Raw genomic sequence first — 113843 nt, forward strand, 5'->3', positions numbered from 1 at the left:
ACCCGAACCCGAACCCGAACCCGAACCCGAACCCGAACCCGAACCCGAACCCGAACCCGAACCCGAACCCGAACCCGAACCCGAACCCGAACCCGAACCCGAACCCGAACCTACTTTGTACACATCCCTAACTACATCGGAATTCTGAACTATCTTCAATCCAGTTCAAAGTAGTTCTTTAGTAAGCTGCAATTCACATCAACAGAGGTTCTGTGTTATCTACAACAAGTAATTCCAAAGCCATATCAAAAATCTGATGTTCGTGCAATCTCCAGCAATCTCCATCCATCATAATTCTGCGTGTGTATATCGTCATTTTCGAAATTCTGTGCTAATTACAAGCCGTAATTGCCTGAAACGTTCAGTTTGGCAATAATCATGCCTCTAGCAATTGCTAATTTGATTAAAGTTATATATATATCCATCTGTGAATAAAAATTAGCAGCACAAGGGGATTCAATAAACAATTAATCAATGCAAAACTCAATTAAGTACTACTAAGTAAATACTTCATGCCAAATTTCTCTCGAATAGCGTTTTTAATGTTTCATAATAATTCTTAAGAACCGTGTTAACTTCATTACTTGTATGTATCACAGATTTTGTATTATACCGAATATATCGCTGCACTAAGTGAGGAGAAATGGAAAAAAATATGTAAAAAAGCTGTACATGCGAACGTTTGTTTGTTATGATATAATAAATAGAACGTAAGTTCCGGTGTGAGGTGAGGGGAAATGAATTTTGATTTAATTGCTAGTGGAGCGTCAGTTTGTCAAACGGAAGAGGAATGTGAGGATTTTCTGATGAACCTGCGTTGGTCAAATGGATTTCATTGTCCTCGATGCGATCACAATGAAGCTTTTCAAGTTCGTACTCGCAGATTATTGGAGTGCAAAGAGTGTAGAATGCAAGTTTCTCTCACGGCAGGCACAATCATGCACAAATCTAAACTTTCTTTACTAACTTGGTTTAGTGCAATCCACACTTTATTTGAGTGCGGTACAGAAGTAACGGCTTACGGTTTATCTGAGCTTTTACAAATCAATTACAGAAGTGCGAAGTTATTGCTTCAAAAAATTTGTTTGGCATTCCAAGTTGAGGAAAGTCGATTGCTCGCATTTCGTAAATTGAAAGCCTCACGTGCTAAATCCGATAAATTGCTAATAAGTGCGCCAAAACCAATCCATAACTTGCAGGAGGAATTTGATCTCCTTTCATATATAGAATCTATAAAAATTCTTAAACAAAATATGAAAGCACGAATGAAAACCTTTGTGTCCATTCATTTATATACAAGGTTTTTGAAGTGTTTTCAGTTGTGAAGGTTTTGGCATCGTTATATTTGACGCAATTCCTATTTTCAGGCAAGATAATGAGTGAAGAACACTACTTTACTAAGAACTAGGAGATTGCTGATGAAAAGGGTTGTTCAAGCACCCATTCATTTTTATCGGAAGTTTATTTCGCCGCTGAAGCCCCCTACATGCCGATTTTATCCAACATGTTCGCAATATGCACTAGAAGCGATAGAGGTTCATGGACCTTTGAAAGGTTCTTGGTTATCCGCGAAACGAATCTGCAAATGCCATCCATTTCATCCAGGTGGTGTGGATCATGTACCTGCAAAGAAGATAAATTAATTTAGTGAATTCTGTCAGCTTGACATGAAGCTGTTTTTTTCGATATATTGTGCTTAAGATGCTAAATATTGTTTTTTCGATGAACGGATAAGTACAATCGGATGCCTATGAACAGAGAGCCGGGTCAGGTGAAAGCCGGTATAGGTGAATGTTTGGAATATGGTCCCGGAGAATAGGCCTTCGAGCTACTCGGCACTAGGGTGTAATGCAATGCTTACACACAAAATGCAGAGAGTAAGCTGGCCTCGTGTCCCAGCGTTAATGGGCAAGTCGTTATAGACTTACTGAGCCCCGAGCTTGTGAAAGGCGGGGGAACCTGGGTGGTACCGCGTGAGTTCAACTCTCGTCCCAAGATGGATGAGGGTTTTTTGTGTTTTCTACTATTCACTATTGGAGGAACGAATAATGTCCGAACAATCAAAAACATTTTATATTACCACGCCGATTTATTATCCAAGTGACAAGCTGCATATTGGCCACGCCTATTCAACGGTAGCTGGGGACGCTATGGCGCGCTACAAAAGGTTACAAGGCTATGATGTTCGATATTTAACAGGTACTGATGAACATGGACAGAAAATTGAGCGCAAAGCGCAAGAAAAAGGAACAACACCACAAGAGTTTGTAGATAATATCGTGTCTGGAATTAAAGAGTTATGGGCGAAGCTGGATATTTCTTATGATGATTTTATTCGTACGACGGAAGATCGTCACAAGGATGCTGTTGCTAAGATTTTTCAGCGTTTACTTGATCAGGGAGATATTTATTTAGGTGAATATGAAGGTTGGTATTGTATTCCGGATGAATCCTTTTTCCTTGAGAGTAAGCTAGTCGATGGGAAGTGTCCTGATTGCGGACGTCCTGTGGAGAAAATGAAGGAACAAACGTATTTCTTCCGGATGAGTAAGTATGCGGATCGTTTGGTTCAATACTACGAAGAAAATCCTGATTTCATCCAGCCAGAATCGCGTAAGAATGAGATGTTGAATAACTTCATTAAACCTGGCTTAGAGGATTTGGCTGTTTCGAGAACTACTTTTGACTGGGGGATCAAAGTGCCAGGTGATCCGAAGCATGTCATTTATGTTTGGATTGATGCGCTTTCGAATTATATTACGGCGCTTGGGTATGGATCTGACGACGAGTCAATTTTCAAGACGTATTGGCCGGCAGATGTGCATTTAATGAGTAAGGAAATTGTACGATTCCATACGATTTATTGGCCGATTATGTTAATGGCGCTTGATTTGCCTTTGCCGAAAAAGGTGTTTGCACACGGATGGCTGCTCATGAAGGATGGCAAAATGTCCAAGTCGAAGGGCAATGTTGTGGATCCTGTTACACTTATTGACCGTTATGGATTGGATGCACTACGTTATTACCTCATGCGCGAAGTACCATTCGGAGCTGACGGTACGTTTACGCCAGAGAGTTTCGTTGAGCGTGTGAATCATGATCTTGCCAATGACTTAGGGAATTTGCTTAATCGTACGATTGTGATGATCGATAAGTATTTTGCAGGTAGCATACCAGCATATATCCCTGGAGCTACCGAATTTGACGAAAGTCTACTGGAGACGGTTCGTACGACAGTAGCGAAGTACGAAGAGTCGATGGAGAAAATGGAGTTCTCCATTGCTCTCTCCGCGGTGTGGCAGTTGATTAGCCGCACGAATAAATATATCGACGAAACGCAGCCTTGGTCGATGGTTAAGGATGAAGCCAAACGCGAGACGCTTGGCTCCGTCATGTATGTGCTGGCAGAATCCCAGCGCATCTCTTCCGTACTTCTTCGTCCTTTCTTAACGAAGACACCGGAACTGATCTGGGCGCAGCTTGGCCTAGCTGCTGAAGACTTACCCCGTTTGACCGCTTGGGAAAGCGTGCAGTCATTCGGGCATCTCCCTTCGGGCACTAAGGTGCAGAAGGGCGAGCCGATGTTCCCAAGACTCGACGTGGCGGCAGAAGTCGCCTATATCGTCGAGGCTATGGGTGGCGGTGCTTCCGTGAGCACCGATGAACCTAAAGCAGCAGCAGCTCCTGCGTCCGCTGCTGTTGAAGCTGTGCCTGCGCCGGAGCCCAAAGACGAAATCGGTATCGACGATTTCGCCAAGGTGGAGCTGCGCGTCGCGCAAGTGATTTCGGCGGAGCCTGTGAAAGGCGCCGACAAGCTTCTCAAGCTGCAGCTTGATCTTGGCTACGAGCAGCGCCAAGTTGTTTCGGGCATTGCGAAGTTCTACACGCCCGAGGATCTTGTTGGACGCAAAGTTATTTGCGTCACGAACTTGAAGCCCGCTAAGCTGCGCGGCGAGCTGTCTCAAGGTATGATTCTCGCCGCTTCACACGGCGATCAGCTCACGCTAGCGACCGTTCCGGATTCTATGCCGAACGGTGCAATCGTGAAATAATAGCCTCCAACACGAAGGGCCCCGCCTCTGAATTTTCAGAGTGGGGTCTTTGCTGTGTTGGGGTATTTTTGATAACAACGGGCAAGCTAAAGGAAACTAACCACGGAGTGAATGAGATGCTTATTAGGCGAATTGGAAAAGGGATAACCATTGCAATTGTGATCATCACTTTGACAGCTTGTTCGTTGTTCGGTGGAGGCGAGAAGAAGAAGGAAGAGGCCAAGAAAGAAGCTGAAGCTAAAAGCAAAGAAAGTGTGATTGATCAAGAATTGAAAAAACAGTATCAGATGTACAACGAGGTGATTGAATATCAAAAGGAGCAGGACGCGAAACTCATTAAGGAGTCAGAGGAGCGTTATAAAAAGCTGAAAGAAGAAGCTGACAAACCCACGAAGGGCAGCAGCGAGGAAAAGCAGAAAGCCAAGGAAGCGAAAGGCGAGGAAGGAGCCTCTGGAGATTCATCGGGGTCAGGTGATTCTGGCAGTTCTGGTGACTCCGAGGACTCGGAAGATTCGAGTGATTCCGAAGAAGAAAAAACGGATGGATCTTAGTAAAATTGAGGGAAATTAGAAATGGCCATGCTGTGAACAACACAGCTTGGCTTTTTTGACTTTCCGCCCAAATATATTGACTTTCCATAAGGCCAACTCGTATAATCAAATCGTTAATAAAAAAAATTACGATTTAGAGTAGGTGCTCAGAAAATGACAAGACATGCTAAGCGATTTATCTACATAGGTTTATTGATGATTGTTGCGATTTGTATCGCAGGCTGTGGAAACTCGAAAGCAGGATTAGTTGAAGGGAAAGTGAATGTGGTCACTAGCTTTTATCCCTTGTATGATTTCACGAAGCAAATTGGCGGCGATTATGTAAATGTGATCAATCTTGTTCCCGCTGGCGTCGAGCCGCATGATTGGTCTCCAAAAAGCAGGGATATCAAAAATATGTCTGGCTCACAAATTTTCGTTTATCAAGGTGCTGGATTTGAAGGTTGGGTCAAAGATTTTCTTGGAAGTCTATCAAGTAATTCAACGCTACGTGTCGTCGAAGCTAGTAAAGGGGCTAATTTGATCACAACTGATGATAATAAAGAAGAATTTGATCCTCATGCCTGGTTAAGCCCGTTAAATGCACAGAAAATGGCTAATAATATTAAGACAGCCTTGATTGACGCGGATCCTACACATAAAGATGTGTACGAGCAAAACTATCAGAAATATGCTGCCAAATTATCGGATTTAGACGCGAGGTATAAAAAAGAACTTGCTCAAACTGCCAAAAAAGAAATAGCAGTATCTCATCATGCTTTTGCATATCTATGTAGAGACTACGGCTTGACTCAAATGTCCATTATGGGATTATCGCCGGACGCTGAACCAACAGCTCAAGATTTGAAGCAAATCAACGCTTTTATTAGAGATCATCAACTGAAGTACATTTTCTTCGAGGAGCTTGTCTCGGATAAGTTGGCAAAGACGTTAGCTAAAGATGCGAAAGTTGACACGTTAGTTCTCAATCCGCTTGAGGGGCTCTCGGAAGAGCAGTTAGATGCTGGCGAGGATTATATTTCGATTATGGACAAAAATTTGAAAAACCTGGTCATCGCGTTACAATAAAGGGAGAAAGACCATTCTTGGTTAGTCAGGGGTAAACAGATGGAGAATAGTGATAAAATGTTATGCCATCAGAAGATTATTTCAATCGATCAAATTTCATTTTCATACGAAAATAAGACGGTCATCAACAATTTACAGTTTAATGTGTTTGAGCGCGATTTTGTTGGCGTCATTGGTTCCAATGGTGCCGGAAAAACGACGCTCCTTAAAATGCTCGTTGGTCTCTTAAAACCAACGAGCGGGGAAATTCGATTATTTGATCGGCCATTGAGTCAATTCAAGGATTGGGAACGGATCGGTTATGTTCCACAAAAAAATGCCTTTAATCCCTTATTCCCAGCAACGGTAAGAGAAGTTGTGCTTTCGGGCATGTATAACAAGAAGAACGTCTATCGCCGATTATCGAAGGCTGAGCTGCAAAAGGCAGAAGACGCGATGCTTGCGATGCGCATCGAGGATCTAGCTGATCGACGTATTGGCCAGCTTTCAGGCGGACAGCAGCAACGAGCTTTCTTAGCTCGTGCAATTGTTAACAACCCTGAGCTGCTCATTCTAGATGAGCCTACAGTAGGAATAGATGCTGAAACGCAGATCGGTTTCTTCCGAATGATCAAACATATGCATCAGCATCATCATATGACCTTCATTATGGTTTCCCATGATATGGACATGATTCAATCGTATCTAGGAACAGAGCCGCAGCAAGTTAGCGGCGGCATCAAGTTTTATGTGAAGCATACCCATGATCCCGAGGATTGCCGTGAGACGAATCTAACACATTCACTCGGCCAGATTCGAGAGATGATCGGAGTTCAGTAAGGAGCGGGCATTTTGGACATATTTACAGAGTACTTTTTTCAGCGTGCTTTAATAGGTGGTTTGTTGATCGGGCTTACAGCGCCTTTGATGGGCGTTTTTCTTGTTCTCAGACGGTTATCCATGATCGGAGACACGCTAGCCCATGTTTCGATCGCTGGGGTAGCACTTGGTTTCTTGATCAATGTATACCCTTTAGGTGTGGGACTTGTGTTTGCCCTGCTAGCCTCTTTTGCAATAGAACGGCTCCGCAAGGCCTATAAAACCTACGCAGAGCTTTCGATAGCCATCATCATGTCAGGCGGCGTAGCGCTTGCAACGCTTCTTTTTACATTGGGCAAGGGATTTAATATGAACGTGATGAGTTATTTGTTCGGAAGTATATATACATTGGACTCCACGGATTTATGGGTGGTTTTAATTGTTTGTGTGCTTGTTATCGGTGTGATTGTGTTTCACTTCAAAGAATTTTTCTTGATGTTTTTCGACGAGGATGCTGCGAGTGTAAGTGGACTTCCACTGAAATTTTATAATATGATGATTACAATGCTGACTGCGCTAGTTATTTCTGTGGCTATAAAAATTGTTGGCGCGTTACTTGTATCTTCGTTATTAACGATTCCAGTCGCATGCAGCTTGTTAATCGCACGTAGTTTTAAACATTCCGTATTTTTAGCGATTTTATTCTCGGAAATTGCCGTCATAGTTGGTCTAGTTGTAGCCGGTATTTGGGATTTGGCACCAGGAGGGACGGTCGTACTGAGCCTCATCGCTATTTTGATCGGGATTATTCTGAAAAGAGGATTGAGGATATAAATCATGGATTCTGTTAATTTATGGATCGCCCTTTGGGCGGGGATTGCTTCCTTCATTTCACCTTGTTGCCTGCCTTTATATCCTTCCTTTTTATCCTACATAACAGGTATTTCTGTCAGTGAACTCAAGTCAGGAAGAACAACGGCTCAAGTACGACGCCAAACGATGCTGCACACGTTAAGTTTCATTGTTGGTTTTTCTATCATCTTTTACGCTTTAGGACTAACAGCAGGCTTTGTAGGAAGCTTCTTCATTGATTACCGTGATTTGCTGAGACAAATCGCCGCACTATTAATATTTGTAATGGGACTTTTTTTACTCGGTATTTTTCAGCCGCAGTGGTTAATGAAAGAACGCAAGCTGTCCATTAAGTTTCGTCCTGCTGGCTATGTTGGTTCAGTGTTCGTTGGTATGGGCTTTGCTGCGGGTTGGTCACCATGTGTCGGGCCGATTCTTTCAGCCATTCTGGCGTTAGCGGCTACAGAACCGGGAACATGGTTTCAGCTAACAACTTCCTATTCACTTGGGTTTGCCATTCCGTTCTTTGTTCTTTCTTTTTTTATCGGTTCAACCAAATGGATTCTACGCTATTCCAACCTGCTTATGAAAATTGGCGGGGGCTTAATGATTGTGATCGCCGTTCTCCTTTATACAGGTAAAATGACGCAAATCACCCTTTGGCTGAACTCCATTACACCAGACTTCTTGAAATTCTAAGGGTTTAGGTAAAATATTCAATCTTCGCTTGAGGGAATTTATCGAAAATGTGTTCTGTAATAAACTCCCTCAACGCGGTAGCTTGTTCATCTTTGTAAACATATTTGCCTTTCCCATATTTGCCCCATTTGTATTTTCTCTTTTCTTCGTCCATTTCCAACTTCGTTTTGGGATAACGTTTCTCAATAATATTCTTAGCTGTTTTCGTGAATCGGTGTTGAATCATCTCGAAAGTGAGATCATCCGTCGCTTCTGCAGGAAGCGTATTGTATAGCTTTTCGATCAGCGTGGCATAGCCTTCCTCCCAGCCTTCGTGCCAGATAATAGGCGCAATGATGAAACCAAGCGGATATCCAGCCTTGGCTACTTTGCTTGCCGCTTCAATTCTTTCGTGAAAGCGAGAGGTGCCGGGCTCGAAATTTTTGATCACATAGTCGGCATTCACGCTAAAGCGAAATCGGGTATGCTTGTTATGCTTAGCATCTAATAAAGGTTCCACGTGATGATATTTCGTGACAAAACGCAGCCTGCCGTGCTCTTGTTCACCCATGAACTCGATCAGCTGTTTGAGCGAGCCTGAGATATGCTCAAGCCCGACTGGGTCTGATGTGCACGCGGCTTCAAAACGTGTGATTTCAGGCTCACGTTCCTCGATATAGCCCTTAGCCGCGGTAAGAATATCGTCCATATTTACATAGACGCGGATGTAAGGCTTCGCACCCATCGTAGTTTGCAAATAGCAATAATGGCAATGCCCCATACACCCCGTTGCAATCGGAATTGCATACTCGGCGGAGGGCTTGGACGTTTCGAATTTTAACGTTTTCCGAATGCCGACGACCAAGGTTCTCTTGGCAATCCGATATTTATCTAATTCGGTTTCACCAGGTAGATCGCGTATTTGATTATGGGAAGTTGTCATATGAATTTCGAGGCCTTCTTGTTTAGCCCAATCATAAATTTGCTTACCTTTGGGATAATTCATGGCATCTGGTTCAAAATAAACAAGCTCTGGCACGAAAACCGTCGTACTAGGCAGCGGTCTTGTTAATAATTCAGTAGACATGAGAGCCTCCTTCACTAATCTGGATGACAATCTATTATTTTAGTGTGCCAAAGAGATGGGCTATAGAAACATGGGAGATTTGACCGCATCTGGGTAGATGGATTATGATAGGAAAGCAGTATTTGGAAAGAAATATGCACAGCAGGGGGAAATATAGCAATGGCTACGCCAAGTATGGAAGATTATTTGGAGAGAATATACAAGCTTATCGATGAGAAAGGTTACGCTCGTGTTTCCGACATTGCTGAAGGGCTTGAAGTGCACCCCTCCTCCGTGACTAAAATGATTCAAAAATTAGATAAAGATAATTATTTAATCTATGAAAAATATCGCGGTCTCATCCTTACCCCAAAAGGTAAGAAGATGGGCAAGCGTTTGATGGATCGACATGAGCTTTTGGAAAATTTTCTAACGACAATAGGTGTCCATGAGGACAATATATATAAGGATGTCGAAGGCATTGAGCACCATTTGAGCTGGGATTCCATTACTTGCATTGAAACCTTATTGGAATATTTCAGAAGAGATCCAAGTCGAGCAGATGAACTTATGAATGTTCGTAAAGAATTAGAGGCAGAGAACTAGGCAGAGACCGTTTACGGTGCTCTGTCTTTTTTTGTGTGAATACAGACGAACTGCTCTCGCATACATACGTAAGAAGCCCTATGAAATGGTGCTAAGGGAGGGTGCGTTGTATGAAGATAAACGGGGTATTCGAAGGTGGGGGCGTCAAAGGGATTGCACTGGCAGGTGGCGTGAGCGCGGCCAACGAGCAAGGGTATACCTTTCATGAAGTCGCAGGTACAAGCTCTGGCGCGATTGTGGCGGCTCTTTTGGCAGCAGGCTACACAGGGGAAGAAATGAGGGAGTTGATCCTCAGAGCGCCTTTTAAGTCGTTTATGCAGCGTTCACCTATCTTCAATACGAAAATCATAGGACCCGCGGCGCGCTTGTTGATCAAAAAAGGCCTCTATTCCGGCGAAGCATTGGAACATTGGGTGAATCAACAACTAGCAGCTAAAGGCATACGCACCTTTGCAGATCTGAAGCCCAATCAGCTCCGTATTATTGCTTCTGATATCACTCATGGCAAGCTATTGGTGCTGCCCAATGATATTGCGCAATATGGCATTGAGCCCGGTAAATTGTCAGTTGCCAAAGCTGTGCGAATGAGCACAAGTATTCCTTATTTCTTCGATCCCGTCCGAATTCGCCGCAATATAAAAAGCTCTGCGAAGGCTAAGCCTTTCACAGAGCAATTTACTTATATCGTGGATGGAGGTCTGTTAAGCAACTTCCCGCTGTGGGTGTTCGACAATGCCATGCCGCGCACTAAACTCACGCCTGTCATCGGCTTCCAGCTTGTTGGGAAGAGCGATACGCCAACGCATACGATCCGAGGGCCGATCACGATGCTAGAAGCGCTCTTCAGCACCATGCTTAGTGCCCATGATGAACGCTACATTGAGCAAAAGAACCGCTTCCGTACCGTTAAAATTCCTACCCTAGGTGTTGGTAATACACAATTCACCATATCCAAGGAGCTTAGCATGTCATTGTATGAGTCCGGCTTTCTGGCGGCCAAAGCGTACTTCAAAAACTGGTCAGCCAGTACCTATGAAGAAAATTACGAGAAATTTGTGATGCGGCCACCACATAAATCCTTGACTTAGTGATACTTCGGAAAATCATCCTTATCTGAATCTTTTGTGCCGTTGATGACGCGAAATTTGGCGTTCTTCGTTTTTCCTTTTACATTACCTCGATTAATCGAAGGTTTTTTCCAACGGGAAGGTGGGAATTTATACAGTAGAAAAATCGCCCCAAGCACAAGAATAGGAATGAATAATACACGCAGACTAACGATCAAGCCTATGGCAATCAGTATTCCTATGGCAATCTCAATCGGGGAAAACTTTCTTCTCATGCCCGTCCCTCCATAATTCGTTTTTCCGCTTCTAGCATGCGGTTAAATGATGCAATGGACACCTCAACTTGACTGTCTTCTGGTTCTTTGGTTGTAAGCAGTTGGAGCCAAAGTCCTGGATATCCTAAATAGCGAAGAACAGGTACTTCACGAAGCGAATTCGTAAAGCGCAATACTTCATACGAAACTCCGATAACCAATGGCAACAAAATTAAACGCTGTACAATACGCTCGACTAATCCGTCATAGTGAAGGAATGAGTAGATGACAACACCGATTAGCACGGTGAATACGATAAAACTGCTGCCGCAACGGTAATGAAGTGTGTTGAACTTCTGGACGTTGCTTACTGTTAATTCCACACCAGCTTCATAGGCGCTAATAACTTTATGCTCTGCACCATGATATTGAAACAATCTCCGAATCATAGGTGTAAGCGAGATGAAGTAGATATACCCTACCAGCAAAATAATTTTGATTACACCTTCTATAAGATTATGAAGAATTTGATTGCTAAATACATTTTGAAACAAAAACTGTTCAATAATAGCGGGCACTAAGGTGAAAATGAATTTTCCGAACAAAAATGAAAGGACACCAACGACGGCAACGCCTAAAACCATCGAAATGTTAGAGAAGATGCCTGCTTTCTCTTCCTTTTTCGCCGTATCATCATCGCCTTCTTGCTCAGCGAACGACTCGGCCGAGAAATTCAAATGCTGAGCACCTTTGGCACTCGACTCGATAATTCCTACAATTCCCCTAACGAAAGGGATTTTCTTAAGTGCTTGAACCCACGGAATCACTTTCTTCGGTACTTCCAAAAAATCAAGGGAACCGTCCTTTTTGCGCACAGCAGTTACGTGCACATTTCTTCCTGCGAACATGACGCCCTCGATGACGGCTTGTCCTCCGTATATACTGTTTTGTTCTGCCACAAGATTCACCTTCTCATCTTTCTCGAATTCAGTTCTCACTTTCTTATTGTAACGGATTCAGGTGTTGAATGCTACCGATAGCGACGGAACATACTATGATTGCCAATGAAAAGACAAGCCTTTACGGTAGAGAAAGGAAGATCTCTAATGACGAATGCGCATGCCGCTATGAAAAAGCAGACAAATCGCTGGGTTTTTGTGCTATATATCGGTTTTTTTGCCGGGCTTATATGGGGTGCTCTCAAAATTGTCGAAAATTATTTCAAATTTACAACCATCGGAATTGGTTTCCTCGCAGAACCATTCTTCAAACATGATTTTTTTAACACGTGGATGGGATTGTTCATTGGGTGGGCGGTGTTTGCTCTATTCTCGATATTGGCTGCCTTCATCTATATGGTCACGTTGTGGAAGCTGCGTAGTCCATTCTGGGGAATTGGCTACGGCGCCGTGTGGTGGGCGATAATTTACCTAATGGTGGGGCCGATTACAGGGATGGTGTATTGGATCACGGAATTAGATCTAAATACGATCATAAGTGAGGTTTGTTTATTCCTCGTATGGGGGATGTTTATCGGTTATTCAATTGCCATTGAATATACAAGCGCTAGAACGACAGAGGCTATACCCAAGACATGAAAGTTATGGTAAAATATCAAAGGTTAATTAGCAGGCAATAGGCTAGTGGCCAATGACGATTGTTGCGGGAGGATTTCCAATTGAAAAGGGTTCTAGTTTTGAATGGTCCGAATCTGAATATGCTTGGCGTTCGTGAACCTGGCGTATATGGTACTGTCACACTTTCCACCATCATCGAGGGTTTGCATGAGCTAGGGACTGAGCTTTCAATCCAATTGGATAGCTTCCAATCTAACCATGAGGGCGAGATTATTGATAAAATCCATGAAGCGTATGGTACGAAGGATGGCATTCTCATTAATCCTGGTGCCTTCACCCATTACAGCTATGCGATTCGCGATGCGCTATCAACGGTGCAATTGCCAACGGTAGAGGTTCATATTTCGAATATTCATAAACGTGAGGAATTTCGTCATCATTCGGTCATCGCACCCGTTGTAATTGGTCAAATTTGTGGATTTGGCGCAGAGAGCTATGCGCTTGGTTTACGAGCTTTACTACCCCATCTGTAAGAAGGAATGGTGATTTGGATGCAGGAGAAACGTATTGAACGTCTTCGCGAGGCTATGCAACAGCAGGATTTACCGGCACTACTCATCACGAACGCATATAACCGTACATATGTATCTGGTTTCACTGGTTCTTCTGGCTATGTACTTATTACGTTAGACCGTGCCATTTTATTAACTGATTTCCGTTATATGACGCAAGCGCCGCAGCAAGCCAAATTGTTTGAAGTGGTTGAACATAAAGCAAAGGCGATCGAGACTGTAACCGAACTCTTGCAGCAGCAAGGGATCAAGAAGCTTGGTTTCGAACAAAGCGACGTTTCATATGGTGATTTCTTAAATTATCAACAAGGTCTTCCAGGCATTGATTTTGTGCCAACGTCACGTCTTGTTGAATTGATTCGCATGGTGAAGGATGATGCTGAACTGCAAGTGATGCAGGAAGCGGCTGATTTGGCCGATGCAACCTTCTCGCACATCCTTAACTTCATTAAACCAGGTGTCAAAGAGAAAGACATCGCGCTTGAGATTGAAGTGTTCATTCGCAAAAACGGAGGGACCTCGACTTCCTTCGAGACGATTGTGGCTTCTGGTGAGCGTTCAGCGTTGCCTCACGGTAAAGCAAGTGATCGCATTCTTCAATTAAACGAATTTGTCAAATTGGATTTTGGAGCGTATTATAAAGGTTATTGCTCTGATATCACAAGAACGGTTATGCTAGGAAAGCCGACAGACAAGCATAAGGAAATTTATGATATTGTCTTGGAAGCACAATTGCATTGTTTGGCGAACCTCAAACCGGGGATTACAGGCAGAGAAGGCGATGCTTTCGCACGCGATGTAATCGTAAAGCACGGTTATGGTGATTATTTCGGTCACGGTACCGGACATGGGTTGGGGATGGAGATTCACGAATCTCCTCGTGTGTCAAAAACCGAAGATATGATTTTAACTCCTGGTATGGTTGTTACCGTTGAGCCTGGTATTTATCTTCCTGATTTTGGGGGAGTTCGAATTGAGGATGACGTAGTAATTACTGAGACCGGCATTAAAATACTTACACATTCTACCAAAGATTTTCTTATCATTGACTAGCGGAGGGATTTACAAGTGATATCAGTAAACGATTTTAAAACAGGTCTGACGATTGAAGTTGAGCATGATATTTTTACAGTTCTAGATTTCCAACACGTAAAACCAGGTAAAGGTGCTGCATTCGTGCGCTCCAAGCTAAAAAACCTACGCAACGGCAACACCGTTGAGCGTACTTTCCGCGCTGGTGAGAACGTTGGACGTGCTCACATCGAAAACCGTGAAATGCAGTACTTGTACGCAGCTGGCGACGAGTACACGTTCATGGATACGGAGACTTACGATCAGATTTCCCTTGCCCATGAGCAATTGAAATGGGAATTGAACTTCCTGAAAGAAAACATGAACATCAAGATTATGAGCTATCAAGGTGAAATTCTAGGGATTAACCTTCCGAAGAGCGTCGACTTGAAAGTTGTCGAAACGGATGCAAGCGTTAAAGGAAACACCGCACAAGGTGCATTGAAAAATGCGAAAGTGGAAACAGGTCTTAATGTGATGGTTCCGCTGTTCATCAACGAAGGCGATGTTCTTTCCGTTGATACAGATGACGGTAAGTACCTTTCCCGCGCTAGCAACTAATTCAGCAATGAATAAAGCCTTTCTGACTCCTGAGAGTTGGAAAGGCTTTTTTTCATTTCTTAGCACAGTCAGCCATTTATATGCTATAATATTGAATTGTTATGCACTAGTATGCGTTAGGAGTGGGTCAGCTTTGTCTCTTATAGTGATGAAATTTGGCGGTAGCTCTGTCGGTGATGCGGAGCGAATGAAACGAGTTGCAAAAAGAATCGTTGAGCGCAAACAAGCTGGTCACAGCTGTGTTGTTGTCGTTTCTGCGATGGGTGATACAACGGATGATTTGATCGACTTGTCCAAGCAGATTTACGATGGAGCCCCTCCGGCTCGTGAAATGGATATGTTGTTGACAACGGGTGAGCAAGTTTCCGTAGCACTTTTATCGATGGCCATACATAATCTTGGTGAACAAGCGGTTTCGTACACCGGGTGGCAAAGTGGCATTTATACCGAGCCTGTTCATGGTAAAGCAAGAATTACGGATATTCAACCGCAGCGTGTGCTGAATGCGATTGAACAAGGGAATGTCGTGATCGTAGCCGGTTTCCAAGGAATGACCGAGGCAGGCGAGATTACCACATTGGGCCGCGGCGGCTCTGATACAACAGCAGTTGCACTTGCGGCAGCGATCAAAGCAGATCTATGTGAAATTTATACCGATGTTGATGGTATTTACACCACGGATCCGCGTATCGTGAAAGTAGCAAGGAAGCTTGCTGAAATTTCCTATGATGAGATGCTTGAGCTTGCTAACCTTGGGGCTGCAGTACTTCATCCAAGAGCAGTTGAATATGCGAAAAATTACAACGTGACCCTCGTGGTCCGTTCAAGTTTTAATTACAACGAAGGCACCAACGTGAAGGAGGAAGCAGTGATGGAGCAAGGAATCGTCGTTCGTGGCATCGCTTATGACAAAAATGTAGCAAGAATTAGTATTCTGGGTGTTCCTGAAAAGCCAGGTCAGCTTGCGAAGGTTTTCCTAGCGCTTGCTGAGGTGCAAATTGACGTTGACATTATCGTGCAAAGCGGCGTAATCAACGGATCTGCTGATTTCTCTTTCACAACGACCTTAGCGGATCGCGAGAAAGCACTTGATGTCATTGAACAAATTCGCGCTGAAGTTGGTTTCCGCGAAGTGACTTCCGAAGTTGATCTAGTGAAGGTTTCGATTGTTGGTGCAGGTATGGTTAGCTCACCAGGTGTTGCAGCTACGATGTTCAAAGTCATTTCAGATCTGGGCATTACGATCTCATTGGTAAGTACATCCGAGATCAAAATGTCATGTGTCATTGACAACACGAACTTAACAGAGGTTATCCGCGCTCTTCACACAGCCTACGGCTTGGACACTGCGGTGCAAGCCTTCGTTGGTGGACCAGAAGATCGTAGATAAGATTCACAGCTTAATGGAGTTTGTCCGCAATAAAATAAGCAAGCTTCAATAAAAATGCCGTGATTCCGGCAGCCATTAATGGACCTACCGGAATGCCGCGCATAAATAAGATGCCAAATATAGAACCAAGGACTAGACCCACAATTAATTGTGGGTCTACTTTTAGTAACGCCAACCCTTTTCCATTCATATAAGTAGCAATCGCTCCGCCTACAAGGGCAATGATCCCAGGCCAAGTTGTAAAGACGGAGATGATATCTTTCATGGAGATGCGGTCACTTGCAAAAGGAATTAATATACCAATTGTAAGGAACAGCAAACCAAGCTCCAGCCCTCTGCGCTCCATGGTTGGGAAATAACGATCCAGACCAATTAACTTCACGGCAAGTAAAAGACAAGCCGCAGTTGTAATGATAGGCGTACGGCCAATAAGTCCAATGATAATAAGAATAACTAAAAGTAGATCACCATTCATTTACAAAACCCCTCGTCCTCATCGTCGTCATTTTAGTTTATGAAAGGGGCTTGTATTTAGAACGAAGGGTGGGGCTAACGTTGGAACGGAACCATCTGATCATGTTCCAGTACGGGAACGCAATCCGTTATATTCGCTTTGCTGCAAAGTTCGACATCCGCGAGGAAGCCGGACTTTTTCATTTTTTTACCGTTGCTGCAGGCAAGTATCGTCTCAAATAAGCGATCCTTAGCTTCGAGATAGCAACCGCGCATCGCCAAGCCGAAATCATTCGTTACCATTAGACCCACGCCTAATAAAGACGCGATTTCGTCGACGAGGAAGCCAGCACAGAGGCCGTCCTCTAAGGAAAATACATCCTGCGTTCCTGCACAGACGATCACCGTGTCTCGTTTCAGGTCGATAGCTGCCGCGGCTGTAGCACTGGCGTTTATAATTGCTCCAGCGAGCACCCTGTCGGCTTTTATCGCCTTTTGAATCCCTCTAGTGCCATTTGTGGTCGTCAAAATGACGCGTCTGCCTTGGACGGCTTCGCGCGTGTACTCAAGCGGAGAATTGCCAAAATCAAAGCCTGGGATTTTTTTGCAATAGCGTTCACCGCCAAGTAAATCACCAGTACGAGCCAATTCCTTTGCTTTTATTACTGTATCAACAGGGACTACGCCCTTGCTGCCATTCATCAATGCGGTGATGATTGTGCTAGTTGCACGTAACACATCAACGACAATGACGGTTTTATGGAGAAACTCGTCACTTCTTGCTTCGCCGATGTTGGCGATCACCTCGATATGCATGTGCTAATCCTTTCTGGTACCTAAGGACAACGTGTCAGAACGGAGCCCTCTCCTCAAAGCTTCTAAAGCAATTACCTCATCAGGCGATATATTGCCCAAATGTATATCAGGACCAAGTGAGTTAATCAAATGTACCTGCTGCGTTTTAAGCGGAGCCTCCCATAGAAGCTGATCTCCTGAGATAGAAGCAAGCACGCCGTGCAATTCCTCATCTTTACAGTTTCCTTGCCCATCGAAAATTCCAACACCCATGCCGGATTCTCGCGCTTCAATCGTGACCAGGGAGGCACCTAGTTCCGAATCGATTAAGACAGTTTCAATTAATTCTGCTAACTCAATTGTAGAGCCCCAGCCTTTTTTTCCATACTCCGTAACAACTTCCAGCCCTTCGTCCAACCCTCTAGCAATCAGCTCATTACGCTGTCTCCGATCCATTTGAATGGTTCCGTCAGATATTTCAACGCCATTAAAGCCGAGTGCAAGTATCATGTCAAAAAAAGAATCTACAGCACGCTGTCGTACAGCAACTTCGAGAAAGGTACCTCCTGGGTAAATGAGAATGTTATTCTCTTTGGCTAGGTTTATTTTGCTTCGCAGCACGGCTAGCGGATACAACGGCGATGTGCCGAAACCAAGCTTGATCATATCCACATGGCTGCTTGAGGTGTGGAGTAAATCCTGGAAGGCAAGCATGCCGAGTCCTTTATCCATCACCATCGTTTTCCCCAACGTTCTTGGTTTGGACTGCCTCTGCCCTGTCGGGTCAGCTAGAACGGGGTTCCATTTCAATTGAGAGGTCACTTCCATCGGTCTTTCTCCTCACTGTCCTTCGAAGGATCAATTATGTGTACAGCATATGCATGAGCACAAATGGAGGTGCCCAGCATGCCTAAAATGAGACGAGCTCGCATAAGGTAGGGGGAAAGGAGGTGTTAATTCTCATGAACAAAATCGTACTAACAATGGCTTCCTTACGGATGATTTCAGGGAGTATCGAAATTATTGCAGCTATTTTGATGCTTCGGCTGGCAACAATTGAGAAAGCGCTGTTGGTGAATTCAGCTCTAGCACTAGTAGGTCCTCTAGTACTATTAACGACGACAACGATAGGTTTAGTAGGCATAGCTGAAAAACTATCATATGGGAAAATGCTGTGGATCATTGTTGGAGTCAGCTGTCTGTTTATTGGGATTATTAAAAAGTAATAATCGGTCATATTTCTTTCTAGTAAGCATAGAAATGAATATAGAAGACTGGACAACTTGGAGGGCTGTCTCACGATGCTTGCGAGTATTACACACCTGTTGCCCCAGAACATCAGATTCATGTTAAATGAGCTTCCACCAAACGTACAAGCTAGCGTGGAAGAGATTAGGGTGAGAGAGTCGCGTCCCCTTGAGATTAGCTGGGCAGACCGTTATGCCTTCATTAGTGAGCGAGGGCAGATGATCACCCAGGAAGCCTTGGCGTATAAACCGACGAGGCAAGATTGCTTAACCCTGCTCGAGATCCTTACGAATCATTCGTTGTATACCTTTGAGGAAGAACTGCGAAGAGGGTATATCACGGTGTCAGGCGGTCATCGCGTAGGACTAGCTGGGCGTACCATCCTCGATCAAGGTCAAGTAAAGCAAATTCGCGATGTGAGTTCGTTCAATATTCGGATCGCGCGCGAAATTCAAGGTGCAGGTCAAGAGATTTTACCGTACCTTGTAGATCAGAGTATGGGAAACATTCATCACACACTCATCATCTCCCCGCCGCAGCAAGGGAAGACCACATTAATTCGCGATCTCGCTAGACTAATTAGCCGAGGCGAATGGGGGACTAGAAACAGCACGCTTTCGGGCAAGAAGGTTGGCATCGTTGATGAACGCTCTGAGCTGGCGGCTTGTGTCAAAGGGGTGCCGAGATTTGATTTAGGGCCGCGCACAGATGTGCTAGACGGGTGTCCGAAGGCAGAAGGCATGATGATGATGATCCGTTCTCTCTCTCCTGAGGTGCTCATTGTCGATGAGATCGGTCGATCTGAGGATGCGGATGCAATTCATGAAGCAGTTCACACAGGTATTCGTGTCCTAGCTACGGCGCATGGAGCTAACTATGAGGATGTACTTAGACGGCCCGTACTCAGGCAGTTAATGGAGGAAGGGGTGTTTATGAGATATGTTATCCTCTCCCGAAGAAAAGGTGCTCCAGCTTCCTTTCGGATGCTAGATCATCAAGGCAAGCCCATAGAGATGTATGACGAACGCAAAGGACGATGGTGATGCTGAAATTTGTTGGTGGAGTTCTGATCTTCGGTGCAGCTTCCATGTATGGTTTTCTACAAGCTGCTCACTATGTGAGACGACCAAAGCAAATTCGTGGACTGATCAATGCACTAGGCCGAATGGAAACAGAAATTGCCTATGCACTTACGCCGCTGCCAGAGGCATTTGCTTCATTAAGCAAGCAGGTCGCCGATCCGCTTTCTTCCTTATTTCGCTTGATGTCAGAACGATTGCTGGTAAGCAATGGCGAGTCTACCAAAGATCTTTGGCAAATGACGGTCAAGGAAGTGTGGGCAAGAACCTCCATGAAGCAAGCTGAGCAAGAGGTGATTCTGCAGTTGGGACCTGTTCTGGGTCTTTCGGATCGAAGTGACCAAATCAAGCATTTACGGCTTGCGATTAGCCAACTTCAATCGGAAGAGACGGATGCCAGAGATGAGCAGCAGCGCTACGAGAAAATGTGGAAAAGCCTAGGTGTCCTAATCGGTGCGTTAGTCGTGATTTTAATGTATTAGTGGGGATCATGTATCCGTGCATGACAAGTTCCTTGAAGGCGGAGTGAGGTGCCAGGAATGAATGTAGATGTGAATGCCATTTTCCAAATCGCCGGCATCGGAATCATAATCGCGATGATCCATTCGGTGCTGAAGCAGATGGGAAAAGAGGATATGGCACACTGGGTCACGGTCATAGGCTTCGTGGTCGTGCTTTTTATGGTCGTTAGTATGCTGGATAACTTGTTTAAAGAAATTAAAACCATTTTCCTATTCCAATGAGGTGGTCTGATGGAAATCATCCAAATCGTAGGATTAGGACTCATCGTCACAATATTGACGCTCATTATCAAGGAACAGAAGCCGATGTTCGCCTTTTTGTTAGCCGCTTTTACGGGCATTGTGATTTTCTTGTTTTTAATAGGCAAAATATCATCAGTCATCCAAGTACTTGAGGATTTGGCTGTGAAGTCGAACGTGAACATCGTTTTCCTCAAAACGATTCTTAAGATCATTGGCGTTGCTTATATCGCCGAGTTTGGCGCACAGATTGTCCGTGATGCCGGACAAGATTCCATTGCCTCCAAAATTGAGCTATCGGGTAAGGTGCTCATTATGGTCATGGCGATTCCGATCATTACAGTCATCATCGAGACCGTGGTTAAACTACTCCCTGCTTAGAAGATTCACCTAAGGAGTGACACGCATGCACCCACTTTATTCGCACCAGAAGCTGAACAACCGGTGGATCTTACTGTTCATACTAACCATGGGCTTATGGTTCGGCCTGTCAGGCTCGTTAACGGCTGAATCGCCGACGGATGTCATGATCAAAGAGCAGGCGGACCGACTGAATACGGAACCCGTCGAGCAATATTGGGATAAGCTGATGAAGGACTACGGGGGTTATTTCCCGGAAAGCAAGACGCCAACCTTCATGGAACTGCTTCTTGGCACTAAGGGCATTAGTATGAAGAGTATTTTCAAAGGACTTCTGAAGTATGTGTTTCATGAAATTATCATCAATGGCAAATTATTGGCTTCGATCGTCGTGTTGACCGTCTTTAGCATGATTCTGGAGACGCTGCAAAGTTCCTTCGAACGAAACACGGTAAGCAAGCTAGGCTATACGATCACCTATATGGTGCTGATCATCATTGCGATCAATAGCTTCAGCGTTGCGATCGGGTATGCCAAGACAGCCATTTCCTCCATGATTCAATTCATGATAGCGATCATGCCGTTGCTGCTCACATTATTAGCCTCCATGGGAAATGTTACTTCCGTTGCCATTCTGCATCCGCTGATTGTCTTCATGATCCACTCCGTGGGTACAGCCATTTATGTATTTGTTTTCCCGCTCTTGTTTTTCTCAGCTGTGCTGCACATTGTCAGCTCGCTGAGCGATAAGTTTAAAGTCACACAGTTAGCAAATCTGCTGCGCACCGTAAGTTTAAGCATGCTTGGCGTGTTCGTAACGGTGTTCCTCGGGGTCATCTCCATCCAAGGCACGGCGGGCGCTGTACGAGATGGTGTTGCGATTCGAACAGCAAAGTACATTACAGGGAATTTCGTGCCTGTGGTAGGACGCCTATTCTCGGATGCAACAGAAACCGTAATAGGGGCATCCTTACTGGTCAAAAATGCGATAGGACTCGTTGGTGTCGTCATCCTCGTTCTCCTGTGTGCGTTCCCTGCGATCAAAATTTTAACGCTGGCATTCATCTACAACTTATCAGCAGCGCTGATGCAGCCGTTAGGAGACAGCCCGATCATTGCTTGTCTACAGACGATTGGCAAAAGCTTGATTTATGTTTTTGCAGCGCTAGCGGCAGTAAGCTTAATGTTTTTTCTTGCCCTGACCATCATGATCACAATTAGCAATGTCTCCGTCATGATGAGGTGAAAGGAGCCTAGCGATGGATTGGTTAGCAGGATGGCTGAAAACCGTCATTATGGTCATTATGCTCGCGACGTTTGTTGATCTTCTGCTCCCAAGCAATACGATGCAGCGGTATGTGAAGACGGTTTTAAGTCTTTTTATTCTACTTACGTTACTTACTCCTGTGCTTCAGCTGTTCCAGAAAGATTGGGATATGGACCAGCTGCTCAGCCAAGCAGAGAAAGCGCAGAACGAGAAAACCATGCTGGCAGGTGGTTTTGGAAATCAAGCCCAAATGAAATCTTTGGAAGCCATTACGAAGGATGCTAACCAGATACAAAATGCCGAACAGAAGAAAACACAACAATTGGTTCAAACGCAATTAGCAGGATTGATCAAAGAAGACTTGCAGAAACAAACGGAGCGGCCCATCCAAGATGTTCAAGTGCAAGTACAGGTAGACAATAACGGGAAGCCCAGCATTTCAAATGTGAAGGTAACCCTTGATGATATAGAAGCGAAGAAACATCAGCCTACGACAAGCAAAAGCATTGCTGCGATGGAACCTGTCAAACCCGTAGATCCTATCAAAATAGGGTCTGCCACAGTAGCGCAAGATCGAATAACAAGTACACAAAGCGATACGCAGTCAACCAAAGAAGCGATGCCTAGTGAGCAAGAAAAGGACCGGCTCAAGCAAGGGATTTCACGAAATTGGTTAGTGGATCCTGCCAAAATCGAGATCGGAGCAGCTCAAAGCAAAGGATGGATGGCGAGGTGAATGGATGGGAACATTGCTGCAATGGATGGAGCACAAATTCGGCGGCGGACCAGGTGGGCCTAAACGTAAAAATACGTTGCTGTGGGTCATCGTGGTCGGGCTCTTAGGAGCTGCGCTAATGATTATCAACGCCTTTATAAATGTCAAAGATCTGGATCCCATCAACACAGGCAGAGCGTCTCCGCCACCTGTTAGTAAAGAAACCTTTGCAGGAAGTTCATCCAAGGAAAACGCAAGCTTCCATGATTACGAACAAGCCTACGGTGACCAGCTGAAAAGCATCCTGCAAAAAATTGTCGGTGTCGGCGAGGTGGAAGTGCTCGTTACGATTGAATCTACGGAGGAAATGACCGTTGACAAAAATTATAACGACAATCAAACCATGACGACAGAACGCGACAATGGCGGAGCAACACGCAACATATCCCAGGTAACGCGGAGCGGCGAAGTTGTTGTATATCAAGTGTCAGGTGACCAGAAGCCGCTTGTGCTCAAATACATTAAACCCAAAATTAGAGGCGTCATCGTTGTTGCGAAAGGCGCTGAAAATCTCACAGTGAAGAAAATGATCATGGAAGCCGTAGAGCGAGGAATGGACGTTCAAGCAAGTAAAATATCGATTTTGCCGCGCAAAACAGGGGAATAAAATTAGGAAATTATCTAACTATTCTAAGGAGGAATAAACAATGAATGCAAAAAGACAAACAATTTGGCTCGTTTCAATGCTTAGCTTGATGGTGGTGCTGTCCGCGTATTATCTGTTCACTGAGGATGTCAATAAGTTGGATCTTGCTTCTTCAGATGCCATCAGTCAATCGCAAGAAGTGAAAATTGATATGAGCCAAATTGATCCAGTAACAGGTGCGAAAACAGATGTGAAAGCAACAACTGGAACTGGCGCACAAACCGACACCAAATCGACAATGCCGCAAACTTCTACAAAAACAGATGCTAAAACGACAACGACACAAGATGCCACCAAAACTACGACAAAAGATGCCTCCAAAACAACAACTACCAAAACTGATGATCAAGTCTTGAAACAAGTAGAAGAGCAAGCCAAAACGACATCAGCTAACGATTATTTTACGAATGAACAAGTGAAACAAAATAATTACTTCAGCAAAGTTTCAACCGATCTGATGATGATTATTTTGGATTCCAAGAAAACGCCTGAAGCTGTAGCCAAAGCAACTAACGATTTGTCTGCTCTGACAGATCTGCAAGAAAAAATTGAAAATCTGCAAGATCTGCTCATTCAAGATTTCCCGCAAGCGGTCATTAATCAAGATGGAAGCAAGTGGAAAGTGACGGTTCAAGCTGATAAATTGGAAAAAAGCCAAGGCGTATCCATCGTGGATATGGTAGTGAAAGAGCTGGGTGCAACACCTGAAAATATCAAGATCCAGTACGTTCGTCCATAGGATTCGAGCAAAGTTTTGAGTTCTCAAAATGGTGGTGGAAAGGGTCCGGATAAACTGGACTCTTTCCATTTCGTGCGTTTATGGGTATAATACATACGTTGCGGCTATGAAAACGCATTTTTAAGGGTTCACCAACGTCTAAAGGAGTGACTTGAATGTTTAAATTGAGTGAAATCAAAGAGTTAATTAAACTCGTCGATCAATCCTCTTTACAAGAGCTTGAAATTGAAAATGAAGGTGCACGCCTTTCTATTCGTAAGCCGAATAAAGCGGAGCCTGTCTATGTATCCGCCCCAGTTCAACACACATATGCACCGATTGCTCAACCTAACTATGCGAACTCAGCACCTGCTGCAGCTGCTCTCGAAGCACCAGTACATGCTAACGGACAAGCCAAGCAAGAGGATTCATCTTTACATAAGATCGTATCTCCGATGGTAGGAACGTTCTATCAATCCGCTTCCCCTGGTTCTGCGCCATTCGTAAGTGTCGGCTCTAAAGTAACGGATAAGAGTGTTGTTTGTATTGTTGAAGCCATGAAATTAATGAACGAAATAGAAGCTGAAATTAAAGGCGAGATCGTTGAAGTTCTCGTTGAGAACGGACAGCTAGTTGAGTACGGACAACCTTTATTTTTGGTTAGACCAGAGTAGTTGCGTTGTAAGCTTAGGCTGATAACGCAAGCTTTTCTTACGAAGAGCGCTTAGGAGGGCATATCATGAAATTCCATAAAATTCTTATTGCGAACCGTGGTGAAATTGCGGTTCGTATTATCCGAGCATGCCGTGAGCTAGGCATCTATACGGTTGCTGTCTACTCGGAAGCAGATCGCGATGCCTTGCATGTTCGTCTTGCGGATGAAGCTTATTGCATCGGTCCGACAGCATCCAAAGACAGCTATTTGAACTTCACCAACTTGATGAGCGTGGCCACGTTAACGGAATGCGACGCTATCCATCCAGGATACGGCTTCCTAGCTGAGAATGCTGACTTCGCAGAAATTTGTGAGAGCTGCAATATCACCTTCATCGGACCTTCACCTGACGCTATCTCCCGGATGGGGGATAAGGCCGTTGCGAAGCAAACGATGAAGGAAGCGAGAGTTCCGATTATTCCGGGCTCTGACGGTTTGGTTGAGGATATTGACGATGCCGTGGTTATCGCACGCGATATCGGGTACCCCATTATAATCAAAGCGACAGCAGGCGGCGGAGGCAAAGGTATCCGTATTGCAGAGAACGAGGAAACACTTGTTCAACAGATTACGGCTGCTCAGCAAGAAGCACAGAATGCTTTTGGAAATGCAGGTATCTACTTAGAGAAGTACTTAACAGGCATGAAGCATGTTGAGATCCAAATCCTTGCTGATAAGCATGGCAATGTTGTTCACTTAGGCGAACGTGATTGCTCTGTACAACGTCGGAGACAGAAGCTTGTTGAAGAAGCGCCTTGTCCGATTCTAACAGAAGAGACGCGTAAAGCGATGGGGCAAGCAGCTGTACGTGCAGCGAAGGCAGTGAATTATTCCGGTGCGGGTACGCTTGAATTCCTATTAGGACCAGACGGTAATTTTTACTTTATGGAAATGAACACGCGGATCCAAGTTGAACACCCTGTAACCGAGATGATTACGGGCATCGATATTATCCAAGAAATGATTCGCGTTGCTGAAGGCAACCCGCTGTCATTCCGCCAAGAAGATGTCCGCATCAATGGCTGGGCGATTGAGTGCCGCGTTAATGCAGAAGATCCGAATCGGAACTTCATGCCGTCCCCAGGGCAAGTGAAATTCTATTTGCCGCCAGGTGGATTCGGCGTACGTGTAGACAGCGCGGTTTATCCAGGATATACGATTCCGCCACATTATGACTCCATGATTGCTAAGCTCATTGTTTGGGGAAGCACACGTGAAGAGGCGATTAATCGCATGAAAAGAGCGCTCAATGAGTTCGCGGTAGATGGTGTGAACACGACGATTCCTTTTCATTTGAAGCTGCTTGAGCACAAGAAGTTTATCAAGGGTGACCATGATATTAAGTTCTTGGAAGAGCACGATGTGAACGATCCAGAATCGTAGACAAACATTTGTCATATTTTTGCCAAAATGGTATACTAATAAATTAAGATGGCTTATCCCATTCATACTAGCGCCACAATTTTTGGCGCAAAACTTTTTAAGCTTACGAAGTAAGTTTGCTCCACAAACTTTTTAGGAGGTGCCACAATGAGCACAATCGCTCCGGATTACGTCAAGACAGACATGGGCAGCATCCAGATTGCCCCCGAGGTTATCGAAATCATTGCCGGTTTGGCAACGGTGGAAGTGCAAGGTGTAGCGGGGATGAGTGGCGGATTAGCTGGCGGCATTGCTGAATTACTTGGACGCAAGAATTTGTCCAAAGGCGTAAAGGTAGAGGTCGGACAACGTGAAGCTGCCATTGACGTCTCCATCATTATCGAATACGGCAATCGTATTCCTGAAGTTGCGAATGATATTCAGAACAATGTGAAGCAAGCGATTGAATCAATGACAGGTCTAAATGTTGTTGAAGTAAACGTCCATATTCATGATGTTCATTTCAAGCAGGCGGATAAACCGATTGACGAAGAACCAGCGGCTGCCCATCGTGTGAAATAGGCGGTAAAGCTGAGCCATATGGATCAATTGAAACCCCCTACAGGTTGCAGGGGGTTTCCTCTAACTTAGGAAGGGGACAAGCGTAGTGGGTAAAATTGTGGACAGGCTCTTGCTGCTTTTCTATAGCCTGATTATTTTCGTCGCATCGATCTTTGTATTGTTCACAGCATCTAGCTGGATCCCACTCGATCAAGCAAGTCAAACGCTTAGTCATTTTTATTACGAGAAGAGCTACGCGTATCCGGGCATTATCATCAGCTTAATTATGCTGCTGATCTCCGTACGTTTCTTGATCGTAACACTTCGTCGCGGACGTTCCCAGGCACCGTCGATTGATCAACGCACTGATTTTGGCGATATCCGTATCTCCATCGAAACAGTTGAGAATCTATCCCTGAAAGCCGCGGGTCGCACGAAAGGCGCGAAGGATCTGCGTGCACGAGTTAGAGTGAATCAATCCGGGCTGGAAATTACAATTAGAACCATTGTAGATGGGGAAAGCTCGATTCCGGAACTGACTGAAGATATGCAAGGTACAGTGAAAAGTTACATAGAAGAAATTACCGGTATTCCTGTAGCTTCCGTTACCGTATTCGTAGCGAACATCGTGCAATCTGCCCCAACGTTTAAAAGCCGAGTCGAATAGAGGTGAATCCACATATGTGGAATGAACTATGGGAATTCCATAGGGGCAAAGTAATCGGAGTGACAGCGGGTATTTTCTTCGGTTTTATTTATTTGTTTTTTGGTTTTTGGGATATGTTGATCTTTGGATTCATTGTACTTGTAGGTTTTTATGTGGGTAATAAGCTGGATCGTAAGGAAAGTTTCGTCATGTTAGAAGACATTTGGCGCTATCTCACACAAAAATGGAGAATGTTTCGCTAAAATCCCTGGTTCAACCATGGATTTTTTTGTTTGGATTGGCTCCATTTTGACGTATACTAGGAGAAAGAGTTTTTAGGAGAAGGTCGTTTTGCAGGAGCGAAACGCTTAGGAGGAACAGGATGAAACGCAGAATTGCACGTGAAATTGCTATACAAAGCTTATACCAAATCCAAATGAATGAGGCTACGCCTGAGGAGGCAGTTCAAACCGCGATTCATGAAGCCGAACATGACAACGAATCGCAGTTGGATTTCTCCGGGGATAAGATAGATCCTGTTTACATTATTGAACTTGTTGAGGGTACTTACAAGAACAAGGTAAGCATTGACGAGTTGTTGGAAGAGTATCTGAAGGGCTGGGCAATGGACAGGCTGTCTCGAATTGATCGGGAAGTGCTGCGCCTAGGTGCTTACGAGATGCTGTATCGCGATGATGTGCCACCGAAGGTTGTTGTCAATGAAGCCATCGATTTGGCCAAGCATTATGGAACTGAGGAATCAGGGAAATTCGTGAATGGAGTCCTTGGGAAAATGATTAAAGAAATCGACGAGCTGAAAGAAAAAGTTCTGCGTACTCAATAATCACCATGCAATTTCATTTTCATATAGGTATGGCTTAATAGGCTAAGGGGGAAATAATTAAGATGTCAGCACAAGTAATTAATGGGAAAGAACTCGTGAGCTCCATTCGTGAGGAAATCAGATCTGACGCAGCTCATCTTACAGCACAGGGAAACCAACCAGGTCTTGTCGTTGTTATTGTTGGTGAAGACCCAGCTTCTCAAGTCTATGTAAGAAACAAAGCGAAAGCTTGTGATGATGTAGGCATCTATTCCGAAGTACACCGCCTGCCTGAGCAGACGACACAAGAAGAATTAATCGCACTTATCCATACTTTTAATCAAAATAGTCGGATCAACGGTATTCTTGTTCAATCACCGCTGCCTAAGCATATCGATGAAGAAGCAGTAGTTGACGAAATTGACCCAGCGAAGGATGTAGATTGCTTCCATCCCGTGAATGTTGGTAACCTGATGATCGGGAAAGATGGCATGAAGCCGTGCACCCCGCATGGTGTCATTGAAATTCTCAAACGGACTGGCGTTGACATTGCTGGGAAGCATGCTGTCGTTGTAGGCAGAAGTAATATCGTGGGTAAACCGATGGCGATGTTGTTATTGCGTGAGCATGCAACCGTATCCGTCGTTCATTCGCGCACGCCTAACATGGAAGAGATCACGAAGCAAGCTGATATTCTCGTCGTAGCCGTAGGTAAAGCCCACTTGATTAAAGCGAATCACGTGAAACCTGGCGCAGTCGTCATTGATGTTGGGATGAATCGTCCGGCAGACGGCAAATTAACGGGGGATGTTGATTTTGAAGCTGTAAAAGAGGTTGCAAGCGCGATTACACCTGTACCTGGTTGCGTAGGTCCAATGACGATTACCATGCTGCTTCGCAATACAGTTGATGCGGCTAGCCGCGCAGCTAAAGCGAATGTGAGCGTATAATCAGCTTATGGCGAGAAACGAGACCAAGATTTTATCGGTTAAGGATTTAAACCGTTATATTAAGCTGTTGCTGGAAGGAGATTCGCGTCTCCAAGATGTGTGGGTGCGAGGCGAAATCTCGAACTTCACCCATCATTCTAGTGGTCATATGTATTTTACGCTGAAGGATGCAGACGGTCGCCTGAAAAGCATTATGTTTGCTTCCCATAACCAGAAGCTTGGATTTATCCCGAAAGAGGGCACGAAAGTGATCGCTCGCGGGAATATTTCTGTTTATGAGCGAGACGGTGCTTATCAATTCTATGTAACGGCGATGCAGCCTGATGGCATCGGCAGCTTGTATTTGGCGTTCGAGCAGCTGAAAAAGAAGCTCGAAGGCGAAGGGCTCTTCGCGCCTGAGCGCAAGAAACCGATTCCTCGGTTTCCGCGCGCCATTGGCGTGATCACCTCCCCGACGGGGGCCGCCATTCGTGATGTCATCATCACGCTGCAACGGCGCTTCCCGTCGATCCCGATCTTGCTGTACCCTGTCCTCGTACAGGGTACACAGGCGGCGCCTTCGATCGTCAAGGCGATTGAAGCCATGAACCGGCTCGGTGAAGCCGACGTGCTCATCGTGGGCCGCGGCGGCGGCTCACTGGAAGAGCTGTGGGCCTTCAACGAGGAAATCGTGGCGCGGGCTATCGCAGCCTCCACGATTCCGATCATCTCAGCCGTCGGCCACGAGACGGACTTTACGATCGCCGACTTCGTCGCCGATCTGAGAGCGCCGACGCCTACGGCGGCGGCCGAGCTCGCGGTGCCGCACCACCTCGAGCTGAAGCAGCAGCTATCGCAGCAGGCACAGCGCCTGCATTACGGACTGCTGCAGCAGCTGCGCCGCAAGCAGGAACGTCTGGAGCGCGCGAAGCGCTCGCCGTTCCTGACGAACCCCCGCAGGCAGCTGCTGATGCAGCCTGCGGAGCGCCTCGACCGGCTGGCGGAGCAGCTCGGTTACCGCATCCGTCAGCGCCTAACGGAGTTGGCGCAGCGTCGATTGAAGCTGGAGCGTCGCTTATCCAGCTTCAATCCAACCGAGCAGGCCGTGATGGCGAGACGTCGTTTGGACACGTCCAAACGTCAGATGCTCACGGCCATGCAGACCCTCCTGCGCGCGAAGAAGCAGGAGTGGCAGTCAGGCGTCCGCCATTTGGACGCCCTCAGCCCGCTGAAGGTCATGCAGCGGGGCTACAGCCTTGCCTATGACGAGCAGGAGAAACAGCTCGTTCGTTCGGTCGCACAGGTGAAAATTGGTGATCGTTTATCCATACGTCTTAAGGACGGTAAAATACAATGTCAAGTTTCGGGGATGGAGGCGAACATGGATGTCAGCAAGTGAAACAGAAGTAAGCTTTGAACTGGCGATCGAGCAACTGGAGCGCATCGTAAGCCAACTGGAAAGCGGCGATGTGCCGTTAGAGAAGGCGATTGAACTGTATCAAGAAGGCGTGAGACTCTCCCATTTATGCGGTGTTAAACTCGAGCAAGTGGAGAAGAAAATTGAGATGCTGGTTGAAGGGGAAGCTGGGGTAACACGAAAGCCTTTCCAGCCTGTCTTGGAAGATAAGGGGAATTAGTTTGAATAACACAACGTCTAACATCCATACCTATATCGCTTCCCATGCTGAATTGGTCGAAGCCGCATTACGACAGTCGTTACCTTCGGCCTGGGATGTCCCAGCTTCACTTCGTGAGTCAATGGACTATTCCCTGATGGCAGGCGGCAAACGTCTGCGTCCCATAATGGTCCTCGCAGCTGCCGAGGCGCTTGGGGGCTCGCTTGAGGCTGCTATGCCTGTGGCCCTAGCCATTGAATTAGTACATACCTATTCCTTGGTGCATGATGATCTTCCAGCGATGGACAACGATGATTACCGCAGAGGTAAGTTAACGAATCATAAAGTATATGGCGAGGCGATGGCTATTCTAGCTGGCGACGCGCTGCTTACGCACGCCTTCTTTAGTGTTGCCCAAGCGCACAAAAAGTTCGGTGTTCCTGCTGAACGCGTGCTGGCAATAACCGAAGAACTTGCTGTATTAGCAGGTGCTCGCGGGATGGTTGGCGGGCAGGCTGCAGATATGCTTGGTGAACAAGGTCTGACGAAGCTGGAAGAGCTAACTTATATTCATACGCACAAAACAAGTGATCTTATTGTTTTCTCCTTGCGTGCGGGCGGACATATTGCGGGAGCGACTGAAGCACAGTTGGAAGCGCTCAGTGAATTCGGTCATGCATTAGGGCTTGCTTTTCAAATTCAGGATGATATTTTGGATATTATCGGTGACGAGGCGAAGCTTGGTAAGCCTGTGAAGAGTGATGAGAAGCAGCAAAAGGTCACATTCCCTTATTTTATCGGCATGGAAGCTTCTGAACAGAAGGTGCAAGAACTGACGTGTCAAGCGAAGGAAGCCTTGCTTCGGTCCAATATTGCCAACCCGGAGAGACTGCTGCAGATCGCAGATTACTTGATGAAAAGGGATCACTAAACGAAAAATGACGGGGATCCCTTCTTTTCGACAGGTAGTTTTATACGATTTACCCAATTCTATGATATAATGGTGAAATCTCAGTATTTTCACATTGAAAGTGAGGAAACAAGCGTGCTGCTCGAACAAATCAATCGGCCTGCGGATTTGAAGCGGTTATCCTTGACGGAACTTGAAGACTTGGCAGGAGAAATCCGTCAATTTCTAATTGAAAAGCTTTCCGTTACAGGTGGTCATCTGGCCCCGAACTTAGGCGTGGTTGAACTCACAATTGCCTTACACACCATGTTTCACAGCCCGTATGATAAACTGATTTTTGATGTGGGTCACCAAGCGTATGTGCACAAAATTCTAACTGGACGCAAAGATAAGTTTGATACTTTGCGCAAATATAAGGGGCTTTGCGGTTTTATTAAGCGTTCCGAAAGTGAACATGATGTCTGGGAAGCTGGACATAGCAGTACATCACTGTCTGCTGCCATGGGTATGGCAATGGCGCGTGATCTCAAAGGCGAACATAATAAAGTTGTAGCCATCATTGGTGATGGTGCGCTTACTGGCGGCATGGCGCTTGAAGCGATGAATCATATTGGTCACGAGAAGAAGAATATTACGGTCATTCTGAATGACAATGAGATGTCTATTGCGCCCAATGTAGGGGCTCTTCATAATTATTTAAGTAAAATTCGTTCCGATCGTCATTATCTGAAAGCCAAAGAAGAAGTTGAACACTTACTGAAGAAAATTCCTGCCATAGGCGGAACGCTGGCCAAAACAGCGGAGAAGCTGAAGGATAGTCTTAAATATTTCGTTTTGAATGGTGTATGGTTTGAGGAGCTAGGCTTTACATATATCGGACCCGTTGATGGACATAATCTGCAAGTTCTTATGGAGACGTTGAAGCAGGCTGAGAAGGTTGCAGGACCAGTGCTGATCCATGTCGTTACGACAAAAGGGAAAGGCTACAAACCAGCTGAGAATGATTCACATACTTGGCATGGCTTAGGGCCTTACAAAATGGAGTCTGGTCAAGTTCTCAAGTCATCTGGACCGCCGATGTATACACAAGTTTTCGGTGATACACTTATCGAGCTTGGAGAGAAGGATTCCCGTGTAGTGGCAGTTACTCCTGCGATGCCTGGCGGATCTGGATTGTTGAAATTTGCGAAGCAATTTCCGAATCGCATGATTGACGTAGGGATTGCCGAGCAGCATGCGGCTACCTTGTGCGCAGGCTTGGCAAGCGAAGGCTTAAAACCTGTTTTTGCCGTTTACTCAACGTTCCTGCAGCGTGCGTATGATCAAGTTGTTCATGATATTTGCCGACCTAATTTGAATGTGACCTTTGCGATTGACCGCTCAGGCTTTGTTGGCCCAGACGGCGAGACACATCAAGGGGTTTATGATATTTCATTTTTGCGCACAATTCCGAACATGGTCTTAATGATGCCCAAGGATGAAAAAGAGCTGCGTGACATGATGCAGACGGCTCTCGAATATAACGATGGTCCGATTGCCTATCGATATCCGCGCATTAATGGCACAGGTGCCAGTATTGATGAGGCACCTACAGCGATTCCAATTGGAACTTGGGAAACCGTTCGCGAAGGCGATTATGCCGCTGTACTTGCCGTGGGACCTATGGTTCAAGTTGCTGAAGAGGCAGCTGCACAGCTGGCACAGGAAGGCATTGAACTTCGCGTTGTGAACGCAAGATTTATTAAGCCCTTGGACGAAGCTTATTTACTGCAATTAGCTAAGGAATCCATGCCTTTGATCACGATGGAAGAAGGCTCGATCCAAGGTGGCTTCGGCAGTGCCGTTCTTGAATTCTACGCAGAGAAGCGTATTGTTGGTTTACAAGTGGAGCTGATGGGGATTCAAGATTACTTCGTTGAGCATGGCAGTGTGCCAGAACAGCGCGAAGAGGTAGGATTGACCGTTCATCATCTTATTACAGAAGTGAAGAAGCTAGTGCCGCGTAAGGTCCTCCGGGCTAAGGTCTAGTAACCGATTTGAATAGGAGCAACACATCATATATGTCATCGGATAAAGAACGGTTAGACTTATTGCTGCTAGAACAAGGGTATTTCGAGAGCAGAGAAAAGGCAAAGGCCGCCATTATGGCAGGCCTTGTTTTTGCGGATGAAGAGCCAGTTGATAAAGCTGGCATGAAGATAAGCCGGAAAGCCGTGCTCAAAGTAAAGGGTGCACTTCATCCATACGTAAGTCGTGGCGGGCTTAAGCTTGAAAAGGCGTTAAAGCAATTCGAAATCGACTTGCAAGGTGCAGTGATGTTAGATATCGGGGCGTCCACTGGTGGTTTTACGGATTGTGCGCTGCAAAACGGGGCTGCTTCTGTCTACGCCGTCGATGTCGGCTATAACCAATTGGATTGGTCGCTGCGCAATGATGAGCGTGTTCATGTGATGGAGAGAACGAATTTCCGTTACACGAAATTGGAAGATTTGAACGGTCCGAGACCGACCTTTGCTAGTATTGATGTTTCATTCATTTCACTGCGTATTATTTTGCCCCCATTGAAGGAAATCTTAGGCGATCAAGGGCACGTAGTTGCACTGATTAAACCGCAATTTGAAGCTGGCCGAGAGAAAGTCGGGAAGTCTGGTGTTGTCCGCGATACGGACGTACACATTGACGTGCTTACAACAGTGCTCACCTTTGCGGAGCAGCTTGGCTTTCGCTTGAAGGGGCTGACCTACTCGCCAATAACCGGCGGGGAAGGGAATATTGAATTCCTTGCTTACTGGGCTAGTAACGAGGGGGAAGAGTCGCTGGCCGCGCCTTCTTCAATTAAAGAACGTATTGCAGAGACGGTGAAAGCTTCGCAGAAATTACATGGAAAATAAACTCATCTTTGAGAACGCCTTTTGCGGCCCTGAGATGGGTTTTTTCACTTAAAACAAAGGATTTTCCTTCTGAGCTCGCGAATACTATGGCGAGGTGAAGGACATGGAACAAGGCGATGTTAAAGTCATTTTGTTAATCCTGATCGGAATTGTGAGTATCGTCATCTGGCGATTTCAGAAGTGGACAGCGGGTTCAACTCGAAGACGAGGGCGGATACCAAGGCATGGAAATGTTCCTGCAGATGACGTAGTTGAACTGCTAGAAGCTGCGGGCTTCGATGTGCTTGCAGGCAAGACCAAAATCCCGATTACCATGACAGTAGGCGAGAGGGATCAGCTCGAAAGCCGCTTATTTATTGATTATTTTGTGCAAAAGGAAGATGATGTTTATCTTGTGAAAGTGGCGAGAGAACGCAAGCCGCTTGAGATGACAGGGAGCGCTGTACGTGACATGCTGCTGCCCTACACCCTCATTTATCCTGAGGCACAGGGTATCCTTTACGTTGATATGACCGTAAATAAAATCAAAAAAATCACATTTCACATAGAGGTGTAAGGATGAAGGGTCAAAGGCATGTAAAAATCAGAGAAATTATTACAAATCATGAGATCGAAACACAAGATGAATTGGTTGAAGCGCTGCGCGCGGCTGGCTTTCATGTGACACAAGCAACGGTTTCTCGGGATATTAAAGAATTACACTTAATTAAAGTCCCTCTCGACGATGGCAGATATAAATATTCCATGCCTGCAGATCAGCGGTTTAATCCTATGCAGCGGCTGCGTAGAGCTTTAAGTGATCATTTTGTAAGCGTGGATTATACAGATAATTTGGTCGTCATGAAATGTTTGCCTGGCACAGCGAATACGATTTGCGCTTTAATTGACAACTTGGAATGGAACGGCGTCATGGGAACCATCTGTGGTGATGATACGATTCTAGTGATTTGCCGCGGGAAAGAAAATAGCGTAACTTTTGTAAATGAAGTCATGTCCTTATTATCATAATATCAGGAGGCGTTCATGCTTACAGAGCTTTCGATTCGTAATTTGGCTGTTATTGAACATGTGCACATTCGGTTTAAGACAGGCTTTCACGTTCTGACAGGGGAAACGGGTGCCGGGAAATCTATCATCATAGATGCGTTAACACTGATTGTCGGCGGTAGAGGTTCATCGGAATTGGTTCGCTACGGTGCGGATAAAGCGGAGATTGAGGCGATGTTTGACTTACCTGCTTCACATCCGGTTTGGCATACGCTTACAGAGCTTGGGATTGAGGCAGACGCCTCGGAGCATCTCATTATTCGTCGAGAAATTACGGCAACGGGCAAAAGCTCAAGTCGGATTAATGGTCAGCTTGTGAATATGACGATGCTGCGCAAAACAGGGGAATGGCTCGTCAATATTCATGGTCAACATGAGCATCAGTCACTTCTGCATGTGGACGAGCATATTCACTCGCTTGATTTATTCGGAGATGCTGAGATTGAGTCAGCAAAGTCAGCATATCAAGCAAGCTATGATCAATATATGAAGCTCCAGAAGGAGCTTAACGATCTGCAGGAGACAAGCAAGCAGGCGTTGCAAATGTTAGATCTGTATCGTTTTCAAATCGACGAAATTTCGTCAGCTAAGCTCAAAATCGGTGAAGATGAGAGCTTAGCTGAAGAGAAACGGAAGCTAGCGAATGCTGAGAAGCTGTATCAAAATACGACCGAAGCTTATGATTTTCTCTATGCAACGAATCGGGGACTAGATGCTGCGGGTAAAGCTGTTTCACGTCTACAGGATATTGTGCAGCTAGATCCGACGAACCTGAATCCGATTTTGGAACAAGCGCAGTCAGCCTTTTATCAATTGGAAGATGCTGCTTATCAGATTAGAGATTACCGTGACGGCATTGAATTCAATTCATCCCGATTAGATTATATCGAAGGGCGATTAGATACGATTACGTCTCTTCGACGGAAATATGGAGAGAATATTAAAGAGATCCTAAGCTACCTAGAGAAGATCAAGAATGAAGTCGATACGATTGAAAATAAAGATGAAATTATACGTAAATTAGAGGACAAGCTTATTCTTGCTGAGAAGCAAGTCGGTGTTCATGCCTTGGATCTATCCAACCTGCGCAAAAGCATCGCGAGTGATCTTTCTGCTCAAATTGAACACGAATTGCGTGATCTTCAAATGGAACGCACACAGTTCCGCGTGCAAATTGCCCATATCATCGATGATCGAGGCGTAGAGGTTGATGGGAACAAGGTGCGATTTAACAGACAAGGCATTGATCAAGTTGAGTTTCTCATGGCCCCTAACCCAGGAGAACCGCTGCGTGGACTTAGTAAAATTGCCTCAGGCGGAGAGCTCTCTCGTATTATGCTCGCAATGAAAGCTATTTTTGCACGTATTGACCAAATTCCTGTACTTGTTTTCGATGAGGTTGATACGGGGGTAAGCGGGCGCGCGGCACAAGCGATTGCTGAGAAAATGTCCGTTCTTTCGCAGAGCTGTCAAGTATTCTCCATTACTCATTTACCACAGGTTGCCAGCTTTGCTGATGTTCATTTCTATATTCGGAAAGAAGTGGATCACGAAAGGACTTTCACGCGGGTTCAAGATATGCCAGATGCTGGTCGGATTGAAGAGCTTGCGAGGATGCTTGGCGGGGTAGAAGTCACTGAAACAACGCTGCATCATGCGGGAGAAATGCTTGCCATGGCAAAAAATAAGAAAGCAAGGGCATGAATGTATAGATAGTCATCATTTACAGTTATAAAAGAGGGGGACTGGGGTTAACTTATAGGTACGCAATTGACGAGTTGATCGTCAGGGCTCAAGGAATTTTGAAGGAGCGTGTTGATAGTGCAATCCAACAAAAGAAAAAGATTGTTCGGACTCTTGCTCGTCTTCTTCGTTTGCTTGGTCAGTATGTCCTCGCCTTTTCAGAGCTTTGCCTCCTTTCCACAAGAACTCCGATTGTTCAGCGGGCAAGGGAAGCAGCTTCAGTTAACGATGCCGGTCAGTGCCCAAGTCACGGTCAAGGATACGGATATTGTAAAGGTAAATGGCAACGCCGAGCACTCATTTCAAGTTAATTTAAACGAACCCATTTCTTTGCAATCCGATCATTCCGGACAAACGGAAATGAAGCTCAAGCTGTTCGGGGCCATTCCGATCAAGACCGTCAAAGTGAATGTCGTACCTGATTTAAAAGTGATCCCAGGGGGCCAAACGATCGGTGTGAAAATTAAGTCAGCCGGTATTTTGGTAGTAGGTCATCATTTGGTGACTGTTGCCTCAGAGCAAAAAGTTTCACCAGGGGAAGAAGCCAAAATTCAAGTCGGCGATTTAATTATGAAAATCAATGGCAAGGACTCAAGGGATGTTAGCAAGGTCGCGGAGCTAGTGGCGAAATCAGGCGAAAGCAAGAATCCGCTTGTTCTGCAAATTTTACGAAATAATCAAGAACTTGTTGTCAAGCTGCAGCCTGTCTATGACATCGTAGATAAGTCCTACCGCTTAGGACTGTACATTCGCGATTCCGCGGCAGGTGTGGGGACATTAACCTTCTATGCACCGGATCAAGGCGTCTATGGGGCTCTTGGACATGTCATAACCGATATGGACACTCAGACACCGATCGTTGTAGGCGATGGCGATATCGTGTATTCGAACGTGACGTCCATTTCCAAAAGTCATAACGGCGATCCTGGCGAGAAGCATGCTACGCTGTATAAAGATAGTAAAGTTATCGGTAATATTGAACGCAACACGGCTTTCGGTATTTTCGGTAAAATGTATGGTGCTCCTGATCACAGTTTAGATAAAGAGGCGATTCCTGTTGCTTTCGCAGAAGAAGTGAAAGAAGGACCAGCGCAAATTTATACGGTGCTTGAGGGGCAGAAGGTGGAAAAGTTTGATATCCAAGTCGTACATGTATCCAAACAAGATGTTCCGGGTACTAAAGGTATGGTAATCAAAATTACGGATCCACGTTTATTAGAAAAAACGGGTGGCATTGTACAGGGGATGAGCGGCAGTCCAATTATCCAGAATGGTAAATTGATCGGAGCGGTCACCCATGTGTTTGTGAATGATCCGACAAGCGGCTATGGCTGCTTCATTGAATGGATGCTGCAGGACTCTGGAATTATCCTTCGGCCTACATCAGGAAACACGAACAAAGAGCTAAAGGTGAGTTAATACCTTTAGTTCTTTATTTCTTTTTAATCTCATTTTACAGAACATTAGCGAGTTTAGTGACTTCATGTCGAATAATGTTGGAATCAGAAGATAAATATTTCATTATATAAGAAAGTCAAACAAAAGAAAAGAAAAATAATATTCGACAGAAGGATTTTAAAAAGAGCTGTCGAATACCTTTACATAAGAGAGAAAAATCCATCTTGTTTTAGTAGCTAAAGGAGGAAATTCAGTTGCAAAAAATTCAGGTATTACTTGCCGACGATAATCGCGAATTCACCCATTTATTATCAGAGTTCATTGGTGAGCAAGAGGATATGGAAATTATGGGCGTTGCGTACAATGGTAACGAAGTCCTTCGTTTTCTGGAGCAACAGCGTGAGCTACCCGATATTCTCATTTTAGATATTATCATGCCTCATCTTGATGGGCTTGGTGTTCTGGAGAAAATGCGTGAGATGAATCTTCCTTCACAACCCAAAATCATTATGCTTACGGCATTCGGCCAAGAAAATATTACACAAAAAGCCGTGCAGTTAGGTGCTTCTTACTACATATTGAAACCATTTGATATGGAAACCCTTACGAACCGTATTCGTCAGCTTGCTGGCAATTCGTCGACAACGACCACAACGTCAACGCCGCGTGCGAATGTGGTGCACATGCCAAAGGGCAAGAATTTGGATGCTAATATCACAAGTATCATTCACGAAATTGGTGTACCTGCTCATATTAAAGGCTACCAATATCTGCGCGAAGCCATTACGATGGTTTATAATAACATCGAGATTCTTGGCGCGATCACCAAAACGCTCTACCCTGCCATCGCCGAGAAGTACAAAACAACGCCTAGCCGCGTTGAACGTGCGATTCGCCACGCGATTGAAGTCGCTTGGACGCGCGGCAACATCGACAGCATCAGCTTTATTTTCGGATACACGATTAACATTTCCAAGTCGAAACCGACAAACTCAGAGTTCATCGCGATGGTTGCGGACAAACTTCGTATTGAGCATAAGGTTTCTTGAGAGGGTTAGTATCTTTGTAAACCAGATATATAGAAGGACGCTCATGCTGAGCGTCCTTTTCTTTTTTTTGGGTAGCTGCATGGATGGCATTAGAAGCAGAAAAACTACCTAGACGGTCTAGGTAGTCCCTCTGTATTAGTTTTGTATTACCAAACAAATGCGCTAGTGATAATAACCAATAAGATGAAAAGTACCAAAACAGCTGCAGCAGAAGTACCATACCCAGTTCCACAACTCATTCGAATCAACCTCCAATGGATATTTGGTTTGTGTTTCGAGATAGCTTATGACTATTTCTGAGGAATGTTTGGGCGAAACGACTGATTGTGCTATTGTCCCTGTCCGCTGAAATAATTTCGTGGAAAGATGAGGAACGGCTTGAAAACTTGGAACCATGGGATAAGTTGTTACGTTATTACAACGTAGCTTATTCTTTCAAAGATGAGATGGTGTAGGCAGATTAGAGATAGCATGGAGGCAAGTAGAGAATGTTACTTACGTTAGTGATTGTTGCGATTGTGATTGGTGTCTATTATCTGTTTATGAATGTGTACCCGGTATTCGGTCGAAAACCTACCAAGGATGAGATGCATCGGTTTAAAGAATCGCCACAGTATGCGCAGGACAAGTTCGAAAATCCAGTTCCAGCGATGATGAATATGAGTTTCTCAACTACGCTAGGGATTTTGCGAGATATGATCAAGGGGAGTCCATATCGACGTCCTTCAGTCCCTCTACCAATGGAGAAGCCTCAATTTCGGGTAAATGATGCCACAAGCGTTACATGGTTTGGGCACTCGGCGAGTTTGCTAACGATCGATGGAAAAGCACTGTTGCTTGATCCAATGTTTGGAAGAACGCCTTCTCCTTTCCCATGGTTGGGTAAAAACAGATACAGCGGCGGAATCCCATTTGAGATCGAGGAGCTCCCGCGAATAGATGCCGTTATTTTATCTCACGATCATTATGATCATTTGGATTATGGTTCAATTAAGAAAATTAAGCACAAAGTGAATAGGTTCATTGTACCGCTTGGCGTTGGTGCACACTTAATCCGCTGGGGAGTTCCAGCTGCCAAGATTGAGGAGCACGATTGGTGGGAAGAGCTGACGTATGAGGGTCTGCAGCTTGCTTGCACGCCTGCCAATCATTTCTCGGGGCGAAGTGTCAATGATCGGGGAGCAACCTTGTGGTGCTCTTGGGTGATCAAAGGAACGCAGTCCAGCGTCTTTTTCAGCGGTGACAGCGGGTATACGCCTCATTTTAAGCAAATTGGTGATAAATACGGACCTTTCGATCTGACATTGATGGAATGCGGGCAATATGATCAGCGTTGGGCGGATATCCATCTGATGCCGGAAGAAACCGTTCAAGCGCATCTTGATGTGAGAGGAAAGGTCATGCTGCCTATTCATTGGGGAGCCTTCACATTAGCTATCCATGATTGGAATGATCCTGTTGCTCGTGCCGCGAAGGCTGCTGAGGCGAAAGGGGTAACAATGGTCACGCCGCCAATCGGCCAAACGATTATTTTGCAGGGTTCGGGAGTGGTGAGCTATCCAAGATCGGATTGGTGGGTTCGGCATTAGCTTGCGCTAAACTGGCTACACGGGTTCCTGCATGGTATTATGGATGAGGTTAATAGACAGAAGCGATCAGGAGAGAAGAAGAGTCTATGTCGGAACAAAAAAGTGTGCGTAAATTTCAATTTCTGGCCGTTGTGCTGGGGATAGCGATCGATAATATCGGGACGATGTTATCATCAGCTCTTATTGGCAGTTTATATTTTGGGAGCGGTCCGGTGCAGGATCAAGATGTCAATGCGATATATTCGAATGCAGCCATATTGCTTGTATTTCTAGTCTTGGGCTTGTTCTGTACGTTTCTAGGCAGTTATGTTACTGCTAAGGTGGCAAAACGTGCGGAGCTATTCAATGCAGCAATTATTGGGGTTATAGGGGCAGGAATTGGATTTGATTCCTTATTAACAGATGATGTCATTCCTTTATGGTATGAGTTACTTGGGCTTGTTGCAATTGTACCTGTGGCACTCCTAGGCGGTTATGTAGCATTGAAGAGGAAGAAAGCTGCAGCAGCATAATGAAAGCCTAAAAAGACGAAATAGATTTGTTGGATACACCATGACTAGGAGAAAATTGTGGTTAGGAGGTGGTCGGTATGCCGAAATTCGCGAATGCGAGCGAGGAAGCAACGGCATTTCTACGCAAGCAAACAGGCAGCAGTCTGTTGGAGTGTTATACTTATATTGATGCAGAACAACATGCTGATAGCTTCTTTATTGTAAAAACCAGCAACAAGGTTATTCATGTCTCCTTTGGAGAGATTACGTATGATCCGATGAGCTATCAGAGCTTACTAGAAGGTCTATATCGAGCCATATATGAATGATAGCGAACCGCTCATAACATTGCTGTACAACAGTAAAACCCCTCAGCCGATGCGGCTCAGGGGTTTCGTCATGCAGTAAGGATTACTTAATGAACGATAATGCTTGATCAGCGATGGAGTGCTTGTAGCGATCAAGACAATTACACAGATAATCTTTGCGGCAGATTGGGCATGGCTCTTTCATCAATCGGTTCAAATCAGTGACGCGACCGATGCCTGTCTCAGCGTCTCTTTCGAAGAAAAGACGACATTTGTTGCGGTCTTTCAAAGAAACAACGACTTCGAATAGACCATTCTTTTTATTATCACTTACTATTGTTGCATCAACTACCTGCGGATCGTAGGCCATATGTATTTCCTCCTAAGAGTTTGCTCAGCTAATCGTACTACATCGCAAATTCATAAATTAATATGCTTTTCTTTTTGTTTGCTCAGTTGCATTAGTATATTATATAAATAAAAAAGATTTTATTCAATAGGAGGTCATCCAGACATGATCATGGACTATTGTGAACAGGAAATATTAGAGGGCCAGACACTTATACACATCGGTCTGCAGTTCGAGGATGAGCCAGATTCTTTATATGTAGCGGAGCTTGAGGTGGACGATCAGGGAGTTGTTAAGCGTTGGCAGTTATTCTTTAATGGCTTTGATTGCAAATATAGTTTCCGCCCATCGGAAAAAGAAGAAATGATTCATTACGCAGATCAACACGGAATTACAATTCGCGATGAGCAAGATTAGGGACGGAAATAGAAAAGGAATTATCGCCATGTAGAGTATGGTTCAAATTCCTTGATTTGTGTTTATTTTGTTTTTTGTTTAGAAGTTCTATTCGTGATGGTGTTGTTTTGGTTACTGGATTCATGCCATGCCAGTGTAATCGGTTCATAACTGGATCCAATTTCCCTTCACGTATACTACGTTGACGCAATTTTTGAGCTTGAGATCGTGACATTGTTGATTCCTCATTTCTAATTAAGTTTACCACATAAGAAAGTATAAGTTTTCGGTTTCCGAAAACGGCTTTCTTATTGGCGATAAAATCTACCTCTATACGCGGTCGCTCATCTCTGAATAGACTCGATAAAGGTTTTCTCATACTTCTATTTTACCAGGTGATAGGGAAGAGGCAATGGAAAGTTTTATTTTAATCAAAAAGGGTGATCGGGTTGCGCATACAAATACAATTAGCGATAGATGGCGAAACGAAGAAGACGGATGTACTCGAAATTGCCGAGCATAAGCTAGGTGAAATGACAGACGAAGAGATCGAGCAAGCGATTGAAGTGAAGATCAGAACATGGGTTGATCGTATGGTGCAAGTAGAGTGGGAAGTAATTGATGAAGAAGACTAGATGCGAGTAGTTCGCAAAAATCGAACTAAATGGATTTAAGCTGAGTCTGATTCTGGATTAATTCGATTTCGCCGAACTATTTGGACCAATTTAGAGGGTAACAGCTGGTTAAGGGCAATTTAAGTGGGTTAAATCGAATTAATGTCGTTATTCTCGGCAGACAGTAGCAAATAAGCAGGCAAATTCCGAACTAAAGCTTATATCGATCAATTCCAGCCATTCCAACTACCTTACTCCTAGTTATAAAAACGGCTCCGCAGGGATATACCCTACGGAGCATCAGTGATTTAACCTATGTATGTTTAGTGAACGATGGTATTGACTCCTGTCTTCTGCAAAGCATGTTCCCAACTTGGGTAGTAATACAGGGCGTTTTTCATTAGATCAGGATGCAGCTTCTTCACATTTTTTTTGGCAAGTGATTCCCCTGTGCTGTGAAGCTGCACAATTTGGCCTAACACTTCATCTGCGCTCATGTTTAGCTCCATAGATAATTCCTCTCCTTTCTTTAAGAATATAAACCAATGCTTGCCATTCACAGCTGAAAATATACATAGAATTTTGTGGGATCGGGTAAATTAGGTAAGTCACGAGACGACGTTAGGAAAGTCAGGTGTCTTACCTTGAATTGGACTTCTTTATCTTTATTTGCCGCGAAGCCAAACCCGCTCTGCAAAGGAAAAATAGCCGCAGCATCCACTTATGAATCATTGCAACTGCTTCCAATAAGTCGAATTGTTGTGCTCAGACAAGGTGACCTCAATGAAGAATATGTGCAGGAGCTTATCGAGCGAAGAGTAAGGGCTGTTGTTCACTGCGGGCAAGCCATGTCTGGCGCCATTCCTACGCAAGGACCTCTTTTACTTTTACAGCATCATATCCTAATTTGTGAACTTGATCCTGGGCATATCGAAAGCTTATTACCCGAGATAGAAATGATTATTTTTCAGGATACAATCCAAGTCTCTGGTCAGTCTATTCCATGTAAAATCTTTACTCGTGAAGATTGGTTGTCTGCACAACGGGCAGCGAATGAGCAGGCATCTGAACGATGGGAGTCATTCATTGATCAGACGTTTACTTATGCTTTGCAAGAAAAGCAGGCGATCAGAGAGCCGTTACCTCATTTAACGCTGAGAACGCAATTAGAAGGAAGACACATATTGGTGGTTTCATCGGGGAACGGATATAAGAAAGACCTGCGCGCAGCGAAAGCGGTTATTACCGCGTTTAAGCCGATTCTACTGGGGGTTGGCGAAGGGGCGGATGCGCTGCTTGCAGAGGGATATCAGCCGGATATTGTCGTAGGGGAAGCCAATCAAATTTCGAATCCAATTTGGCAGAGTCGTGCGGAAATCATCATCCATACCTATCCGCGCCATCAGGAAGGTAGTGAAGTACTTTCACCCTTCAGGTACGATACGCATGTTTTACCTTGCCTTGGTAATAGTGAGGATGCTGCTTTATTGCTTGCTTATGAAAAAGGCGGAGAATGGCTAATTACGGTTGGCGTAAATTTGCATATGAGTGAGTTTCTAGCCAAAGGCTGTGGGGATATGGGGAGCGCGATGCTCGTGAGAATGAGAGTCGGTGAACGACTCGTAGATATCAAAAGCTTACAAGCATTTGATGCTCAATCCAATCATTGGGGAAAAGAAGTGATTTCTACCTTACTTCTCTCGTGTGTATTTATCGGGCTAAGTCTGTTTCAATTGCATTGGATCTTGAAGCGCGCGGCTCATGTTGTGTGGAAGTTAGTTGGTGCGAGTTGAAGGTTGTCGGCGTAAAAAAAGGACCGGACGCATTGTCCGGTCTATTTGTTGCGTTTAGGTTTGAATCTGGGAGCAAGATAGTTCCGCTTACGGTCTCTAAAAAAGGTCCAGCCGCCAATAAAGGCTACACCGAGCAGGAATAAAATCAAGCCGAGAAAAAATTTCCCCCATAACATGCCACTATTGGTAATCGTATCGAATTGAGCGAAAAAAGCATCTTTCATAGCGAGAAAACCATAAGTAGCGGTAATTCCGGGTATAACGAGAAGTAGAATGGCAATAAAACGATATAAGGTTGCTTTCATAGTAACTCCTTACCTGACAGGAAACATGTTTTTCTAAAATATAGAATTAATATGTTTCACATGATTATTCAGCTATATGTCTAGATAAACGCAATCGTCCTTATTGGACGGTGCAGCCGTTTATTCTACATCATACTCTGAAACTGCGAACGTGTCTAATTCCCCACATAAGAATTTATAAGTTTCTGGTGCTCGGAAAAACAAATTCTTATTGGCGATAAAAACAACATTTAAAACGCGGTCGCTCATCCTTGAAATGCTTCGATAGAAGTTTTTCTCACAAATAAGACTATGACTTCGATCCCAAAAAAGGGTAATATAATAGAGACGCACGTATACATATAACAAGTAATTGTTTCATAGGAGGCTTATTTAATGAGTGAACATAGATATGATGTCGTGGTATTAGGTGGAGGAATCGGTGGCTATACAGCTGCAATTAGGGCTGCACAGCTAGGTAAAACGGTTGCGATTGTGGAACGGGATAAAATGGGTGGTACTTGTTTACATCAAGGCTGTATACCAAGTAAAGCCTTGCTGCGGAGTGCAGAAGTGTATGCCGCGATGAAGCATAGTGAGGATTATGGCATAACTGCACAATCGATCTCATTGAATTTTGATCAGGTTCTTGGCCGGAAGCAGCGCATTGTTGATCAATTACATCAAGGACTTCAGTTCTTGATGAAAAAGAATAAGATTACGATTCACCACGGGAATGGACGTATTATTGGACCTTCGATTTTCTCGCCGCGCAGCGGTGCTGTTTCTGTGGAGAAGGAAGACGGCGATATCGAAACGCTTCTCTCGAGCAATTTAATCATCGCAACGGGGTCTAGACCACGCAGCTTACCTGGTTTAGAAATCGACGGCACCAACATCATCACAAGTGAAGATGCATTAAGAATGGAAAGCTTGCCGAAATCCATCATCATCGTTGGCGGCGGCGTTATTGGCGTTGAATGGGCATCGATGTTGCGTGATTTTGGCGTAGACGTAACGGTCGTAGAAGTGGATAAGCGTCTAGTGAGCCTAGAAGACGAGGATGTTTCCAAGGAGTTGGAGCGTTTATTCAAGAAACGCGGCATTAAACTGGAGACTGGCACGAAGCTGCTGCCAGAGTCTGTGAAGGTGTCTGATGGCTTGGTTACCATGCAAGTGGACAAGCAGGGTGAGGTACAAGAACTATCTGCAGAGCGAGTTCTAGTTTCGGTTGGTCGTGTGGCGAATGTTGAAGCCATGGGTCTTGAGAATACGGATATCAAAATCGACAAAGGCGTCATTCGCGTTAATCGCTTTATGCAAACGACGGAATCACATATTTATGCGGTTGGCGATGTGATCGGCGGGCTCATGCTGGCGCATATGGCAGGCCATGAAGGCATTGTAGCAGCGGAGCACATTGCTGGGCATCAGCCTGATGAGCTGCAGACGCATCTTGTCTCCAAGTGCACGTATACAAGACCTGAAATCGCCAGTGTTGGTTGGACCCAGCAGCAGGCAATTGAGAAAGGTCACCAAGTGAAAGTTGGCAAATTTAGTTTCAAAGGAATAGGGAAAGCTCTTGTTTATGGAGATTCGGATGGTTTCGTGAAGGTCATTGCTGATAAAGATACGAATGATATTCTTGGGGTTCATATGATTGGTCCTCAAGTAACGAACAGTATCACAGAGGCCGCGCTTGCTCAGGTTTTGAATGCTACGCCTTGGGAGGTTGGACAAACGATCCACCCGCACCCAACACTTTCAGAAGCATTAGGTGAAGCTATGCTGGCCGTTGATGGTATAGCAATTAGCGGATAAAAATTGTAATCATAAACGTTTGCGTTTATAATATGCTTATAGAGTCAAGTACTAGGACCAGGTAATAAGTTTTGGCAGTCATTTTAATCTCACTAAGGAGGCAACCTCCATGTCCATTGGTCAGCTATATAAGCACAGAAGTTTAGGATTATCTGATGATGAAGCCGTACGCATGTATACGGTCATGAGTCTTGCAGCTAAATATGATGAGCGAGCATTCATGCTTCAACGCGCAGGTAAGATTCCGTTCCACGTTTCAGGGATGGGACAATATGCAGGTCAAGTTGGTATGGCTTTCGCGATGCAATCAAAGAAAGATTATTTCTTACCTTATTATCGTGATTATGCTTTCGTTCTTTCGGTTGGTATGACCGTTAGAGATCTCATGCTTGCGGTTTTCTGTAAAGCAGAAGACGTGAATAGCGGCGGCAGACAAATGGCAGGTCATTTCGGTGATCGTAAAAATCATATCGTAACCGGTTCTTCACCAGTGACTACGCAAGTTCCGCACGCAACAGGGTTTGCGTTAGCCGCGAAGATGAAAAAACAAGATTTCGTGACGTTCGTCTCCTTCGGAGAGGGCTCCAGCAATCAGGGAGATTTCCATGAAGGTTGTAACTTCGCGGGTGTACATAAGCTTCCGGTTATTTTCGTCTGTGAAAATAATCAGTATGCGATCTCCGTCCCTCTTCATAAACAGGTAGCGGGTAAAATCGCGGACCGTGCCATTGGCTATGGCTTCCCAGGCGTTCAAGTAGATGGCAGCGATGTGTTGGAAATGTATCGCGTCACCAAAGAAGCGAGAGAAAGAGCTGTTCGCGGTGAAGGTCCGACGTTGATCGAGATGATGTCCTATCGACTCATGCCGCATTCCACCTCGGATGATGACATGCTGTACCGGACGAAGGAAGAGGTCGAAGAGAACCGTCAGAAGGACGGCATATTGAAATTCAAAGAATATTTAATCGCTTGTGATATATGGAGCGAGGACAAAGATAAAGAATTGCAGGAACGTCAAAAGCAAGAAATCAATGAAGCTACGAAGTATGCTGATCTGGCCCCTTATCCGAAGCCAGAGGATACGCTTCTTCATGTTTATGCAGAAGGAGATGGCAAATAAGTATGGCAGTTATTACGTATTTGGAAGCAATCCGCTCTGCGATGCAGGAGGAAATGCAGCAGGATGATAATGTATTCGTCCTAGGTGAGGACGTAGGAAAAGGCGGCGTTCTCAACACGACCAAGGGACTTCGCGATTTATTTGGCGAAGAACGCGTGTTGGACACGCCTCTAGCCGAATCTGCGATCGTGGGTGTAGCCATCGGCGCGGCGATGTATGGCATGAAGCCGATCGCTGAAATTCAATTTGCCGACTTCATCTTCCCGGCAACGAATCAAATCCTAAGCGAAGCAGCGAAAATTCGCTATCGTTCGAATAATGACTGGAGCTGCCCGATCGTCATTCGTGCCCCTTACGGAGCAACCGGCGCAGGTGCCTTGTACCATTCACAGTGTCCAGAATCAGTCTTCTTCGGCACACCTGGTTTGAAGATCGTTGCACCATCGAATCCCTATGATGCCAAGGGTCTATTGAAAGCGGCAATACGCGATGCGGACCCAGTCCTTTATTTTGAACATAAAAAATGCTATCTAGCGTTATCTGCAGATGTGCCAGATGAGGACTACATCGTTCCGATTGGCAAAGCGGATGTGAAGCGTCAAGGCACGGATATTACGGTCATCGCCTATGGCATGGTTGTGAATTATGTGCTTCAAGCTGCGGAGGAATTGGCGAAGGAAGGCATCTCTGCACACGTGCTTGATTTGCGTACCTTGCAGCCGCTTGATCGCGAAGCCATTCTAGAGGCTGCGAGAAAAACAGGCAAAGTACTTATTACCCATGAGGATAACAAAACAGGTGGGGTAGGTGCGGAAGTATCTGCGATCATCGCGGAAGAGATGCTGTTTGAATTGGATGCACCCATTGCGCGACTATGCGGTCCTGATGTTCCTGCGGTAGGCAGCAATCCACCGATGGAGAAGTTTTTCCTACTGAATGCTGATAAGCTGAAGGAAGCCATGCGTCAGCTAGCTTTATTCTAAATTAGAGTTCTTATCCATTGATCTTTTCGAGAGATCTTTTCCGAAATTAGGAGGTACTTGTATGAACACAACCGGCCGCCTCACCGAGGTTACTGTTCCGCATTTGGCGGAAAGTCTCGTTTCGGCTACAATCGGCAAATGGCTGAAGAAGCCAGGCGATTATATTGAACAATATGACGTTCTTTGTGAGCTGTTCACAGAGAAAGTAAATACAGAAATGCCGAGCCCTATTGAAGGTAAGTTGATCAAAATTATTGTCGGCGACGGCGAAACTGCTGCCGTTGGCGAAGCGATTTGTGTCATCGAGGAGCCTGCTGGCTCTTCGGCAGACGCTGCAGCGACATCTGTCGCTGCCCCGATTGCGTCGGCTGTCTCCGATGACTCAGATCAAAGCATGCGCGGCCGCTTCTCACCAGCGGTTCACAGACTTGCCCAAGATAATCGTGTGGATTTGGCACGCGTTGCTGGGACAGGCCTAGGCGGGCGCATTACCCGCAAGGACGTGGAGACCTTTATCGCGTCCGGCGGTGCTAATGCAGCTCCTGCGGCCGTACAAGCGACGCCAGCAGCAGTTGCAGCCCCTGCTGCCCCTGAAGAACCAGTGAACCAGCCTGTTCGCAGCTCTGGTATCCATTTATCAGCGAGTCCACAAACTCCGCTGATCGAAGCAGAAGGTCACAACCTGGATGCTCGCAATGAGCATTTCATTGACGTTACACCAATGCGTAATGCGATTGCTACGAAGATGCGTCAAAGCGTCACGGAAATTCCGCATGCGTGGACCATGATTGAGGTCGATGTGACCAATCTGGTCGTCTTGCGTAACAAGGTGAAGGACGAGTTCATGCGCCGCGAGGGCATTAACCTTACTTACTTAGCGTTTATGTTAAAAGCTGTAGTCAACGCAATCAAAGATTATCCCATCATTAACTCCGTTTGGGCGGTAGATAAAATTATCGTGAAACGGGATATTAATATTTCCTTATCCGTTGGAACGGAAGATTCCGTTATGACACCGGTTATTAAGAAAGCGGATCAGAAAAATATCGCAGGTCTCGCAAGGGAAATTGATGAGTTGACGAAGAAGACACGTGCGGGGAAATTATCGCTGAATGATATGGTCGGCGGGACGTTTACCGTAAATAATACAGGCTCCTTCGGTTCGATTCTGTCGTACCCAATCATTAACTACCCGCAAGCGGCGATTGTGACGTTCGAATCGATCGTGAAGAAGCCTGTCGTGATTCAAGATATGATAGCAGTGCGTTCCATGGTTAACCTTTGTTTATCGTTGGATCACCGGATTCTCGATGGTGTGATCTGTGGAAGGTTCTTGCAAAGAGTGAAAGAAAATTTAGAAAGCTACAACGCGGATACTAAAATTTACTAATGGCTTATGATGTGAAAAATAATCCGGCTGTAAACAATAAACTGGATAACAGCATAACGATGAGCATAATGTAAATAACGACTTTAAACCATTTTTTATTCTGTAGCACGGGATTCACTCCTTTTTCGTCCAAGCTTGTACCGTTTTATTGTAACTCAAAGTGTGTATCGGAGGAAAGTACATGATTCAACAAGATCGTTTAATTCAAGAGTTCATCTCCCTCGTTCAGGTAGATAGTGAAACCCGATTCGAGCAAGACATCTGTGTCGTTCTTAAAGAAAAATTCGGTGCGCTTGGCTTACATGTTGTCGAGGATGACTCGATGGCTAAGAGCGGCCATGGCGCAGGCAACCTGATCTGCACATTGGAAGCGACGGACACCAATCCTGTGATCCCTACCATTTTCTTCACATCACATATGGATACGGTTGCTCCTGGGAACGGGATTAAGCCACAAATCGGTGAAGATGGCTTCATTCGCTCGGATGGAACAACGATCCTCGGCAGCGACGACAAAGCAGGAATTGCCGCGATGCTTGAAGGCATCCGAGTTCTCAAAGAGCAAAACATCCCGCATGGCCGCATTCAATTCGTTATTACAGCGGGTGAAGAAAGCGGTTTGAAGGGCGCACGCGCAATGGAACGCAGCAGCATGGAAGCGGCATATGGCTTTGCGCTGGATTCCAACGGTAATCTTGGCGATATCGCTACAGCAGCACCAGGACGTGCGGAGATCGAAATCATTTTCCATGGCAAATCAGCACATGCTGGTGTGAATCCGGAAGATGGCATCAGTGCCATCCAAGTTGCAAGCAAAGCGGTTTCGCGCATGTCTCTAGGCAGAATCGACAATGAAACGACTGCGAACATCGGAAGCTTTTCTGGCGTAGGACCGCTTAACGTGGTCTGCGATAAAGTGAAGATGGAAGCAGAAGCACGAAGTATCGTTCAGCACAAGCTGGAGGCGCAAATTGCAGCGATGAAACAGGCATGTGAATCCGCTGCCGCTGAAGCTGGCACGACATGTGAGTTCAATGCCGACATCGTCTATGCTTCCTACATGCATGATGATTCAGCACCGGTCGTTCAATTAACTTCGCGTGCGATGAGTACGATTGGGCTAACAGCCAAAACCTTCCACTCTGGCGGCGGAAGTGACGCTAATATTTTCAACGGAATGGGCATTCCTACTGTAAATTTGGCCGTTGGTTATTTAGAGATCCATACAGTGAAAGAGCGTATCGCGATTAGCGATCTTGTCAAAACAGCAGAACTGGTTGTTGCACTTGTGAAAGAAGCAGCGAAGGGTTAAGCGTAAAATCAAAAAAAACCGATTCGTCCGCCAAATGGCGCGGCTAATCGGTTTTCGTTTTTATTGAACGATTCGAAGTCTCTGTGAATGACCAGGAAGTTGAGATTTCTGAGGTATGTACAAGCCACTTAGATAATCAACTAAGGTGACTTTAGGATCGCCTTGCTGAAGCATTTGTTCAAGCTGATATTTGACTTCCCAGGCTTTGCCTACAAGTCGAATTTGCTTATCACTCACATAGCTCTTCATCGTGGAGACCCTCTTTCAGGAAAATATTTGTAAATATAAGCATTAATATGTTTCACATCATAAGTCTGCTATATTTCTCCATAAACCCACTCGTCCTAAGAGGACGGTGTAGCCGTTTATTTTGTATAATGAACGATATGCTGGAAGTGGACAAGTTAGACCAACTTTAACGAGGATGAGGTGCCCAGATGACAGACCATAAGAAATTTGAAGAAGTGACGACGAGCAGCGAGATGATTTTCAAAGGTAAAATTATTTCCCTGCAGGTGGATCAAGTGACCTTGCCCAATGGCGGAACAGCCACCCGAGAGATCGTCAAGCATCCAGGTGCAGTAGCGGTAATCCCGCTTATAGATGACAAAATGATCGTCGTAGAGCAGTATCGTAAGCCGCTTGAGAAGAGTCAGGTGGAAATACCTGCAGGTAAGCTAGACAGCGGTGAGGAGCCGTTAAAAGCGGCTCTGCGGGAGCTTGAAGAAGAGACGGGGTATCGGTCGGATAACGTTCGATTGGTAAGCTCTTTTTATACGTCGCCAGGCTTTGCGGATGAGATTATCCACATGTATATTGCAGAGGATTTGGTGAAGGGTACCGCGAACCCGGATGAGGATGAATTCCTAGACTGTGAAGCCATTACGCTTACGCAAGCGCAGCAATATATGCGAGAAGGACGCATCAGTGATGCCAAGACGATCATGGCTGTTTATGCGTGGCAGCTTTATAAGTTAACTGGGCAGATCTAGATGCTGAAGGATTATTATGTAGATCTACATATTCACATTGGCCGAACGGAGAAAGGTCAAGCGGTTAAAATCAGCGCAGCCAATAATCTCACATTTTTCAACATTGCCCATGAAGCTGCTAACCGTAAAGGGATGGAGATGATCTCCATCATCGATACGCATTCTCCCTCTGTTCAAGAGGAGATTATGATGTATTTGGATAAGGGAGACATGGTGGAGCTTGAGGGAGGCGGTATACGCTACCGAGACACATCGATCATCCTAGGGAGTGAAATCGAAGTGAGAGACTCAGGCATGGGTCCTGCACATGTACTCGCGTATATGCCGTCACTGCAAGTTATGCAGGAGTTTACGATATGGATGAGCAAGCATATGAAAAATGTGGAGCTAAGCTCTCAGCGCATCTACGTGCCTGCACGTACGCTTCAGGAGGAGGTGCTGGGCAGAGGAGGTATTCTGATCCCAGCGCACATCTTTACGCCGCACAAAAGCGTTTACGGCAGTGCTACAGGCTGCATGAACGATCTGCTGGATGTCGCGCAAATCCCAGCAGTTGAACTTGGTTTAAGCGCCGATTCCGACATGGCCGGATATATATCAGAGTTGGATGAGTTCACCTACGTGACGAATTCCGATGCACATTCCTTAGCGAAAATTGGTCGGGAATACAACCAAATGAGGCTGGCAGCTCCGAACTTCGAGGAGCTGGTCAAAGCGCTGCAGCGCCGTGAAGGACGTGGCGTTACAGCCAACTATGGCTTGAATTCGCGATTAGGCAAGTATCATCGGACGTATTGCAGCGTGTGTGAGGCGGTACTAGACGATGGAGATACTGCTGTAGAGCGCTGTGTGAATTGCGGCAGCCCCAAAATTGTCCGTGGTGTGATGGATCGTATCATGGCAATCGCAGATCGTGAGACGTCCTTTCAACCGCCGCATCGACCTCCGTACCATTTTCAAGTCCCGCTAGAGTATATACCCGGGTTAGGACCAAAAAAGCTGGAGCTGCTCCTTCGTCAGTTCGGAACTGAAATGCAGGTCTTACATCGAGCGACTCCGGAAGAGCTGTCGACAATCGTAGGCGATGAGATCGCTATGTATATTGTGAAAGCGCGTGAAGGGACTTTATCACTTGAAGTTGGCGGCGGCGGAAAGTATGGCAAAGTGAAAAATCAATCATAGTTTCTTCCTTTTGCTCATAAGCTTGTCTTTGTAGAGGTTGTACAAGGAGGGAGTGGCGAGTGTGAATAGGAACTTAACAATGAAACAATATATGAAGGATAATTTGCCGTTATTTATATTCGTCGCTGTGCTCTTTGTTATTGGCGTTGTCTTCGGTGCTGTTATGGTAAATGCGCTTTCTTTGGAACAAAGGACCGAAATGACCCGTCATTTAGGCAGTTTCTTTCATGAAATTAACGATGGTGTTGAGATTGATAGTCAGCAATCGTTCTCGCAAGCATTTGGCATGCATATGAAGTGGATTCTATTGATCTGGCTGTTTGGCTTGTCGATTATTGGTTTACCTTTGATCTTAGTATTGGATTTTCTAAAAGGGGTGTTGATCGGCTTCACAGTCGGGTACCTTGTAGGTCAGATGTCGTGGAAAGGTATGCTCTTTGCGCTTGTGGCTGTTGTTCCGCAGAATTTAATCGTAATACCAGCGATTTTATTTTGCAGTGTGGCGGCGATGTCATTCTCCATCTACATGATCAAGTATAGAATCATGAGTCGAAGTGGGAACATTTACCAGCCTTTCATGAGATATACAACCATCACGTTAGCGATGGGGGGCTTCCTATTAGCGGCCGCGTTATTAGAAGGTTACTTCTCGCAATACATGATGAAATGGGTAACCCCAATGCTGGTGGGGGTTTATGGGTAATGAAATGAATGAGGATTCTGTTTGACTTTGTAAGTTCGCTCCCCCTATAATGAAAAGAGTGGCTAAAAATGGGCTAGGATGCCCACCTTTCTGAGGGGGAGGCATATGGAAGCAAGGATCGAGAAAATTAAACAACAACTGCAATCCCAAGGGTACAAGCTTACGCCTCAACGGGAAGCGACTGTTCGCGTCCTGTTGGAGAATGAACAAGATCATCTCAGTGCTGAAGACGTGTTTATGCTTGTGAAGGATAAAGCTCCAGAAATCGGTCTAGCAACTGTATACCGTACTTTAGAGCTTCTGAGTGAGCTGCATGTTTTGGAGAAAATGAATTTCGGTGACGGTGTTGCCCGTTATGATCTACGTGACGACAATTCACGCCATCATCACCATCATTTAATTTGCGTGCAATGCGGAGCCGTAGACGAAATCATGGAGGATTGGCTCGGACCCTTCGAAGAACGGTTAGAGCATGAATTTCATTTCCAAGTACTAGATCATCGACTTGATTTTCAAGGTATATGCTATCGCTGTACCGAACGAGGGAAACCGGACTCATTGGAGAAATCCCACTAACAGTTTCTGTAAGGACGCTGTTCAAATTATGAAAATGCCTGTATGCAACCAATTTGCATACAGGCATTTTTGTGTTTTTCACATATGCTACTAGTAGAAAGGTGTTTGCAACACGTCACATAATTGGCAATGGAGTCTGGGTACATTATAGACGAATGAACCAAAGGAAGAAGGTGGCGATTGTGTCGAGACCAAGCTTAGTCGTTGGTGTTCCTAAAGAAATCAAGAACAATGAAAATCGCGTCGCATTAACCCCTGGCGGCGCAGGGATGCTGCAAATGTCTGGTCATCGCGTGTTGGTTGAAGCGGGAGCGGGCGTTGGCAGTGGCTTCTCCGATGAGGATTATAAACAGGAAGGTGCCACCATTATTGCACGTGCTGAGGATGTGTGGGCACAGAGCGATATGATCATGAAGGTGAAAGAGCCTTTGCCTGCCGAGTATGGGTATTTCAGAGAAGGTCAGATTCTGTTTACGTATTTGCACTTAGCTGCAGCTGGTGATTTGGCGGCACAGTTATTAGAGAAGCGAGTCACAGGGATTGCCTATGAGACAATCCAACTGCCGAATGGCTCACTGCCCTTGTTGACGCCCATGAGCGAAGTAGCTGGTCGAATGTCCGTACAAATTGGGGCTCATTATCTAGAGAAATTTTATGGCGGTCGCGGCATTTTGCTTGGGGGAGTCCCAGGCGTACCACCGGCTGATGTCATCATTCTGGGCGGCGGTATAGTAGGCACGAACGCAGCCAAAATGGCGCTGGGTCTTGGCGCGAACGTCGTAATCATCGAGCGTAGTGCAGACCGTATGCGAGCCTTGGATGACATTTTCGGAGGCCATCTCCGCACCTTAATGTCCAATCCGTATAATATCGCGAGCGCGGTTCAGAAGGCAGACCTGCTGATCGGCGCGGTACTCATACCTGGAGCGCGAGCACCGCGACTAGTAACGGCTGCGATGGTTCAAAGTATGAAACCGGGCGCTGTCATTGTGGATGTTGCCGTTGATCAAGGGGGATCCATTGAAACGATTGATCGTGTGACGACGCATAGTGAACCCACTTATGAGAAATTCGGTGTTCTGCATTATGCGGTCGCCAATATGCCAGGTGCTGTGCCGCGGACCTCGACACTGGCGTTGACGAATGTGACCTTGCCCTATGCCTTGGAGCTGGCTAATAAAGGCTTCACACAAGCCTTAGCAGGGAACTATCCCCTCCAGCTAGGTGTGAATACGTATAAAGGCAGCGTTACCCATCCAGCGGTTGCTGAAGCGCTTGGCATGCCGTATACCAAATTGCTAGACCTGTCATAATCGTGGGCCGAGCCTCATATTCTGTTCCTAAGACATGGAATAGACATGGAGGCAAAGCTATGATTTTTTCCTATCGGAAATTAATTGTTCGCTTGCAGTATATTTTGGTTTTCGTGGCTTTGACGGTTGTTTTATATCAAGTCCTGATGGCTGTTTCCAGTTGGATTCAACCAGTGAACAAGTATAAAGCGCCTACGGGCAAATCGGTTAAAGTCTTTGGACAAGGCGAACATGTCTCCTTCGACTCGAGTTCGATGAGTGAGCGGTTGCGATTGTTTTATTGGTACGGGGAATAAAGCGAAAAATAAAGGAATATCTCCTGCGATCGTGGAATGCTATACGTTGGAAGTTATAGCTAGTAAACGAGGGAGAGACCGACATAATGACGAGTGAGCTACAATCCTTCATCCGATATCTGACGACTGAACGAAATCTTTCACGGAATACACTCGAATCCTACGAAAGGGATCTCCTTCAATTTGTTGCTTATCTCGAGCTGCAAGGCATTACAAGCTGGCGCGATATAGGGAAAATGCATCTTGTAGGTTATCTTACGGAATTAAAAGCGCTCGGACGAGCTTCAGCTACGCTATCACGAATTCGCGTTTCACTACGCTCCTTTTTTCAATACATGGTGAAAGAACGGCTCCTTGATTCGGATCCTTCTGTGTACATTGAAGTGCCTAAGCTAGAAAAACGGCTTCCCAAGGTGCTCAGTATTCACGAGGTTGAGAAGCTTCTTGAGGCACCTCAATCTGAGCAAGTCATTGGGGCACGGGATAAAGCCATGCTTGAATTGCTCTACGCAACAGGAATTCGTGTGTCAGAGCTGGTATCTTTGAATTTGACAGATGTGAACTTAGAGATGGGCTTCATACGCTGTATCGGCAAAGCTGAGAAGGAGAGAATGATCCCTCTAAGCGGCATTGCGATTCGGATTTTGGAGTCTTATATGCAGAATTACCGCACAAAGCTGTTAAAAAGATCGGTAGAAGAAGATGCGCTCTTCATCGGACATCTAGGCACTCGAATGACGAGGCAGGGCTTCTGGAAAATCATGAAGCGTTACGCCGTAGAGACAGAAATCACGAATGAGATCACTCCTCATACGCTTAGACACTCTTTCGCAGCCCATTTAATTGAGAATGGGGCCGATTTGCGATCGGTTCAGGAAATGTTAGGGCATTCCGATATTTCCTCAACCCAACTATATGTGCAGGTCACGAAGCTGAAAATGAAGGATGTTTATAATCGAGCTCATCCCAGAGCACATTTATGATGGTGGCAGCGGCAATTCCATTTGGAATCGCTGCTGTTTTGCATTCACGGGTTGGAAGTGGGATAATGAAGGGTGGATATCATTAACATTAGGGATTGATTTGGAGGGACATCGGTGCGCTTTGAACGAATTAGTTTAATCGTATTGGATAGTGTAGGCATTGGAGAATTACCGGATGCTGAACAGTTTGGCGACCTTGGGGCACATACACTTGGTCATATCGCAGAGAAAGTAAGCGGCTTCGCGCTGCCCCATTTGCAGCAAATGGGATTAGGGAACATTGCGGACATTCAGGGGATTCCTCCTGTATCGTCACCAGAAGGCTATTATGGTAAAATGGCAGAGGTTTCTGTGGGTAAGGATACGATGACGGGCCATTGGGAGTTAATGGGTCTTCATATTTCAACACCTTTTAAAGTATTTCCGGATGGTTTCCCAGAAGCGTTGATCTCGCAATTTGAGCAAGAAACAGGTCGCAAGGTCATCGGAAACAAGCCTGCTTCCGGAACTGAGATTTTGGATGAGCTCGGCGAAGAACAGATGAAATCTGGAGCTTGGATTGTCTATACGTCTGCAGATAGCGTGTTCCAATTGGCTGCACATGAAGACATCATACCGTTAGATGAACTATATCGGGCATGCGAAATTGCCAGAAGATTAACCATGCAGGATGAGTTTGCTGTAGGACGTGTGATCGCAAGACCTTATCTGGGTACACCAGGTGCGTTCAAACGTACGCCGAATCGTCACGATTATGCGGTCAAGCCACCTGCTCCTACAGTGATGAATAAGCTTAAGGATGCTGGGTGGGATGTCATTGCCATTGGTAAAATCAATGATATCTTCGATGGCGAAGGGATTACGAAAGCTACCTCGACGAAAAGCAATCTGGATGGTATTCAGCAGACGATTGATGTACTTGGAACTCCATTTAAAGGTCTTGCTTTTACCAATCTAGTCGATTTCGATTCTCTGTATGGTCATCGTCGCGACCCTGAAGGTTACGGACGAGCCTTGGAGGAGTTCGATGCCTATGTGCCGCAGCTGAAAGCGGGACTAGGTCCGAAGGATCTTCTTATATTGACAGCGGATCATGGGAATGACCCCGTTCATGCCGGGACGGATCATACACGCGAGTATGTGCCGGTATTGCTGTATAGTCCAAGCTTCCAGTCACCGGTTTCCTTGGGTATACGGGGGACGTTTGCTGATTTGGGCGCAACAATAGCTGAGAATTTCGGCGTAGAGTCAACAACGAATGGTGAGAGCTTCCTGCACCTTTTGAAATAATTATTTTACATTTAGCTGAGGAGGCATGATGACATGTCAGGTACATCCATGATTCAAGAGATTCAAGAAGCAGCAGCATTTATTAAAAAGGAAACGAATATTACGCCACAGATTGGTCTTATTCTAGGTTCAGGACTAGGCGTTCTTGCAGATTTGATCGAGCAGCCTATCGTGATTGACTATTCCCGCATCCCGCATTTTCCGGTTTCAACCGTAGAAGGGCATGCAGGAGAGCTCGTAGTAGGAGCTATACAAGGTAAGCAAGTTCTCATTATGAAAGGTCGCTTTCATGCTTATGAAGGCTACGGCGCTGAGACAGTGTCCTTCCCGGTTCGCGTAATGAAAGAGCTTGGCGTGGAGACATTGATTGTAACCAATGCGGCAGGCGGGATTAATGAATCCTACCAAGTTGGCGATCTCATGGTCATCAGTGACCACTTGAATATGACATTCCGCAATCCATTGATTGGACCGAATGATGCTGCACTAGGCGTTCGCTTCCCAGATATGTCAGAGGCTTACAGTAAGCGTCTGCGTAAATTAGCGCATGATGTTGCGGCTAAGCAAGATTTTAAACTGCAAGAAGGTGTATATGTGGGTCTCCTTGGGCCTAACTATGAAACGCCAGCTGAAATTCGAATGTTCCGTACACTGGGTGGAGATTCCGTTGGGATGTCAACCGTTCCTGAAGTGATCGTAGCTCGTCATGCGGGCATTGAAGTACTAGGTTTCTCATGCATATCGAACATGGCTTCTGGTATTCTGGATCAACCGCTATCGCATGCGGAAGTGATGGAAACGACGGAGAAAGTGAAGCCTAAGTTTTTGAAACTGGTCCTAGGGATTATTGAGGCGCTTTAAGCAGAAAAGGAGATCAACATGACATTGTCTTACATACAAAAAATTAATGAGGCTGCAAGCTTCATCCAATCTCGCTTAGGCGGGATTTCTCCGTCGATCGGGCTCGTTCTAGGGTCAGGTCTTGGTGATATGGCGAATCAGGTAGAACAGCCTATAGCCATCGATTATAGTGAAGTACCGCATTTCCCTGTATCAACCGTTGCAGGTCATGAAGGCCGCTTTGTTGTAGGTACTTTGGAAGGTAAACAAGTTATCGTCATGCAAGGGCGTTTTCATTATTATGAAGGCTACGATATGCAAAAAGTTGTATTCCCTGTCTACGTGATGAAGGCAATTGGTGTTCAGGCTGTTGTGATGACGAACGCGGCGGGAGGAATGAATCGTTCCTTTCAAGCGGGGGATTTGATGCTGATTAGTGATCATCTCAATATGACGGGGGATAACCCGCTGATTGGGCCGAATCATGCTGAGCTGGGTGTTCGCTTTCCAGATATGTCAGAAGCGTACAATCGTGACTATCGCGCACTTGCTCGTGAGTTAGCCTTGACGGTTGTTGGCGAGGACGGCGTTCCCCTCAAGCTGCAGGAAGGCGTCTATGCGGGAATTACAGGTCCTACGTATTGTACGCCGGCAGAGCTTACGATGCTTGCGCGAATTGGCGGAGATGCGATCGGCATGTCTACGGTGGGAGAAGTTATCGCCGCGCGTCATGCAGGGCTTAAGGTGCTCGGCATTTCATGTATTACGGATATGGCTATTGGCGAGGAACTTGAGCCCTTGACGCATGAACAGGTTGTGGCTGTTGCGAATCGTACGAAGCCTAAATTTATTGCTTTAGTCAAAGCCTTTGTTCGCGAAGTACAGCTGGGATAAATTGGATCCGAAAATCCTTGAAATATAAAGAGTTACAGCGTCTAAAGACCTATTCATTGTGAGGGGCACATGGTAGAATATAGTTAATTAGAACTATATTTGAAGGTAATCGGAGAGATTACCTATTCCATACAAGGATGTGTTGGAGCATGTCAGTCCCTCAGCAACTTATGGTGGCCAATTGCCCGCTATGCGGCAAAGTGTTTCAGAGAAATTTACGCAATCAATGTACGGCATGCAGTACAAGTATCAATGATCAATTGCGAAATAGCCTTGATTTTTTGCGTAGAAATTATCGTTCCACCAATGAGCAGGTCTGCGATGCTACAGGTGTGTCCAATCTCCAATTACAAGTTTGGATGAAGGAAGGGAAGCTGCAGCTTTCCGATTATCCAAATCTGAATTATCAATGCGCGTCTTGTGCGGAACCCATTCGTCAACATAAGCTATGTGTTGCTTGTAGTACCCGGATTAGCCGCGATATCAGACAGTTGAAAGAAAAGGGATCGGTTCAAGTTACGAAGCCCGAGAAGGCGGAAGTGAAATCACAGGGGTCGTCGCGCGGATTTCAAATTGGCGATCGGTGGAATCGCGTGTAATTTGTATAGGAATGGGCAATAGTAAGATGGAGTTCAGTTCACAATTCTGTCACGAAATAGTCAAAGTTTTGCCACGTACTAGATATGGGATTATTCTCTGATGTTAGGTAGAATAGATGAAGTGAACACACGATGAGGGGGATATGCATGCAAAAGTGGATTTTCTTTGTACTATTTATACTTGCGGGCGCATTGGGGCTGGGAGTCCTCTTTCAAGATATTTCTGATCGCCAAGAGGCACAGGAAGCCGAGGCTGCCGCTGGTAAAATGCAACAGCTAAAATTAGTTGCTTCTAACTGGCAGTTTGATGCACCAGACTACACGATCAAAAAAGGTGAGCCTACGAAAGTATCATTATCTTTAAAAGAAGGCGTACATGCCATTGAAATCGTTGGGTTGGATATTAAGCTCGATAAAGAGAACCCTTCGAAGGAAATTACGTTTGACAAACCGGGTACATATGAAATTGATTGTGTTCTTCCTTGCGGCGAAGGACATGCTAAAATGAAGTCCAAATTAATTGTACAATAATCTTCATAGATCGCAGATAAAGGGGGCTTATAAAGCTCCCTTTTTTCCATTTTCCGATTTGTGCGGTAAAATGCAAGTTAAAGGAGGTTATCTTCATGAGAATGGTTGATTTAATTCATAAGAAACGTGTTGGTGAAGCACTAACTGAACAAGAAATTACGTATATCATCAAGGAATATACAGCGGGGCAAGTACCGGATTATCAAATGTCTGCCTTCTTAATGGCCACCTTCCTGAACGGAATGACAGATGAAGAAACATCCTTTCTGACATTAGCGATGGCGGGTTCAGGTGAGATGATTGATTTATCTGCGATTGCCGGCGTGAAAGTGGATAAACATTCTACAGGCGGTGTTGGGGATAAGGTGAGTCTCATCGTAGGGCCTGTTGTTGCTTCACTGGGCATTCCTGTCGCCAAAATGTCGGGAAGAGGCTTGGGGCATACCGGTGGTACATTGGATAAGCTGGAGTCCATCCCAGGCTTTCAAATTGAGTTGTCGAAGGAAGCCTTTATCGAAGCAGTGAACACGAATAAAATTGCGATTGTCGGTCAGAGCGGTAATTTAGCACCTGCAGACAAGAAAATCTATGCTTTGCGTGATGTAACAGCAACTGTGGATTCGATTCCGCTGATTGCTAGCTCCATCATGAGTAAGAAAATTGCCTCAGGCGCAGAAGCGATTGTACTGGATGTGAAAATTGGTTCAGGTGCTTTCATGAAAACGGTAGAAGATGCGAGGGTTCTTGCTCGTACCATGGTCGATATCGGAACGCGTTTGAATCGGAAAACGATCGCGATGATTACCGACATGGATCAGCCGCTCGGGCGCGAAATCGGAAATGCGAATGAAATTCGAGAGTCGATTGATGTCCTTCGCGGAACGGGAGACAAAGATCTTACAGAAGTTGCGATTTCCGTCGCGGCTTATATGTCAGTCCTAGGAAAGGTCTTTAACACCTTTGAGGAGGCGCAGGAGGCTGTCCGTGACATCATCTTGAAGGGCAAGGCGTTGGACACTTTCAAACGATTTATCGCCAGCCAAGGCGGTGATTCACGCATCGTAGATCAGCCTGAGCTTCTGCCAACAGCTGCTTATCATATCGAGGTAACAGCGCAAGAAGCTGGTTTCATCAATGAAATTCAAGCGGAAAACATCGGGATCGCAGCTATGATGCTTGGCGCGGGACGGGCGAAGAAGGAAGATTTGATCGATTATGCGGTCGGGCTGACGCTAAACAAGAAAATCGGTGATGCGGTACAAGTGGGGGAATCCATTTGTACGATCCATGCGAATCGGTTGGATGTGGTTGAGGTCGAAGCAATGATCATTGATGCCTATAAGATCACTTCGACGCAGCCAGCTCCGAAGCAATTAATTTATGATGTAATCGTATAGCAAATAATCGCTAAAGCACTTTCCCAAGGGAAGGTGCTTTTTGCATGTTAATTTTTGGCTTATTTTCACCGACATGGAATAATTTAGACGGATTTCGTCAACACTGATTAGCAGTCATTCATGCTGCAAAATGCCAAACTTTCACTTCATACATCTCAGGAGGGGTACAATTGCTATGCGAAAAAAAGGGCTAATCAGTTTCATTTGTTTACAACTAAGTGTGATGCTGTTCCTGCCAGCGATTTATGCGGCGGAAACCAAGGTACAGCCAGTGGATCTAACACCGAATGCACAATCTGCTGTTCTGATGGATGCGGATACAGGTACGGTGATCGTTGAGAAAAATAAAGATGCCAAACTTCCGCCAGCGAGTATTACGAAGATTATGACGATGCTGCTGATCATGGAAGCGATCGACAAGGGCACCATCAAAATGGACGAAAAAGTCAGTGTTAGTGAATATGCAGCCTCCATGGGAGGTTCGCAAATTTTCCTGGAACCAGGCGAACAAATGACGGTCCAAGAAATGTTGAAGGGAATCGCAATGGCTTCTGGGAATGATGCCTCTGTGGCCATGGCCGAGAAGATTGCGGGCTCAGAAGAAAATTTTGTTGCCATGATGAATGAACGTGCAGGGCAATTAGGAATGAAAAACACTCATTTCTCCAACTGTAATGGACTGCCTGTAGCCAATCATTATACAACGGCGAATGATATCGCTATTATGTCGCGAGAGCTGTTGAAGCACGAGGGGATTACGAATTTTACAGGTGCCTATCAAGATTATTTACGCAAAGACTCACCTAAGCCGTTCTGGCTTGTGAATACGAATAAGCTTGTACGCTTCTATAGCGGAGCCGATGGATTGAAAACTGGTTATACCAGCGAAGCCAAATTCTGTTTATCTGCAACAGCTAAACGGGACAATTTGCGGGTTGTGGCAGTCGTACTTGGAGAGCCAAATACGAAAACGCGGAATGCGGAAGTGACGAAGCTGTTTGATTATGCATTTGCGCAATATACAAATTATCCATTGTTCAAAACCGGCGATAGCTTAGGTGAATTTAGAATCAATAAAGGTCAAGTATCGACGGTACCGTTAGTCGCGAAGCAAAACTATAGTATTTTAATGAAAAAAGGAACGGACACGGCAAATATCCGACATGAATTGCAGCTCGATACAAGCCTAAGAGCTCCTGTTAGCTTAGGCCAGCCGATCGGTAAGATCATGGTCTATAACGGGGATAATGTCCTTGCCGAGTACCCTCTGGAGTCTCCGTTAGCTGTGGATAAAGCATCCTGGTGGAAGCTGTTTAAACGGACAACGTCGCAGTTGTTCACCACGGACTAATGGTGGAAAACAGCGAATAGAGGACGTAGAAATCGTATATTTTGCCTACTTTTAGCGGTTTTCTTCTAGTTTTGTCGGGGGGCAGGAATTACCAGCTCAGTTGTAGAAACTACTGTTCATGACCTGAAGGGAGTGAACATATTGGGCCTGCAAATCGAGTTTGAGCAAGGCAGAAGAGCGCTGATTGTTAGATTAAAGGGCGAGCTTGACCATCATGCAGCGGATAGTGTGAAGGCGAGGATGGAGGAAGCGATTGCGAAGGAGCAGACGCTCCACCTGATTCTAAGTTTGAAGGACCTCACCTTCATGGATAGCTCGGGTCTCGGCGTCATTCTTGGTCGCTATAAGCAAATTACGAGCAAGGGCGGTAAAATGGTCGTCTGTGACGTGTCACCGGCCGTTTATCGTTTGTTCGAGCTTTCGGGTATGTTCAAGATCGTATCGATTCAGGATAACGAGCGTAACGCAATGTCCAGTCTGGAGGTTGCTTTATGAGTGAACGTAACTTTATGACGCTGCAATTTGCCAGTCGATCAGAGAATGAAGCCTTTGCACGAGTAGCGGTGGCTGCGTTCGTTTCACAATTGGATCCCACTTTAGATGAATTGACGGATATCAAAACGGTTGTTTCCGAAGCCGTGACGAATTCGATTATACATGGCTATAACAATAAAACGGATGGTGTCATCACCATTTCAGCTGAAATCGATGATGATACCATTCGTTTAACGATCGAGGATAAGGGCGAAGGCATTGCTGATTTAGAGCAAGCCAAGGAGCCATTGTACACGTCCAAACCAGAGCTCGAGCGTTCGGGTATGGGGTTTACAATAATGGAAAATTTCATGGACGAAGTGGAAGTTGTGACAGCCGTCGGAGTCGGAACGAAAATAAACATGTTGAAGCGAATTGAATCTAAAAAAGCTTTATACAATTAGGGGTAGGATCTATGGATGTTGATCTGAAGCATGCTTCTCATAGTTATTTAGACGATTCGGAAGTCAAACGGTTAATCGCCTTAAGCCAATCCGGAGATGGACTCGCTAGAGAAACACTTGTCAGCTGCAATATCCGCTTGGTGTGGTCCGTGGTTCAGCGCTTTTTGAACCGTGGTTACGAAGCCGAAGACTTGTTCCAGATCGGATGCATCGGACTGCTGAAGTCCGTTGATAAATTCGATCTATCGTATGATGTGAAATTCTCAACCTATGCCGTACCGATGATTATCGGAGAAATCCAACGGTTCCTGCGGGATGATGGGACACTGAAGGTAAGCCGCTCTCTCAAGGAGCTAGCGAACAAAATTCGCAAGACGAAGGACGAGTTGTCGAAGCGGTTGGGAAGACTCCCAACGATCAAAGAGGTTGCCGAGGAGCTTATGATTACGCCGGAGGAGGTTGTTTTCGCCCAAGAAGCGAATAAACCACTCTCGTCCATTCATGAGACCGTGTTTGAGAACGATGGAGACCCGATCACGCTGATGGACCAAATTTCGGATGAATCCGGAGAGAAATGGTTCGAGAAGCTGGCCTTGAATGAGGCTATAGGGACGCTCTCAGAGCGAGAACGACTTATTGTCTATCTGCGTTATTTCCGTGATCAGACGCAGTCGGAGGTCGCGAGCAGGCTTGGGATATCACAAGTCCAAGTATCGCGATTGGAAAAGAAAATACTGCAATCCATTAAAGATCAGATTGCACAATAATAATAGTATATGATGAATAAACCGTGCTCCTAAGGGGGGACGGTTTTTCAGCATAACTACTTAGAGCCGCTGATTTCCCAAGCAACATGGGCGATGAGCGGCTATAACCTTGTGCTCCAAAGCCACTTCTATCGAACCGAATAGCGGTCGAAAGAATAAAATCTTACGCAGTATATCCCGCATAAACCTACAAGGGAATATACGATACGACTTAACCCTGAAGATTCACGGTGTGAATCTCCCCCCAGTAAAGCAGAAACTAAATCCCATTCGAAAAGCCCAACTAGAAGCCAATTCAGCGCACCAATGATGACCAGTGTTAACGCGAATTTTGCCATGTTATCACCTTCTTTATATGGAATAAGTGATCCGTATACACTATTTAACATGCCTTGCCATATTTGATTTTATGCATGGAGAATTTACCAAGCCGCGCATTGTTTATGCCAAGGAAAGATTTTGCATACTATTCCTATACATGGATGCTTGCAGGAAGATTTGACATTGTTAAACTCTGAAAGGGGTGAACCATGATCCAGGTAGGTAGCAAATATTTGTACATTCGACTGCGCCGCAAAGCTCGTGTTCGTAAAGGGCATATCGTGAGACTGCACCATATTGCACAGTTATTTGTGGAACCTGAATATGAACAAGCCCTGAACGAATTGATTATTCATCAACCCCAGCAAGAGGATGGGAATCGTGTGCTCATCGATATGCTATTGATCATTCGGAAGGTGAAGAAGCTGTTTCCTGAGCTTCAGGTTGAACATTTCGGAGAACCTCACGTGCTTCTAGAAATATACACCGATAACAAAAAAGCAAATCCATTGCTGATCGGGGTCGTTTGGTTGCTTTTATTCATTGGGTCAGGGCTGGCAATTATGAATTTCCATGCAGATGTCTCCATGCTTACTGTTCATCAGCGAATATATGAATTGATGACAGGTAAAAAGGTGGATCATCCGCTCATTTTGCAAATTCCCTATTCAATTGGCATCGGAGCAGGGATGGTGCTGTTCTTCAATCATTTGTTTAAAAAGAAATTCAATGAAGAGCCGAGCCCATTGGAAGTTGAGATGTTTATGTATCAAGAAAATATTAATCATTATGTGATTACAGAAGAATATTCGAAAATCCATGAAGAAGGAGACGCGAAGTGATTACGCTGCTTGGCGAGGCTTTCCTTGCCGCATTTATCGGCTTAGCTGGAGGGATTGCGGTTGGCAGCGGCATGGTTGCTTTTTTAGTTGTTCTGGATATTATTCCTAGATTAGCGCAGATCACACGATCATTCTCCAAAATCCACGCTTATGAAGCCGCGGTTGTACTTGGCTCACTTATGTTTACATGGGTTGATTTCAGCGATCTGCATATGCATTTGTTCCCTATGGGAGCCGCGCTCTTTGGCTTGTTTGCTGGGTGTTTCGTAGGCTTGCTTGCCGCGGCACTGACTGAGATCGTCAATGTACTGCCGATTTTGGCTAAACGGGTAGGGATGGATTCCTATCGGATCGCGTTATTAATGGCCATGATTTTAGGTAAAGTAGTTGGCTCTTTATTTGAATGGATATTTTATTAGCGGGTGGATGAAGGAGGCGCACCAGTGAAATTTATAGTTAAAAATGGTCAACAGAGCGTCGAGGAGAAATTGCAAGAATCACAAGACGATGAGAATCAAGCTGATCAACAAGAAAAGCTAGCTGTCGATGAGGAAGGGAATTTATCGGCCTACAATCCCATTACGAATATGACACCGGAAGAGAAGGCTCTTAAGATCGAGGAAGATATACCGAAAAGTCTTCGAGAAGTCCAGCGCATTTTAGAAGAAAGAGTCGGCTTGAATCGTAGCTTTGACCTTGTGTTGAGAGAGATGGTGTTCGGCTCTAAACGAGTGGGTATTTTTTATTGTAATGGTTTTGCAAAAGATACTGTGTTAACCGATATAATCACTCGGCTTACCTATGCAGATAATGAGGATGTCACCCATCATACCTTGGAAGCTTTCATTGAGAAACTAATCCCTCATATTCAAGTGAAACATTATACGAAAATGTCTGAGATTGTTGGACAAGTATTGATGGGTGGGACAGCCTTCTTTATCGAGGGAGTCACAACGGCCATCTCAGTTGATGCGAAAAGCTTTCCTATCCGATCTATTGCTGAACCAGATTTAGAACGTGTTGTTAGAGGTTCGCGCGATGGATTTGTAGAAACGCTGTTAATAAATGTTACCCTGGTCAGACGCCGCATTCGTGATGAGCGTTTCAAACTAGAAATCATGCAGATCGGAAAGCGAACGAAGACAGATGTCTGTATCGCATATATTAACGATATAGCGGATGCGACGCTTGTCCAGGATATTAAAGACAAGATGAAACAAGTAGAGATTGATGGTCTGCCTTTAGGTGAGAAACAATTAGAGGAAATGATTGTAAATAAGGGCTGGAATCCGTATCCAATGGTTCGTTATTCAGAAAGACCGGATGTTGTCTCTGCCCATTTATTGGAAGGGCATGTTTGCGTATTCGTCGACACCTCACCAAGCGTCATGATTTTGCCAACGACGTTCTTCCACCATGTGCAGCATGCCGAGGAATATCGCAATACACCATTTATTGGCACCTATTTAAGGTGGGTCCGCTTTGCTGGCATCATGATGTCGATCTTCTTGCTGCCACTCTGGTATTTGATGGTGATGGAGCCTTCTTTAAAGCCAGCGGGTCTAGAATTCCTAGGCCCGCAGAAGGAAGGGACCTTACCGCTCCTCCTTCAATTCCTGATTGCGGATATAGGAATCGACCTCATGCGAATGGCAGCGGTACATACCCCGTCACCGCTTGCAACTGCGATGGGTTTGGTGGCCGCGATTCTAGTCGGAGACATTGCCGTCAAGACAGGACTCTTCATCAACGAAGTTATCCTGTATCTCGCTCTAGCTTCGATTGGAATGTTCGCTACCCCAAGCTATGAATTAGGCTTGGCCAATCGCATCGTGAGGCTAGGGTTATTAATAACGGTATCTATTTTTGGAGTTCCCGGCTTTGTGATAGGTTCGACTCTCTGGTTAATCATGCTGGCTTCGAAGAAATCCTATGACGCACCTTACATGTGGCCGTTCATCCCTTTCAATGCGAAGAGCTTTTTCTCCATCTTGCTTCGTCGTCCCGTGCTGGCCAGCAAAACAAGGCTCAGCATTACGAAGCCAATTGATGGTACACGACAACCTAAATCATAGTGCTTGGAATGGGCTGAAATTGTTCAGCCCATTTTTGTTTGGTATAGGCGCATGTATTGTCAAATATACGTGCACTATGGTACTTTTATTAGTATGTGTGCGACCTCTTTAGCGGAATTTGGCAAAGGGAAGGTTCAAGTGGAGAGGGGAATATATAGCTATGTATTTACATGGTACCAGTAGAATAAATGACCAAGGCCACCTCGAAATTGGCGGTGTCGATACAACACAGTTGGTTGCCGAGTATGGCACACCTCTCTATGTATTTGATGAGGCGCTTGTGCGTCAGCGTTGTCGTGAGTTTGTTGAAGCTTTTGGGGCATCGGGACTGAAGTTTCAAGTAGCGTATGCTAGTAAAGCATTTTGCGTAATGGCGATGTGCCGAATTGTTGAAGAAGAAGGCATGTCACTGGATGTTGTGTCCGATGGGGAGCTGTATACAGCGCTTCAAGCTGGTTTCCCAGCAGAGCGTATCCATTTCCATGGCAACAACAAAACGATTTCTGAAATGGAAATGGCCATTGACGCTAAGATTGGCTGCTTTGTCGTAGATAACTTTATCGAGCTGCAGATGTTAAACGCGATTGCGGCTGAGAAACGCCAAAAGGTGAAAATTTTGCTGCGAATTACGCCAGGTGTTGAGGCGCATACGCATGAATATATTTCAACGGGTCAAACCGATTCTAAATTCGGCTTCGATTTGGGGAACGGCTCCGCTTTCCGTGCGATTGGGGAGGCATCGCAGCTTTCTAATCTTGATCTTTTAGGCATTCATTCGCATATCGGATCGCAGATTTTTGAGGTTGAAGGCTTCCGAATGGCCGCGGAGAAGATGGCGGAATTTGCCATCCAAGTTCGGACAGAATTAGATGTTACGTTCAAGGTAATTAACCTTGGCGGAGGCTTCGGCATTCGTTACGTAAGTGAAGATACACCGCTTCCTGTTGCTGTTTATGTGAAGGCGATTACGGATGCGATCAAAACAAACTTCGGCAGCAACGGTTACCCGCTTCCGGAAATTTGGGTTGAGCCAGGCCGCAGCATCGTTGGCGATGCAGGAACTACGCTTTACACTGTCGGCACCACGAAGGATATCCCGGGTGTGCGTAAGTATGTCGCGGTGGATGGCGGCATGACTGACAACCCGCGTCCAGCACTATACGAAGCTGTTTACGAAGCGGGCCTCGCTAACCGTGCTGCTGAGCAGCCAGCTGAGATTGTTTCGATTGCCGGCAAATGCTGTGAGAGCGGCGATATGCTGATCTGGGATGTGAACCTGCCGCAGGTAGCTGCAGGTGATATTCTGGCCGTGTCGAGTACAGGGGCATACAATTACTCGATGGCTAGCAACTATAACCGTATTCGCAGACCAGGTGTCGTTTTCGTCAAAGACGGGCAGAGCGATCTCGTCGTGAAACGTGAATCCTTTGATCAAATCGTAGGCAATGACGTTATTCCAGCGAGAATGAAACAAGTAAGCAAGACGGTTTAATAGCAATATGACTTCAACAGGAGGCCTCTAGTTGCGTAGGGTTCCTCCTGTTGTTTGTGTAATGCAGTCATTCATAGTAGAATAAGATATTATTTCCTAAAGGAGTGAACCACACAATGGCAAAACAAGCAAAAATTCAACTAGCAGGTGGCGGAGAGGTTATCATCGATCTTTTTGAGAAAGATGCACCGAACACTGTCGCTAACTTTGAAAAACTAGCAAACTCCGGTTTCTACAACGGACTTGTTTTTCACCGCGTAATTCCAGGATTCGTAGCACAAGGTGGTTGCCCTACGGGAACAGGAACTGGTGGCCCTGGCTACCAAATCAACTGTGAAATCAACCCTAACAAACATGAGCGCGGTTCCCTTGCGATGGCACATGCTGGTCGCAACACAGGCGGAAGCCAATTCTACATCGCTTACCAACCACAACCGCATTTGGATGGCGGACACACGGTGTTCGGTAAAGTTTCCAAAGGTATGGAACTTGTTGATGCTTTCAAAGGCAAAGACAAAATGGAAAAAGTAGAAGTTGTAGAAGTATAATAACAAACGTCGAAACTGCTCAGACTTAGGTCTGGGCAGTTTTTTTGTATGTGGGGAGGCGTGTAATCCTCACATTCGATGAGAACCTATTCCTACGCTGATACGTCAAAGTTAAAAATGGATTTGTTTGAAAGGTGATGTGCATTTGAAAAAGAATGGGTTAAGAATAGTAGGCGCAAGTATACTGCTCGTTATACTCTGTTCGTTGGCTTGGCCAGCAGGAGAACGGGCGATGCTGCCAGTTCAAAGTTCACCACTAGTGACGGCGATCGACGATGGACCAGCAGCCAAATCCTCTTCAGAAGCAGTGAAGCTGAGGACATCATTGATCGAGCACCTTAGAGGGGAGCTTAACCAGTTACATGCGCCTATTCAAGATATGACAACATGGTTGCAGACAGTGGTTATGCCATACGATACCGAGAAAGAGCCGTTAAACGTCATCCAGACAGACCTGGATCAGGATGGGATTTCGAATGAATGGGTTGTTGTGCTGTATGAGGATAGGCAAGATGAACAATCGGGTGTGGTGCAGGAACGGAAATCATATGGGGTTATCATTGATTTTAAGGACAGCAAGTTTACCTTGCAAAGTTTGGAGTTTTCTTCTGCGAATAACGGCCGAACAAAGATCATGACCTTAATGGACCTTACAGGTGATAGCAAACCTGAGGTAGTTTGGGAGTCAACAAATCGTGGAGCTCATACCACCTTTTCCACATATACGGTGTCTGCATGGTCGGATAGAAAACTTGAAACCTACACGGGGTCAGCAGTAATAGCTAGTATATCTAATGCGGAAATTCGGGATAAAAAGCTACAGCTTACTGGCGGTCTAATCGGTTCAGTTGGCGCGGGGCCATGGCAGCAGGAGTTCACGGAGTCGTATGCCATTCAAGAGAATGTGCTCAAGCGAACTCAAAGAGTCTATGCACAGTCACCTACCCCGTATCACCGACTTATCAGCGGGTTGTGGGCTGAATCGCACGGTTACATCGATCAGGCGTTGCGTGATTATATGGAAGCTGCTAGTATGCAGGCTGTTTCCTATAAAGAATACGCCTTTATTTTTGACCGCGAGTGGGTTGAAGGTGGAATAAAGACCGATCACGAAGCTGAGTTCGACCGTATCATCAAACGTTTTTCACTTATGCGAAAGCAACTGATAATAGAGGTATCTCGAGGCGTTGACCCGATAAACGCATGTGTCTCCGCAAAGAAACAAGCTGGTTACGAAGCGAATTGGCTGTCATACTTGAATGCTCCTGCTGGCTATGCGAATCCGCATTGGGGAGAAGGGAACGTTTGTTCGGATGTTACGGTTTTAGAACAATAAAACAACAGTAACGTAAATTTACTGAAAATATGAGGAGCTAAGTGGCTTAAATGCGCTTAGCTTCTTTTTCTTAGCCTCCACCGCAAACGATTGCCACCAATAGCCCAAGGAGTGAGGACCTCCAGAGATGTCACAATCTTCCTCTTTTAGGTCACCATTTTGGTAGTGAGACCCCCTTCGGATTTCTTACAATGAAGTCAATGAATCGGTGCTGAACATAAGCAAATTCATACAACTTTTAAACACGAAGGATGGGGATCTTACAATGACGCATAAGAAATTTATTACGGTAGCTGTAAGTACTACGCTTGCTATGACAGCTTTGACAGCTTGCAGTACAAAGGATGAAGCAACTGTAGCATCACCACAAGCGACGGCCAATACGACTACGGCCAAGCCGGCAGAAACGGCGAAAGCGACGAATACGACGACAGCCGGCATGCCGGAGAAGCCAAAAGAATTGACGATATGGCCGGATGATAATCCAGATAAACTCGCAGTCATTCAAGACATCGCTAAAAAATACACCGCCAAAACTGGGATTCCCGTTAAGGTCGTTCCCCTTAGCATGAACAACCAAAAAGAAGCACTCGTGCTCGACGGTCCGTCCGGTAAAGGTCCTGACCTTTTCTATCAGCCTGGTATCGGTGATTTGGTGTTAAAAGGACTCGTACAACCCATCAAAGCAGAGAAGCCTGTTCTAGATATTTACACCAAAGAGTCGCTGTCGGCTCTTAGCCAAGACGGCAAGCTGTATGGATTGCCAGCCGTCATTGAAACGTATGCTCTTTTCTACAATAAAAAGCTGCTGCCTACACCACCGAAAACGATCCAAGATCTAGAGAAAATCATGCAAGAGAAAACGAATGCCGCGAAGCAAGAATACGGCTTCTTATTCGAAGCAACGAATTTTTACTTCGCATGGAGCCTGATGGGAGGCAGCGGAGGTTATATTTTCGGAGATAATGGCAAAGGCGGCTTCAAGACCGATGATATCGGATTTAATAAAGAAGGCACTGTGAAAGGCACGCAAATCATCCAGGATTGGTTCAAGAAGGGCTATCTGCCTAAAGGGATTAATGGTGACATCGTAGGTGGCTTGTTCACGCAAGGCAAAGTAGCAGCTGTTATAAATGGTCCTTGGGCTATTACGGATTACAAGAAAGCGCTCGGGGATCAATTGGCTGTAGCACCACTCCCTACGTTGGCAGGGGATAAACACCCGACTTCCTTCATCGGAGTGAAGGGCTATATGTTGTCGAAATTCTCCAAAAACCCAGAATGGGCATCCGATTTAGCGGCTTTCATTACAAACGAAGAGAATTCGAAAGTTTACTACACGAAAACAGGAGAAACGCCTCCAGTCATTAAAGTTCTGAATGATCCTGAGTTGACAGGCAACCCGATCGTAGCTGGCTTCTCGCAGCAAATTCAATACGGGATGCCGTTCCCAACGGTGCCAGAGTTAGATGCAGTATGGGATCCAATGGCGAATGCTTTGAAATTCATTTCAGAAGGGAAAGATGTACAATCCACACTCAATGATGCGGTAAAAGGTGTGCAAGATAAAATTAAAATGTCTGGTGCGAAGTAAGTTCATCTAGACAGCAGGATCAAGGAGAGGGTGGCGAAGGCCCCCTTTCCGAATGTTCAAGGAAGGTGAAGACAGAGATGGAGAAAACAACGGTGGAAATGCGGTTTGAGCATGAGCATAAGAAGCATAACCCGCGCTTGGCTGTGATGCTTTCCATTATTCCAGGCATGGGGCAGCTTTATAATAAACGATTCATTAAAGGCACGTTATTTTTTCTCCTTGCACTTTGTGTAGTATCCATATGTGCAGAAACAATGGGTACAAAATTGGCAGGGCTGTTTACATTAGGCTCGATAGTGGAAGTAGACGATTCGCGTGTGTACTTAGTTGAAGGTATTTTATCGCTCATTCTAACCGTTATTGCAGTACTGTTTTACGTAGGAAACTTGAAAGATGCACACCGTGATGCGGTGAAGCTGAATGAGGGTCAACGTATCCCATCTATGCGCGCGGCATTTCAAGGCACGTGGGAGCATGGTTTCCCCTATTTTGTTGTGATCCCTAGTTTTATGCTGCTAGCCATGATCGTTATATTTCCACTCCTATTCATGATTTCACTTGCCTTTACCGATTTCAATCTTTACAATTCCCCGCCTGCTAAGCTTCTGCACTGGGTTGGAATTGAGAACTTTAGGGCTTTATTTACAGAGGAGATTTGGAGCAGGAGCTTGTTCTCCGTATTCTCATGGACGGTTGTCTGGACGCTGCTTTCAACCAGCTTGACGATTGCTCTAGGCTTTTTCCTAGCCATCCTCATTAATGATGCAAGAGTTCGCTTCAAAAAGGTCATACGGACCGTGCTGATCCTTCCGTGGGCTGTGCCATCTTTTATGACGGCTATTATTTTCTCAGCGATGTTCAATGAAAACTTTGGTGCGATCAATAAGGATATCTTTTCACATTTTGGTGTGCTGATTCCTTGGTTAACGGACCCTTTCTGGGCGAGAGTTGCCATTATTTTTGTGCAAATCTGGTTGGGATTTCCGTACATTTTCACCCTTTTTACCGGCGTACTACAGAGTGTGTCTAAGGATTGGTATGAAGCAGCCGATGCGGATGGAGGTACCCGCTGGCAGAAGCTTCGTTTCATTACATTCCCGCATGTGATGTATGCAACGGCCCCGCTGCTCATCATGCAATATGCGTACAACTTTAATAATTTCAACATTATTTATTTGTTTAATAAAGGTGGACCACCAATGCCTGGACAAAACGCTGGTGCTACCGATATTCTCATCTCGTGGGTATACACGCTGACTTTCCAACAAAATAATTACAAAATGGCTGCCGCGATTTCCATCATTATGGGCTTGGTAGTTGCGCTGTTTGCGTTGTATCAATTCCGCAGAAGCCGCTCTTTCAAAGAGGAGGGGATCTATTAAGATGGGACAAAAGCTGAAATCAACGTTGGAACTTTCGGGGATCTACTTAGTGGTTTTAATCATGTTCACTTTAATTATTTACCCGCTCCTCTGGGCAGTCAGCATTTCATTGAACCCAGGAACGAGTCTATTTAGCGCCAAATTAATTCCAGATAACTGGTCGCTCGTGCATTATAAATGGCTTTTTACCGCACCGAACAGCAGTTATGTCCTATGGTACAAGAACACCCTTTATATCGCTGTCCTGAACGCAATTCTGAATGTGGCGCTGGTAGCGATCATTGCTTATGTGTTCTCCAGATACCGTTTTATTGGCCGCAAAAACAGCATTTATACGTTCTTGGTACTGCAAATGTTTCCTGTAACAATGGGGATGGTCGCCATTTATTTGTTATTTAACATGCTCAATCTGCTCGATACCTTCGCAGGGTTGATCCTCGTGTACCTCGGTGGAGGATTGACGATGAACGTGTTTCTGGTCAAAGGCTACATGGACACCTTGCCGAGGGATCTCGATGAATCCGCCAAGATGGATGGGGCAGGTCATTTAACGATTTTTGCTAAAATATTGCTGCCGCTGGCACGTCCGATTCTAGCCGTTGTAGGGCTGTTCACGTTTATGGCGCCGTTCATGGATTTCTTAACACCGCGTATTATCATCCGAAGTCCAGAGAAGTTCACACTAGCCCTCGGATTGTTTAATTTAATCAATGATAAATTTGCTAATAACTTCACTCGTTTCACAGCGGGCACTATGCTGATCGCTGTACCTATCGCGCTTGTGTTTCTGTTCCTTCAGCGATACCTAATATCAGGACTAGCGGATGGTGCAACGAAAGGATGAAAATGCTGAAACCTCGGGACTATCGGATCCGAGGTTTTTTGCACTGCCTTCAATTTCATACTAGCCATTACGTACATGTCACGATAGTATTAAAAATAGTCATATTTTTGGTAGTTAAATAGTCACAACGACTTTATGATTAATAGTTACAGATCCCTAACTTGGTTACGATGGAGTTGCTTGATGAAACATGTAAACGCAAACAAATGGATACGCTGGAGCGGGATTACGATTGCTGCGATAGCTTTAACAGTCGGCGGTTGGTATTTTTCCAACGAACTTAACAATCACGCGGTGCCTAATGGGGATCAGCAGACTGACAATACAGCCTCTTCAGGGCCGATGGATAAACTGGTCATGATCTTCCCCGCAGGCGGTGTGCCAGCAGACCTATCGCAGGTTGAAGCTGAGATGAACCGTTATTTAGCTACGAAAATCCACGCAACGATTACCCTGAAGCCGATCGAGCGAGGCAGCTGGTGGGATAAGACGGGATATATGTTTTCTTCCAAAGAACAAATTGACCTTATGTTCACCGCAGGCTGGTTTCGGTTCGGTAATGAAGTGACGAAGGGGCAGTTGTTGCCGTTGAATGCTCTTTTAGATAAATATGGAGAAGGAATTCGTAAAGTGTTGAACCCATCCATCATCGATGCTGGCAAAATGGAGGGCAACATTTATGGCATCGTCGCCAACAAAGAGCTTGCTTCTAGTAAAGGGATGGTCATGCGAAAAGACCTAGCTGAGAAATATCACTTCGACTTATCGAAGGTGAAACAGTTGGAGGATATGACGCCGATTCTCGCGACGATCAAAGCGAATGAGCCGTACATGGTGCCCTTGCAGGTGCGCTCGGATCGCAGTCCGTTTACTTTTCTCATGCAATATGGCTTGTTTGATATGTTAGGAGACGGCCCTGGGGTTCTTCCGCGATTCGGAGGCGACCAAGTGGTGAACATGCTGGAGACGCCGGAATATATCAAATACGCGAAGCTAATGTATGCATGGAATCGTGCTGGTTATCTCAATTCAGATGCAACGACGACCAAAGATAACGAATTCGAAGCAGTCAAGGCGGGCAAAGCTTTTGCCTATGCTGAGTCGCTTAAGCCAGGCTTTGACCAGCAGGCATCCAGAGACACAGGCATTCCCATGCTGATGGCGCCATTGTCCAAGCCATTTACAACGACAGCCGATACGACAAGCGCGATGTTTGCGATTACCAAAAATGCGAAGCACCCCGAGAAAGCGATGATGCTTCTTAATATGCTATATACGGATAAATATTTGATCAACCTGCTCGACTGGGGCATTGAAGGCAAGCATTATGTCAAGATTGGTGAAAACCAAATCGATTACCCACCTGGCGTGGATGCCAAATCCGTTGGCTACAATTTCAACCAATCCTGGATGTTTGGGAACCAGCTTATGTCTTATTTATGGGCCAATGAGGATCCTGATTTGTGGCATAAGTATAAGCAATTCAATGAAGAAGCAGATAAATCGAAAGCGCTAGGCTTTGTTTTTAATCCAGACCGCGTAAAAAGCGAGATCGCAGCCTGCAACAACGTCGATAAGCAATTTACCCCAGCGATTCATACCGGAGCGCTCGATCCCGATCAAATTTTGCCTGTCTATCTAGAAAAGTTGAAAGCAGCAGGTGCGGATAAAATCATTGCCGAGAAGCAGCGACAGCTTACGTTGTGGCTGAACAATAAGGATTCTAAGCAGGACAACGTAAAGTAATCACGAGGTAGAGGAGTCCCTATGAAACAAGCAACATTACGTTCTCGATTAATCATGGGATTTGGCATCATCACATTGCCGCTCGTGATTTTACTCTTATGCAACAACTTATACGCCACGAATGTCGTTCATACACAGGTTGCCTTGACGAACCAGAACCTCCTGACGATGTATATGAATGATATGGATAAAGTGCTGGAGGAAACCGGCAATTACCTCTACAAAACAGCTGAACAAGATCAAAGCCTCATCTCCTTAAGTCAATATAACAAAGAGAGCTGGGAGTACTATGTGGCTCAGACCCAGATCGTGAACGATCTGTATTTGAATACAACCTATTATGGCGCGTCGGACGTGTTATTTGCTTACAGTACCAAGTATGATGACCTGCTATTAGCACCTCAACTGTCTGTAACGTATCAGGAGAAGCAGGGAATTCAGGAGAAGCTGCATCAGCTTGTGAAGCAACAGCAGGAGGGGGCGGCTTTTTACTCGAAGTGGAATGTGGTTGAGCAAAATTGTAAGTATGCCCTTGTGATGATCGTCGATTCGGGGTACGACTCTTATGTTGGGGCTTGGGTAGATGTGAATCGCCTTATGCAGCCCATGCATATGCTGAACAACAATCAACATGGAGAGGCTTTGCTATTTTCCGATGTTGGCGGGATTATTTCAAGCATAAACCCTGCATTTGCTAGGCAAATTGATGGGCCAGAGCTGTTAACCAGCGTCAATCAAGGCGCGCAGCCCTATCATATCGTCGATCTGGATAAACCCTATTTACTCGTCGTCCAAACCTCTAGAATCGCAGAGCTAAAGCTTGTCTTATTGTTTCCAGAGAGCAGCTTACTAGAGGGATTGCCGATTTTCAGAAAATTAACCTACCTTGTCCCATTACTTGCTCTGGGGATGCTCATGTTTTATTTAATCTTCCTCCAACGCTCCATTGTGAAGCCGATTCATGAATTAATACAAGGGATGCGGAGAATTCGATCGGGTGATTTGACTGCACGTTTGGACGATCACAAACTGGTTGAATTCATTGTCATCAATGAGACGTTCAACGGCATGGCGAACCAAATTGAGCATCTCAAAATTGATGTGTACGAAGAGCATATCCGCACGCAGAAAGCGGAGCTGAAGCATCTCCAAGCGCAGATTCATCCGCACTTTTTCATGAACTCTATCAATATTGTGTACCATCTAGCGCAAATGAAAAATTACGAACTGATCCAAAGTATGTCGCTTCACCTTGTCCGTTATTTCCGATATGCAACAAGAACGCAAGTATCCACCATTTCGATGAAGGATGAGCTTGATCATATTTACAACTACTTGTCTATTCAAAAGCTTCGCTTTCCCGAATCGCTTCTTTTCAATATCAACATAGAACCTGGGCTCGAGAATTATTGTCTCCCGCCACTCATCGTACAGCCTCTCGTCGAAAACGCGATCCTTCATGGGTTTACGGTTCAAAGTGGAGATCCTTTCCAAATTGACGTCAACGTGTATGTTTCACCAGAAGACAAGGATCACGTGTTAAGGATCGAGGTGCTCGATAACGGGAAGGGGTTTCCTGTGGATGGCATCGCTAGTTTGCAAGCTCGAGTCAATAAGGTTGAACCTGGCGATGGGCATATCGGTTTGTGGAATGTCGTGCATCGCGGGCGATTGTACTATAAGTCCGAAGTTTCACTGATTTTTGCCAATCGAGAGGTGAAGGGGGCTTCCGTGATGTTGAAGCTTCCTCTTCAAGCGCATTCACTACCGGACGGACATGGAGGTTGAACAGATGTATAATGTACTCATCGTAGATGATGAAATATATGCCGTTAAAGGATTGCGAGCCGGTTTGGAGTGGGAGACTCTGCAGATCGATCACGTATATGAAGCCTATCACGCTCAGATGGCGCAAGAAATCTTGAAGACCAAGCCTATCGACATCATGATTTGTGATATAGAAATGCCAGAAGGAAGCGGGCTCGAGCTCATGGAGTGGGCCAATGAGCATGCTCCTCATGTGGAAACGATTGTGCTGACCTGTCATGCTGAATTTACCTATGCCCAAAAAGCGATTCAACTCGGCGGTTTTGATTATTTATTGAAGCCGGTTATTTTTGCCGATTTGGAGAACGTGCTCCAAAAGATGAAGAGATTCATTGCCGAAAAGCGCAGAGCGGATGAAATGGATGAAAAAGTAGAAAAATATGTACAATTGTGGAACAATCACAAGCCGCTGCTTATCGAACGCTTTTGGCAGGAAATACTAAGCAAACGCATTTTACCAACTCCAAAATCCATACAGGAAGCGGTCGTTACTTATGATTTAGAGCCGCAAAAAATCTCTGAAGTAGCACTAGTTCTACTTAGTGTGGAGCAATGGGAGAAAGAGTTAGATGATCGTGACGAAGAGATTATGATGTTTGCCTTATGTAATGCTGCCGAGGAAATCATACTCCAAGGAACAGAGCACGGCTGTGCGTTGAAAGACCTAGATGGCAACCTGGTTGTTCTTTTGTACGCGGGGGAGAATGTGTTCTTGTCTGATGAGCTGCAGCGCAGATGCGAGGCGTTTATAAAAGCGTGCAATCACTATTTCTCCTGTAAACTCTCTTGTTATTACGGAGACATAAGTCCGATTTCTCAAGTTATGCATACCTACCATGAGCTGTTGAATGAAGAGTATTTGAATGTGACACGCAGCAATGAGGTGCTTTATCGTGCGAAGTCAGTGCTGCCTGCCAAAGCCAGTGAGGAGTTAATGGATGCCAATGATTTCTTAACATGGGCCAATTGGTTAGAGGCGGGGGATCGTGATGTACTCGTTGGTGCTGTCATGGAAACGCTGAATAAGGCCAGAGGAAATGTCCTCACGGCAGAAACGCTAACCGTTTTTTATCATGCGCTCCTTCAAGTTATCTATCATGTACTGCATCGCAATGGGCAATCTGTGCAATTCCTTTATGAAAATGACCGATTAGTAGAGGCATCTCACGTGACCAAATCTATCTCCCACTTTCAACACTGGGCAAGCCAGCTGATCGAAGCGGTTAGTGAGCGAATTGCCATTAAAGGCCCTGTTAACGCAGTTGTGACAAGTGTCCAGGCGTTTGTAGGGAAGCACCTTGATCAAGAGTTGACGCGGGAGGATATTGCCAACCATGTCCATCTCAATCCAGCTTATTTATCCAGACTGTTTCGCAAAGAGACGGGGATAGTGCTGTCTGATTATATTTTACAAACGCGGATGAGGAAAGCGGCGGATCTTTTAGGTAAAACAAACAAGTCCGTTAGCGAGGTTGCGGATGCTTTGGGTTATGGGAACTTCTCCTATTTCTCCAAACTTTTTCGTAAAATACATGGAGTTACGCCCCTCGATTATCGGAAGGCGAAGAAATAATCGTCCCATGATCACGTAGGAAATGTTAATTCCGACAAACATTCTCGGAAAAAATGAAAAAAGACCTTGCAATTTTCATGCGTGAATGATAAATTTTTGTGTAATAAAGAAATTAGTAGCTAAGGTTTAGTTATTACTTTCTTTTACAGTATGCAAAACCTTCGGGGCGTGGTGAAATTCCACACCGGCGGTGATTCGTACGCATGTACGTGTACATGGTTGCGATCAGTCCGTGACCCGTTGTGAAGCTAGCGGTACCTGACAACAGCTTCGCTACGGTTGACCTGGTGTAATTCCGGGACCGACAGTATAGTCTGGATGGGAGAAGGAAAATGCGAATGCCAATTCGCTAGCATGCTTGTTCATTTTTTCACATTAACAAAAATTCGGCAGGTCTGTCCAAAGCGGCTACCTCGTCGGTATTGTTTGATTTGAACAAAAATGTGACAGGCGTATTAGCTGAAGCTTATTCGTGTTATCTAAACAATCTCTGGCCCCCATTCGAAAGCGGAAGGGGCTTTTTTGCATTAGATTTCGAGGACTGGATTAAGAAGGCGGTGATCATCCATGCAGGTGTTGAACGACGAGGCCTATATGAGACTTGCGCTCCAGATGGCGGAGAGTGCGCTCGGACAAACCGGCATTAATCCTGTTGTAGGCTGTGTCCTCGTCAAAGCGGGGCGCATTGTTGGAATGGGCGCGCATCTGAAACGCGGGCATGGGCATGCCGAGGTATTGGCTTTGCAAATGGCAGGCGAGGAAGCCAAGGGAAGCACAGCTTATGTGACCCTTGAGCCTTGCAGCCATTATGGCAAAACACCGCCCTGCAGTGATCGCCTTATCGAAGCAGGTGTGACGCGAGTTGTTGTGGCTACCACAGATCCGAATCCGTTAGTGGCTGGGACGGGAATCGCAAAGCTGCGTGCGCATGGTTTGGACGTGAGCGTTGGCTTGCTAGGTGAAGAGTCAGCGAAGCTGAACGAAGTCTTCAACAAATTCATCGTCTCGCGAATGCCATTCGTGACGATGAAGACCGCGAGCACCCTCGACGGTCGCATCGCTTCCAAAACCGGCGACAGCAAGTGGATTACATCCGAAGCGTCGCGTGCCTTCGTTCATACCCTGCGCCACCGGCATCAGGGTATCCTCGTCGGCGTGCAGACCGTCATCGCCGACGACCCGCAGCTGAGCACGCGCGGCGACGTACCGGCTGTGCAGCCGGTACGCATCATCGCGGACTCGCAGCTGCGAGTCCCGCTCGGCGCCCGCGTGCTCACGGAGCAGGATCGTCAGCCGACGATCCTGCTCGCGAGCGCACAGGCGCCCGCAGAGCGCCGAGCCGCGCTGGAAGCGCGCGGCATCACGGTCCTCACCTGCGGGGACGGCCCGCAGGTGGACCTGACGCTCGCCATGCAGCAGCTGGGCGAGCGCGAGATCGGCTCCATCCTCCTCGAGGGTGGAGGCCGCTTGAACGGCGCCATGCTGGAGCGGCGCCTGATTGACAAGCTGGTGCTGATGTTTGCGCCGAAAATTATCGGCGGGGGCCTAGCAGCACCTGTGAACATCCACTTCGACGGCTTCGCGAAGATGGATGACGCCATTACGCTCGACCGACTAAGTGTCGAGCAGTTCGGACCGGATGTCTGTATGACCGGCTATCCGATGTATAAGAGCTAGAGAATGGAGGAGTGGCATGTTTACCGGCATTGTTGAAGAAATCGGCCACATGCGCCGCATTCATAGTGGAGGTCAAGCCATGGTGCTAACCATTGGCGCCAAAAAAATTCTGGAAGATGTCCATCTTGGCGACAGTATATCCGTTAATGGCGTCTGTCTCACGGTCATTTCCTTTGATAGTGATTCATTTTCCGTTGATGTGATGCCAGAAACGTATCGAAAGACAAATCTGCGGAAGTTACAATCCGGCACGCGCGTGAATTTGGAGCGGGCGATGGCGGCGAATGGTCGCTTCGGCGGGCACATCGTGCAAGGTCATGTGGATGCGACAGCAACCATACTTTCGCGGACACCTGAAGAAAATGCGGTTGTTTACCGATTCGAACCCGAGAATCCGCATATCTTCCGCTACATCATTCCTGGCGGTTCCATTACGATTGACGGTATCAGTTTGACGGTTGTAGATGTCACAGAACACGATGTTTCCGTTTCGATTATCCCGCATACCCTTGCGCAAACCGTCCTCCATGATAAAAAAGCCGGAGACACGGTTAACATCGAATGCGACGTACTTGGCAAATATATGGAACGATTGCTCAAATTTGGTCCATCAGAGTCTTCCCATCGCGGGGAGCCTAAAAAAAGTACGCTGACTGCCAGTTTTCTAGCAGATAACGGTTTTATGTAAGTAAGGAGAGGTGTATATGACACAACCCATTCGATTTAATACGATTGAAGAGGCTCTTGAGGATCTGAAATTAGGAAAAGTCATTATTGTCGTAGATGATGAGGATCGTGAGAACGAAGGCGATTTTATTGCCCTTGCCGATAAAACAACACCTGAAGTGATCAACTTCATGATCAAAGAAGGACGTGGACTTGTCTGCACACCGATTACCGAAGACAGAGCGAAAGAATTAGATCTGCCTCCAATGGTAGCGCGCAACACTGATTTTCACGGCACAGCTTTCACGGTTTCTGTTGATCATAAGGATACAAGTACGGGAATTTCTGCGCATGAGCGTTCCAGAACGATTCAAGGATTGATTGATCCTACTACGAAACCGCAGGATTTCCGCAGACCGGGTCACATTTTCCCTTTGATCGCCAAAAAAGGCGGTGTGCTTCGCAGAGCGGGTCATACGGAAGCAGCTATCGATCTAGCGATTCTATGTGATTCATACCCGGCAGGTGTGATTTGTGAAGTAATTAAAGAAGATGGTACCATGGCTAGGGTGCCTGATCTGATGGAGATTGCAGCGAAGCATGAGCTTCGTATCATTACCATTCAAGATTTAATCCAGTATCGGAATCAACAAGATAAACTAGTGAAGCGTGAGGTCGAGGTTGATTTGCCAACGGATTTCGGTACTTTCAAAGCGATTGCTTACACCAATCAGTTGGATGACAAAGAGCATGTAGCCCTAGTTAAGGGGATTATTGATCCTTCCAAACCTACCTTAGTGCGTGTCCATTCCGAGTGTTTGACAGGGGATGTGTTCCATTCTCATCGTTGTGATTGCGGTCCGCAGCTAGACGCGGCACTAAAACAGATTGATGAAGAAGGCAATGGTGTATTATTATATATGCGACAGGAAGGTCGCGGTATCGGTTTAATCAATAAATTGAAGGCCTATGTCCTGCAAGAGCAGGGATTAGATACCGTAGAAGCGAATATTAAGCTAGGATTTGCTCCAGATCTTCGTGATTATGGCATTGGTGCTCAAATTCTGAAGGATCTAGGCATCACGAAACTTCGTCTCTTAACCAACAATCCGCGTAAAATCAAAGGCTTAGAAGGCTATGGTCTTGAAGTTGACGAGCGCGTTCCGATTCAAATGGAAAGTAAAAAAGATAACCTCGGTTATTTGCAAACGAAGAAACAGAAGCTAGGCCACATGCTCAGTTTTAAAGACTCGGGCAACGGCATTTAATTTTGATAAAGCCCATCCAAAATACGCTTCAACAGAAAGGGAGATTCTAACCATGGCAACGATTTATGAAGGACATTTAATTTCACAAAATTTAAAATACGGAATCGTCGTAGGACGTTTCAACGAGTTTATTACATCCAAACTACTTGGCGGCGCTCAAGATGCTCTTAAGCGTCACGGTGTAGAAGAAAATGAAATTGACATCGCATGGGTTCCAGGCGCATTCGAACTTCCCCTTATTGCACAAAAAATGGCGGAAAGCGGGAAGTATGATGCAGTGATTACCCTTGGTGCCGTGATACGTGGATCAACGCCGCATTTTGATTATGTGTGCAGCGAAGTAGCGAAAGGTGTCTCGGCGATTAATTTGAAAACCGGTGTACCTACGATTTTTGGTGTTTTAACAACGGACTCCATTGAGCAAGCAGTTGAACGCGCGGGAACGAAAGCAGGCAATAAAGGCTGGGAAGCTGCCGTGACTGCGATTGAAATGGCGAATTTGACGAAGCAATTTTCGTCCTAATGCTGGCTTATTACCATTTGGAAACATTACTGCCCAGGCTGTTCGCATTTCTGATCGCCATGACCCTGCATGATACAGCGCATGCAGGTGTTGCGTGGTGGCTGGGGGATCGAACAGCCCGAGACAGCAAACGATTATCGCTCAACCCCTTGGCTCATATAGATGCTTTGGGGCTGGCGATGATTATTTTTGGGCCATATGGATGGTCGAAGAAAATGCCGGTTGATCCCCAGCTATTTACTAAGCATAAAAAACTATCTAATACTTTGGTTTATCTTGCGGGACCGCTAACCAATCTTGTGCTTGTCCTGTTTTTCTGGTGGTTATATTTCTTCTTACCCACGCTGCTCGGTACTGCCACGGAATCGATCGTTGTGGAACATTGGCGAGTATACTTACAATATTTCGTAATCGTTAACTTAATGATGGGTCTTATCCATTTGTTGCCGCTATATCCGCTTGATGGATGGTTTATTTGGAAAGGATTACTCTCACCTTCGAAACAGCGATGGCTGGCAAGGCAAGAGATCAAAGCACTTATTCTTGTAATCGTTTTAATGGTTACACCCATTGGTCAATGGGCGCTCACCAGTATTTATCCATTCGCGGTAAAGGTAATTATGCATCTTTATTCACTATGACAAGGGGAAGAACGACATGAAGGTTACGTACAAGTTAGAAGCATTTGAAGGCCCCCTTGATCTATTGCTTCATCTGATTGATAAAAATGAACTCGACATTTACAATATTCCGATCAAAGAAATTACAGATCAATATCTTGGGTATGTACAAGCGATGCAGGAGCTGGAATTGGAAATTACGAGTGAGTTTCTAGTCATGGCAGCGACGCTGCTCTCCATCAAAAGCAAAATGCTCCTACCTAAGCCGCCTGTTATTGAATTTGATGAATATTTTGATGATATGGATGATTCGTTAGACCCTCGTGCTGAGCTCGTTGCGAAGTTGATTGAATATCGGAAATATAAATCGATTGCGGATATGCTTCGTGATAAAGAGGTAGAGCGCAGCCTTGTTTACACACGTGAACCGGAGGATTTAACACCTTACCTGCCGGAGGTTCAAGAGAATCCGGTGGAAGGTTTAGATGTAGCCGATTTACTGATTGCTTTTCAGCGTACATTGCGTAAACTATCGAATCGCAACGTGGTTGCACGGATCAGACGAGATGAGATCTCGGTGAAAGATCGGATTCGTGAGGTTGTAGATTTGCTTAAAATAAAAGGCGGTAAACTGTTATTCTCCAAACTATTCGATTATGAGATGACGCGGGAAGAAATCGTTGTAACTTTTCTAGCTATTCTTGAATTGATGAAAATGAAGAAAATTGTGTGCTACCAAAATCAGCTTTTTGAAGATATCGTCATTCAAGCCAAAGAGGAGGGAACTGACCTTGACACTCAACTTCCAACAGATGAAATCGATTATTGAAGGACTTCTCTTTGCCTCTGGCGACGAGGGTCTGGATCTCAAGCAATTGGCTGAAGTGATGGAGCTTGATGCCTATGTGATAAAGGATTTATTGAAAGATATGCGAACAGACTTCAAACGTAAAGGTCGCGGGGTGCAAATTGTAGAGGTTGCTGGCGCTTATCAGCTTACAACTCTTGCGGAGCACGCTCCTTATTTTGAAAGGCTCGCTTATACGCCATCACGTTCTTCGCTTTCACAAGCGGCCTTAGAGACCTTATCCATCGTTGCTTACAAGCAGCCAATTACACGCGTAGAGATCGAGGAGATCCGCGGCGTGAAGTGTGATCGTGCACTTGCTACATTAGTAGGGAAAGACTTGATTACAGAAGTTGGACGAGCGGATGCGGTGGGAAGACCGATTCTATATGGAACATCCAAACAATTCTTAGAATATTTCGGACTTAGCTCGATACAAGAATTGCCGGACTCTGCAAATTTTCAAGGTAATTTCGATTTGGAAGAAGAAACCCGCATGCTATTTGATCGCTTAGGCGGAGACCAGAAGCAATTGACACTGGAAGACGTGAATGACGAGCATTCAGAATAGATGCTCTCATTTAAAGCTTATCCAATCATGCATTTCATTTCCTTTTAGAGGTCATACTAACTCCACCTGCGAGAAGACTTATTCTTGCGGGTGGAGTTTTTAACGATTAGACCGGTATAGTCGTTTATTTTGGCTAAGGAGGCGTAAGTGTTGCTGTGGGTTGGATTGGCCGTCTTGGTTGTCATCATCGCAATGATCGTTGTGTTATGCAGCTATTTGCGCAGTGAGTTTTATTTCTCCCGAGTGAAGGATAACGATACACTTTCCGTGGAGATGCGAGGATTGTTTGGACTCGTCAGATACCGTTATGTCATCCCGATCATTCAGTTTAAAGGGTTTACCCAAGGGATTTTGATTAAATCTGAAAAAATAACCAATCATAACGCGAAGCTCAAAGATGAGACGAGAGATCATATTACGAAAGATAAAGTCATCACCTTCTTTAAAGAAGCAAAGGATGTCCTTCTACATACGATGAATTTATATGGCTGGATGAAACAAACCTTAGCGAAAGTAGAGTGTACGGAGCTCAAATGGATCACGCGTGTGGGAGTAGGGGACGCACCTGAAACAGCCATTACGACTGGAGCGATTTGGGCGATAAAGTCATCATTGTTAGGGTTCTCGATCCCTTTTGTGAAGCTTACTGCAAAGCCGCGTATTGATGTCGTACCGCAATATAATGAAAAGCAATTTGCAACGGAATTTCGCATGGCTAGTCGTATACGTGTTTGGTATGCGGTCATTGCAGGAATTCGCTTAGTATACCGAGCAGCGAAGGTCAAGGGTGGTATTCGCAGCTGGATCCAATTCGCTTTGAAGGCGAGAGCCAGATTTAAACCTGCATCTTGAGTTTTACATAACCACATGCCTCTAAGGGCACTCTAGAACTGAACCAAGAAAAGTTCTAAGATGCTTGAGCTTTCGATGCCAGTTCGTATGGCGAAAACGCTAAGGAGGAATATAACGATGTCCGAACACCCGATTCAAGGCCTCATGAAAGTCGCCATGGAAAATATAAAAGAAATGGTCGACGTAAACACAATTGTCGGTGACCCCGTCGAAACACCTGATGGCAGTGTCATCATGCCAATATCCAAAGTTGGCTTTGGTTTTGCTGCAGGTGGCAGCGAGTTTGTGACAGACTCCGAAATCGAGATCGAAGGCGGTTCGATGAACAGAGGCGATGCGCTCAATGCCAAAGTCGCACTTCCATTCGGCGGCGGTAGCGGCGGCGGGGTATCGATTACGCCAATTGCTTTCCTCGTTGTCGGTAAAAATGGTGTTAAGGTCGTTCCGCTCGATAATCAAACGCATATTCTGGAGCGTCTCATCGATTCTGCGCCGCAGGTTGTGGACAAGATTCAGAGTATGATCAAAGGTATGTCTGCTAAACCACCAGCTTCTGCTTCAACAAGTGTCACCAATGTCGAGAATCAGAATTTTATCGTCTAGCATCTGGTCATTATGAGCTGTCCTTGGAGGACAGCTTTTTTCTGTGAGGACATGTTCACACGGTAGTGCTTTTCACTACAGTTTTGGCTGACGTGGGACGCCAGTTAATGAGTTTAATAAGTTGATCCTGCATATAAGAAGGTGAATATTTAAAATCACTTTCAATCCAATGGAAAATAAGACCTAGTAACGCATGAATGGAATAAATGCTCAGAAGCTCTTGATCAATTTCATGATCTTTATCTGGGTAGACTAATTCTTCTTGCGTGATTTTTTTTAAAGCATTGAACATTTTTTCTTTTAGTTTGGGAAGTACTTCACTTTTCATTAGGGTGCTATAAATGGAAGAATTTTGGTAGAAATGATCGAAAATCATGACCGATTTGGCGGGCAGCTCCGTAATGCGAAATACTTCAACATGTTCATAGGGGGCCCGAAAAGATTGGAGCAGCTGGTGGGTCAAATTCGCGATAATATCGTCGAGTAAATCTTCTTTGCTTTCATAGTTGGCATAAAATGTTCCACGATTATAATTAGCAAATTCTACGATTTCAGTAATTGAAATGGACGTAAAGGGCTTTTGTGCCATCAAGGAAAGTAAGGCTTCTCTTAAAGCAATTTTACTTCTAACGATTCGACGATCCGTTTTTTTTGTAATTTCCGACATACTGACCCATTCCTTTTTGGCTTTATTGAACAAAATCAATCATTTTGTTCGTTAGCTAACAAACGACAGCTTTTTACTGATTGTTACCACTCTTCCTACTCTATTATACTCGAATTGTTAGCAGATCTATATTCATAATGAATGAACTACTGGAGGTATTATACATGAAGCTTTCTGGAAAAGTGGCTATCGTTACAGGTGCAGCGTCAGGCATGGGAAAAGCAATCGCTGAATTGTTTGCAGCAGAAGGAGCTAAAGTTGTCGTTTCTGATCTTCGCGTTGAGACGGCACAGACGGTTGTGTCTGGGATTGAGGCCAAAGGCGGTACCGCATTAGCAGTGGCAGCAAACGTAGCTAAGGAAGAAGATGTTCAACAATTAATAGATACGGCTGTGAAGGAATACGGCACCGTGGATATTTTGATTAATAATGCAGGCATTATGGATAATTTTGTTCCCGCAGGAGACTTGACGGACGAGCTCTGGGAACGGATCTTTGCCATTAATACAACAGGTGTTATGCGAACTACGCGTAAAGTTCTTCCGATTTTCACGGAAAGAAAAAGTGGTGTCATTGTCAACATTGCTTCCGCAGGCGGATTAAACGGGTCCAGAGCGGGTGCAGCTTATACGGCATCCAAACATGCTGTAGTTGGATTTACGAAGAATGTCGGTTTTCAATATGCGAATCTTGGCATCCGCTGCAATGCAATCGCACCAGGCGGTGTAAGCACGAACATTGGAACAACGATCACGGCGCCAAACCCGTTTGGAATGGAAAGAGCAATGGCTGGCATGGGCTTAAATCCTCGTGCAGGTGAGCCAGAGGAAATCGCGAAAGTTGCTCTGTTCTTGGCTTCTGATGATTCCAGCTTTGTAAATGGTACAGTGGTTACCGCTGACGCGGGCTGGACGGCTTACTAATCTTTACGTGCAAATCGAGACAAATCGAGATGTCATTTGGGGCCTTAAAGTCGAGTTTGTAGAGGACAAGAATTTAACGATCCATACTGTGGGCACTATCCCATCGGCTCAGGAAATTGTTCTACACTTGCTGGCCTGAGCGAAGGGGATAGTGGCGATAGCTACCTTTATGAGAATGCCGAAGTCAATGAAATTTTATATAAGAAAACGGGAGCCGCGATTTTCGCGAGCTCCTTTTTCTTTTGCCCTGTCAGGGCAGCGTCGCACCTAATTCACGGACATATCCTATCTCCACACGCATATACTTGTACAAAGTTTTACCCGTTGATTCGTTACGTTCTATGAAGTGTACAAGTTCGCTCGTGTAGGAGGATAACCAAAACGATGAAAACTAAATTAAAGTTCATCTTCATTTGCTTTGCATTACTTGGATTGCTAATTGCGCCATGGTCCTATGTAGAAGCCGCGCCGCCAAGCATTCATACGAATGCGGTAGGTGCATCGCTCGTTGATGTGGAGTCAGGACGTGTCCTTTATAGCGAAAAAGGGGACACGCCTATGCGTATAGCCAGCTTGACCAAAATTATGACCGCCATCATTGCGATTGAACAAGGCGACCTTAATAGCATGGTCAAGGTCAGCAAAAATGCCTTCGGCAAAGAAGGTTCTTCCATTTATTTGAAGCTGGGCGAAGAAATGAGACTGCATGACATGCTGTACGGACTCATGATGCGTTCTGGTAATGACGCAGCTACGGCGATCGCTGAGCATATAGGTGGAAGCGTCGAAGGTTTCGTCTACTTAATGAATGAGAAAGCAAGAATGCTGGGCATGGAGAACTCCCACTTCACCAATCCTTCAGGACTCGACGAAGGGGAAGGTCATCGCTCTAGCCCGAACGATATGGCCAAGCTGACAGCTTATGCGCTGAAGAATAGTGTTTTTGCAGACATCGTGTCCACGAAGTTGAAAAAAGTGCCGAATCCAAATGAAGCCTGGGATTATTCATGGCTGAACAAGAACAAGATGCTCTCCATGTTTGAAGGGGCAGACGGAGTGAAAACAGGGTACACCAAGCTGGCTAAGCGCTGTTTAGTGTCTTCTGCAACACGGGATGGACAGCAGCTTGTTGTGGTTACCTTGAATGATGGTGATGACTGGGCAGATCATGCCAGACTGCTCCAATACGGCTTTAAGAATTTCCCGCTGCAAACCCTGGTGAAAAAAGGCGACGCAATCGAAGGTACGCCATATGTAGCTAGCAGAACGTTCAATTACCCTTTAGCAGAAGGGGAATATGCTGCTTTAACCCACCAAGTCACGTTGCTAGATCCGATGACCACCGAGTATCGATTAGCGGAGCGTGGAGCGCTGCAAATATCCTTAAAGAACAAACGGATTCAGACCATACCGATCTATGATAAGTCCAATCCATTGCTGCAAGTACCGGAGAAAGCGACGTTTTCTTTTCAACCCAGCACGCCTTATAAGGAGACTCTGCTGACACGGTATGGCTACATGTGCAGGATGCTAGTGCAAGAACTTTTCAATCTATCTGGCTCGCAGTGGGCGGATTAAGAGTCGTAATGTGTTTTGAGCAAAAGGGGTAAGGAGTGCTAATCTATGGTGAACTGGATATGGCTGTTTTTTATCGTTGTCGGCTTCCTCGTTGCGGCCATCAATGGCGATGTAGAATCCGTTACACAAGCGGCATTTGATGGGGCGAAGAATGGCGTCACGGTATGTTTTGGATTAATTAGTGTCTTGGTATTCTGGATGGGGATGATGCGCATCGCAGAGGACGCGGGTATTCTACTCAAGCTGGCCAAACTGCTCCAGCCTGCGGTACGCTTCCTTTTTCCAAGCATTCCTAAGAATCACCCGGCGCTTGGCTATATCATGTCGAACATGAGTGCTAATATCCTTGGCTTAGGTAACGCGGCGACACCAATGGGGATTAAAGCGATGCAGGAGCTGCAAAAACTGAATCCGAATAAGGACGAGGCGAGTACGGCCATGTGTACACTTCTTGCCCTGAATACGTCTAGTATCACATTAATTCCAACAACGCTTATTGCGATTCGAATGAATTTCAATTCAGTGAACCCAGCAGAAATCGTAGGCACAACACTCATTGCGACCATCATCTCAACAACAGCGGCTATATTCGTGGATCGATGGTATCGCAGATCGCGCTCACCTATCCCTCCGCTGAAAGGATGAACCTGCATGTACGCACTCGTTTCGCTCATTTCGGCATGGGCAATCCCGATCATGATTGTATTCATACCGCTATACGCGGCTTATCGCAAGGTTCCCGTCTATGAATCATTCGTAGAGGGAGCCAAGGATGGCTTCGATACAGCGATCAAAATTATTCCCCACCTCGTCGGCATGATGGTGGCGATCTCTGTGTTTCGTGCATCAGGCGCGATGGACATGCTGATCGGTTGGATGCGGCCTTTCTTCGAAAGCATCGGTGTGCCGACAGAGGTGCTGCCACTTGCAATTTTACGGCCAATTACGGGAGCGGGCTCTTTGGCTTTTACAACAGATCTGATCGAACAGTTTGGACCGGATTCCATGATCGGGCGGATTGCCTCAACCGTACAAGGGAGCACGGATACAACTTTATATGTGATAACGGTCTATTTCGGCGCGATTGGGATTCGAAAAGCAGGCTATGCGCTTAAAGTTGGCTTGATTTCGGACGCAGTAGGTTTCATAGCTTCGCTGGTTATTTGTTATTTGGTATTTGCCTAACAAAGATCTTAGCCATCATTCTGTCACCTTCTGTCAGTTATTGTGGGTTGCCGCTTGAGATTTGCGGTTAAGTCCGTTATCATTAGCTTGAGGTGAAAGCGGATAATGGAAAGACTGCAAAAGGTATTAGCCGAAGCTGGGATCGCATCCCGCCGGAAATGTGAAGAAATCATTACAGCGGGACGCGTGCAAGTGAACGGTGAAGTCGTCACGACGCTGGGTGTGAAAGTGAATACAGCCGAAGATGAGATTAGGGTCGATGGACGTGCAATAGGTCAACAGAAGAAGATCTATGTCATTTTAAATAAGCCCAAAGGTGTTATTACAAGTGCTACAGACCCAGAGGGGCGTAAAGTTGTGACAGACTTCTTGCCGGGGATCAGAGAACGTGTATATCCTGTCGGTCGATTGGATTATGATACGGAAGGCCTGCTTATCCTAACAAATGATGGTGAGTTTGCGCATTTACTGACGCATCCGAAGCATCATGTACCGAAGACGTATCAAGCAACGGTCAAAGGGGTGCCGCACGGCACGTTATTAGATAAGCTCAAAATGGGCATACAGTTAGAAGACGGCATGACAGCTCCTGCTGAAGTCGAGTACGCTGATGTGAACATGGAGAAGAATGAGTCGGTTATTCAGATCACAATCTATGAAGGAAGAAACCGCCAAGTCAGACGGATGTTTGAGGCGATTTCATTTCCCGTTATCAAATTAAAGCGGATTAAATTCGGTCCCATCTTCTTAACAGGCTTGGCAAGAGCGAAGTATCGCCACTTGACGCCCAAAGAAGTTGAAGAGCTCAGGAACGAAGCTCTAAGGACACATAACGTTCAAAAAGGCCAATAAGAATTGGCCTTCTTTTCGTTATAATAAGGGTATAATTCGATATGCCAAAACTAACATTGTCGAAAAAGCGAAGGTGATTAACAGTGGGTCGTCATAAGAAGTGGGTACAGATTGGGATCTTTGCAATCGTGCTCATTATTGGTGTGTTTACGATTATTACCAATTTGTCTGCTTCAGCCAGCAAGAAGTATCCACAGCAAGGGGAAAAGGCGACAAACTTCTCCTTGATGGGGTTAGATGGTCAGACACACGAGCTCTCCGACTACAAAGGGAAAGTCGTGTTAGTGAATTTCTGGGGTACGTTTTGTCCACCCTGTAAAGAAGAAATGCCTGATCTTCAGAAGCAGTATGATAAGTGGAAGGATCAAGGGGTTGTCTTCTTAGAAGTTAATGTGGACAAGAACAAAGTAACTGTTCAGGGCTTCATGGATCAATATCAATTAAATATGCCAGTGCTGTTGGATGCCAATGAAGTTGTACGTAAGTTGTATGGCGTTATGGATTATCCGACAACCTTTTTCATAGGCGCAGATGGCAAAATAGCTGTGAAAAAAATAGGCCAAATGGAAGAGTCTTATATTGATGAGACGCTGTCTAGTTTGGTGAAAAAATTGTAATTCGGACATCGTAATTCGCACGCATGCTCAACGTTTTTAGGAGGTCATCATGTTCTACAATACCAAATGCGATTGCGGGCATCAGAACCCCACCGGCACAACACTGTGTGAATCGTGTGGCAATCCGCTGATCGATGTCGATGGCAGAGACATTCTGGAAATGCGCTATGATGGCATGGCTCGACGCTCTCAGAAATCGAATCCATCCCTGCTCGATAAAGTCTGGAATTTCTTCTCCTCGGTCAAAATAGCGGTATGGATCATTTTCATTACATTGCTGGCTTCGGCTGTAGGCACGATTTTCCCGCAAGAGAATACATTTCTGGACATGGACCCGACCCAATATTACACCGAAAACTACGGAAAACTAGGAAGTATTTATCATTCCCTTGGCTTTTCTCATACCTTCAGCTCGTGGTGGTTCATTACGTTACTGTTCATGATTGGAACTTCACTCGTGATTTGCAGTCTGGACCGTGTACTTCCCTTGTATCGAGCTTTATCTAAGCAGCAAATACGCAAGCACATCAATTTTCTTGTTCGGCAAAATGTTACACATGTAACTGACCTGCCTGCAGGTACGGATGAGATCGCTTGGACGAATAAGTTAGCCGCGCTTTTGCGCAAAAAGAATTACCGTGTACATACCGATGGATCTGCTCTTCTTGCTGAGAAATATCGCTTTAGCCGCTGGGGTCCTTATATCAATCATATTGGACTCATTATTTTCCTAATCGGTGTGTTGATGCGGAGTATTCCTGGCTGGCATATGGATCAATACATGGGCATTCTAGAGGGCGAAACCAAGCCAATCCCACATACGTCGTATTACATCAAAAACGAGAAATTTACCCTTACACTTTATGATGAGCAGGAGCTTCCTGAAAGTATTAAAGCCAAAGGTCAGATCGTACCAAAAACATATGAAACGCAAGCCGTTTTGTATCATTGTACCGCGAATTGTGAGGATGGGGCAGAGTCGCCAGTACTGGAAGAAGTCCATAAGTCCAACATCATCGTGAATCATCCGCTGGATTACAAGGGACTGCAAGCCTATCAGTTTGATTACAAAGTGACACCGCTGCTGATTTCCGTGAAGCCAACGCTTAGTAATCCAACAACAGGTGAGACGTACGGCAGTTTCGATCTACCGATGAATAATCCGAAGGATTCCTATCAGGTAGGGCCTTATAAGCTTACGTTGAAAGGCTTCTACCCAGAGTTTGGCTTAGAGAAAGGTCAACCGATTTCAAAGTCGAATGAGCCGAAAGCACCAGCTTTTATTTTTAGTATTACAGGGCCAGGACTCGCCGACAAGGGTGAACCTTATCTGTATTTCCCAAGGCAAATTGATAAGGAAACCTTCTCGCAGGATACCATTAATGGTGCGATTAGCCAGAAGCTCAAAATAGCTGTTGGCTCCATGGAAGGTGTTCAATTTGCGAATTATACAACATACCTGAACATTCGTGTAGATAAAGCGATGCCTTATATCTGGGTAGGCTCCGCCATCTTTATGATCGGTGTCATCATGGGCTTCTACTGGCAGCACCGCCGTATCTGGATTCGAATTGATGAGGGCAAGCTTACACTAGGCGGCCATACAAATAAGAACTGGTTTGGACTTCGTAATGAAGTAGCCGCAGCACTAAACAAGAATGGCTTGGACGTTTCACCGAAAACATTAGCAAATGGAGGAAACCAGGGGTGAATGTAAACTCTGTCAGCAGCACCTTTTTACTTATCGCATTTTTCGTATATTTGCTCGCATTCTTCCTGTTTGTCTTATCGATTACCGGTAAAAGATGGAGCAATCGGAAGCCCGAAGATCATACGAGACAGTGGGGCTTCGTCGCTTTTATAACATCCGTCGTTGGATTTGCGTGTCATGTGACGTTCTTCTTTACGAGATGGGCAGAAGGGGATCATATCCCAACCTCCAATATGTACGAGTTTATGACCTTCCTCGGAATGATGATCATGGCTGCATTCTTGATCGTGTATCTTATTTACCGTACACCTGTTCTCGGCGTTTTTGCTTTACCGATCGGCTTTATTATCATTGCTTATGCTTCCGTTTTCCCAAGTGAGGTACAGCCATTAATTCCAGCACTTCAGAGCTATTGGCTTAAAATTCACGTAACGACCGCAGCAACAGGAGAAGCCTTCTTCGCCGTTGGTTTTGCCGGTGGCTTGATGTATTTGCTGCGAGCAGTCGATTATACAGGAACGACGAAGACGGACAAGAAGGAACAAAGAGGTGTCGAGCTGACTCTGTTCTTTATCTTAATGCTTGTCGCATTCATCGCCTCGATTTTTACGTTCAATGGATCAGGTTACAAAGCTGTATTTTCCAAAGATGTGATTGTTACGAATGCTGGTGTACAGGAAACCACCCATACAAAAGAAACCTACGTATTGCCTCCGATTGTGCAGCCGTATGATACGAAGGTCGTCGAGATGAAGCCATTCCTAGGCATGTCTGAACCACTATTCACAGCTCCATCCTGGATGGAAGGGGCAAGCGCTGGACGCAAATTAAACACCGTCATTTGGTCCATTCTTGGTGGTCTCATTCTTTATTGGCTAGCACGCCTAGTGGCTCGTAAACCATTGGGAGCAGCGATTGGCCCCGTTGTAAAAGGCATGGATGCGGAAGATCTGGATGAAATCAGCTATCGCGCGATTGCGATTGGCTACCCGATCTTTACATTGGGGGCACTCATCTTCGCGATGATTTGGGCGCAGGAAGCCTGGGGCCGATTCTGGGGCTGGGATCCGAAGGAAGTATGGGCACTGATCACTTGGTTGTTCTATGCTGTATTCCTTCACCTTCGTCTCTCAAAGGGCTGGCAGGGTAAGAAATCTGCGTGGTTAACCGTTATCGGATTTATCGTAGTTATGTTTACATTAGTTGGTGTGAACTTAGTCATAGCAGGACTGCATTCCTATGCAGGCGTTTAAAATCAAAGCACGTACAATATGAAGAGGATGTGACGCTCCATGGAATTGAAGCCAAGTATACTCGTTGTAGATGATGAAGAACGTATTCGCCGATTGCTACGCATGTATTTAGAGAAAGAAGGCTATCTCATTGAAGAAGCGGAAGATGGTGAATCCGCTTTGCGGATGGCAACTGAAACCGATTTTGATCTGATCTTGTTGGACGTTATGCTGCCTGGTATCGATGGCATTGAAGTGTGTGCTCGCCTTCGTCAAGTGAAATCCACGCCAGTCATTATGCTGACAGCGAAGGGTGAAGAGACGAACCGTGTAAGTGGATTTGAAGTGGGAGCGGATGACTATGTTGTTAAGCCGTTCTCACCTCGCGAAGTGATTTACCGTGTGAAAGCTATTCTTCGTCGCTCATCAGCGACAGCTTACTTGTCCAAGGATGCAAGCTCCAGCAATAATATTGTATTCCCGAACTTGATCATCGAGCATGATGCACACCGAGTAACGGCTGGTGGCCAGGAAGTCGCCTTAACACCGAAGGAATATGAATTACTGCATTACTTGGCTGTTTCTCCGGATAAGGTTTTCTCTCGTGAAGAGCTTCTTAAGGATGTTTGGAACTACGAATTTTTCGGTGATTTACGTACCGTTGATACCCATGTGAAGAGACTCCGTGAAAAATTAAACAAAGTATCCCCGGATGCTGCAGCGATGATTACGACCGTATGGGGTGTAGGCTACAAGCTAGAGGTGCCTAAATAAGTGTTTATTTTCAGAAGTGTCGTAGGAAAGCTGTGGTTAACGATTATTGGCCTAGTTGGGGTTGTTTTGCTCATACTAGGCTTTTTCCTTGTCAATTATATGGAAAATTATTTCTCGCAGGCAACGGATCAAACCAAACATATGAAGACAATGGCTGTCAAACTTTCAGAAGAAGCCTCTCAACACATGTATAATGAACAGTTTTATGCGTTAAGTAATGAACTGCTAAGCTTTCAGGATTCGCGCATGTTGGTGATTTCAAAAGATTTGAGAGAAATGGTTATTCCCACAACGCAAGGCAGCGAATTAGTTAACTTCCATGTTTCAGATTTTTACAAGCCCGAAGAGCTTAAAGCCGTCTTTGAAGGTAAAACACTCGACAAACAAGTGAATAAATCAGGTACAGGTCGTTTCGAATCTGGGACTGAATATCTCGTTGTTGCGGTACCGCTTTTCAATATGGAAGGTGCGATCGTCGGTGCCACTCTGCTGTATCAGTCCTTACAATCCTTAGAAGCCACACAGTCGTATATGTTAAGATTGTTTGTTTATGTTTCGATTGTAGGTTTTCTGATGACTACCTTCTTCGCCTTCTTCTTATTCTCCAAAATTACAAGACCGCTCCAGCAGCTGAAGAAAGCCGCTGATTTCATCACACTAGGGGAATATGGCACACGGGTTCCGATTCTATCCAAGGATGAGATAGGTGAGCTGGCCAAAACATTTAATCATATGGGCGAGAAGATGCAGGAGAGCATTCATGCGCTTAGCCAAGAGAAGGAGCATCTATCCAGTATCCTTCGCAGTATGACAGATGCGGTCATTACACTGGATGTGAATGGTTCAGTTATGCTCAGTAACCCGCAAGGAGAGAAGATCATTCAAGAGTGGAGCACGATTGAATGGTCGGAGGATGAAGGCATCGCAAGGCGTTTCCCACAGCCGGATACTTCACTCGGCGATTGGGGACTCATGAGCTTTAACAATCCATCCTCCTCCAGTCCGATTCCTGTGCCGTTGATTCCACTTTTTGAAGCGGTTGTCGATGAATCAGCAGAAGCTGCTACAAAGCTTCATGTGCAGAATGGCGTGTGGTCCGTGGCGATGACGCCACTCTACTCCCGAGAGCAGGTGCGCGGCGCTGTAGCCGTCCTCCGTGATGTCACGGAGGAAGAGCGGCTCGACAAGCTGCGCAAAGATTTCGTGGCGAACGTCTCGCATGAGCTGCGTACGCCGATCTCGATGCTGCAGGGCTACAGTGAAGCCCTGCTCGACGATATACCCTCCACGCCGGAGGAGCGCGTGGAGCTGGTGCAGGTCATCCACGACGAGTCGCTCCGCATGGGGCGCCTCGTCCGTGACCTGCTCGATCTGGCGCGGATGGAAGCCGGCCATCTCGAACTTGTCTTCAGGGAGGTCGAGATCGACTCCCTGGTGAGACGCATGCACCGCAAATTTGCGGTGTTGGCCAAAGAGCGCGGCATCGCGCTAAGCGTGGCGCTGCCGCAAGAGCCGCTCATCCTGCAGCGCGCGGATGAGGATCGCTTGGAGCAGGTGCTGACGAACCTGCTCGACAATGCGTTCCGGCATACGCCTGCAGGCGCGCGTATCGCCTTGAATGCGGAGGCGTGCCTCTCCAAGGATCGGCCCGCGATCCGCATTGAGATCGTAGACGAGGGGCAGGGGATTCCTGCCGAGGACCTGCCGTTCATCTTTGAACGCTTCTACAAGGCGGACAAAGCGCGTACGCGTGGCTCATCGGGTGGGACAGGACTTGGCCTCGCGATCGTCAAGAACATCATTGATTCCCATCAGGGCACTGTAACGGTACAAAGTACATGGGGGCAAGGCAGTACCTTTACGATCTGCTTGCCTTGTGAACACAAATAAACAGAAAATTGTGCGAATTTCGACACAAAGAAAAGGCGTTTGCTAGTAATACTCAGCAATCGCCTTTTCCGTGTGTAGAATATTCAGATAAAATCTTGTTGTTCGTGAAACAATTTGTGCTTATTAGAGCGTAAGGGCACGAACATTCACGATTTCATCTAGCTTCGTAAGATCAGCTAATACTTCAGCAGGAGCTGTTTTATCAATCGTCAATACCATGATTGCGGAGCCGCCGATCACTTTACGACCAACCTGCATTGTCGCGATGTTAACTTGGTTGCTTCCTAGCAATGTACCAACGCGGCCGATAATCCCTGGTTTGTCGTTGTGGGAGATAAGCAACAAGTTACCTTCAGCAGCGAAGTCAACTGGGTATTGATCGATACGCACGATGCGCTCGCCAAAGCCAGCAAGTAATGTACCTGCAAGAGTTTTCTCTTCTTGCTTCGTTTTTACAGTTACAGTAACAAGGTTAGTGAAGCTGTTGGATGCGTTCGATTTTTGCACGACGATGTTCACACCGCGTGATTTAGCAAGATGCATCGCATTGATAATATTGATGGATTCCAATTGGTTTTGGAAAATACCTTTTACGATATAACGATTTAACGGACTTGTATCTACATCCATCAAATCACCCGCATAGTTAATGACGATTTCGGAAACTGCACCTTGGGCAATTTGACCAAGTACGGAACCAATTTTTTCACCAAGACTGAAGTATGGTTGTAGTTTGTTAAGCACATCAGCAGGAACTGGCGGCATGTTAACTGCGTTTTTAAATGGCTCGTTACGAAGAATGTGAAGCACTTCCTCGGATACGTCGATCGCTACGTTCTCTTGCGCTTCAATTGTAGATGCCCCAAGGTGAGGAGTTACGATCACTTTCGGATTCGTCAAGAAAGGGTGATCCTTCGCAGGCGGCTCTACTTCGAATACGTCGAAAGCTGCTCCTGCAACGATGCCTTGATCAATCGCTTCTACCAATGCTAGCTCATCGATAATTCCGCCGCGAGCACAGTTGATGATCCGGATGCCTGGTTTCATTAATTCGAATTGTGGTTTCGCGATCAAGTGACGCGTTTCCGGCGTAAGTGGCGTATGAACCGTAATGAAATCAGCTTGTGAAGCGATTTCGTTAACGGAACCTAGCTTTACACCCATTTTCTCAGCACGCTCTTCTGTCAAGAACGGGTCGTAGCCGATAACTTCCATGCCAAATACTTTCGCGCGTTTCGCTACTTCACTACCGATACGTCCCATTCCGAGAATACCTAACGTTTTGTTGCGAAGCTCAACGCCGATGAATTTACGATCCCACTCGCCGCCAACTGTCTTCTTGTACGCTTGTGGAATCATACGAGCTGTTGCCATCATCATAGCGAAGGTAAGCTCGCAAGTTGCGATTGTGTTACCATCAGGTGCGTTGATAACGATAATTCCGCGTTTAGTTGCTGCTTCCAAATCGATATTGTCAACACCGACACCAGCGCGGCCAATTACTTTCAACTTCGTGCCAGCAGTCATGATTTTTTCTGTTACTTTTGTTTGGCTACGAACTAAGAGGGCATCGTACTCACCGATAATGGCAATGAGTTCGTCTTCGGATAGACCAGATTGCTTAACCACTTCAACATCAGCTGCATCATAAAGCATTTGAATTCCCATGTCACTAATTGGATCGGATACTAGAACTTTGAACATAATTCGTTTCCTCCTTAGATTTGAACATAAAAAAACTCCCAGCCCTCGGACACAGACAGTTAGCCTGTAGCCAAAGGGACGAGAGATTGCTTTCGTGGTACCACCCTAGTTCGCTGCCCATTCGCATGGATAGCCTCATTTGGTCTTGCGACCTGGAACTGTAACGTGTCCCTAACCCGATTGCATCTACTACTTACTTTCAATGCAATAACTCTGGAGTGCTCCGCAATTAGTTCGCTACCGATTCTCACCAACCATCGGTTCTCTGAAAGCTACTTTATTTGCTTGGCTCCGTCAACGCTGTACTGTGATATAGAATTTTTACTAGATTACCATGCGTTCGAAATCGTGTCAATACATGTCGAACGATTTTTACGGAAACGTCATAATTGTTCGGATTGACAATCAATTTGAAGCTTTTCGTTTATTTTAAAGGAAGAATGTTCAGAAAGCAATGGTATTTTGTTAATATTTGAGCCTCTTTTTCGGGTGTGGTACAGTAAATGGAAAGATCTTAGTTCATGGAAACAGGAGTGTGTCACAAAATGGAAATCAACCGCATTTATCCGCAAATATTTCTCCAAGCTGTTGAAGAGAAAACACTAGGCAATAGTGTCATTATTGATGTAAGAGAACCTCATGAATGGGAGTACTATCATATGGAAGAAGCGAAATTAATACCTATGCAACAAATTCCGCTGCGTATGGGCGAGCTTCCGGAAGATGAGAACATTTATATCGTATGTGCACATGGGATGCGCAGCATGCGTGTAGCGGAGTACTTAAAAGAGAATGGCTTTGATCGCGTTATTAATGTAGACGGGGGAATGGCGGCAATTGCCATGTTCCGCGGATTCCAGTACGACTAATCGAAAAAGCTGATGATTTGATCATGTAATATGACCAAATCATCAGCTCTTTTTTCAATTCACATCCGAGAAGAATGGCAACTGCGGCAGCGTTTCATTGGCGTACCATTTCGCTTTACCTTTAACAAAGTCGCCTTGACGAACTGCATTTGTACTTAACAATAATTCCATCGTTTGATTCACATCGTTCACGTTTAATTTCTTTGCTTGTCCTGAAGCGATGAATTCATCAATTCTAATCGTTAAATCTTGCGGATAAAAGGGTGAAAATGCCTTGTTTTTCAATAACTTTGCTGTAATGTAGACATTCTTCACGTTGAAATTCATGGCACGCCATTGATCTAGATTGGCATTATTGTTTGAATCGAAATATTCGATATCCGGATCCATCGTGCCATTCCAAACTAGAATAGAGTCGAAGTAATTTTTTTGAGCGGTTAAGGCTTGTGTTTTGGCTTCAAGGAAGTACGCATCCTTCTGGATGGCGTCTAGCAGCTGCGAATGACTCTGTGCGTTAGCTTTCGATTGGAAGTTACCCAAAGCATCAGCGAACAGCTTCAAGCTTTTGAGATAGCCTTGGTGTGATTGTACCAACAGTGGTGAAGAAGCAGGCATGTTTTTAGACTGAAGTGTGTTGTATTTATCAGCTGCAATTTTACTAAGCTCTTTCAGTACCGCGGAAGCATCCACTGCGGCGTTGTCCATCTCAATTTGACTCAATAATTCAAACCATTTATTCTGAAATTCCCTAAAGGGTAAAAAGATGGTATGGTAATATGAGACTAAAACTTGTTGGTCATATGCTCCTATTTCAGGTACTGCTGCTGCTTGATCAGCGTGTAGTATTTTATCGTATTTTAAATATGATTTCGCTTGCCCTAATCGCAAGCCATAGAAAAAAGCGCCAAGGATACAGACCAGCATAAATATAAACATGAGGGCAAATAAATAATCAGTGCGGGTAAGACGCTTCTCCATAAATCTAGCTCCTTGTTGTCTCTTATATTTGTTTTAGTATAGGTCATACAGCAATAAAAAGGAATAATATAAGGAAATGAGGATTGCTTCCTTTGAAAAAATTCGATTTTAAGAACCTTCGTATAGGGAAAGTCGATATCAATGAACTGAATGACAAGACGTTATTACTGAATCTTTACATTACACAACTACTTACGCTTATTATCGGAATTATCATCTTGATTTTTCAGAGCAATTCGAAGATTCTTTCCGCGTTATCGTTCCAAGGAGGCTGGGGAGTTCTCATTTGGGGTTGTTTATTTGCCATTGCAGTGCTTGGTATAGACTTACTTATTTCTCGGTGGGTACCCAAAGAAGTCTCAGACGACGGCGGCATTAATCAAATGCTTTTTGGAAATAGAGCCCTTTGGCATATTGCACTTATTTCGTTAATAGTATCTGTGTGTGAAGAGGTCCTATTCCGCGGCGCGATTCAACATGCTTGGGGGCCCTATTGGACCAGTATTCTGTTTGCTGCCATTCACGTTCGTTACTTACAGCATTGGCTCATGACGGGGATGGTTTTCTGTATTAGCTATGGCTTAGGTTGGATTTACCTTCATACGGGAAGCCTATGGACACCTATTATTGCTCACTTTATGATTGATATGGTGATGGGTTGCATTTTACGGTTTAGTAAGGAGGAAGATCAAGGTTCATGAGTCTAGGAGAAAGAGTAGCTTCGAGGTCTAATCCGGGTATGGAGGAGAAGCAGGAGGATGATACCTATTTACCGCCGCGTAGAGCCGTACATCCTTCAGAACAAGGTAAATGGACGAATCTTTTCTATATGACGCTGCTTTGGTTATTTATTGCGTTGGTGGTGAGTTTAACTGTTTGGGGGATTAAGTACTCGAAGTTGTAAGTCAAATAAAATGAGCCATACGATTCCACGAGAAAGTGGCAGCCGTATGGCTCTTATATGTTTTATCTCATTTCAAGCTCAATCGCGTTCGGATCTACGAAAGAATATCCTTTTTCCTCTAACTTAATTAGCAGCGTATCTAGGGCACTCACCGTCCAAGGAAGCTCATGCATGAGGATGTTGCTGCCATTATGAAGCTGCTGCATCACGTTCTCGATCACTTTATTGGAATCGTTATTTTTATTTGTCATATCCCAGTCTAAAGAACCATTTGACCATGTCATATAGAGCATTTTGTTGTTCTTTACCTTTGTTTTCAAATAATCATTGCCTGAACCAAATGGAGGTCGGAAAAACTGCGGAGCCTGCCCCGTTATTTCTTTCACGATTTGCTGGACATCATCGACTTGCTTATCGATCTTCTCAACCGGCATATCCTTCAGGTTGTCATGATCCCAAGCATGGTTGCCAATGATATTACCGCTGTCATGGACAAGCTTAACGAGCTCGGGCTTCTGCTTAATGCGATAGCCGTTCATAAAGAAGATCGCTTTGGCCTTATGTTTCTTCAAAATATCAAGGAGAGATTGATTCATCGCTTGCTCTTTCGGTCCATCATCAAAGGTTAAAAGGACGACTTTTTTATTGCCATTGGGGTCGTTCGGCACGATATCATAGTTTTTGTTCATGTGATAGGTCTTCTGAACTATCTCCTGAACAGGTGCCGTCGGTGTTGGTGACGGTGACGGTGACGGTGAAGGAGTCGCGGTAGGTGTCGGAGTGGGACTCGGACTTGCTGTCACTTGCGCTGTTGGCGCCAAGCTCGAAGTCGCAGCCGGACTTGTTTCGGTTTGATTTGCACTGCAGGCAGTCATTAGAAGCAGGACTGTTAAGAGCAGTGTGCTTGCTTTCTTTGTCATGATTCGTCTTCTCCTCAGATCCTTACATGTTAGTCAACACTTATAGTACCACAATTGTGATCACATTTCGCAGATGTCCTTTCTCCTATGTTTTCCTTCTCAAGTAGTGTATGTCCACTTCTAAACTCGCACAACCTAGAAAGGATTCAAACTACTTATCATGGAGGGAGATCCAATGAAATTAGGAACATTTATGCTCGGCGGTATTGCTGGAGCGGCTGCTGTTATTTATCTTAATCGTAAAAGTAAATCACTGCTCTTCTCGGCGTTTAGTTCGTCAAGTGATTCGATGGGTCACATGATGGATAAGGCAAAAGACACCTTTGGCAGCAAATCATTTGGTGAGTCCACAGCCAAAAGTTTCTCATCGACGAGTACAAATGGGCTAAACCAAGTAGAAAAAATTGTTAAAGAGGATCCCCATTTGAAGGCAACCGTCAATGAAATCCTGCAAGATAATAAAGCGAGCACCGCTACAATTCAATAACCATAAGCGCTCAGCGCAGTCAGGCATACCCACGGGGCCGGCTGTGCTTTTTCTTTTTATACATAACTATCGCGTGCAATTGGTTTGAATTAGTGTTAACATGATAGGTGAAAACAATAGATGGATGCATGTCCATTTATTGATTAGTGGTTCACCTTTTTATTTTTCTAACATATTCTGATTGAAATAAGGTGACCATGCTTTCGATGCAAGCTTTCCCATTTGGAGAGCTCAAAGGAGGATCCTATCATGAAAATAGAACGCTTAAGTCAGGATAAGATACGGATTTTCCTAACATTCGATGACTTAACTGAACGTGGAATTCAAAAAGACGACATGTGGAGAGAAATTCCGAAAGTGCACGAGTTGTTTAGTGAAATGATGGATCAAGCTTATTCGGAGCTCGGATTTGACCCGTCCGGTCCGCTTGCTGTTGAGGTATTCGCACTCCCAGCGCAAGGTATGGTTGTCATTGTGACCAGAGGAAAGCTTGATTTGTATGCAAGTTCTGATGCATATGATGATCACGAAGCTGAAGAAGTGTACGAAATGGAAGTTACGCTTGAACAAAGCGATTTGATCTCCTATGCTTTCCGTGATTTTGAAGATCTGCTGCGTGTATCCAAAGTAATTAATCCCCTTCTTATGGAAGGTGGTACCCTTTATTCGTATAAAGGGAAATATATTTTACAGTTAGAACCTGTTGACCTTGAAGAAACCAAGTATCAAGCGCTAATCGCTGTCTTGTCTGAATTCGGTGAAGCCTCGTCTGTTACGCAAGCCGTTCTTGAGGAATACGGGAACACGATTATTGCAGATGATGCCGTGAAGGTGCTTTGCCGCCATTTCAAATAAACGGGGACTCACGTCCTTCTGCCGTAGAATGAAACAAGCATCTCCAAAAACAACCGTTTTTGAGGATGCTTGTTTTGTTTTCCATTAATACGCTTAAGGGGTATATCGTGTTACACGTAGATATGTCTGGAGAGAACGATTATAATAGAGGCATGTATTTCAAAAAAGAGGGGAGCTGGAACATGCATATCGTGCCTATTTTATTGGCAGCCATAGCCCCAGGTCTCTCATTGCTCGCTTACTTTTATCTCAAGGATCGGTACGAAACGGAACCTATCCATTTAGTGATAAGGATGTTTCTATTCGGTGTACTTCTCGTGTATCCCACGATGGTTCTGCAGAATGCGCTCATCCAAGAGTTCGGCAACGGCACAATTATGACTTCTTTCTTTCTCTCTGGAGGGGTGGAGGAGTTTCTGAAATGGCTGATTCTGTACAATCTCATATTCCGGCATGAAGCCTTTGATGAGCCTTACGACGGGATTGTCTATGCGGTGGCAGTAAGTCTCGGTTTCGCAACCTTGGAGAATATCATTTATGCCTTCCTGCATGCTTCTTCCTTCTCTGCTTTGATGCTTCGTGCGCTTCTACCCGTATCGGGACACGCCTTATTTGGTGTTATGATGGGGTATTACATGGGTAAAGCTAAGTTCAACCCGCATAAGCAAACGAGATATCTATGGATATCGCTGCTTCTGCCGATTGCATGGCATGGCGCCTTTGATTATATTTTGCTCATTTTCAAAACAGGATGGATTTGGATCATGATTCCGCTCATGACCTTCCTCTGGCTGCGTTCTATTTGGCGAGTGGATCGTGCGAATGCGCACTCCCCTTTACGAGTTGTGACCGTGGATGAAAAGATTAAAATGGGTTGAATTGGGTCATAATGACTGTATAAATGGTGAACTCCATACATGGATGGGGAACGACCGGGAGGGTTTACATGTCATTAACGACGCGCGTGAAAGTGAAGATCCGATGTCGAATATGTGGTGAGAAGTTCGTATTGCGAGGCAAACAGGAAAAAGACAAAATTGAAACTGGATTTCGTCAATGCATATGCAGCAATGAGCATGATTTTGAAATAGAGACTGAAAGCTAGTAAGAGGCCATTCTTCCGAATAGGCTTCTTTTTGTATATATCATGTCTAGATAAACGCCCCCGTCCATGAGGATGTTGTGGGCGTTTATTTTATGTCACTCCTGCATAAACCTGCCTCCACGCGTAAAAACTAAGCGCAAGATTGGGTATGAAAGGAGCAATTCTGTGTATAAAAGATTAAGTATTGTCATGTTTCCTTTTCTATTGCTGGCATTAATCGGGGCTTCTGTGTGGGGGTATTTAGAGCACCAAGAGAAGAATACGATTCTAATTAAAGCGGAGAATCAGTACCAACGCGCGTTTCATGATCTGTCCTTTCACATGGATAAGCTACATACAGAGTTAGGCAATACACTGGCTGTGAATGAATCTTCGGAGCCATCTTATCGGAAGGGTTTGGTTAATGTTTGGCGATTAACGAGTCAAGCGCAAAGTGACATCACCCAATTGCCCTTGATGCTGCTGCCTTTTAATAAAACAGAGGACTTCTTAGCCAATATGGCTAATTTTTCCTATCGGATGTCCGTTCGAGATATGACGAAGCAGCCCTTAACGGATGCTGAAAAGAAGACATTGAATACACTTTACGCACATTCTGCTGATATTACGAAAGAAATTCGCGGTGTGCAAGATAAAGTCATTGCCAATAATTTAAGATGGATGGATGTTGAGACTGCGCTGGCATCCGAGAACGAAATGCACGACAATGCGATTATTGATGGCTTTAAGATTGTGGATAAGCAAGTTGGTGGCTATGACGAATTGAATTGGGGGACAGGCAGCTTAAATGTGTTCTCCAAAAATGATGTCAAAATGCTTACGGGCAATGATATGACGGCTGATCAAGTCAAAAAGAAAGCCGTAGAATTCCTTGGTATTCAAGATTCGAATGGCATTAAAGTTGTCGAAAACGGAGGAAACGCTCCTGAATTTCAAAGCTTTAGTGTGATCATACCGAGCGGTGATAAATCGAAAACGGATACGCAAATGGATTTTACCAAAAAGGGCGGCCATCTGATTTATTTCATGAAGTCACGTGATGTTCCTGCCGCTAAGTTTAATCTACGTCAAGCAAGAGATATTGCGAATGAATTTCTGGATCAGCACGAATACAAGGAACTAAGCGCGATAAGTTATGATCAATACCAAAATACTGCGACCATTCAGTTTGCTAAGAAAGAAAAGGATGTCACTATTTATCCTGAACAAGTTACGGTTAAAGTTGCTTTGGATACGCTTGAAGTGACAGGGCTTCAGGCTACGAATTATATTTATTCGCAAAAGAAGCGTGAGATCGGTCAACCGAAAATTACGGTGGAAGAAGCGCGTAAGCATTTGAATTCTAAAATGAAGATTACAAGTGAATCACTGGCTATCATTAAGAATGATCTGGATGAAGAAGTGCTTTGCCATGAATTTATCGGTACGCTGAATAACAACATTTATCGCATTTATGTGAATGCGGATGTGGGGATGGAAGAGAAAATTGAGACCATTCGGCATGATCAAGTGGAAGCTGCCAAAGGAGCATCATAGTCAAGTTAGAAGCGGGATAGGATCCTGCTTCTTTTTTTTTCTATCTAAATGGTGATGGCATGGTATAATTGACGTATATTACTTCGCGGAGGTGCGGAAATTGCTTCCTAAGGTCAACCAGATTTTACATATGCAAATGAATAGTATTGACGAAGAAGAGTCCAAAATCGAATATAAGTCAAGAATTGCTGATGTAACAGAAAGCGCAATCATCATTGAAATCCCGCTTAATGAGAAGTCGGGACGTCTGAAGAAGTTGTATCAGGGAGATGAAATTAGCGCTCATTTCCTAGGACAAGGCGGCGTGAAGCACTATTTCACAACGGAAGTTATTGGTTTCACGGAGGATGTAATTCGCTTAATTGAATTACGAGTCCCAGAGTTAAGTGCGATTACACAAATTCAACGAAGAAATTTCCTGCGGGTTTTGGCCGAACTAGAAATTGCAGTGAAACTTAACGATCAGATCCAATTCATTGGGTTAACCGATGATGTCGGCGGTGGCGGCATTTCGTTTATTTGCGATGGTCATATCCCGATTGGTTTAAATGCCATTATTTCATGTTGGGTACTTGCGCCATTCAAGAATGGTACAATCGAGCACATTCCATTCACAGGGGAAGTTGTCCGCGTGAAAGTAACTGAGACAGGCAAGCAGCTCGTTATGATTAGATTCGCAGAGATTGCTGACAGAGAGAGGCAGAAGCTGATTCGTTTTTGTTTTGAAAGGCAAATGGATTTCCGCAAACGCTAAGGATTGAGAGTGGGATGCAACGGGTATACTGCTATGCATAATCGGATGCTAGCAGGAGCGTGATCTCATGTCGAAGGAGCAAGAGCGTGAACCCTATGAGCAGTTATTTATTCGGTTCTCTGCCAAAGTAGAGAAGATCATCATTAGAGCCGTGCTTGTTGTTGTAATTCTGCTGGTTTGTGTACAAGCTTTGCTTCAAAATGCGTACATACGTAAGCATTTCACCCGTGTAGAGCCCCTAGAAGGTCAGCCGTATATCGTGCCGGATCGTGCCCCAAAAGAACGCTCATAAGCGTATGGAAGCAAGGTGCGGTGGAACCCAAGTTTTGCATATGACCCTGTAGTGTGCTATAATTTCTAGTAATTAGCAGGCAAGTGCCTGCTTTTTTGTACGTAAGGTACTGTGAAGTATTGTTAGGAGGAACAGCAGCTTGGATAAGTTCAATATTGCCATAGATGGTCCTGCTGGAGCCGGTAAAAGCACCATTGCACGGCTAGTTGCCGGTGCTCTTGGTTTCATTTATGTGGATACAGGAGCCATGTATCGAGCAGTAACGTGGAAAGTACAGCAAGAAGGGCTGCTACCTGAGCAAGAAACAGAAGTGGCTGCGCTCGCCAATCGCATGCAGATTGAGCTCATTCCTGGGGATGAAGGACAACAGGTATTCGTAGATGGTGTGGATGTGACGAAAGCGATTCGTTCTACGGACGTTACGACTCATGTCTCGCAAGTTGCCAGTTACGGTGCTGTGCGTCATTTGTTAGTTGCGTTACAGAAGCAAATGACCGTTTCCAAAGGCGTAGTTATGGATGGCCGTGACATTGGAACGCATGTCATGCCAGATGCGGAAATTAAGGTTTTCTTAACAGCAAGTGTGAAGGAACGTGCTGAGCGCCGATTCAAGGAGTTACAAAACAGTGGTACGAACACACTGACTCTTGATGAGCTGGAGCAGGATATTGCACGTCGTGATCAATTCGATGAGGCGCGGGAAATTTCGCCGCTGCGTCGGGCACATGATGCCGTGTTAATGGACAGTACGTCAATGACGATTGAAGAAGTTGTGGACGAAATCCTTGGGCTTTGCAAGGACAAAGTCGGAGGTGGCAAATAAAGATGCTATATCGCATCGGAAGAGCCTTATTTCGATTCATTTTCACTGTATTTTTCCGGATGCGTGCGATTGGAATGGAGAATGTTCCAACACAGGGCGCTGTTGTACTGTGTGGTAATCATACAAGCTTTTTGGACCCTCCTTTCTTAGGAACACCGCTGCGGCGGAAGGTACATTTTATGGCCAAGGCTGAGCTGTTTGATATCCCTGTGCTAGGATCTATCATTTCCAAAGTAGGCGCATTCCCTGTTAAGCGCGGAGGCGTGAGCAGAGAGTCGATCCGACTTGCTGTGCAACTGCTTCGTGATGGCAATATGCTAGGTGTTTTTCCAGAAGGATCTAGAAGTAATGCGGGTGGGATGGGTAAGAAAGGCGCAGCTAGTCTTGCATTGAAATCGGGTGCAGCAGTCGTGCCGGTAGCCATCGTGGGTACCTATTCAATTTTCCGCCGTATGACGATCGTTTATGGGGCGCCGCTTGATTTGACTGCATATGCAGGTGCTAGCTCAGAAGATTTGGAGCAGGCGACAGAAGCAATCATGAAAGAAATCCGCCGACTACATACAGTTACTAGTAAAGGCTAATAAGCAAATGTATGGAATCGAAAGCTTGGAATTATACTATCCTTAAAGTGATTTGAACTTATTGTTGTGTTTGAAACAGAGTAGGAGTTCGTCTGCTGCTTTGTGACTTATAAATTATTTTTGTTGGTTGTAAATAGAGGAGGCTAATCTCATGTCAGATGAAGTAAAAGTTGAAGATCAATCACAGGAAGCTCAAGAAACAGCCGTTTCACAAGCAGAAGCAGAGCATGCGCTTAACAATGTTGCTGTGCTGAAGAAAGGCGCTACAGTTAAAGGCAAAATCGTTAAAGTAGACGCTGATCAAGCTTTCGTGGATATCGGTTACAAATACGATGGTGT

General features: G+C 45.3%; 131 protein-coding genes, 1 riboswitch and 1 other annotated feature (1 of these 133 running past the window's edge). Of the genes, 113 read left to right on the forward strand and 18 right to left on the reverse strand.

Features of this window, described 5'->3' with window-relative positions:
* Positions 1-737: 737 nt before the first annotated feature.
* From AC58QO_RS11535 to AC58QO_RS11570, 8 genes are all read left to right on the forward strand, one after another.
* Complete coding sequence (locus AC58QO_RS11535; protein ID WP_497265517.1) at positions 738-1325, forward strand: transposase; 588 nt, start codon at positions 738-740, stop codon at positions 1323-1325.
* A gap of 93 nt (positions 1326-1418) precedes the next feature.
* On the forward strand, positions 1419-1643 hold the full coding sequence (gene yidD, locus AC58QO_RS11540) for a membrane protein insertion efficiency factor YidD (RefSeq protein ID WP_497265519.1): 225 nt from the start codon (positions 1419-1421) through the stop codon (positions 1641-1643).
* Between the two features lie 405 nt (positions 1644-2048).
* Entirely contained in the window at positions 2049-4052 is a 2004-nt protein-coding gene (gene metG / locus AC58QO_RS11545; protein WP_497265521.1) for a methionine--tRNA ligase, read from the forward strand.
* Positions 4053-4168: 116 nt separating this feature from the next.
* Positions 4169-4603: a hypothetical protein gene (locus AC58QO_RS11550; RefSeq protein ID WP_497265523.1), complete on the forward strand. Its 435-nt coding sequence runs from the start codon at positions 4169-4171 to the stop codon at positions 4601-4603.
* A 153-nt stretch (positions 4604-4756) separates the two neighbouring features.
* Positions 4757-5671 carry a metal ABC transporter substrate-binding protein gene (locus AC58QO_RS11555; protein WP_497265525.1) on the forward strand — a complete coding sequence of 305 codons (915 nt, stop codon included), beginning with the start codon at positions 4757-4759 and terminating at the stop codon, positions 5669-5671.
* Positions 5672-5710: 39 nt separating this feature from the next.
* Positions 5711-6490 (forward strand): metal ABC transporter ATP-binding protein, encoded by a 780-nt coding sequence (locus AC58QO_RS11560; RefSeq protein ID WP_497265527.1) that lies wholly within the window; start codon positions 5711-5713, stop codon positions 6488-6490.
* A gap of 12 nt (positions 6491-6502) precedes the next feature.
* Complete coding sequence (locus AC58QO_RS11565; protein WP_497265529.1) at positions 6503-7303, forward strand: metal ABC transporter permease; 801 nt, start codon at positions 6503-6505, stop codon at positions 7301-7303.
* Between the two features lie 3 nt (positions 7304-7306).
* Entirely contained in the window at positions 7307-8020 is a 714-nt protein-coding gene (locus AC58QO_RS11570) for a cytochrome c biogenesis CcdA family protein (RefSeq protein WP_497265531.1), read from the forward strand.
* 4 nt (positions 8021-8024) lie between these two features.
* Here the strand turns inward: AC58QO_RS11570 and splB are convergent, their stop codons facing one another.
* A complete protein-coding gene (gene splB, locus AC58QO_RS11575) occupies positions 8025-9086 on the reverse strand; it encodes a spore photoproduct lyase (protein WP_497265532.1) in 1062 nt (353 codons plus the stop codon).
* A 159-nt stretch (positions 9087-9245) separates the two neighbouring features.
* On the opposite strand from splB, the gene mntR reads away from it, so the two are divergent.
* Both mntR and AC58QO_RS11585 read left to right on the forward strand, forming a co-directional pair.
* The gene (gene mntR / locus AC58QO_RS11580) at positions 9246-9671 is read left to right on the forward strand and encodes a transcriptional regulator MntR (RefSeq protein WP_056614749.1); all 426 of its coding nucleotides are present in this window, start codon (positions 9246-9248) and stop codon (positions 9669-9671) included.
* Between the two features lie 110 nt (positions 9672-9781).
* Positions 9782-10759: a patatin-like phospholipase family protein gene (locus tag AC58QO_RS11585; protein WP_497265534.1), complete on the forward strand. Its 978-nt coding sequence runs from the start codon at positions 9782-9784 to the stop codon at positions 10757-10759.
* On the opposite strand, the gene AC58QO_RS11590 is transcribed toward AC58QO_RS11585, so the two are convergent.
* Positions 10756-11013, reverse strand: a complete 258-nt coding sequence (locus tag AC58QO_RS11590; RefSeq protein WP_497265536.1) for a hypothetical protein — start codon at positions 11011-11013, stop codon at positions 10756-10758. The genes AC58QO_RS11585 and AC58QO_RS11590 overlap by 4 nt on opposite strands.
* Complete coding sequence (locus tag AC58QO_RS11595) at positions 11010-11900, reverse strand: DUF1385 domain-containing protein (protein WP_497267456.1); 891 nt, start codon at positions 11898-11900, stop codon at positions 11010-11012. The genes AC58QO_RS11590 and AC58QO_RS11595 overlap by 4 nt, the downstream gene beginning before the upstream one ends.
* A gap of 198 nt (positions 11901-12098) precedes the next feature.
* On the opposite strand from AC58QO_RS11595, the gene AC58QO_RS11600 reads away from it, so the two are divergent.
* The 5 genes from AC58QO_RS11600 to AC58QO_RS11620 all read left to right on the forward strand — a co-directional run bounded on the left by AC58QO_RS11600 (position 12099) and on the right by AC58QO_RS11620 (position 16163).
* Entirely contained in the window at positions 12099-12590 is a 492-nt protein-coding gene (locus AC58QO_RS11600) for a YqhR family membrane protein (protein WP_497265538.1), read from the forward strand.
* 80 nt (positions 12591-12670) lie between these two features.
* Positions 12671-13102 (forward strand): type II 3-dehydroquinate dehydratase, encoded by a 432-nt coding sequence (gene aroQ, locus AC58QO_RS11605; protein ID WP_497265540.1) that lies wholly within the window; start codon positions 12671-12673, stop codon positions 13100-13102.
* Positions 13103-13120: 18 nt separating this feature from the next.
* Positions 13121-14194: a M24 family metallopeptidase gene (locus AC58QO_RS11610; protein ID WP_497265541.1), complete on the forward strand. Its 1074-nt coding sequence runs from the start codon at positions 13121-13123 to the stop codon at positions 14192-14194.
* Positions 14195-14209: 15 nt separating this feature from the next.
* Positions 14210-14773: an elongation factor P gene (efp, locus tag AC58QO_RS11615; protein ID WP_171630165.1), complete on the forward strand. Its 564-nt coding sequence runs from the start codon at positions 14210-14212 to the stop codon at positions 14771-14773.
* Positions 14774-14906: 133 nt separating this feature from the next.
* Positions 14907-16163, forward strand: coding sequence for an aspartate kinase (locus AC58QO_RS11620; protein WP_497265543.1), 1257 nt, complete (start codon positions 14907-14909; stop codon positions 16161-16163).
* A 10-nt stretch (positions 16164-16173) separates the two neighbouring features.
* Here the strand turns inward: AC58QO_RS11620 and AC58QO_RS11625 are convergent, their stop codons facing one another.
* From AC58QO_RS11625 to comA, 3 genes are all read right to left on the reverse strand, one after another.
* Positions 16174-16638 (reverse strand): DUF441 domain-containing protein, encoded by a 465-nt coding sequence (locus tag AC58QO_RS11625; protein ID WP_497265545.1) that lies wholly within the window; start codon positions 16636-16638, stop codon positions 16174-16176.
* Between the two features lie 74 nt (positions 16639-16712).
* Positions 16713-17432 carry a 2-phosphosulfolactate phosphatase gene (locus AC58QO_RS11630; protein WP_497265547.1) on the reverse strand — a complete coding sequence of 240 codons (720 nt, stop codon included), beginning with the start codon at positions 17430-17432 and terminating at the stop codon, positions 16713-16715.
* Positions 17433-17435: 3 nt separating this feature from the next.
* Positions 17436-18239, reverse strand: a complete 804-nt coding sequence (comA, locus tag AC58QO_RS11635) for a phosphosulfolactate synthase (RefSeq protein WP_497265549.1) — start codon at positions 18237-18239, stop codon at positions 17436-17438.
* Between the two features lie 134 nt (positions 18240-18373).
* Between comA and AC58QO_RS11640 the strand changes: the two genes are divergently transcribed.
* The 26 genes from AC58QO_RS11640 to spo0A all read left to right on the forward strand — a co-directional run bounded on the left by AC58QO_RS11640 (position 18374) and on the right by spo0A (position 39955).
* On the forward strand, positions 18374-18637 hold the full coding sequence (locus tag AC58QO_RS11640; RefSeq protein WP_497265551.1) for a YqhV family protein: 264 nt from the start codon (positions 18374-18376) through the stop codon (positions 18635-18637).
* 75 nt (positions 18638-18712) lie between these two features.
* Entirely contained in the window at positions 18713-19702 is a 990-nt protein-coding gene (gene spoIIIAA / locus AC58QO_RS11645) for a stage III sporulation protein AA (RefSeq protein ID WP_497265553.1), read from the forward strand.
* Complete coding sequence (spoIIIAB, locus tag AC58QO_RS11650; RefSeq protein WP_497265555.1) at positions 19702-20220, forward strand: stage III sporulation protein SpoIIIAB; 519 nt, start codon at positions 19702-19704, stop codon at positions 20218-20220. The genes spoIIIAA and spoIIIAB overlap by 1 nt, the downstream gene beginning before the upstream one ends.
* A gap of 57 nt (positions 20221-20277) precedes the next feature.
* On the forward strand, positions 20278-20481 hold the full coding sequence (gene spoIIIAC, locus AC58QO_RS11655; protein ID WP_056614718.1) for a stage III sporulation protein AC: 204 nt from the start codon (positions 20278-20280) through the stop codon (positions 20479-20481).
* 9 nt (positions 20482-20490) lie between these two features.
* Positions 20491-20880, forward strand: a complete 390-nt coding sequence (gene spoIIIAD / locus AC58QO_RS11660; RefSeq protein WP_477590847.1) for a stage III sporulation protein AD — start codon at positions 20491-20493, stop codon at positions 20878-20880.
* A 25-nt stretch (positions 20881-20905) separates the two neighbouring features.
* Positions 20906-22105: a stage III sporulation protein AE gene (spoIIIAE, locus tag AC58QO_RS11665; protein ID WP_497265557.1), complete on the forward strand. Its 1200-nt coding sequence runs from the start codon at positions 20906-20908 to the stop codon at positions 22103-22105.
* Positions 22106-22118: 13 nt separating this feature from the next.
* Positions 22119-22862, forward strand: coding sequence for a stage III sporulation protein AF (spoIIIAF, locus tag AC58QO_RS11670; protein ID WP_497265559.1), 744 nt, complete (start codon positions 22119-22121; stop codon positions 22860-22862).
* A 4-nt stretch (positions 22863-22866) separates the two neighbouring features.
* A complete protein-coding gene (spoIIIAG, locus tag AC58QO_RS11675) occupies positions 22867-23508 on the forward strand; it encodes a stage III sporulation protein AG (protein ID WP_497265561.1) in 642 nt (213 codons plus the stop codon).
* A gap of 40 nt (positions 23509-23548) precedes the next feature.
* Entirely contained in the window at positions 23549-24286 is a 738-nt protein-coding gene (locus AC58QO_RS11680; protein ID WP_497265562.1) for a SpoIIIAH-like family protein, read from the forward strand.
* A 155-nt stretch (positions 24287-24441) separates the two neighbouring features.
* Positions 24442-24939: an acetyl-CoA carboxylase biotin carboxyl carrier protein gene (gene accB / locus AC58QO_RS11685; RefSeq protein ID WP_497265564.1), complete on the forward strand. Its 498-nt coding sequence runs from the start codon at positions 24442-24444 to the stop codon at positions 24937-24939.
* Between the two features lie 65 nt (positions 24940-25004).
* Positions 25005-26363, forward strand: a complete 1359-nt coding sequence (gene accC, locus AC58QO_RS11690; RefSeq protein ID WP_497265566.1) for an acetyl-CoA carboxylase biotin carboxylase subunit — start codon at positions 25005-25007, stop codon at positions 26361-26363.
* A gap of 147 nt (positions 26364-26510) precedes the next feature.
* A complete protein-coding gene (locus tag AC58QO_RS11695) occupies positions 26511-26924 on the forward strand; it encodes an Asp23/Gls24 family envelope stress response protein (RefSeq protein WP_497265568.1) in 414 nt (137 codons plus the stop codon).
* A gap of 85 nt (positions 26925-27009) precedes the next feature.
* On the forward strand, positions 27010-27570 hold the full coding sequence (amaP, locus tag AC58QO_RS11700; RefSeq protein WP_436237207.1) for an alkaline shock response membrane anchor protein AmaP: 561 nt from the start codon (positions 27010-27012) through the stop codon (positions 27568-27570).
* A 14-nt stretch (positions 27571-27584) separates the two neighbouring features.
* Positions 27585-27812: a DUF2273 domain-containing protein gene (locus AC58QO_RS11705; protein ID WP_068661991.1), complete on the forward strand. Its 228-nt coding sequence runs from the start codon at positions 27585-27587 to the stop codon at positions 27810-27812.
* 119 nt (positions 27813-27931) lie between these two features.
* Positions 27932-28393: a transcription antitermination factor NusB gene (nusB, locus tag AC58QO_RS11710; protein WP_497265571.1), complete on the forward strand. Its 462-nt coding sequence runs from the start codon at positions 27932-27934 to the stop codon at positions 28391-28393.
* 62 nt (positions 28394-28455) lie between these two features.
* Entirely contained in the window at positions 28456-29322 is an 867-nt protein-coding gene (gene folD / locus AC58QO_RS11715) for a bifunctional methylenetetrahydrofolate dehydrogenase/methenyltetrahydrofolate cyclohydrolase FolD (protein ID WP_497265573.1), read from the forward strand.
* A 7-nt stretch (positions 29323-29329) separates the two neighbouring features.
* Positions 29330-30700, forward strand: a complete 1371-nt coding sequence (gene xseA / locus AC58QO_RS11720; protein WP_497265575.1) for an exodeoxyribonuclease VII large subunit — start codon at positions 29330-29332, stop codon at positions 30698-30700.
* The gene (gene xseB, locus AC58QO_RS11725) at positions 30687-30938 is read left to right on the forward strand and encodes an exodeoxyribonuclease VII small subunit (protein ID WP_497265577.1); all 252 of its coding nucleotides are present in this window, start codon (positions 30687-30689) and stop codon (positions 30936-30938) included. Before xseA ends, xseB begins: the two co-directional genes overlap by 14 nt.
* Before the next feature lies 1 nt (position 30939).
* A complete protein-coding gene (locus AC58QO_RS11730; protein ID WP_497265579.1) occupies positions 30940-31848 on the forward strand; it encodes a polyprenyl synthetase family protein in 909 nt (302 codons plus the stop codon).
* A gap of 114 nt (positions 31849-31962) precedes the next feature.
* Positions 31963-33855, forward strand: coding sequence for a 1-deoxy-D-xylulose-5-phosphate synthase (gene dxs / locus AC58QO_RS11735; RefSeq protein ID WP_497265581.1), 1893 nt, complete (start codon positions 31963-31965; stop codon positions 33853-33855).
* A 32-nt stretch (positions 33856-33887) separates the two neighbouring features.
* Positions 33888-34718, forward strand: a complete 831-nt coding sequence (locus tag AC58QO_RS11740; protein WP_497265583.1) for a TlyA family RNA methyltransferase — start codon at positions 33888-33890, stop codon at positions 34716-34718.
* Between the two features lie 103 nt (positions 34719-34821).
* The gene (locus AC58QO_RS11745) at positions 34822-35274 is read left to right on the forward strand and encodes a hypothetical protein (protein WP_497265585.1); all 453 of its coding nucleotides are present in this window, start codon (positions 34822-34824) and stop codon (positions 35272-35274) included.
* A 2-nt stretch (positions 35275-35276) separates the two neighbouring features.
* Complete coding sequence (ahrC, locus tag AC58QO_RS11750; protein ID WP_497265587.1) at positions 35277-35726, forward strand: transcriptional regulator AhrC/ArgR; 450 nt, start codon at positions 35277-35279, stop codon at positions 35724-35726.
* 15 nt (positions 35727-35741) lie between these two features.
* Positions 35742-37469: a DNA repair protein RecN gene (gene recN, locus AC58QO_RS11755; RefSeq protein WP_497265589.1), complete on the forward strand. Its 1728-nt coding sequence runs from the start codon at positions 35742-35744 to the stop codon at positions 37467-37469.
* Positions 37470-37586: 117 nt separating this feature from the next.
* Positions 37587-38927 carry a SpoIVB peptidase gene (gene spoIVB, locus AC58QO_RS11760; protein WP_497265590.1) on the forward strand — a complete coding sequence of 447 codons (1341 nt, stop codon included), beginning with the start codon at positions 37587-37589 and terminating at the stop codon, positions 38925-38927.
* Positions 38928-39160: 233 nt separating this feature from the next.
* Positions 39161-39955 (forward strand): sporulation transcription factor Spo0A, encoded by a 795-nt coding sequence (spo0A, locus tag AC58QO_RS11765; protein ID WP_497265592.1) that lies wholly within the window; start codon positions 39161-39163, stop codon positions 39953-39955.
* A 146-nt stretch (positions 39956-40101) separates the two neighbouring features.
* On the opposite strand, the gene AC58QO_RS11770 is transcribed toward spo0A, so the two are convergent.
* Positions 40102-40194: a YjcZ family sporulation protein gene (locus AC58QO_RS11770; protein ID WP_082595420.1), complete on the reverse strand. Its 93-nt coding sequence runs from the start codon at positions 40192-40194 to the stop codon at positions 40102-40104.
* Positions 40195-40443: 249 nt separating this feature from the next.
* Between AC58QO_RS11770 and AC58QO_RS11775 the strand changes: the two genes are divergently transcribed.
* The 3 genes from AC58QO_RS11775 (at position 40444) to AC58QO_RS11785 (ending at position 42364) form a co-directional block, all read left to right on the forward strand.
* Positions 40444-41544 carry an MBL fold metallo-hydrolase gene (locus AC58QO_RS11775; RefSeq protein WP_497265594.1) on the forward strand — a complete coding sequence of 367 codons (1101 nt, stop codon included), beginning with the start codon at positions 40444-40446 and terminating at the stop codon, positions 41542-41544.
* A gap of 86 nt (positions 41545-41630) precedes the next feature.
* Positions 41631-42056, forward strand: a complete 426-nt coding sequence (locus AC58QO_RS11780) for a hypothetical protein (protein ID WP_497265596.1) — start codon at positions 41631-41633, stop codon at positions 42054-42056.
* A gap of 77 nt (positions 42057-42133) precedes the next feature.
* Positions 42134-42364 carry a hypothetical protein gene (locus tag AC58QO_RS11785; protein ID WP_497265597.1) on the forward strand — a complete coding sequence of 77 codons (231 nt, stop codon included), beginning with the start codon at positions 42134-42136 and terminating at the stop codon, positions 42362-42364.
* Positions 42365-42446: 82 nt separating this feature from the next.
* Here AC58QO_RS11785 and AC58QO_RS11790 read toward each other — a convergent pair whose 3' ends face one another.
* Positions 42447-42713: a hypothetical protein gene (locus AC58QO_RS11790; RefSeq protein WP_497257025.1), complete on the reverse strand. Its 267-nt coding sequence runs from the start codon at positions 42711-42713 to the stop codon at positions 42447-42449.
* Between the two features lie 144 nt (positions 42714-42857).
* Here AC58QO_RS11790 and AC58QO_RS11795 point away from each other — a divergent pair, with 144 nt between their 5' ends.
* On the forward strand, positions 42858-43109 hold the full coding sequence (locus tag AC58QO_RS11795; protein ID WP_497265599.1) for a hypothetical protein: 252 nt from the start codon (positions 42858-42860) through the stop codon (positions 43107-43109).
* On the opposite strand, the gene brfA is transcribed toward AC58QO_RS11795, so the two are convergent.
* Positions 43084-43467, reverse strand: a complete 384-nt coding sequence (brfA, locus tag AC58QO_RS11800; protein ID WP_497265601.1) for a ribosome rescue factor BrfA — start codon at positions 43465-43467, stop codon at positions 43084-43086. The two genes, AC58QO_RS11795 and brfA, sit on opposite strands and share 26 nt — an antisense overlap.
* A 70-nt stretch (positions 43468-43537) precedes the next feature.
* Here brfA and AC58QO_RS11805 point away from each other — a divergent pair, with 70 nt between their 5' ends.
* Positions 43538-43723, forward strand: a complete 186-nt coding sequence (locus AC58QO_RS11805; RefSeq protein ID WP_497265603.1) for a hypothetical protein — start codon at positions 43538-43540, stop codon at positions 43721-43723.
* Positions 43724-44025: 302 nt separating this feature from the next.
* Here AC58QO_RS11805 and AC58QO_RS11810 read toward each other — a convergent pair whose 3' ends face one another.
* Positions 44026-44211 carry a hypothetical protein gene (locus AC58QO_RS11810; RefSeq protein ID WP_497265605.1) on the reverse strand — a complete coding sequence of 62 codons (186 nt, stop codon included), beginning with the start codon at positions 44209-44211 and terminating at the stop codon, positions 44026-44028.
* Between the two features lie 135 nt (positions 44212-44346).
* On the opposite strand from AC58QO_RS11810, the gene steA reads away from it, so the two are divergent.
* Entirely contained in the window at positions 44347-45495 is a 1149-nt protein-coding gene (gene steA / locus AC58QO_RS11815) for a putative cytokinetic ring protein SteA (protein ID WP_497265607.1), read from the forward strand.
* Positions 45496-45536: 41 nt separating this feature from the next.
* Here steA and AC58QO_RS11820 read toward each other — a convergent pair whose 3' ends face one another.
* The gene (locus tag AC58QO_RS11820) at positions 45537-45800 is read right to left on the reverse strand and encodes a DUF2627 domain-containing protein (protein ID WP_497265609.1); all 264 of its coding nucleotides are present in this window, start codon (positions 45798-45800) and stop codon (positions 45537-45539) included.
* A 375-nt stretch (positions 45801-46175) separates the two neighbouring features.
* On the opposite strand from AC58QO_RS11820, the gene lpdA reads away from it, so the two are divergent.
* The 4 genes from lpdA (at position 46176) to AC58QO_RS11840 (ending at position 51093) form a co-directional block, all read left to right on the forward strand.
* Positions 46176-47600, forward strand: coding sequence for a dihydrolipoyl dehydrogenase (gene lpdA, locus AC58QO_RS11825; protein ID WP_497265611.1), 1425 nt, complete (start codon positions 46176-46178; stop codon positions 47598-47600).
* Positions 47601-47709: 109 nt separating this feature from the next.
* Positions 47710-48720, forward strand: a complete 1011-nt coding sequence (locus AC58QO_RS11830) for a thiamine pyrophosphate-dependent dehydrogenase E1 component subunit alpha (RefSeq protein WP_497265613.1) — start codon at positions 47710-47712, stop codon at positions 48718-48720.
* 2 nt (positions 48721-48722) lie between these two features.
* Positions 48723-49703, forward strand: coding sequence for an alpha-ketoacid dehydrogenase subunit beta (locus tag AC58QO_RS11835; protein ID WP_497265615.1), 981 nt, complete (start codon positions 48723-48725; stop codon positions 49701-49703).
* Positions 49704-49764: 61 nt separating this feature from the next.
* Positions 49765-51093 carry a dihydrolipoamide acetyltransferase family protein gene (locus tag AC58QO_RS11840; RefSeq protein ID WP_497265617.1) on the forward strand — a complete coding sequence of 443 codons (1329 nt, stop codon included), beginning with the start codon at positions 49765-49767 and terminating at the stop codon, positions 51091-51093.
* Between the two features lie 4 nt (positions 51094-51097).
* On the opposite strand, the gene prli42 is transcribed toward AC58QO_RS11840, so the two are convergent.
* Positions 51098-51202 (reverse strand): stressosome-associated protein Prli42, encoded by a 105-nt coding sequence (gene prli42 / locus AC58QO_RS11845; protein WP_157276701.1) that lies wholly within the window; start codon positions 51200-51202, stop codon positions 51098-51100.
* Positions 51203-51274: 72 nt separating this feature from the next.
* Between prli42 and AC58QO_RS11850 the strand changes: the two genes are divergently transcribed.
* Positions 51275-52405 (forward strand): M20/M25/M40 family metallo-hydrolase, encoded by a 1131-nt coding sequence (locus tag AC58QO_RS11850; protein ID WP_497265619.1) that lies wholly within the window; start codon positions 51275-51277, stop codon positions 52403-52405.
* A 60-nt stretch (positions 52406-52465) separates the two neighbouring features.
* Here the strand turns inward: AC58QO_RS11850 and mciZ are convergent, their stop codons facing one another.
* Positions 52466-52654: a Z-ring formation inhibitor MciZ gene (mciZ, locus tag AC58QO_RS11855; protein ID WP_497265621.1), complete on the reverse strand. Its 189-nt coding sequence runs from the start codon at positions 52652-52654 to the stop codon at positions 52466-52468.
* 188 nt (positions 52655-52842) lie between these two features.
* Here mciZ and AC58QO_RS11860 point away from each other — a divergent pair, with 188 nt between their 5' ends.
* From AC58QO_RS11860 to sigF, 17 genes are all read left to right on the forward strand, one after another.
* Positions 52843-53397: an NUDIX hydrolase gene (locus tag AC58QO_RS11860; RefSeq protein ID WP_497265623.1), complete on the forward strand. Its 555-nt coding sequence runs from the start codon at positions 52843-52845 to the stop codon at positions 53395-53397.
* Positions 53398-54579, forward strand: a complete 1182-nt coding sequence (locus tag AC58QO_RS11865) for an endonuclease Q family protein (protein ID WP_497265624.1) — start codon at positions 53398-53400, stop codon at positions 54577-54579.
* 61 nt (positions 54580-54640) lie between these two features.
* Positions 54641-55282 (forward strand): stage II sporulation protein M, encoded by a 642-nt coding sequence (gene spoIIM / locus AC58QO_RS11870; protein WP_497265626.1) that lies wholly within the window; start codon positions 54641-54643, stop codon positions 55280-55282.
* A 105-nt stretch (positions 55283-55387) separates the two neighbouring features.
* Positions 55388-55858: a ferric iron uptake transcriptional regulator gene (gene fur / locus AC58QO_RS11875; protein WP_497265628.1), complete on the forward strand. Its 471-nt coding sequence runs from the start codon at positions 55388-55390 to the stop codon at positions 55856-55858.
* A gap of 182 nt (positions 55859-56040) precedes the next feature.
* Positions 56041-57171, forward strand: coding sequence for an alanine dehydrogenase (gene ald, locus AC58QO_RS11880; protein ID WP_497265630.1), 1131 nt, complete (start codon positions 56041-56043; stop codon positions 57169-57171).
* A gap of 59 nt (positions 57172-57230) precedes the next feature.
* Positions 57231-57467, forward strand: a complete 237-nt coding sequence (locus AC58QO_RS11885) for a DUF4227 family protein (RefSeq protein WP_497265632.1) — start codon at positions 57231-57233, stop codon at positions 57465-57467.
* An 86-nt stretch (positions 57468-57553) separates the two neighbouring features.
* Positions 57554-58450 (forward strand): site-specific tyrosine recombinase XerD, encoded by an 897-nt coding sequence (gene xerD, locus AC58QO_RS11890; protein WP_497265634.1) that lies wholly within the window; start codon positions 57554-57556, stop codon positions 58448-58450.
* A 114-nt stretch (positions 58451-58564) separates the two neighbouring features.
* Entirely contained in the window at positions 58565-59740 is a 1176-nt protein-coding gene (gene deoB / locus AC58QO_RS11895) for a phosphopentomutase (protein WP_497265636.1), read from the forward strand.
* Positions 59741-59773: 33 nt separating this feature from the next.
* Positions 59774-60601 carry a purine-nucleoside phosphorylase gene (locus AC58QO_RS11900; protein ID WP_497265638.1) on the forward strand — a complete coding sequence of 276 codons (828 nt, stop codon included), beginning with the start codon at positions 59774-59776 and terminating at the stop codon, positions 60599-60601.
* An 18-nt stretch (positions 60602-60619) separates the two neighbouring features.
* The gene (locus AC58QO_RS11905; RefSeq protein ID WP_497265640.1) at positions 60620-61474 is read left to right on the forward strand and encodes a purine-nucleoside phosphorylase; all 855 of its coding nucleotides are present in this window, start codon (positions 60620-60622) and stop codon (positions 61472-61474) included.
* 149 nt (positions 61475-61623) lie between these two features.
* On the forward strand, positions 61624-62073 hold the full coding sequence (locus tag AC58QO_RS11910; protein WP_497265642.1) for a flagellar protein: 450 nt from the start codon (positions 61624-61626) through the stop codon (positions 62071-62073).
* Positions 62074-62220: 147 nt separating this feature from the next.
* A complete protein-coding gene (locus AC58QO_RS11915; RefSeq protein WP_497265644.1) occupies positions 62221-62604 on the forward strand; it encodes a cupredoxin domain-containing protein in 384 nt (127 codons plus the stop codon).
* Between the two features lie 95 nt (positions 62605-62699).
* Entirely contained in the window at positions 62700-64001 is a 1302-nt protein-coding gene (locus AC58QO_RS11920; RefSeq protein ID WP_497265646.1) for a pyrimidine-nucleoside phosphorylase, read from the forward strand.
* Positions 64002-64176: 175 nt separating this feature from the next.
* Positions 64177-65352: a D-alanyl-D-alanine carboxypeptidase family protein gene (locus tag AC58QO_RS11925; RefSeq protein WP_497265648.1), complete on the forward strand. Its 1176-nt coding sequence runs from the start codon at positions 64177-64179 to the stop codon at positions 65350-65352.
* Between the two features lie 141 nt (positions 65353-65493).
* Positions 65494-65847, forward strand: coding sequence for an anti-sigma F factor antagonist (gene spoIIAA / locus AC58QO_RS11930; protein ID WP_497265650.1), 354 nt, complete (start codon positions 65494-65496; stop codon positions 65845-65847).
* On the forward strand, positions 65844-66290 hold the full coding sequence (spoIIAB, locus tag AC58QO_RS11935) for an anti-sigma F factor (RefSeq protein ID WP_497256968.1): 447 nt from the start codon (positions 65844-65846) through the stop codon (positions 66288-66290). The genes spoIIAA and spoIIAB overlap by 4 nt, the downstream gene beginning before the upstream one ends.
* Before the next feature lie 11 nt (positions 66291-66301).
* The gene (gene sigF / locus AC58QO_RS11940) at positions 66302-67057 is read left to right on the forward strand and encodes an RNA polymerase sporulation sigma factor SigF (RefSeq protein ID WP_028554229.1); all 756 of its coding nucleotides are present in this window, start codon (positions 66302-66304) and stop codon (positions 67055-67057) included.
* A 128-nt stretch (positions 67058-67185) separates the two neighbouring features.
* Here the strand turns inward: sigF and AC58QO_RS11945 are convergent, their stop codons facing one another.
* The gene (locus AC58QO_RS11945; RefSeq protein WP_477594972.1) at positions 67186-67395 is read right to left on the reverse strand and encodes a DUF378 domain-containing protein; all 210 of its coding nucleotides are present in this window, start codon (positions 67393-67395) and stop codon (positions 67186-67188) included.
* A 192-nt stretch (positions 67396-67587) separates the two neighbouring features.
* Here AC58QO_RS11945 and AC58QO_RS11950 point away from each other — a divergent pair, with 192 nt between their 5' ends.
* The 21 genes from AC58QO_RS11950 (at position 67588) to ytfJ (ending at position 90264) form a co-directional block, all read left to right on the forward strand.
* Positions 67588-68220, forward strand: a complete 633-nt coding sequence (locus AC58QO_RS11950; protein ID WP_497265652.1) for a stage V sporulation protein AA — start codon at positions 67588-67590, stop codon at positions 68218-68220.
* Between the two features lie 5 nt (positions 68221-68225).
* The gene (locus AC58QO_RS11955; RefSeq protein ID WP_497267458.1) at positions 68226-68639 is read left to right on the forward strand and encodes a stage V sporulation protein AB; all 414 of its coding nucleotides are present in this window, start codon (positions 68226-68228) and stop codon (positions 68637-68639) included.
* 24 nt (positions 68640-68663) lie between these two features.
* Positions 68664-70295 (forward strand): spore germination protein, encoded by a 1632-nt coding sequence (locus AC58QO_RS11960; protein WP_497265654.1) that lies wholly within the window; start codon positions 68664-68666, stop codon positions 70293-70295.
* Between the two features lie 160 nt (positions 70296-70455).
* On the forward strand, positions 70456-71787 hold the full coding sequence (gene lysA / locus AC58QO_RS11965; RefSeq protein ID WP_497265656.1) for a diaminopimelate decarboxylase: 1332 nt from the start codon (positions 70456-70458) through the stop codon (positions 71785-71787).
* A gap of 116 nt (positions 71788-71903) precedes the next feature.
* Positions 71904-72335: a peptidylprolyl isomerase gene (locus AC58QO_RS11970; RefSeq protein WP_310223365.1), complete on the forward strand. Its 432-nt coding sequence runs from the start codon at positions 71904-71906 to the stop codon at positions 72333-72335.
* A gap of 145 nt (positions 72336-72480) precedes the next feature.
* A complete protein-coding gene (locus AC58QO_RS11975) occupies positions 72481-73671 on the forward strand; it encodes a hypothetical protein (RefSeq protein ID WP_497265658.1) in 1191 nt (396 codons plus the stop codon).
* A 265-nt stretch (positions 73672-73936) separates the two neighbouring features.
* On the forward strand, positions 73937-75265 hold the full coding sequence (locus tag AC58QO_RS11980; protein ID WP_497265660.1) for an extracellular solute-binding protein: 1329 nt from the start codon (positions 73937-73939) through the stop codon (positions 75263-75265).
* Between the two features lie 77 nt (positions 75266-75342).
* The gene (locus tag AC58QO_RS11985) at positions 75343-76647 is read left to right on the forward strand and encodes a carbohydrate ABC transporter permease (protein ID WP_497265662.1); all 1305 of its coding nucleotides are present in this window, start codon (positions 75343-75345) and stop codon (positions 76645-76647) included.
* A gap of 1 nt (position 76648) precedes the next feature.
* Positions 76649-77491 (forward strand): sugar ABC transporter permease, encoded by an 843-nt coding sequence (locus tag AC58QO_RS11990; protein WP_497265664.1) that lies wholly within the window; start codon positions 76649-76651, stop codon positions 77489-77491.
* A 183-nt stretch (positions 77492-77674) separates the two neighbouring features.
* The gene (locus AC58QO_RS11995; protein ID WP_497265666.1) at positions 77675-79237 is read left to right on the forward strand and encodes an ABC transporter substrate-binding protein; all 1563 of its coding nucleotides are present in this window, start codon (positions 77675-77677) and stop codon (positions 79235-79237) included.
* 21 nt (positions 79238-79258) lie between these two features.
* A complete protein-coding gene (locus tag AC58QO_RS12000; protein ID WP_497265668.1) occupies positions 79259-81025 on the forward strand; it encodes a sensor histidine kinase in 1767 nt (588 codons plus the stop codon).
* A gap of 4 nt (positions 81026-81029) precedes the next feature.
* The gene (locus AC58QO_RS12005) at positions 81030-82637 is read left to right on the forward strand and encodes a response regulator transcription factor (protein WP_497265670.1); all 1608 of its coding nucleotides are present in this window, start codon (positions 81030-81032) and stop codon (positions 82635-82637) included.
* A 153-nt stretch (positions 82638-82790) separates the two neighbouring features.
* A riboswitch (FMN riboswitch) is annotated at positions 82791-82971 on the forward strand.
* A gap of 233 nt (positions 82972-83204) precedes the next feature.
* Positions 83205-84314: a bifunctional diaminohydroxyphosphoribosylaminopyrimidine deaminase/5-amino-6-(5-phosphoribosylamino)uracil reductase RibD gene (ribD, locus tag AC58QO_RS12010; RefSeq protein WP_497265671.1), complete on the forward strand. Its 1110-nt coding sequence runs from the start codon at positions 83205-83207 to the stop codon at positions 84312-84314.
* A gap of 16 nt (positions 84315-84330) precedes the next feature.
* Positions 84331-85002 carry a riboflavin synthase gene (gene ribE, locus AC58QO_RS12015; RefSeq protein ID WP_497265673.1) on the forward strand — a complete coding sequence of 224 codons (672 nt, stop codon included), beginning with the start codon at positions 84331-84333 and terminating at the stop codon, positions 85000-85002.
* 16 nt (positions 85003-85018) lie between these two features.
* Complete coding sequence (locus AC58QO_RS12020) at positions 85019-86248, forward strand: bifunctional 3,4-dihydroxy-2-butanone-4-phosphate synthase/GTP cyclohydrolase II (RefSeq protein ID WP_497265675.1); 1230 nt, start codon at positions 85019-85021, stop codon at positions 86246-86248.
* 52 nt (positions 86249-86300) lie between these two features.
* Positions 86301-86771, forward strand: a complete 471-nt coding sequence (gene ribH / locus AC58QO_RS12025; RefSeq protein ID WP_497265677.1) for a 6,7-dimethyl-8-ribityllumazine synthase — start codon at positions 86301-86303, stop codon at positions 86769-86771.
* Positions 86771-87412 (forward strand): site-2 protease family protein, encoded by a 642-nt coding sequence (locus AC58QO_RS12030; protein WP_497265679.1) that lies wholly within the window; start codon positions 86771-86773, stop codon positions 87410-87412. The genes ribH and AC58QO_RS12030 overlap by 1 nt, the downstream gene beginning before the upstream one ends.
* 16 nt (positions 87413-87428) lie before the next feature.
* Positions 87429-88220, forward strand: a complete 792-nt coding sequence (locus AC58QO_RS12035; protein ID WP_497265681.1) for a segregation and condensation protein A — start codon at positions 87429-87431, stop codon at positions 88218-88220.
* A complete protein-coding gene (gene scpB / locus AC58QO_RS12040; protein WP_497267460.1) occupies positions 88204-88809 on the forward strand; it encodes an SMC-Scp complex subunit ScpB in 606 nt (201 codons plus the stop codon). The genes AC58QO_RS12035 and scpB overlap by 17 nt, the downstream gene beginning before the upstream one ends.
* 150 nt (positions 88810-88959) lie before the next feature.
* The gene (locus tag AC58QO_RS12045) at positions 88960-89661 is read left to right on the forward strand and encodes a DUF2953 domain-containing protein (RefSeq protein ID WP_497265683.1); all 702 of its coding nucleotides are present in this window, start codon (positions 88960-88962) and stop codon (positions 89659-89661) included.
* 117 nt (positions 89662-89778) lie between these two features.
* On the forward strand, positions 89779-90264 hold the full coding sequence (gene ytfJ, locus AC58QO_RS12050; RefSeq protein WP_497265685.1) for a GerW family sporulation protein: 486 nt from the start codon (positions 89779-89781) through the stop codon (positions 90262-90264).
* 55 nt (positions 90265-90319) lie between these two features.
* Here the strand turns inward: ytfJ and AC58QO_RS12055 are convergent, their stop codons facing one another.
* Positions 90320-90931, reverse strand: coding sequence for a TetR/AcrR family transcriptional regulator (locus AC58QO_RS12055; protein ID WP_497265687.1), 612 nt, complete (start codon positions 90929-90931; stop codon positions 90320-90322).
* Between the two features lie 164 nt (positions 90932-91095).
* Between AC58QO_RS12055 and AC58QO_RS12060 the strand changes: the two genes are divergently transcribed.
* The 10 genes from AC58QO_RS12060 to AC58QO_RS12105 all read left to right on the forward strand — a co-directional run bounded on the left by AC58QO_RS12060 (position 91096) and on the right by AC58QO_RS12105 (position 101693).
* Complete coding sequence (locus tag AC58QO_RS12060) at positions 91096-91854, forward strand: SDR family oxidoreductase (RefSeq protein WP_497265688.1); 759 nt, start codon at positions 91096-91098, stop codon at positions 91852-91854.
* 384 nt (positions 91855-92238) lie between these two features.
* Positions 92239-93432 (forward strand): D-alanyl-D-alanine carboxypeptidase family protein, encoded by a 1194-nt coding sequence (locus AC58QO_RS12065; protein ID WP_497265690.1) that lies wholly within the window; start codon positions 92239-92241, stop codon positions 93430-93432.
* Between the two features lie 45 nt (positions 93433-93477).
* A complete protein-coding gene (locus AC58QO_RS12070) occupies positions 93478-94077 on the forward strand; it encodes a nucleoside recognition domain-containing protein (RefSeq protein WP_497265692.1) in 600 nt (199 codons plus the stop codon).
* Positions 94078-94083: 6 nt separating this feature from the next.
* Positions 94084-94617: a spore maturation protein gene (locus AC58QO_RS12075; RefSeq protein ID WP_497256932.1), complete on the forward strand. Its 534-nt coding sequence runs from the start codon at positions 94084-94086 to the stop codon at positions 94615-94617.
* A 105-nt stretch (positions 94618-94722) separates the two neighbouring features.
* Positions 94723-95469 (forward strand): pseudouridine synthase, encoded by a 747-nt coding sequence (locus AC58QO_RS12080; protein ID WP_056614495.1) that lies wholly within the window; start codon positions 94723-94725, stop codon positions 95467-95469.
* 83 nt (positions 95470-95552) lie between these two features.
* Positions 95553-96086, forward strand: a complete 534-nt coding sequence (locus tag AC58QO_RS12085; RefSeq protein WP_497265694.1) for a redoxin domain-containing protein — start codon at positions 95553-95555, stop codon at positions 96084-96086.
* Positions 96087-96135: 49 nt separating this feature from the next.
* The gene (gene resB / locus AC58QO_RS12090; protein ID WP_497265696.1) at positions 96136-97797 is read left to right on the forward strand and encodes a cytochrome c biogenesis protein ResB; all 1662 of its coding nucleotides are present in this window, start codon (positions 96136-96138) and stop codon (positions 97795-97797) included.
* Positions 97794-99050 (forward strand): cytochrome c biogenesis protein CcsA, encoded by a 1257-nt coding sequence (gene ccsA, locus AC58QO_RS12095; protein ID WP_497265698.1) that lies wholly within the window; start codon positions 97794-97796, stop codon positions 99048-99050. The genes resB and ccsA overlap by 4 nt, the downstream gene beginning before the upstream one ends.
* 39 nt (positions 99051-99089) lie before the next feature.
* Positions 99090-99803 (forward strand): response regulator transcription factor, encoded by a 714-nt coding sequence (locus tag AC58QO_RS12100; RefSeq protein ID WP_057312096.1) that lies wholly within the window; start codon positions 99090-99092, stop codon positions 99801-99803.
* Positions 99804-101693, forward strand: coding sequence for an ATP-binding protein (locus AC58QO_RS12105; RefSeq protein ID WP_497265700.1), 1890 nt, complete (start codon positions 99804-99806; stop codon positions 101691-101693).
* A gap of 123 nt (positions 101694-101816) precedes the next feature.
* On the opposite strand, the gene serA is transcribed toward AC58QO_RS12105, so the two are convergent.
* Positions 101817-103397: a phosphoglycerate dehydrogenase gene (serA, locus tag AC58QO_RS12110; protein WP_497265702.1), complete on the reverse strand. Its 1581-nt coding sequence runs from the start codon at positions 103395-103397 to the stop codon at positions 101817-101819.
* A gap of 71 nt (positions 103398-103468) precedes the next feature.
* Positions 103469-103704 (reverse strand) — a binding site (T-box leader).
* Between the two features lie 238 nt (positions 103705-103942).
* Here serA and AC58QO_RS12115 point away from each other — a divergent pair.
* Complete coding sequence (locus AC58QO_RS12115; RefSeq protein WP_497265704.1) at positions 103943-104266, forward strand: rhodanese-like domain-containing protein; 324 nt, start codon at positions 103943-103945, stop codon at positions 104264-104266.
* 54 nt (positions 104267-104320) lie between these two features.
* On the opposite strand, the gene AC58QO_RS12120 is transcribed toward AC58QO_RS12115, so the two are convergent.
* Complete coding sequence (locus AC58QO_RS12120) at positions 104321-105244, reverse strand: hypothetical protein (protein WP_497265705.1); 924 nt, start codon at positions 105242-105244, stop codon at positions 104321-104323.
* A gap of 92 nt (positions 105245-105336) precedes the next feature.
* On the opposite strand from AC58QO_RS12120, the gene AC58QO_RS12125 reads away from it, so the two are divergent.
* Both AC58QO_RS12125 and AC58QO_RS12130 read left to right on the forward strand, forming a co-directional pair.
* Positions 105337-105945 (forward strand): CPBP family intramembrane glutamic endopeptidase, encoded by a 609-nt coding sequence (locus tag AC58QO_RS12125; RefSeq protein WP_497265707.1) that lies wholly within the window; start codon positions 105337-105339, stop codon positions 105943-105945.
* Entirely contained in the window at positions 105942-106148 is a 207-nt protein-coding gene (locus AC58QO_RS12130) for a hypothetical protein (RefSeq protein WP_497256911.1), read from the forward strand. The genes AC58QO_RS12125 and AC58QO_RS12130 overlap by 4 nt, the downstream gene beginning before the upstream one ends.
* A gap of 62 nt (positions 106149-106210) precedes the next feature.
* Here the strand turns inward: AC58QO_RS12130 and AC58QO_RS12135 are convergent, their stop codons facing one another.
* On the reverse strand, positions 106211-107068 hold the full coding sequence (locus AC58QO_RS12135) for a polysaccharide deacetylase family protein (protein WP_497265709.1): 858 nt from the start codon (positions 107066-107068) through the stop codon (positions 106211-106213).
* A gap of 175 nt (positions 107069-107243) precedes the next feature.
* Here AC58QO_RS12135 and AC58QO_RS12140 point away from each other — a divergent pair, with 175 nt between their 5' ends.
* The 10 genes from AC58QO_RS12140 to rpsA all read left to right on the forward strand — a co-directional run.
* Positions 107244-107555, forward strand: coding sequence for a hypothetical protein (locus tag AC58QO_RS12140; RefSeq protein ID WP_497265711.1), 312 nt, complete (start codon positions 107244-107246; stop codon positions 107553-107555).
* A 249-nt stretch (positions 107556-107804) separates the two neighbouring features.
* A complete protein-coding gene (locus AC58QO_RS12145) occupies positions 107805-108410 on the forward strand; it encodes a genetic competence negative regulator (protein WP_497265713.1) in 606 nt (201 codons plus the stop codon).
* 107 nt (positions 108411-108517) lie between these two features.
* Complete coding sequence (gene prsW, locus AC58QO_RS12150) at positions 108518-109288, forward strand: glutamic-type intramembrane protease PrsW (RefSeq protein ID WP_497265715.1); 771 nt, start codon at positions 108518-108520, stop codon at positions 109286-109288.
* A 68-nt stretch (positions 109289-109356) separates the two neighbouring features.
* Entirely contained in the window at positions 109357-109515 is a 159-nt protein-coding gene (locus AC58QO_RS12155; protein WP_497265717.1) for a hypothetical protein, read from the forward strand.
* A gap of 165 nt (positions 109516-109680) precedes the next feature.
* Positions 109681-111051 carry a germination protein YpeB gene (gene ypeB, locus AC58QO_RS12160; RefSeq protein ID WP_497265719.1) on the forward strand — a complete coding sequence of 457 codons (1371 nt, stop codon included), beginning with the start codon at positions 109681-109683 and terminating at the stop codon, positions 111049-111051.
* 91 nt (positions 111052-111142) lie between these two features.
* On the forward strand, positions 111143-111805 hold the full coding sequence (locus AC58QO_RS12165) for a flagellar brake protein (RefSeq protein ID WP_497265721.1): 663 nt from the start codon (positions 111143-111145) through the stop codon (positions 111803-111805).
* A gap of 67 nt (positions 111806-111872) precedes the next feature.
* Positions 111873-112097 carry a hypothetical protein gene (locus tag AC58QO_RS12170; RefSeq protein ID WP_497265723.1) on the forward strand — a complete coding sequence of 75 codons (225 nt, stop codon included), beginning with the start codon at positions 111873-111875 and terminating at the stop codon, positions 112095-112097.
* A 139-nt stretch (positions 112098-112236) separates the two neighbouring features.
* Positions 112237-112920 carry a (d)CMP kinase gene (cmk, locus tag AC58QO_RS12175; protein WP_497265725.1) on the forward strand — a complete coding sequence of 228 codons (684 nt, stop codon included), beginning with the start codon at positions 112237-112239 and terminating at the stop codon, positions 112918-112920.
* Between the two features lie 2 nt (positions 112921-112922).
* Positions 112923-113504 (forward strand): lysophospholipid acyltransferase family protein, encoded by a 582-nt coding sequence (locus tag AC58QO_RS12180; RefSeq protein ID WP_497265727.1) that lies wholly within the window; start codon positions 112923-112925, stop codon positions 113502-113504.
* A gap of 151 nt (positions 113505-113655) precedes the next feature.
* On the forward strand, positions 113656-113843 hold the 5' end (the start) of the coding sequence (rpsA, locus tag AC58QO_RS12185; RefSeq protein WP_497265729.1) for a 30S ribosomal protein S1. 1126 nt of this gene lie beyond the right edge of the window; 188 of the gene's 1314 nt are visible here — the first part of the coding sequence; the start codon lies at positions 113656-113658; the stop codon falls past the right edge of the window.

This window comes from Paenibacillus sp. J31R30 (genome assembly GCF_059692115.1).

Excerpts from the sequence above, each read along its gene's own strand:
- AC58QO_RS11535 (WP_497265517.1), top strand. The coding sequence starts at position 738 with ATGAATTTTGATTTAATTGCTAGTGGAGCGTCAGTTTGTCAAACGGAA.
- yidD (WP_497265519.1), top strand. The coding sequence starts at position 1,419 with ATGAAAAGGGTTGTTCAAGCACCCATTCATTTTTATCGGAAGTTTATT.
- metG (WP_497265521.1), top strand. The coding sequence starts at position 2,049 with ATGTCCGAACAATCAAAAACATTTTATATTACCACGCCGATTTATTAT.
- AC58QO_RS11550 (WP_497265523.1), top strand. The coding sequence starts at position 4,169 with ATGCTTATTAGGCGAATTGGAAAAGGGATAACCATTGCAATTGTGATC.
- AC58QO_RS11555 (WP_497265525.1), top strand. The coding sequence starts at position 4,757 with ATGACAAGACATGCTAAGCGATTTATCTACATAGGTTTATTGATGATT.
- AC58QO_RS11560 (WP_497265527.1), top strand. The coding sequence starts at position 5,711 with ATGGAGAATAGTGATAAAATGTTATGCCATCAGAAGATTATTTCAATC.
- AC58QO_RS11570 (WP_497265531.1), top strand. The coding sequence starts at position 7,307 with ATGGATTCTGTTAATTTATGGATCGCCCTTTGGGCGGGGATTGCTTCC.
- splB (WP_497265532.1), bottom strand. The coding sequence starts at position 9,086 with ATGTCTACTGAATTATTAACAAGACCGCTGCCTAGTACGACGGTTTTC.
- mntR (WP_056614749.1), top strand. The coding sequence starts at position 9,246 with ATGGCTACGCCAAGTATGGAAGATTATTTGGAGAGAATATACAAGCTT.
- AC58QO_RS11585 (WP_497265534.1), top strand. The coding sequence starts at position 9,782 with ATGAAGATAAACGGGGTATTCGAAGGTGGGGGCGTCAAAGGGATTGCA.
- AC58QO_RS11590 (WP_497265536.1), bottom strand. The coding sequence starts at position 11,013 with ATGAGAAGAAAGTTTTCCCCGATTGAGATTGCCATAGGAATACTGATT.
- AC58QO_RS11595 (WP_497267456.1), bottom strand. The coding sequence starts at position 11,900 with ATGTTCGCAGGAAGAAATGTGCACGTAACTGCTGTGCGCAAAAAGGAC.
- AC58QO_RS11600 (WP_497265538.1), top strand. The coding sequence starts at position 12,099 with ATGACGAATGCGCATGCCGCTATGAAAAAGCAGACAAATCGCTGGGTT.
- AC58QO_RS11610 (WP_497265541.1), top strand. The coding sequence starts at position 13,121 with ATGCAGGAGAAACGTATTGAACGTCTTCGCGAGGCTATGCAACAGCAG.
- AC58QO_RS11625 (WP_497265545.1), bottom strand. The coding sequence starts at position 16,638 with ATGAATGGTGATCTACTTTTAGTTATTCTTATTATCATTGGACTTATT.
- AC58QO_RS11630 (WP_497265547.1), bottom strand. The coding sequence starts at position 17,432 with ATGCATATCGAGGTGATCGCCAACATCGGCGAAGCAAGAAGTGACGAG.
- comA (WP_497265549.1), bottom strand. The coding sequence starts at position 18,239 with ATGGAAGTGACCTCTCAATTGAAATGGAACCCCGTTCTAGCTGACCCG.
- AC58QO_RS11640 (WP_497265551.1), top strand. The coding sequence starts at position 18,374 with ATGAACAAAATCGTACTAACAATGGCTTCCTTACGGATGATTTCAGGG.
- spoIIIAA (WP_497265553.1), top strand. The coding sequence starts at position 18,713 with ATGCTTGCGAGTATTACACACCTGTTGCCCCAGAACATCAGATTCATG.
- spoIIIAB (WP_497265555.1), top strand. The coding sequence starts at position 19,702 with ATGCTGAAATTTGTTGGTGGAGTTCTGATCTTCGGTGCAGCTTCCATG.
- spoIIIAC (WP_056614718.1), top strand. The coding sequence starts at position 20,278 with ATGAATGTAGATGTGAATGCCATTTTCCAAATCGCCGGCATCGGAATC.
- spoIIIAD (WP_477590847.1), top strand. The coding sequence starts at position 20,491 with ATGGAAATCATCCAAATCGTAGGATTAGGACTCATCGTCACAATATTG.
- spoIIIAE (WP_497265557.1), top strand. The coding sequence starts at position 20,906 with ATGCACCCACTTTATTCGCACCAGAAGCTGAACAACCGGTGGATCTTA.
- spoIIIAF (WP_497265559.1), top strand. The coding sequence starts at position 22,119 with ATGGATTGGTTAGCAGGATGGCTGAAAACCGTCATTATGGTCATTATG.
- spoIIIAG (WP_497265561.1), top strand. The coding sequence starts at position 22,867 with ATGGGAACATTGCTGCAATGGATGGAGCACAAATTCGGCGGCGGACCA.
- AC58QO_RS11680 (WP_497265562.1), top strand. The coding sequence starts at position 23,549 with ATGAATGCAAAAAGACAAACAATTTGGCTCGTTTCAATGCTTAGCTTG.
- accB (WP_497265564.1), top strand. The coding sequence starts at position 24,442 with ATGTTTAAATTGAGTGAAATCAAAGAGTTAATTAAACTCGTCGATCAA.
- accC (WP_497265566.1), top strand. The coding sequence starts at position 25,005 with ATGAAATTCCATAAAATTCTTATTGCGAACCGTGGTGAAATTGCGGTT.
- AC58QO_RS11695 (WP_497265568.1), top strand. The coding sequence starts at position 26,511 with ATGAGCACAATCGCTCCGGATTACGTCAAGACAGACATGGGCAGCATC.
- AC58QO_RS11705 (WP_068661991.1), top strand. The coding sequence starts at position 27,585 with ATGTGGAATGAACTATGGGAATTCCATAGGGGCAAAGTAATCGGAGTG.
- nusB (WP_497265571.1), top strand. The coding sequence starts at position 27,932 with ATGAAACGCAGAATTGCACGTGAAATTGCTATACAAAGCTTATACCAA.
- folD (WP_497265573.1), top strand. The coding sequence starts at position 28,456 with ATGTCAGCACAAGTAATTAATGGGAAAGAACTCGTGAGCTCCATTCGT.
- xseA (WP_497265575.1), top strand. The coding sequence starts at position 29,330 with ATGGCGAGAAACGAGACCAAGATTTTATCGGTTAAGGATTTAAACCGT.
- xseB (WP_497265577.1), top strand. The coding sequence starts at position 30,687 with ATGTCAGCAAGTGAAACAGAAGTAAGCTTTGAACTGGCGATCGAGCAA.
- AC58QO_RS11740 (WP_497265583.1), top strand. The coding sequence starts at position 33,888 with ATGTCATCGGATAAAGAACGGTTAGACTTATTGCTGCTAGAACAAGGG.
- AC58QO_RS11745 (WP_497265585.1), top strand. The coding sequence starts at position 34,822 with ATGGAACAAGGCGATGTTAAAGTCATTTTGTTAATCCTGATCGGAATT.
- ahrC (WP_497265587.1), top strand. The coding sequence starts at position 35,277 with ATGAAGGGTCAAAGGCATGTAAAAATCAGAGAAATTATTACAAATCAT.
- recN (WP_497265589.1), top strand. The coding sequence starts at position 35,742 with ATGCTTACAGAGCTTTCGATTCGTAATTTGGCTGTTATTGAACATGTG.
- AC58QO_RS11770 (WP_082595420.1), bottom strand. The coding sequence starts at position 40,194 with ATGAGTTGTGGAACTGGGTATGGTACTTCTGCTGCAGCTGTTTTGGTA.
- AC58QO_RS11775 (WP_497265594.1), top strand. The coding sequence starts at position 40,444 with ATGTTACTTACGTTAGTGATTGTTGCGATTGTGATTGGTGTCTATTAT.
- AC58QO_RS11780 (WP_497265596.1), top strand. The coding sequence starts at position 41,631 with ATGTCGGAACAAAAAAGTGTGCGTAAATTTCAATTTCTGGCCGTTGTG.
- AC58QO_RS11785 (WP_497265597.1), top strand. The coding sequence starts at position 42,134 with ATGCCGAAATTCGCGAATGCGAGCGAGGAAGCAACGGCATTTCTACGC.
- AC58QO_RS11790 (WP_497257025.1), bottom strand. The coding sequence starts at position 42,713 with ATGGCCTACGATCCGCAGGTAGTTGATGCAACAATAGTAAGTGATAAT.
- AC58QO_RS11795 (WP_497265599.1), top strand. The coding sequence starts at position 42,858 with ATGATCATGGACTATTGTGAACAGGAAATATTAGAGGGCCAGACACTT.
- brfA (WP_497265601.1), bottom strand. The coding sequence starts at position 43,467 with ATGAGAAAACCTTTATCGAGTCTATTCAGAGATGAGCGACCGCGTATA.
- AC58QO_RS11810 (WP_497265605.1), bottom strand. The coding sequence starts at position 44,211 with ATGGAGCTAAACATGAGCGCAGATGAAGTGTTAGGCCAAATTGTGCAG.
- AC58QO_RS11820 (WP_497265609.1), bottom strand. The coding sequence starts at position 45,800 with ATGAAAGCAACCTTATATCGTTTTATTGCCATTCTACTTCTCGTTATA.
- lpdA (WP_497265611.1), top strand. The coding sequence starts at position 46,176 with ATGAGTGAACATAGATATGATGTCGTGGTATTAGGTGGAGGAATCGGT.
- AC58QO_RS11830 (WP_497265613.1), top strand. The coding sequence starts at position 47,710 with ATGTCCATTGGTCAGCTATATAAGCACAGAAGTTTAGGATTATCTGAT.
- AC58QO_RS11835 (WP_497265615.1), top strand. The coding sequence starts at position 48,723 with ATGGCAGTTATTACGTATTTGGAAGCAATCCGCTCTGCGATGCAGGAG.
- AC58QO_RS11840 (WP_497265617.1), top strand. The coding sequence starts at position 49,765 with ATGAACACAACCGGCCGCCTCACCGAGGTTACTGTTCCGCATTTGGCG.
- AC58QO_RS11850 (WP_497265619.1), top strand. The coding sequence starts at position 51,275 with ATGATTCAACAAGATCGTTTAATTCAAGAGTTCATCTCCCTCGTTCAG.
- mciZ (WP_497265621.1), bottom strand. The coding sequence starts at position 52,654 with ATGAAGAGCTATGTGAGTGATAAGCAAATTCGACTTGTAGGCAAAGCC.
- AC58QO_RS11860 (WP_497265623.1), top strand. The coding sequence starts at position 52,843 with ATGACAGACCATAAGAAATTTGAAGAAGTGACGACGAGCAGCGAGATG.
- AC58QO_RS11865 (WP_497265624.1), top strand. The coding sequence starts at position 53,398 with ATGCTGAAGGATTATTATGTAGATCTACATATTCACATTGGCCGAACG.
- fur (WP_497265628.1), top strand. The coding sequence starts at position 55,388 with ATGGAAGCAAGGATCGAGAAAATTAAACAACAACTGCAATCCCAAGGG.
- AC58QO_RS11885 (WP_497265632.1), top strand. The coding sequence starts at position 57,231 with ATGATTTTTTCCTATCGGAAATTAATTGTTCGCTTGCAGTATATTTTG.
- xerD (WP_497265634.1), top strand. The coding sequence starts at position 57,554 with ATGACGAGTGAGCTACAATCCTTCATCCGATATCTGACGACTGAACGA.
- AC58QO_RS11900 (WP_497265638.1), top strand. The coding sequence starts at position 59,774 with ATGTCAGGTACATCCATGATTCAAGAGATTCAAGAAGCAGCAGCATTT.
- AC58QO_RS11905 (WP_497265640.1), top strand. The coding sequence starts at position 60,620 with ATGACATTGTCTTACATACAAAAAATTAATGAGGCTGCAAGCTTCATC.
- AC58QO_RS11910 (WP_497265642.1), top strand. The coding sequence starts at position 61,624 with ATGTCAGTCCCTCAGCAACTTATGGTGGCCAATTGCCCGCTATGCGGC.
- AC58QO_RS11915 (WP_497265644.1), top strand. The coding sequence starts at position 62,221 with ATGCAAAAGTGGATTTTCTTTGTACTATTTATACTTGCGGGCGCATTG.
- AC58QO_RS11920 (WP_497265646.1), top strand. The coding sequence starts at position 62,700 with ATGAGAATGGTTGATTTAATTCATAAGAAACGTGTTGGTGAAGCACTA.
- AC58QO_RS11925 (WP_497265648.1), top strand. The coding sequence starts at position 64,177 with ATGCGAAAAAAAGGGCTAATCAGTTTCATTTGTTTACAACTAAGTGTG.
- spoIIAB (WP_497256968.1), top strand. The coding sequence starts at position 65,844 with ATGAGTGAACGTAACTTTATGACGCTGCAATTTGCCAGTCGATCAGAG.
- sigF (WP_028554229.1), top strand. The coding sequence starts at position 66,302 with ATGGATGTTGATCTGAAGCATGCTTCTCATAGTTATTTAGACGATTCG.
- AC58QO_RS11945 (WP_477594972.1), bottom strand. The coding sequence starts at position 67,395 with ATGGCAAAATTCGCGTTAACACTGGTCATCATTGGTGCGCTGAATTGG.
- AC58QO_RS11950 (WP_497265652.1), top strand. The coding sequence starts at position 67,588 with ATGATCCAGGTAGGTAGCAAATATTTGTACATTCGACTGCGCCGCAAA.
- lysA (WP_497265656.1), top strand. The coding sequence starts at position 70,456 with ATGTATTTACATGGTACCAGTAGAATAAATGACCAAGGCCACCTCGAA.
- AC58QO_RS11970 (WP_310223365.1), top strand. The coding sequence starts at position 71,904 with ATGGCAAAACAAGCAAAAATTCAACTAGCAGGTGGCGGAGAGGTTATC.
- AC58QO_RS11980 (WP_497265660.1), top strand. The coding sequence starts at position 73,937 with ATGACGCATAAGAAATTTATTACGGTAGCTGTAAGTACTACGCTTGCT.
- AC58QO_RS11985 (WP_497265662.1), top strand. The coding sequence starts at position 75,343 with ATGGAGAAAACAACGGTGGAAATGCGGTTTGAGCATGAGCATAAGAAG.
- AC58QO_RS11990 (WP_497265664.1), top strand. The coding sequence starts at position 76,649 with ATGGGACAAAAGCTGAAATCAACGTTGGAACTTTCGGGGATCTACTTA.
- AC58QO_RS11995 (WP_497265666.1), top strand. The coding sequence starts at position 77,675 with ATGAAACATGTAAACGCAAACAAATGGATACGCTGGAGCGGGATTACG.
- AC58QO_RS12000 (WP_497265668.1), top strand. The coding sequence starts at position 79,259 with ATGAAACAAGCAACATTACGTTCTCGATTAATCATGGGATTTGGCATC.
- AC58QO_RS12005 (WP_497265670.1), top strand. The coding sequence starts at position 81,030 with ATGTATAATGTACTCATCGTAGATGATGAAATATATGCCGTTAAAGGA.
- ribD (WP_497265671.1), top strand. The coding sequence starts at position 83,205 with ATGCAGGTGTTGAACGACGAGGCCTATATGAGACTTGCGCTCCAGATG.
- ribE (WP_497265673.1), top strand. The coding sequence starts at position 84,331 with ATGTTTACCGGCATTGTTGAAGAAATCGGCCACATGCGCCGCATTCAT.
- AC58QO_RS12020 (WP_497265675.1), top strand. The coding sequence starts at position 85,019 with ATGACACAACCCATTCGATTTAATACGATTGAAGAGGCTCTTGAGGAT.
- ribH (WP_497265677.1), top strand. The coding sequence starts at position 86,301 with ATGGCAACGATTTATGAAGGACATTTAATTTCACAAAATTTAAAATAC.
- AC58QO_RS12030 (WP_497265679.1), top strand. The coding sequence starts at position 86,771 with ATGCTGGCTTATTACCATTTGGAAACATTACTGCCCAGGCTGTTCGCA.
- AC58QO_RS12035 (WP_497265681.1), top strand. The coding sequence starts at position 87,429 with ATGAAGGTTACGTACAAGTTAGAAGCATTTGAAGGCCCCCTTGATCTA.
- scpB (WP_497267460.1), top strand. The coding sequence starts at position 88,204 with ATGAAATCGATTATTGAAGGACTTCTCTTTGCCTCTGGCGACGAGGGT.
- ytfJ (WP_497265685.1), top strand. The coding sequence starts at position 89,779 with ATGTCCGAACACCCGATTCAAGGCCTCATGAAAGTCGCCATGGAAAAT.
- AC58QO_RS12055 (WP_497265687.1), bottom strand. The coding sequence starts at position 90,931 with ATGTCGGAAATTACAAAAAAAACGGATCGTCGAATCGTTAGAAGTAAA.
- AC58QO_RS12060 (WP_497265688.1), top strand. The coding sequence starts at position 91,096 with ATGAAGCTTTCTGGAAAAGTGGCTATCGTTACAGGTGCAGCGTCAGGC.
- AC58QO_RS12065 (WP_497265690.1), top strand. The coding sequence starts at position 92,239 with ATGAAAACTAAATTAAAGTTCATCTTCATTTGCTTTGCATTACTTGGA.
- AC58QO_RS12070 (WP_497265692.1), top strand. The coding sequence starts at position 93,478 with ATGGTGAACTGGATATGGCTGTTTTTTATCGTTGTCGGCTTCCTCGTT.
- AC58QO_RS12075 (WP_497256932.1), top strand. The coding sequence starts at position 94,084 with ATGTACGCACTCGTTTCGCTCATTTCGGCATGGGCAATCCCGATCATG.
- AC58QO_RS12080 (WP_056614495.1), top strand. The coding sequence starts at position 94,723 with ATGGAAAGACTGCAAAAGGTATTAGCCGAAGCTGGGATCGCATCCCGC.
- resB (WP_497265696.1), top strand. The coding sequence starts at position 96,136 with ATGTTCTACAATACCAAATGCGATTGCGGGCATCAGAACCCCACCGGC.
- AC58QO_RS12100 (WP_057312096.1), top strand. The coding sequence starts at position 99,090 with ATGGAATTGAAGCCAAGTATACTCGTTGTAGATGATGAAGAACGTATT.
- serA (WP_497265702.1), bottom strand. The coding sequence starts at position 103,397 with ATGTTCAAAGTTCTAGTATCCGATCCAATTAGTGACATGGGAATTCAA.
- AC58QO_RS12115 (WP_497265704.1), top strand. The coding sequence starts at position 103,943 with ATGGAAATCAACCGCATTTATCCGCAAATATTTCTCCAAGCTGTTGAA.
- AC58QO_RS12120 (WP_497265705.1), bottom strand. The coding sequence starts at position 105,244 with ATGGAGAAGCGTCTTACCCGCACTGATTATTTATTTGCCCTCATGTTT.
- AC58QO_RS12130 (WP_497256911.1), top strand. The coding sequence starts at position 105,942 with ATGAGTCTAGGAGAAAGAGTAGCTTCGAGGTCTAATCCGGGTATGGAG.
- AC58QO_RS12135 (WP_497265709.1), bottom strand. The coding sequence starts at position 107,068 with ATGACAAAGAAAGCAAGCACACTGCTCTTAACAGTCCTGCTTCTAATG.
- AC58QO_RS12140 (WP_497265711.1), top strand. The coding sequence starts at position 107,244 with ATGAAATTAGGAACATTTATGCTCGGCGGTATTGCTGGAGCGGCTGCT.
- AC58QO_RS12145 (WP_497265713.1), top strand. The coding sequence starts at position 107,805 with ATGAAAATAGAACGCTTAAGTCAGGATAAGATACGGATTTTCCTAACA.
- AC58QO_RS12155 (WP_497265717.1), top strand. The coding sequence starts at position 109,357 with ATGTCATTAACGACGCGCGTGAAAGTGAAGATCCGATGTCGAATATGT.
- AC58QO_RS12170 (WP_497265723.1), top strand. The coding sequence starts at position 111,873 with ATGTCGAAGGAGCAAGAGCGTGAACCCTATGAGCAGTTATTTATTCGG.
- AC58QO_RS12180 (WP_497265727.1), top strand. The coding sequence starts at position 112,923 with ATGCTATATCGCATCGGAAGAGCCTTATTTCGATTCATTTTCACTGTA.